Here is an 81,788-nt window from a genome sequence, read left to right as displayed (position 1 = left end):
AGTAGTAAGCCGGTGCATAAATCCGGTGGTTACAGCAGTCTTCGGTGGAGCGGTAGTTCAGTCGGTTAGAATACCTGCCTGTCACGCAGGGGGTCGCGGGTTCGAGTCCCGTCCGTTCCGCCACTTATTAAGACATTAAGCCTGCCTTGTTGGCAGGCTTAATGGCAAAAAACTTTAGGGGCGTAGCTCAGTTGGTAGAGCACCGGTCTCCAAAACCGGGTGTCGCGAGTTCGAGTCTCTCCGCCCCTGCCATATAGAATCCTTTGCTTCGGCAAAGGATTTTTTTTGCCTGAAACACGGCAGATAATTCTCTTCTTAATTTCAGCCAGCATCCCTGCTGGCTGATGCATCAATCCATTACATTGATTTTTAAAAGATCTTTTATCTGAGATTGCTTATCACTGTTTTGCAGCCAAATTGCATACAGCGGCCTGGTAAGCGTGGTGGAATCCAGCACGGTGTGCAGCCCTGCTTTAGCGTCTGCCCAGCGAGCAGGTAACCAGGTACAACCTTTCAGCAGAGGCAGCTGCTGACAGGCGATCTCTGCCGAGCTGGTCGTTAACTGCGGAACATCATCAGGTGCAATCAGTCCCGTCTCGTGCTGCTGAAAATCCGGTCCCCATTCCAGGCGTAAATAAGTCAGGTCTGCCTTCATCATCGAAGGTTCGGACGCATAAAGTGCCAGGCCAAACTGGCCCACAATCTGGCTGCTAAATTCGTCCATCTTGGGGGCTTCGGTTGTGATCAGAAGATCAAGCTGGCGCTCATGAAGTTGCTTAACCAGCGACTGCCGTTGCGCAATCCTGGCTTCAAATTGCAAGTGGCCATGTGAATGATACAGCCGGGTAAGCCACTGACTTAGCATGCATTCCCACAGAGAAGCGCTTGCCCCTATCGAGAACTCATTATGCCTCGAAGTATGTGCCACCTCTTTACGTGCCGCCTGCCAGGTATTCATGAGCGTTTCTGCGTACGGCAGCAGTTTCTCACCGGCAGGCGTTAAGCGAATATTGTTGCGATGGCGGGTAAAAAGATTCACACCCAGTTGATTTTCCAGCTGTCGAATACGAAAACTGACTGCTGACTGCGTCAGGTAAAGGGCTTCAGCTGCTCGCCCAAAGTGGCGTGTTCTGCTCACTTCAAGGAAAGTTTTAAGCAATTCCGTATCCACATCTTTCTCCGCAAAATTATTTGTCGTTATGATTTAAATGTTTTGTTTTACACTCTGTCAAGCGTAACTAATACTCCGCGCCATAAATAGCTCGGCCAAAGAATTAGGAGCGTGTAGGATGGCGGAAAGCTTTACGACGACTAATCGTTTTTTCGACAATAAACATTATCCGCGCGGGTTCTCTCGTCACGGCGATTTCACCATCAAAGAAGCTCAACTGCTTGAGCGCCATGGTTATGCCTTTAACGAGCTGGATCTGGGGAAGCGTGAACCTGCTACCGAAGACGAGAAACAGTTTGTTTCTGTTTGCCGTGGTGAGCGTGAGCCGGAGTCTGAAGCGGAACGCGTATGGATTAAGTACATGGCGCGCATTAAGCGTCCAAAGCGCTTCCATACGCTGTCTGGCGGCAAGCCGCAGATGGAAGGTGCAGAAGACTACACCGAGTCTGATGACTAAAATGAAGAGAAGGGGCTACGGCCCCTTTTTTTATGCCAGCAATTTCTGCAAATGCAGCAGCAAACGATCGATAGCGCGGTAGCTCAGCGCCTCCTGCAAATGTTTCCTCTCAATGTCATTGCACCCCTCTACGTCAGCAATAGTTCTGGCCACCTTCAGCAAACGCTGCCACGCACGTATGGACAGCCCGAACCGCGTTAACGTCTCCTCCAGCCATCCCGCATCCTCAACGTTAAGTGAACAAAACTGCCGGATCCCGGCATTATCCAGCCGCGCATTCAGCCTGTTCTGACGAGCGTACTGCCGCGTCTGAGCAGCAATCACCCGTTCGCGTACCTCCGCTGAGCTTTCACCCGTTATGCCCGTTTGCCTGAGCAGACCCGGCGGGGGAAGGGGAATTTCGAGGGATAAATCGAAACGGTCGAGGAACGGGCCGGATAACTTACCCAGATAGCGCAACGTTTGCTCTGGTGTACAGCGGTTATGGTTGCCCTGGTAGTGACCCGTCGGGCTGGGATTCATCGCCGCGACCAGCTGAAACTGTGCGGGATAGCTTATTTTGGCTCTCGTGCGTGAGATATGTATCTCACCGGATTCAATGGGCTCCCTCAGTGCATCCAGCACACGGCGCTCAAATTCAGGCAGTTCATCAAGAAACAGAATGCCATTGTGTGCCAGCGAGATCTCTCCCGGCCCCGGAATCGCCCCGCCGCCGACCATTGCCGTCAGTGAAGCGCTATGATGCGGGGAACGAAAAGGACGACGGCGCCACTGTTTTTGCAACGACGTCGAACTGATAAGGCTATATATGGCGGCACTTTCCAGCGCTTCATGATTATTGAGCGGTGGAAGTAACCCACTCAACCTGCTTGCCAGCATGGTTTTACCCGTACCTGGCGGCCCAATTAACAGAAGATTGTGTCCACCTGCAGCCGTAATCTCCAGCGCCCGTTTCCCTTGCTCCTGTCCCATAATCTCGCTGAGATCCTCTGGAGCATCCGCTATAACATCATCACACTCCTCCGGCTCGGACAGTTCATGTCGTCCTTCCAGCCAGGCACAAACTTCCTGTAAATGCCCCGCGACGAGACACCCCTTCTCGGCGATAAGACTCACTTCTGATGCGTTTTCATTGGCGACAATGATTTGCCGACCTGCTCGTATGGCTTCCAGCGCTCCCGATATCGCACCGGGAACGCCTCTTAACGCGCCTGTGAGCGCGAGTTCGCCAACAAACTCATACGAGCCTAGCCGTGTCGTATTAAGCTGCTCAGAAGCCGCGAGAAGGGCAATTGCGATAGGTAAATCGTATCGTCCCCCCTCTTTAGGCAGATCGGCGGGGGCAAGGTTGATAGTGATCTTCTTCGCGGGGAAGGTATAACCGCTATTTATTATTGCGCTGCGAACGCGATCCCTGGACTCTTTAACCGTCGTTTCAGGTAACCCGACAAGCGTGAGTCCGGGTAGCCCATTGCTCAAATGAACCTCGACGGAAATAAGCGGTGCCTTTACCCCGAGAGCCGCACGCGTATAAACAACTGACAGTGACATTTGCACTACCTCCTGGTGTGACTATGCCAGCGCCTGTTTTGTCTGTTTAGCGTCATTTTGCGAATTTACGCCGCCTGTTCAGAGATTTTAAACACACAATGAAACCCTTGCATAACCGTGGAAGCATTCTCGTAGAATGTAAAAAGCCCCGTTTTGACGCTAAGACCGACAGTAAAAAAATGAAAAATATTCATTTTCTAATTTCCGTATATAAAACAACGGTTTTAAGAAATATGATTCGCGGCCTAATCAAATTCGTCATAAATAAATCTTGTGTTTGATTTAAAAACTGTGATAACTCTTTAGGTATTCCTTCGAACAAGATGCAAAAAGAACTGAAAATGACAGCCCTTCTACGAGTGATTAGCCTGGTCGTGATTAGCGTGGTGGTGATTATTATCCCACCGTGCGGGGCTGCACTTGGACGAGGAAAGGCTTAGAAATCAAGCCTTAACGAACTAAGACCCCCGCACCGAAAGGTCCGGGGGTTTTTTTATGACTAAAAAACGTAAATGAGGAGCAGAGAATGACGACTAGCACAAAATTCTGTTTCTCCCGATTTATGACGGGGAACTAACTATGAATGGGGCACAGTGGGTAGTACATGCGTTGCGCGCGCAGGGAGTCGAAACCGTATTCGGTTATCCGGGTGGCGCAATTATGCCGATTTACGATGCACTGTATGACGGCGGCGTGGAACATCTCTTGTGCCGACACGAGCAGGGCGCAGCGATGGCAGCCATCGGTTATGCCCGCGCGACCGGTAAAACCGGCGTGTGTATGGCGACTTCAGGCCCGGGCGCAACGAACCTGATCACCGGCCTGGCTGACGCGCTGCTGGATTCCGTTCCCGTTGTCGCCATCACCGGGCAGGTGGCGTCTCCGTTCATCGGTACCGATGCTTTCCAGGAAGTTGACGTCCTCGGTTTATCGCTGGCCTGCACCAAACACAGTTTCCTCGTCCAGTCTCTGGAAGAGCTGCCGCGCGTAATGGCAGAAGCGTTCGATGTGGCAAACTCCGGTCGTCCCGGTCCGGTTCTGGTTGATATCCCGAAAGATATCCAGGTGGCACTCGGCGATCTGGAACCGCACTTCTCTACCGTTGAAAGCGACGATGCCTTTCCGGAAGCGGAAGTTGAAGAGGCCCGTCAGATGCTGGCCCAGGCGAAACAGCCGATGCTGTACGTCGGCGGTGGCGTAGGCATGGCGCAGGCCGTTCCTGCCCTGCGCGAATTTATCGCAACAACGCAGATGCCAGCGACCTGCACGCTGAAAGGTCTCGGTGCAGTCGACGCGGATTACCCCTACTATCTGGGCATGCTGGGGATGCACGGCACCAAAGCGGCAAACCTGGCGGTGCAGGAGTGCGATCTGCTCATCGCCGTAGGTGCCCGTTTTGACGACCGCGTCACCGGCAAGCTGAATACCTTTGCGCCGAACGCCAAAGTCATCCATATGGATATCGACCCGGCGGAGATGAACAAGCTGCGTCAGGCGCATGTCGCCTTGCAGGGCGATCTCAACGCGCTGTTACCGGCATTGCAGCAGCCGCTGGATATCAACGCATGGCGTCAGCACACCGCAGATATGCGCGCCGAGCATGCCTGGCGTTACGACCACCCCGGCGAGGCCATCTACGCGCCGCTGCTCTTGAAGCAGTTGTCGGACCGTAAACCGGCTGACAGCGTCGTCACCACCGACGTAGGCCAGCACCAGATGTGGTCCGCGCAGCACATGACCTACACCCGCCCGGAAAACTTCATCACCTCCAGCGGGTTAGGAACGATGGGCTTCGGTCTGCCGGCCGCCGTTGGCGCGCAGGTTGCCCGCCCGAATGATACCGTTATCTGTATCTCCGGTGACGGCTCCTTCATGATGAACGTTCAGGAGCTCGGCACCGTTAAGCGCAAGCAATTACCGCTGAAGATCGTGTTGCTCGACAACCAGCGTTTAGGAATGGTTCGCCAGTGGCAACAGCTGTTCTTCCAGGAGCGCTACAGCGAAACGACTCTCACCGATAACCCCGATTTCCTCACCCTGGCCAGCGCCTTCGGCATCCCTGGTCAGCACATCACCCGTAAAGATCAGGTTGAAGCGGCGCTCGACACCATGCTGAACAGCGATGGGCCTTACCTGCTTCATGTCTCAATCGACGAACTCGAGAACGTCTGGCCGTTGGTACCGCCTGGTGCCAGTAACTCACAAATGATGGAGAAATTATCATGATGCAGCATCAGGTCGCCGTACAGGCTCGCTTCAACCCGGAAACCTTAGAACGCGTTTTGCGTGTGGTGCGTCATCGTGGTTTTCAGATTTGCTCTATGAATATGGAGACGGCCACTGACGCCCGGAATATCAGTATCGAATTAACCGTTGCCAGCCCGCGGTCGGTCGACTTACTGTTTAGTCAGTTATCAAAGCTGGTAGACGTTGCCCATGTTGCCATCTGCCAGAGCACAACCACATCACAACAAATCCGCGCTTAAGCGTGACAGGACGAAAAAATGACGACAAAAAAAGCTGATTACATTTGGTTCAACGGTGAGATGGTTCGCTGGGAGGACGCGAAGGTCCACGTGATGTCCCACGCGCTGCACTACGGTACCTCCGTATTTGAAGGCATCCGCTGCTACGATTCTCACAAAGGGCCAGTGGTGTTCCGCCATCGCGAACACATGCAGCGTCTGCATGACTCAGCCAAAATTTATCGTTTCCCGGTTTCCCAGAGCGTCGATGAGCTGATGGAAGCCTGCCGCGACGTGATTCGCAAGAACAACCTGACCAGCGCCTATATTCGTCCGCTGGTGTTCGTGGGCGACGTCGGTATGGGCGTGAACCCGCCAGCCGGCTATACCACAGATGTGATCATTGCCGCGTTCCCGTGGGGTGCTTACCTGGGTGCAGAAGCCCTGGAGCAGGGGATCGACGCAATGGTCTCTTCCTGGAACCGCGTGGCGCCAAACACCATCCCGACCGCCGCGAAAGCAGGCGGTAACTATCTCTCCTCATTGCTGGTCGGTAGCGAAGCGCGCCGCCACGGCTATCAGGAAGGTATCGCCCTCGACGTAAATGGCTACATCTCAGAAGGTGCGGGTGAAAACCTGTTTGAAGTGAAAGACGGCATTCTGTTCACGCCGCCATTCACCTCGTCCGCGCTGCCGGGCATCACCCGTGACGCCATCATCAAGCTGGCGAAAGATCTGGGTATCGAAGTGCGCGAGCAGGTACTGTCCCGCGAATCCCTGTATCTGGCGGATGAAGTGTTCATGTCCGGTACCGCGGCTGAAATCACGCCGGTACGCAGCGTGGACGGTATCCAGGTGGGCGAAGGCCGCTGTGGCCCGGTCACCAAACGTATTCAGCAAGCGTTCTTCGGCCTCTTCACCGGCGAGACAGAAGATAAATACGGCTGGTTGGATCAGGTTAATCACTAAGCATAAATTTGGGACGGCACGCACCGTCCCATTAAATAGTCAGACGGGAGTCAATAAAGCATGCCTAAGTATCGTTCAGCCACCACCACCCACGGCCGTAATATGGCGGGAGCCCGCGCGCTGTGGCGCGCCACCGGAATGACCGACGCCGATTTCGGCAAGCCGATTATCGCCGTGGTGAACTCCTTCACCCAGTTTGTACCGGGCCACGTGCACCTGCGCGATCTCGGTAAGCTGGTTGCCGAGCAAATCGAAGCCTCCGGCGGCGTGGCAAAAGAGTTCAACACCATTGCGGTGGATGACGGTATCGCGATGGGGCACGGGGGCATGCTCTATTCACTGCCGTCGCGCGAGCTGATCGCCGACTCCGTAGAGTATATGGTGAACGCCCACTGCGCCGATGCGATGGTCTGCATCTCCAACTGCGACAAAATCACCCCGGGGATGCTGATGGCCTCCCTGCGCCTGAACATTCCGGTGATCTTCGTCTCCGGCGGCCCAATGGAAGCGGGGAAAACCAAGCTCTCCGACAAAATCATCAAGCTCGACCTGGTCGATGCGATGATCCAGGGCGCGGACCCGAAAGTCTCTGACGAGCAGAGCGATCAGGTGGAACGCTCCGCGTGTCCGACCTGCGGCTCCTGTTCCGGTATGTTCACCGCCAACTCTATGAACTGCCTGACCGAAGCGCTGGGCCTGTCTCAGCCGGGCAACGGTTCGCTGCTGGCGACCCACGCCGACCGTAAGCAGCTGTTCCTCAACGCCGGTAAGCGCATCGTTGAGCTGACCAAACGCTACTACGAGCAGGACGACGCCAGCGCGCTGCCGCGCAACATCGCCAGCAAAGCCGCGTTCGAAAACGCGATGACGCTGGATATCGCCATGGGCGGCTCCACCAACACCGTTCTGCACCTGCTGGCCGCCGCGCAGGAAGCCGAAATCGACTTCACCATGAGCGACATCGATAAGCTCTCCCGCAAAGTCCCGCAGTTGTGTAAAGTCGCGCCGAGTACCCAGAAGTACCATATGGAAGACGTACACCGCGCGGGCGGCGTGCTGGGCATTTTGGGCGAGCTGGATCGCGCCGGGCTGCTGAACCGTGACGTGAAAAACGTGCTTGGCCTGACGCTGCCTGAGTCGCTGGACCAGTACGACGTCATGCTGACCAAAGACGACGCGGTAAAAAAGATGTTCCGCGCCGGCCCTGCCGGGATTCGCACCACCCAGGCGTTCTCGCAGGATTGCCGCTGGGACACTCTGGACGATGACCGCGCCGAAGGCTGCATCCGCTCGCTGGAACATGCCTATAGCAAAGACGGCGGTCTGGCCGTGCTGTACGGTAACTTCGCGGAAAACGGCTGCATCGTGAAAACCGCAGGCGTGGACGACAGCATCCTGAAATTCACCGGTCCGGCGAAGGTATACGAAAGCCAGGATGAAGCGGTAGACGCCATCCTCGGCGGCAAAGTGGTGGAAGGCGACGTGGTTGTCATTCGCTACGAAGGGCCGAAAGGCGGTCCCGGCATGCAGGAGATGCTCTACCCAACCACCTTCCTGAAATCTATGGGACTCGGTAAAGCGTGTGCGCTGATCACCGACGGGCGTTTCTCCGGCGGCACCTCCGGCCTCTCTATCGGCCACGTTTCGCCGGAAGCGGCAAGCGGCGGCAACATCGCCATCATCGAAGACGGCGACCTGATCGAAATCGACATTCCGAATCGCGGCATTCAGCTGAAGCTGAGCGACCAGGAAATTGCGGCCCGTCGTGAAGCGCAGGAAGCCCGCGGCGACAAAGCCTGGACGCCGAAAGACCGCCAGCGTGAAGTCTCCTTCGCCCTGCGCGCCTACGCGAGCCTTGCCACCAGTGCAGATAAAGGCGCGGTGCGCGATAAATCTAAACTTGGGGGCTAATGATGGCCGAGTCACAACCCTTATCCGCCGCCCCTGAGGGGGCGGAATACCTGAGAGCGGTGCTACGCGCGCCGGTCTATGAAGCCGTGCAGGTCACGCCCCTGCAGAAAATGGAAAAACTCTCTTCGCGCCTCGACAACGTCATTCTGGTGAAGCGCGAAGATCGTCAGCCGGTGCACAGCTTTAAGCTGCGCGGCGCCTACGCGATGATGGCCGGGCTGACCGACGAGCAGAAAGCGCGCGGCGTGATTACCGCGTCTGCGGGCAACCACGCCCAGGGCGTGGCGTTCTCGTCTGCCCGTCTGGGGCTGAAAGCGCTGATCGTGATGCCGGTCGCTACCGCAGATATCAAAGTCGACGCGGTGCGCGGTTTCGGCGGCGAAGTGCTGCTCCACGGCGCCAACTTTGACGAAGCCAAAGCCAAAGCGATTGAACTGGCGCAGCAGCAGGGCTTTACCTGGGTGCCGCCGTTCGACCACCCGATGGTGATTGCCGGGCAGGGCACGCTGGCGCTGGAACTGCTGCAGCAGGATGCCCATCTCGACCGCGTCTTCGTCCCGGTAGGCGGCGGTGGCCTGGCCGCAGGCGTGGCGGTGCTGATCAAACAGCTGATGCCGCAGATCAAAGTCATTGCCGTTGAAGCGGAAGACTCTGCCTGCCTGAAAGCGGCGCTGGATGCCGGGCATCCTGTGGACCTGCCGCGCGTCGGGCTGTTTGCCGAGGGCGTGGCGGTGAAGCGCATTGGGGACGAAACCTTCCGCCTGTGCCAGGAGTATCTCGACGATATCGTCACGGTTGATAGCGATGCTATCTGCGCGGCGATGAAAGATCTGTTCGAGGATGTGCGCGCGGTGGCGGAACCGTCAGGCGCGCTGGCGCTGGCGGGGATGAAAAAATACATCGCGCAGCACAACATTCGCGGCGAGAGGCTGGCGCACGTGCTGTCTGGAGCGAACGTGAACTTCCACGGTCTGCGCTACGTTTCCGAGCGCTGCGAGCTGGGGGAACAGCGGGAAGCGCTGCTGGCGGTGACGATTCCTGAAGAGAAGGGCAGCTTCCTGAAGTTCTGCCAGCTGCTGGGCGGCCGTTCGGTGACGGAATTTAACTACCGTTTTGCCGATGCCAAAGACGCCTGCATTTTTGTCGGCGTGCGTCTGAGCCGCGGCGTGGAGGAGCGCAAAGAGATCCTCAACCTGCTGCATGAGGGCGGCTACAGCGTGGTCGATCTTTCTGACGATGAGATGGCGAAGCTGCACGTGCGCTACATGGTCGGCGGGCGTCCATCGAAGCCGCTCATGGAACGTCTGTTTAGCTTCGAGTTCCCGGAATCACCGGGCGCGCTGCTCAAGTTCCTGCACACGCTGGGCACGCACTGGAACATTTCCCTGTTCCACTACCGCAGCCACGGCACCGACTATGGCCGCGTGCTGGCGGCGTTCGAACTGGGCGAGCACGAGCCGGATTTCGAAACGCGGCTGAACGAGCTGGGCTATGAGTGCCACGACGAAACCCATAACCCGGCCTTCCGCTTCTTCCTGGCAGGCTAGTGGTTCGGCAATATCGTCCAGAACGCATCAATAAGCGGCTCATGCAGCCGCTTTTTTTGTGCGCACACGCCAAGCTCAAACGGCGTCTTCTCGTCGCTGCGCTCCAGAATCATCACGCGATTGCGCACCGGTTCGGGGCTATTTTCCAGCACCACTTCCGGCAGCAGCGCCACGCCGCAGCCCAGCGCCACCATCGACACCATCGCCTCGTGGCCACTGACCGTGGCGTAAATCGACGGATTGCTGATTTTCTGACGGCGGAACCACAGCTCTATGCGGCGGCGCACCGGCCCCTGATCGGCCATGATAAACGGCACCGTCGACCAGTCCGGTTTTTCCACCGACACCTGGTTACGCACCGGGCAGGGCAGCGCCGGGGCAATCAGTACCACCGCCAGATTCTCCAGCATTGAGAATGCCACCGCGCCCGGCAGGGTTTCGGGTTTCCCTGCTATGGCGAGATCCGCTTCGCCCGTCACCACTTTTTCCATTGCGTCGGAGGCGTCGCCGGTGGTGAGCTTAATTTCAACCGACGGATGCGCCGCGCGGAAGCGGTCAAGGATGGGCGGCAGATGGCTATAGGCGGCGGTCACGGAGCAGAAAATATGCAGCTCGCCGGAAAGCGACGGCCCCTGCTGGTCAATTGAGTGTCGCAGCTGCTGGTACTGTAGCAGCGTCTGCTGGGCAAAAATGCGCAGTTCTTCACCCGCTTCCGTGAGGGTGACGGTGCGGTTATCGCGCACGAACAGCGGCTGGCCGAGGTCCTCCTCAAGGCGCTGGATCTGGCGTGAAAGCGTGGAGGGGCTAACGTGCATCGCCCGGGCGCTGCGGCCAAAATGGCGGCTTTCCGCCAGGTGCAGGAACATTTTCAGATCGCGTAAATCCACCGATTCCACTCCCTCTTTTTACATTGCAAAAATTGCAATATGACGTTGTGAATATATCAATTTCCGCAATAAATTTCCTGTTGTAATGTGGGTACATTCTCGCTGAAACGCGAACCGAACAATAAGACACACAACATCACGAGGTATCACCCATGGCTAACTACTTTAATACACTGAACTTGCGCCAGCAGCTGGCGCAGCTGGGCAAATGCCGCTTCATGGCGCGCGACGAATTTGCCGATGGCGCGAGCTACCTTCAGGGTAAAAAAGTGGTCATCGTCGGCTGTGGCGCACAGGGTCTGAACCAGGGCCTGAACATGCGTGACTCCGGTCTGGATATCTCCTATGCCCTGCGTAAAGAAGCGATTGCCGAGAAGCGTGCTTCCTGGCGTAAAGCGACCGAAAACGGCTTCAAAGTGGGCACCTACGAAGAGCTGATCCCGCAGGCGGATCTGGTGGTTAACCTGACCCCGGACAAACAGCACTCTGACGTAGTGCGTTCCGTACAGCCGCTGATGAAAGACGGCGCCGCGCTGGGTTACTCCCACGGCTTCAACATCGTTGAAGTGGGCGAGCAGATCCGCAAAGACATCACTGTGGTGATGGTGGCACCGAAATGTCCGGGTACGGAAGTACGCGAAGAGTACAAACGTGGCTTCGGCGTGCCGACGCTTATCGCAGTTCACCCGGAAAACGATCCGAAAGGCGAAGGCATGGCGATTGCCAAAGCGTGGGCAGCGGCGACCGGCGGCCACCGTGCGGGCGTTCTGGAATCGTCCTTCGTTGCCGAAGTGAAATCTGACCTGATGGGCGAGCAGACCATTCTGTGCGGCATGCTGCAGGCCGGTTCTCTGCTGTGCTTTGACAAGCTGGTGGAAGAAGGCACCGACCCGGCCTACGCGGAAAAACTGATCCAGTTCGGCTGGGAAACCATCACCGAAGCGCTGAAGCAGGGCGGTATTACGCTGATGATGGACCGTCTGTCCAACCCGGCAAAACTGCGTGCTTACGCGCTGTCTGAACAGCTGAAAACCATCATGGCACCGCTGTTCCAGAAACACATGGACGACATCATCTCCGGCGAATTCTCTTCCGGCATGATGGCGGACTGGGCAAACGACGATAAAAACCTGCTGACCTGGCGTGAAGAGACCGGTAAAACCGCGTTCGAAACCGCGCCACAGTATGAAGGTAAAATCGGCGAGCAGGAGTACTTCGATAAAGGCGTACTGATGATCGCCATGGTGAAAGCAGGCGTTGAGCTGGCGTTCGAAACCATGGTGGATTCCGGCATCATCGAAGAGTCCGCGTACTACGAATCTCTGCACGAGCTGCCGCTGATCGCGAATACCATCGCCCGTAAGCGTCTGTACGAAATGAACGTGGTTATTTCTGATACCGCAGAATACGGTAACTACCTGTTCTCTTACGCCTGCGTACCGCTGCTGAAAGAGTTTATGACCACTCTGCAGACGGGCGATCTGGGTAAAGCGATTGCGGAAGGTGCCGTGGATAACGCGCAGCTGCGTGATGTGAACGAAGCGATTCGCAGCCACCAGATCGAGAAAGTGGGTCACAAACTGCGTGGCTACATGACCGATATGAAGCGTATCGCGGTAGCGGGTTAACACCTGGTGCGGGCTGATGCCCTCACCCCGCCCCTCTCCCACTGGGAGAGGGTGCAAACATTCAAGGCCTTCTCTAAGAGAAGGCCTTGAATGTTTATTTCCGATACAGTACTTTAATAATGTGGTAGCCGAACTGCGTGTGCAGCGGGCCGGTTGGCTCCAGCACCGGGCAGGAGAACACCACTTTATCGAACGCCGGAACCATCTGGCCCTGGCGGAACTCACCCAGATCGCCGCCGCGTTTGCCTGACGGGCAGATGGAGTGCTTCTTCGCCAGCTTGCCGAAGTCGGCACCGTTTTTAATCTGCTCCAGAAGGTCTAAAGCCAGTTTCTCTTCTTTAACAAGGATGTGCACTGCTGCTGCTGTTTTTGCCATGATCGTGCCTTGAATAGGTTGAAATAAATCGGGGCGCAATATACCACGCGTCAGCGGCGATAAAGCACCTTAATGATATGGTAGCCAAATTTGGTTTTTACCGGGCCGTAGGGCTTCAGGAGAGGGCAGCTAAAGACCGCCCGATCGAACGGGCCGACCATCGCACCTTGTTGAAACTCGCCGAGATCCCCGCCATTGCGCCCGGACGGGCATTTAGAGTAGCGCTTTGCCAGATGATCAAAGCTGATGCCGCGCTCCAGCTTGGCCAGGATCTCCTGGGCCAGTTTCTCTTCTTTTACCAGAATATGCAGGGCTGCTGCGGTCTTTTTCATAGTTCTGCTCTACGAGTTAAACGCGATTTCTCCACTTTATCATTAGCCAGTAAATCTGCGCCCGGCTTTCTGCTACAATCCACACCCCGTTCGAAGATTGAGCAACACTCCCATGCGTTTAAACCCTGGACAACAACAAGCGGTCGAATTCGTTACTGGACCATGCCTGGTGCTGGCAGGGGCCGGTTCGGGTAAAACCCGCGTGATCACCAACAAAATCGCCCATTTGATCCACAATTGCGGATATCAGGCGCGACACATTGCGGCGGTCACCTTTACCAATAAAGCGGCGCGCGAGATGAAAGAGCGCGTCGGCCAGACGCTGGGCCGTAAAGAAGCGCGTGGCCTGATGATCTCCACCTTCCACACGCTGGGGCTGGATATCATCAAACGCGAGTATGCGGCGCTGGGAATGAAGTCCAACTTCTCGCTTTTTGACGATACCGATCAGGTGGCGCTGCTCAAAGAGCTCACCGAGGGGCTGATCGAAGATGACAAGGTGCTGTTGCAGCAGCTGATCTCGACGATCTCGAACTGGAAAAACGATCTGATGACGCCGGCCCAGGCCGCGGCGATCGCCAAAGGCGAACGGGATCGGATTTTCGCCCACTGCTACGGTCTGTACGATGCGCATATGAAAGCGTGCAACGTGCTGGACTTTGACGATCTGATCCTGCTGCCCACGCTGCTGCTGCAGCGCAATGAAGAGGTGCGCGAGCGCTGGCAGAATAAAATCCGCTACCTGCTGGTGGATGAATATCAGGACACCAACACCAGCCAGTACGAGCTGGTGAAGCTGCTGGTGGGGCAGCGCGCGCGTTTCACCGTGGTAGGCGATGACGACCAGTCAATTTACTCCTGGCGCGGTGCACGCCCACAAAACCTGGTGCTGCTGAGCAAAGATTTCCCCGCCCTGCAGGTGATTAAGCTGGAGCAGAACTACCGCTCCTCCGGGCGTATCCTGAAGGCGGCAAACATCCTGATTGCCAATAACCCGCACGTGTTTGAGAAGCGTCTCTTCTCCGAACTGGGCTACGGCACGGAGCTGAAAGTGCTCAGCGCCAACAATGAGGATCATGAAGCGGAGCGCGTGACGGGCGAACTCATCGCTCACCACTTCGTCAACAAAACCGAATATAAGGATTACGCGATCCTCTATCGCGGCAATCACCAGTCGCGCGTCTTTGAAAAGATGCTGATGCAGAACCGCATTCCGTACAAAATCTCGGGCGGCACGTCGTTCTTCTCGCGGCCAGAAATCAAACATCTGCTGGCCTATCTTCGCGTGCTCACAAACCCGGATGATGACAGCGCGTTTCTGCGCATCGTGAATACGCCTAAACGCGAGATTGGCCCGGCGACGCTGCAAAAGCTCGGCGAGTGGGCGATGACCCGCAACAAAAGTATGTTCACTGCCAGCTTCGACATGGGGCTGAGCCAGACGTTAACCGGACGCGGGTATGACTCGTTAACCCGCTTCACCCACTGGCTTGGCGAAGTGCAGCGTCTCGCGGAGCGCGAGCCGGTGGCGGCAGTGCGCGATCTCATTCACGGCATCGACTATGAGTCCTGGCTGTATGAAACCTCAGCCAGCCCGAAGGCGGCTGAGATGCGCATGAAAAACGTTAACCAGCTCTTCAGCTGGATGACCGAAATGCTGGAGGGCTCTGAAATCGACGAGCCGATGACCCTAACGCAGGTGGTCACCCGCTTTACCCTGCGCGACATGATGGAGCGCGGCGAGAGCGAAGAAGAGGCCGATCAGGTTCAGCTGATGACGCTGCATGCGTCAAAAGGGCTGGAGTTCCCGTATGTGTATCTGGTCGGCATGGAAGAGGGATTGTTGCCGCACCAGAGCAGCATTGATGAAGACAACGTCGACGAGGAGCGCCGTCTGGCCTACGTGGGGATCACCCGCGCGCAGAAAGAGCTGACGTTTACGCTGTGTAAAGAGCGCCGCCAGTACGGTGAACTGGTTCGCCCGGAGCCGAGTCGTTTCCTGCTGGAACTGCCGCAGGATGACCTGATCTGGGAACAGGAGCGCAAAGTGATTACCGCAGAAGAGCGGATGCACAAGGGACAGGCTAACGTGGCGAACATACGCGCTATGCTGGCAAAAGCCAAAGAAAAAGGATGAGTCCGGAGGGACCTGTTGGCCGGGTAAGGCGAAGCCGCCACCCGGCACTGTTCAGCGTATTACTTTACTTCCAGCACCCAGTGCACATAGCTCTGCCACTGGCACTCCTGCTCGATCATTTCAGCCCCTAATGGGTGACGATCAATCCAGTTCTCCGGCAGCGTCAGCGAAAGCTTCTCGTCATCGGCCACCAGATTAATGGCCGGCAGCAAATCATCGCGGCGGCGGCTGGCAAACAGGATCGCCAGACGCAGCAGGCGGCACAGATGCTCGGCCACGCGCGGCGGTACGGCGTTTTGCTGATGCAAAGAGGAGAGATCGACGGCGTTGGTCTGGTTCAGCAGCAGCGTGGCCAGCAATTTTTTCTGCGCAGGCGTATAGCCCGGTAAATCCAGGTTTCGCACCAGATACGCTGCATGAGCCGGTGCCTGCTTAAAATCAATGCTCAGCCCCACTTCATGTAGCGCACAGGCGCTCAGCAGTAAATCCCGGCTCAGATGGTCAAGATCCCAGACGTTAGCAACCTGATCGGCGAAGCGTGACGCCAGCTGCGATACGCGTCCTGCCTGATCGATATCAACCAGAAAACGACGCTGAACGTTGCGCAGGGTACGGCTGCGGATATCCTGATCGACCGACAGATGTAACATCCCGTAGACCAGACCTTCGCGCAGCGCGCCGCCGGCCAGGGTCATACACTGGATGTTCAGCTCGGTGAAAATGGCGATAAGAATAGCCAGTCCGCTCGGGAAGACCAGCGCGCGTTCCAGCGTCAGGCCTTCAATTTCCAGCTCTTCCAGGCGTCCGCACTGAATGGCGCGCTGTTTCAGCTGCTGAAGTTTGGCAAGCGTAATCCGCTCGTCCATTCCCTGCGCCATCATGATTTCCTGCAGAGCCTGCACGGTACCCGAGGCACCCACGCAGACTTTCCAGCCGTGATAGCGCAGCTCGTCCATCACCGGGCGTAATACCTCGCGCGCGGCGTTTTCTGCCTCGTCGAAGTTCTCTTTCGCCAGGTTCCGATCGGTAAAGTAGCGCTCAAGCCAGGTCACGCAGCCCATCGACAGGCTGAACAGCGACGTTGCCTGCGCGCCGGTGCCGGTCACAAGCTCGGTACTGGCACCGCCGATATCCACCACCAGACGGCGATCGTCACCTCCCGTGGTGTGCGCAACGCCCTGGTAAATCAGGCGAGCCTCTTCTTCACCGCTGATAACCTGTACCGGACAACCCAGAATTTCCTGCGCTCTGGCGATGAAATCCACGGCGTTGACCGCCAGGCGGAGTGTCGCAGTGGCGACCACGGTGATTTGGGCGTGCGGGATATCCTGCAGACGTTCGGCAAAGAGCCGCAGACACTGCCAGCCACGTTCCATGGCTTCAGGGGAGAGGTGATTATCGCTGCTCAGGCCCGCCGCGAGGCGGACCTTGCGCTTGATGCGCGTCAGCGTTTGTATGCTTCCCGCCACCTCGCGCACAACCAGCATATGAAAACTATTCGAACCGAGATCAATTGCCGCATAAAGCGAGGTGGAGCTGAGCATATTTTCTTAACCTGAACGACGACGATTACGCGGCGCGCCACCTGAACGACGCGGACCATTGCCGGAGCGTGGGCGGGTTAGACGCTTAGGCGGCGGCAGTTCGCTTAACAGCGCTTCCGGATTGTATTTGCTCTGCGGAATAGAGTGACCGATATACGTCTCAATGGCCGGGAGATTCAGCGCATACTCTTCACACGCCAGGCTAATCGAGTGACCGCTTGCGCCCGCACGACCGGTACGACCGATACGGTGTACGTAGTCTTCGCAGTCGTCTGGCAGATCGTAGTTAAAGACGTGCGTCACGGCCGGAATGTGCAGACCACGAGCAGCAACGTCGGTTGCGACCAGAATATCGAGATCGCCACGGGTAAACTCTTCAAGAATACGCAGGCGTTTTTTCTGCGCCACGTCGCCGGTCAGCAGACCAACACGGTGACCGTCTGCAGCCAGATGGCCCCAGATGTCTTCACAACGGTGTTTGGTGTTCGCGAAGATAATGGCGCGATCTGGCCACTCTTCTTCGATCAGCGTTTGCAGCAGACGCATTTTCTCTTCATTTGAAGGGTAGAAGAGCTCTTCTTTAATGCGGTGACCCGTTTTCTGCTCCGGTTCCACTTCGACATATTCGGCGTTGTTCATCTGTTCGAACGCCAGCTCGCGTACGCGATAAGAAAGGGTAGCGGAGAACAGCATGTTCAGACGCTGATTGGCCGGCGGCATGCGGCGGAACAGCCAGCGAATGTCTTTAATGAAGCCCAGATCGTACATGCGGTCAGCTTCATCGAGCACCACAACCTGGATTGCGCCGAGGTTAATGTGGTTCTGTTTGGCGTAATCGATAAGACGGCCGGTGGTACCGATCAGGATATCCACACCGCTTTCCAGCACTTTCAGCTGTTTATCGTAGCCGTCGCCGCCATAGGCCAGGCCAAGCTTCAGTCCGGTAGACTGCGCCAGGGGTTCAGCGTCTGCGTGGATCTGTACCGCCAGTTCTCGCGTCGGTGCCATAATTAGCGCGCGCGGCTGGTTAACTTTGCGGTCTGCAATCGCTGGGTGAGAAAGTAAATAATGAAACGTTGACGTTAAAAACGCCATCGTTTTGCCGGTACCGGTTTGCGCCTGCCCGGCAACATCGCGACCGGCCAGCGTCAGCGGCAGCGCGAGGGCCTGAATGGGCGTGCAGTTATGAAACCCTTTATTTTCAAGGGCTTCAATCACCTTCGGGTGCAGCGCGAAGTCGGAAAACTTCTGTTCTGTTAAATGTGTTTTGCTCATAGTGTGGTAGAATATCAGCTTACTATTGCTTTACGAAAGCGTATCCGGTGAAATAAAGTCAACCTTTAGTTGGTTAATGCGACATCAACACGTCGTTGGTGGAGACAAAACCAACGTACCAGGCTTATTCCTGTGGAGTTATATATGAGCGATAAAATTATTCACCTGACTGACGACAGTTTTGACACGGACGTACTTAAGGCTGACGGGCTGATCCTCGTCGATTTCTGGGCTGAATGGTGTGGTCCTTGCAAAATGATCGCCCCGATTCTGGATGAGATCGCTGACGAATATCAGGGCAAACTGACCGTTGCCAAGCTGAACATCGACCAGAACCCGGGCACCGCACCAAAATACGGTATCCGTGGCATCCCAACCCTTCTGCTGTTCAAAAACGGCGAAGTGGCAGCGACCAAAGTGGGCGCACTGTCCAAAGGTCAACTGAAAGAGTTCCTGGACGCTAACCTGGCGTAAGGTTTCTCCGCTGTGCGTTCAGGGCTCCCGGCTAAATGATGTGGAACTCTGGACGCCCGGCTGAAGTCGTGCTAAGTTAGCTATGACTTCGTTTTAAACATATCTTGTTGTTTGAATCTTGTTTTACCCGATACTTCCCGTTGTTAACATGAACAGTGCGTGAAGTGGCTAAATTCCGGGCTTGTCACTCAATCCGTCTTGTCGTTTCAGTTCTGCGTTCTTTCCCTGTGACCAGACAGCGAACAGACATGAGTTGATGGCCGCTAAACAGGCATGGATGACCCTGCCATACCATTCACAACATTAAGTTCGAGAATCACCCCGAGTTTAAGAACCCACACCATTATGAATCTTACCGAATTAAAGAATACGCCGGTTTCTGAGCTGATCACTCTCGGCGAAAATATGGGACTGGAAAACCAGGCCCGTATGCGCAAGCAGGACATCATTTTCGCCATCCTGAAGCAGCACGCTAAGAGTGGCGAAGATATCTTTGGCGACGGTGTGCTGGAGATATTGCAAGACGGATTTGGTTTCCTCCGCTCTGCAGACAGCTCCTACCTCGCCGGCCCTGACGACATCTACGTATCCCCCAGCCAAATCCGCCGTTTCAACCTCCGCACTGGTGACACCATTTCAGGTAAGATTCGTCCTCCTAAAGAGGGTGAACGCTACTTTGCGCTGTTGAAAGTCAATGAAGTTAACTTCGACAAACCGGAAAACTCGCGTAATAAGATCCTCTTTGAGAACTTAACGCCGCTGCACGCGAACTCTCGCCTGCGCATGGAGCGTGGTAACGGTTCAACTGAAGACTTAACCGCGCGTGTTCTGGATCTGGCATCACCAATTGGTCGCGGCCAGCGTGGTCTGATTGTGGCACCGCCGAAGGCGGGTAAAACCATGCTGCTGCAGAACATCGCGCAGAGCATCGCTTATAACCACCCAGACTGCGTGCTGATGGTGCTGCTGATCGACGAACGTCCGGAAGAAGTGACCGAGATGCAGCGTCTGGTTAAAGGTGAAGTGGTTGCTTCTACCTTCGACGAACCGGCATCTCGCCACGTTCAGGTTGCGGAAATGGTTATCGAGAAGGCGAAACGCCTGGTTGAGCACAAGAAAGACGTGATCATCCTGCTTGACTCCATCACCCGTCTGGCGCGTGCCTACAACACCGTCGTTCCTGCGTCAGGTAAAGTGCTGACCGGTGGTGTGGATGCTAACGCCCTGCATCGCCCGAAACGCTTCTTCGGTGCCGCACGTAACGTGGAAGAGGGCGGCAGCCTGACCATCATCGCGACGGCGCTGATCGATACCGGTTCTAAAATGGACGAAGTAATTTACGAAGAATTTAAAGGTACAGGTAACATGGAACTGCACCTTTCTCGTAAAATCGCTGAGAAACGCGTCTTCCCGGCTATCGACTACAACCGTTCCGGTACCCGTAAAGAAGAGCTGCTCACCACGCAGGAAGAGCTGCAGAAAATGTGGATCCTGCGCAAAATCATCCATCCAATGGGTGAAATTGACGCGATGGAGTTCCTCATTAACAAACTGGCGATGACCAAAACCAACGACGATTTCTTCGACATGATGAAACGCTCGTAACGCAAATAAAGCCAGCGAACGCCACGTTTTTACGTGGCGTTTTCCTTTTATGGACTATACGCTAGTACCATCTACTCCCAATTTTGACCGGTCGGTGCGACAATAGGGTCGTTTGTGCAGCTAAAGAAATAATTGATTGAAAAATATACAAAGGGAGTAGTCAGAAGCCATCTTTATTACTTCTGAGGCTGTGGCTTCATGGTTATACTTCCGGGACTAACATTTGTTGAGAGCAATCCATTGTGAATCTATTCACCGCCGTTACTGAACTGATCAGTATTTTTTTATTCACAACCTGTTTTTTGTTCATTGCGCGCAAGGTGGCAAAACGAATAGGGTTGGTGGATAAGCCTAATTTTCGTAAACGCCATCAGGGACTTATTCCTTTAGTCGGCGGGATTTCTGTTTACGCAGGGATTTGCTTCACGTTTGGTATTGCCGATTATTATATCCCGCATGCTGCCCTCTACATTGCCTGCGCCGGTGTTCTGGTGTTAGTCGGGGCCCTTGATGACCGGTTCGATATTGCGGTGAAAATACGCGCCACCGTTCAGGCGGCCATTGGCGTGGTGATGATGGTAGTGGGCGGACTGTATCTGCGAAGCCTTGGCTATGTATTTGGCCCCTGGGAGTTAGTCCTGGGTCCATTTGGCTTCTTCCTGACACTCTTTGCCGTCTGGGCGGCAATCAATGCTTTCAACATGGTGGATGGCATTGACGGCCTGCTCGGTGGGTTGTCATCCGTCTCGTTCGCCGCTATCGGCATTATTTTATGGTTTGATGGTCAGTACAGCCTGGCAATGTGGTGTTTTGCCATGATTGCCGCCATTCTGCCTTATATTCTCTTAAATCTCGGTGTGCTGGGCCGTCGCTATAAAGTCTTTATGGGTGACGCGGGCAGTACGCTGATTGGTTTTACGGTTATCTGGATCCTGCTTGAAACCACACAGGGTCAAACCCATCCGATAAGCCCCGTAACCGCGCTGTGGATTATTGCCATTCCATTAATGGATATGGTGGCGATTATGTATCGCCGCCTGCGCAAGGGGATGAGTCCTTTCTCTCCTGACCGCCAACATATTCATCATCTCATCATGCGTGCGGGTTTTACTTCTCGTCAGGCGTTTGTGCTGATTACTCTGGCCGCCGCTATTTTGGCCGCGATTGGTGTAGCTGCAGAATATTCTCATATTATTCCTGAGTGGGTTATGTTGGCATTATTCTTGCTGGCATTTTTCCTGTACGGCTACTGCATTAAACGCGCATGGAAAGTGGCGCGATTTATTAAACGTCTTAAACGCAGGATGCGTCGTAACAGTGGCAAAAATACAACATTAACTAAGTAAAACCGGGACTATGATGACTCAACCGTTGGCGGGAGCGAAATCAGTGGTAACTGAGAATGAACTGGATATTCGGGGTTTGTTTCGCGTGTTATGGGCAGGCAAACTTTGGATTGCGGGGATCGCGCTGGGTTTTGCACTGTTAGCGCTGGCCTATACGTTCTTTGCAAAACAAGAGTGGAGCGCCACGGCAATTACAGACAAGCCAACGGTTAACATGCTCGGGGGATACTATTCCCAGCAGCAATTCCTGCGTAACCTGGACATCAAAGCCAGTCTTGCTACGCCAGACCAGGCTTCCGTTATGGATGAAGCCTATAAAGAGTTTGTGATGCAGCTGGCTTCGTGGGATACCCGACGCGATTTCTGGTCCCAGACGGATTACTACAAGCAGCGTCGGGTTGATAATACAAAAGCCGACGCCGCCCTGCTGGACGATCTGATTAACAATATTCAGTTTATGCCGGGCGACGCGCTGCGTAACGTGAATGACAGCGTCAAGCTGATTGCAGAAACCGCGCCGGATGCCAACAACCTGTTGCGTCAGTACGTCGCGTTTGCCAGCCAGCGTGCCGCAAGCCATCTTAACGAAGAGCTTAAAGGTGCCTGGGCGGCTCGTACCATCCAGATGAAAGCCCAGGTGAAACGTCAGGAAGAGGTGGCGAATACCATTTTCGGTCGCCGCGTGCATAACATTGAGCAGGCGCTGAAAATTGCGGAACAGCGCAATATTTCCCGTACTGAGACTGACGTGCCTGCCGATGAGCTGCCTGATTCAGAGATGTTCCTCCTTGGTCGCCCTATGTTGCAGGCGCGTCTGGAAAACCTCCAGGCCGTCGGTCCTGATTTTGACCTCGATTACGATCAAAATCGCGCGATGCTCAATACGCTTAATGTAGGTCCATCTCTGGACCCGCGTTTTCAGACCTATCGTTATTTGCGAACGCCTGAAGAACCTGTAAAACGCGATAGTCCGCGTCGTGCATTCCTGATGATTATGTGGGGGATTGTAGGCGCACTGACGGGCGCTGGCGTGGCGTTAACGCGTCGTCGCAAAAACTAAGAACGCCGTCTACGATGAAGGCTGCGGCCTTCATCGCCTAATCGAAGAGAATCGATGTGAAAGTACTAACCGTATTTGGCACCAGGCCGGAGGCCATTAAGATGGCACCTCTGGTTCATGCGCTGGCCTGCGATCCTGATATTGAAGCGAAAGTGTGCGTCACTGCCCAACACCGTGAGATGCTCGATCAGGTTTTAACGCTCTTCTCCATCGTCCCGGATTACGACCTTAATATTATGAAACCGGGGCAAGGATTAACGGAAATAACCTGTCGCATTCTGCAAGAGCTAAAGCCGATCCTGGAGTCATTCAAGCCTGACGTGGTGCTGGTTCACGGTGACACCACCACAACCGTGGCGACAAGCCTGGCCGCGTTTTACCAGCGAATTCCCGTGGGGCATGTTGAGGCGGGTCTGCGTACCGGCAATCTTTATTCGCCGTGGCCGGAGGAGGCCAACCGCACGTTAACGGGTCATCTGGCGATGTACCACTTTGCGCCAACGGAAAACTCCCGTCAGAACCTGCTGCGTGAAAATATCGCCGATAACAAAATCTTTGTGACCGGCAATACGGTCATTGACGCGTTAATTTGGGTACGTGACCGCGTCCTGGCAAATAGCGAGCTTCAGAAAGAGCTCGCTGCCCGCTATCCGTTCCTTCACAACGGTAAAAAAACCATTCTGGTTACTGGCCACCGTCGCGAAAGCTTTGGCCGGGGTTTCGAGCAAATCTGTCACGCGCTGGCTGAAATCGCCGCGCAGAACGATGATGTGCAAATTGTCTATCCAGTACACCTTAACCCTAACGTCAGCGAGCCGGTTAACCGGATCCTGGGCCATGTCGAAAATGTCCTTCTGATTGAACCTCAGGACTACATGCCGTTTGTCTGGCTGATGAACCACGCCTGGCTGATCCTCACCGATTCCGGCGGAATTCAGGAAGAAGCGCCATCCCTCGGCAAACCGGTGCTGGTGATGCGTGAAACGACCGAACGTCCGGAAGCCGTCAAAGCCGGTACGGTGAGGCTGGTCGGCACCAACGCGCAGCTCATCGTCGAAGAGGTCACGCGCCTGCTGCATGACGATGAAGCGTATCAGGCGATGAGCCGGGCCCATAATCCGTACGGAGACGGGCAGGCTTGTGGCCGTATTTTGCAAGCACTTAAACACAATCGGGTATCGCTATGAGTTTTACTACCATCTCTGTCATCGGTCTTGGCTACATTGGCTTGCCTACTGCGGCCGCGTTCGCCTCTCGTCAGAAACAGGTTGTCGGTGTGGATATCAACGCACGGGCGGTAGAAACCATTAACCGTGGCGAGATTCATATTGTGGAGCCCGATCTTGACCGCGTGGTGAAAGAGGCGGTGGAGGGGGGCTTCCTGCGTGCCAGCACGACGCCAGTTGAAGCGGATGCCTACCTGATTGCCGTCCCCACTCCATTTAAAGGCGACCACGAGCCCGACATGGCGTTCGTCGAGGCGGCGGCAAAATCCATCGCGCCTGTGCTGAAGAAAGGGGCGCTGGTGATCCTGGAATCAACATCTCCGGTCGGCGCTACCGAGCAGATGGCACAGTGGCTGGCCGACGCGCGCCCTGATTTAAGCTTCCCGCAGCAGGCGGGTGAACAGGCGGATATCAACATCGCTTACTGTCCGGAGCGCGTGTTACCGGGTCAGGTGATGGTCGAACTGATTAAAAACGACCGCGTCATTGGCGGTATGACGCCCGTCTGTTCCGAACGTGCCAGCGCGCTGTACAAGATTTTCCTGGAAGGTGAGTGCGTGGTGACCAACTCCCGCACCGCCGAGATGTGCAAGCTGACGGAAAACAGCTTCCGCGACGTCAATATCGCCTTTGCGAACGAACTGTCCCTGATCTGCGCCGATCAGGGGATTAACGTCTGGGAGCTGATTAGTCTGGCGAATCGCCATCCGCGCGTGAACATTCTCCAGCCAGGTCCGGGCGTGGGCGGACACTGTATCGCCGTCGACCCGTGGTTTATCGTGGCGCAAAATCCGGCGCAGGCGCGTCTGATTCGCACCGCGCGTGAAGTGAACGACAGCAAGCCTCACTGGGTGCTCAATCAGGTTAAAGCGACGGTAGCGGATTGTCTGGCAGAGAGCGGCAAGCGCGCCAGCGAGCTGAAAATTGCCTGCTTTGGTCTGGCATTCAAACCCAATATTGACGATCTGCGTGAAAGCCCGGCGATGGAAATTGCCGAGATGATTGCCGAATGGCACAAGGGTGAAACGCTGGTGGTTGAGCCGAATATCCATCAATTACCGGCAAAACTGGCGGGGCACTGCACGCTGACGGCGCTGGACGACGCGCTGGCGACGGCGGACGTGCTGGTGCTGCTGGTGGATCATAAAGAGTTTAAAGCAACGTCCGGCGATGCTGTTCGTCAGCAGTATATTGTGGATACCAAAGGTGTCTGGCGTTGAACAGCCTGAATGGGGTGCTCGAGTCCCTGCAGTGGGAGAGTGCCTTTTTCGGCCTGCCGTCGGCCATCGTGCGTCTGCGCGATGACGCGCCGATGCTGGCTGAACCGGATTTTATCGCCTGGCAACGGGTGCAGGCTAAGATCCCGACGGAGCGTGCCGATCTGCTTGATGCGCTGCAGCAACACGGCTTTCAGCTGGTTGAAGGTGAGGTAGACCTTTCCATTACCCTTACCCGGCACGATGCGTCCGGCGCGGAAATTGCAACAGAGCAGGACATCCCCGCGCTGCGTCAGATGGCGGCCCAGGCATTTGCTCAGAGCCGCTTTCGTGCGCCCTGGTATGCACCTGACGATAGCGGACGTTTCTATGCCCAGTGGATAGAAAATGCGGTCAAAGGCACCTTTGACCATGTCTGCCTGGTTTTTCGTGCAGGGGACGGTCAAATCCAGGGGTTCGTCTCGCTGCGTAAGCTCAACGAGCGCGAGGCGCGTATCGGCTTATTAGCCGGGCGCGGCATGGGTGAGAAACTCATGCAGGCGGCGCTGCACTGGGCGCAGCAGCAACAGCTTGTGACGCTGCGGGTCGCGACCCAACTGGGCAACACCGCCGCGCTTAAACGTTATATTGCGAGTGGTGCCAACATCGACGCCACCGCCTACTGGTTATACAGGTGACAAGATGATTCCATTTAACGCACCACCCGTTGTCGGAACTGAACTCGACTATATGCAGTCTGCCATGGGCAGCGGCAAACTCTGTGGTGACGGCGGTTTTACCCGTCGCTGTCAGCAGTGGATGGAACAGCGTTTTCGCAGCGCCAAAGTGCTGCTGACCCCGTCCTGTACGGCATCGCTGGAAATGGCGGCACTGTTGCTGGATATCCAGCCCGGTGATGAAGTGATTATGCCGAGCTATACCTTCGTTTCCACCGCGAACGCCTTTGTCCTACGCGGAGCGAAAATCGTCTTTGTGGATATCCGTCCGGATACCATGAACATTGATGAGACGCTGATTGAAGCGGCGATCACCGACAAAACGCGCGCGATCGTGCCGGTTCACTACGCGGGCGTGGCCTGTGAAATGGACACCATCATGGCCATCGCCAAAAAACATAATCTGTTCGTGGTGGAAGATGCCGCGCAGGGCGTGATGTCCACCTACAAGGGACGCGCGCTGGGCACGATCGGCCACATTGGCTGCTTTAGCTTCCACGAAACCAAAAACTACACGGCGGGTGGAGAAGGTGGCGCGACGCTGATTAACGACCGGGCTCTCGTGGAGCGTGCGGAAGTGATCCGCGAAAAAGGCACCAACCGCAGCCAGTTCTTCCGGGGACAGGTAGATAAATACACCTGGCGCGATATCGGCTCCAGCTATCTGATGGCGGATCTGCAGGCGGCGTATCTGTGGGCGCAGCTGGAAGCGGCGGAACGTATCAACCTTCAGCGTCTTTCCCTGTGGCAAACGTATTACGATGCGCTTGAGCCTCTGGCCAAAGCCGGGCGTATTGAGCTGCCGACCATCCCGGCGGATTGCGTCCACAACGCGCATATGTTCTACATCAAGCTGCGCGATAACGACGACCGCAGCGAGCTCATCGCCTGGCTGAAAGAGGCCGAAATTATGGCGGTGTTCCACTACATCCCGCTGCACTCCAGCCCGGCCGGCGAAGCGTTTGGCACGTTCGCGGGTGAAGATCGTTACACCACCAAAGAAAGTGAGCGTTTGCTTCGCCTGCCACTGTTCTACAACCTCGCGCCTGTTAACCAGCGTACGGTAATTAATACCCTTCTGAGTTATTTCGGCTGATATGTCTCTGGCAAAAGCATCGGTGTGGACCGCCGCGTCCACGCTTGTAAAAATTGGCGCCGGGCTGCTGGTCGTCAAGCTGTTGGCCGTCTCATTTGGCCCCTCTGGTGTCGGGCTGGCAGGTAATTTCCGCCAGCTCGTTACCGTCCTTGGCGTGCTGGCCGGTGCCGGTATCTTCAACGGCGTCACCAAATACGTTGCGCAGTATCATGATGATGCGGCTCAGCTGCGCAGAGTGGTGGGTACCTCTTCGGCGATGGTCACGGGTTTTTCGACCCTGATGGCGATTGTCTTTCTGCTGGCGGCGGCGCCCATCAGCCAGGGATTGTTCGGTCATACCCATTATCAGGGGCTGGTGCGTCTGGTCGCGTTGGTTCAGATGGGTATTGCCTGGGCTAACCTGCTGCTGGCGCTGATGAAAGGTTTTCGTGATGCCGCCGGGAACGCGCTTGCCTTAATCCTGGGCAGCGTCATCGGCGTGATTGCCTATTACTTTTGCTATCGCCTGGGCGGCTATGAGGGCGCACTGCTGGGGCTGGCCCTGGTCCCGGCACTGGTTGTTGTGCCTGCGGCATTTATGCTGATGCGTCGGGGCGTCATCCCTCTGAGCTTCCTGAAACCGCAATGGGACACGATGCTTGCCAGCCAGCTGGGTAAATTTACCCTGATGGCGCTCATCACCTCCGTTACGCTGCCGGTAGCCTACGTGATGATGCGAAATTTGCTGGCGGCGCATTATAGCTGGGATGAAGTGGGGATCTGGCAGGGCGTAAGCAGTATTTCCGACGCCTATCTCCAGTTTATTACGGCTTCCTTTAGCGTTTACCTGCTGCCAACCTTATCGCGTCTGACGTCCAGACAGGATATTACCCGTGAGATTTTCCGATCGCTGCGCTTTGTGCTGCCAGCCGTCGCGGCGGCCAGCTTTACCGTCTGGTTACTGCGCGATGTCGCCATCTGGCTGCTGTTCTCGGCGAAGTTCACCGCCATGCGCGATCTCTTTGCCTGGCAGCTGGTGGGTGATGTGCTGAAAGTGGGTGCTTACGTTTTTGGCTATCTGGTGATTGCAAAAGCGTCCCTGCGGATGTATATCCTGGCGGAAATTAGCCAGTTTGCGTTACTGACAGCATTTTCACACTGGCTGATACCCGCGCACGGTGCGCTGGGGGCGGCTCAGGCCTACATGGCAACCTATATCGTTTATTTCGCCGCCTGTTGCGGCGTATTTTTATTGTGGCGTAAACGCGCATGACTGCACTGATTCACATCCTGGGATCGGATATCCCACACCATAACCAGACCGTTTTGCGGTTCTTCAACGACGAGCTCGCATCGGGTAATCCTGATGCGCGTGAGTTTATGGTTGCAGGTCAGGATAAGGGCCTGAGCGAGGCGTTTCCGGCGCTGACGATTCGCTTCTGGCCGGATAAGGCCGCGCTGGCGAAGGCGGTCGTTGCCAGAGCCAAGGCGGATCGTAAGCAACGTTTCTTTTTCCACGGGCAGTTCAATACCGGCCTGTGGCTGGCGCTGCTCAGCGGGGGGATTAAACCCTCCCAGTGCAGCTGGCATATCTGGGGAGCCGATCTCTACGAAGTCTCCCGCGGCTGGAAATTCCGTCTTTTCTATCCGCTGCGCCGCATGGCGCAGGGGCGCGTGGGCTGTGTGTTTGCCACCCGTGGCGATCTCAACTATTTTGCTAAACAGCACCCGAACGTGCGCGGAGAACTGCTCTATTTCCCAACCCGCATGGATCCGGCGCTGAACGCCATGGCGAATGACGCGGTGCGTGAAGGCAAGCTAACGATCCTGGTGGGGAATTCCGGCGATCGCAGTAACGAACACGTCGCAGCGCTCAGGGCGGTGCATCAGCAGTTCGGCGACACGGTGAACGTGGTGGTGCCGATGGGCTATCCCGCCAACAACGACGCCTATATTGCTGAGGTTCGCCAGCAGGGACTTGCGCTGTTTAGCGCAGAAAATTTGCACATCCTCAGCGATAGGCTGGAATTTGATGAGTATCTTGCGCTGCTGAGAAAATGCGATCTTGGCTATTTCATCTTCGCCCGACAGCAGGGAATCGGCACGCTGTGTCTGCTGATTCAGGCGGGTGTACCGTGCGTGCTCAACCGCGACAACCCGTTCTGGCAGGACATGGCCGAGCAGCATATTCCGGTGCTGTTTACCTCAGACACGCTGAATGTCGAGGTGGTACGGGAAGCCCAACGCCAGCTCACGCTGGTGGATAAAAATAGCATCGATTTTTTCAGCCCGAATTACCTCACGCCGTGGCATCGCGCGCTGCGTATCGCTTCAGGAGACAAAGCATGAGTCAGTTGCAATTCAGCGGCTTACTGGTTGTCTGGCTTCTGAGCGCCCTGTTTATCGCCACGCTTACCTGGTTTGAATTCCGCCGGGTGCGGTTCAACTTTAACGTATTCTTCTCGTTACTGTTTCTGCTGACCTTCTTTTTCGGCTTCCCGCTGACCAGCATTCTGGTCTTCCGTTTTGACGTGAGCGTCGCACCGCCGGAAATCCTGCTCCAGGCGCTTCTGGCGGCGACCTGCTTCTATGCCGTCTACTACGTCACCTATAAAACGCGTCTGCGTTCAGCGCAGGCTGCAGTCCCGCGTCGGCCGCTTTTTACCATGAATCGGGTGGAAACCCACCTGACGTGGGTGATGCTGATGACCATCGCCCTGGTCAGCGTCGGTATCTTCTTCATGCATAACGGCTTTCTGCTGTTTAAGCTCCACTCCTACAGCCAGATTTTTTCGGCCGAAGTCTCGGGCGTGGCGCTTAAGCGTTTCTTCTATTTCTTCATCCCGGCGATGCTGGTGGTCTTTTTCCTGCGTCAGGACAGCAAAGCGTGGCTGTTCTTTCTGGTCAGCACCGTCGCGTTTGGCATTCTGACCTACATGATTGTTGGCGGCACGCGCGCGAACATCATCATCGCCTTCGCCATCTTCCTGTTTATCGGCATCATCCGCGGCTGGATCTCGCTGTGGATGCTGGTTGCAGCAGGCGTGTTTGGCATTGTCGGGATGTTCTGGCTGGCGCTGAAGCGCTACGGGATGAACGTGGCGGGCGATGAGGCGTTTTACACGTTCCTCTACCTGACGCGCGATACGTTCTCGCCGTGGGAAAACCTGGCATTGCTGCTGCAAAACTACGACAAGATTGATTTCCAGGGGCTGGCGCCGATTGTTCGAGACTTCTACGTCTTTATCCCTTCCTGGCTATGGCCGGACCGGCCCGGCGTGGTGCTTAACACGGCGAATTACTTTACCTGGGAAGTGCTGAACAACCATTCCGGTCTGGCAATCTCGCCAACGCTGATTGGTTCCCTGGTGGTGATGGGGGGGGCGTGGTTCATTCTGCCCGGGGCGGTTGCCGTGGGGCTGATTATCAAGTGGTTCGACTGGCTTTACCTGCGCGGCAACGAAGAGACCAACCGCTATAAAGCCGCCATTTTGCACAGTTTCTGCTTTGGTGCCATTTTCAATATGATCGTTCTGGCGCGCGAAGGGCTGGACTCGTTCGTTTCGCGCGTGGTGTTCTTCATGGTCGTTTTCGGCCTCTGCCTGTTGCTGGCCAAACTGTTGTACTGGCTGTTTGACAGCGCAGGTCTTGTGCACAAGCGCGAGCGGCAGGGCAGCACAACGCTGTCGCAAGTCTGAGTAAGGATAGTAATGACTGATAAAATTTCTGCACCGCGCTACGCGCTACGTGGCCTGCAGCTTATTGGCTGGCGCGACATGCAGCACGCGCTGGACTTTCTGTTCGCCGACGGCCAGATGAAATCCGGTACGCTGGTGGCCATCAACGCGGAAAAAATGCTGGCGGTTGAGGATAATGCGGAAGTCAAAAGCCTGATTGAAGCGGCTGAATTTAAATACGCGGACGGGATCAGCGTGGTCCGCTCTATCCGTAAAAAGTATCCTGACGCTAATGTATCCCGCGTGGCGGGGGCCGATCTCTGGGAGCAGCTTATGGCCCGGGCAGGTGCGCAGGGTACGCCCGTGTTCCTGATTGGCGGAAAGCCGGAGATACTGGCCCAGACGGAGGAGAAACTGCGTCGTCAATGGAATGTTAATATTGTCGGCAGCCAGGATGGTTACTTCAAACCGGAAGATCGACAGGCTCTGTTTGAGCGCGTTCGTGACAGCGGGGCGAAAATTGTCACCGTGGCGATGGGCTCCCCGCGCCAGGAGATCCTGATGCGCGACTGCCGTCTGGTCTGTCCGGATGCCCTCTACATGGGCGTCGGCGGCACGTACGACGTCTTTACCGGCCACGTTAAGCGTGCGCCAAAGGTCTGGCAAAATCTGGGGCTGGAGTGGCTGTACCGCCTGCTATCGCAACCGACGCGCATTAAACGACAGATCCGTCTGCTTCGCTACCTCGCCTGGCATTACACCGGGAAAATGTAATCAAAATGTAGCGCGATATGCTATTCGCGCTGCAACTCGCCTGCAAAACTGCTGATAATCTGTGCAATGCATTCATTTTTTTAATGCATCGTTTGCCATTTGGCAGATTTTAGGAAACCATTCGCTCCGTATTTTAGTACCCCTAAAAAACAATACCCGGTATTAAGCCGGGAAACAGCAAACACAATCGAGGATCTATGGCAGAGAAACAACCGGAGCTACAGCGTGGGCTGGAAGCTCGTCATATTGAACTGATAGCGCTGGGCGGCACTATCGGCGTAGGCCTGTTTATGGGCTCCGCAAGCACGCTCAAATGGGCAGGCCCTTCCGTATTACTGGCGTATATTATCGCCGGGCTGTTTGTTTTCTTCATTATGCGTTCCATGGGCGAAATGCTCTTCCTGGAGCCGGTAACCGGCTCTTTCGCCGTTTACGCGCATCGCTATATGAGCCCCTTCTTCGGCTACCTGACGGCCTGGTCATACTGGTTTATGTGGATGGCGGTGGGCATCTCAGAGATCACCGCGATAGGGGTCTACGTCCAGTTCTGGTTCCCGGACATGGTCCAGTGGATACCCGCGCTCATTGCCGTGGGGCTGGTGGCGCTGGCAAACCTGGCCGCCGTGCGCCTTTACGGTGAAATTGAGTTCTGGTTCGCAATGATCAAAGTCACCACGATTATCGTGATGATTGTCGTCGGCCTGGGCGTGATTTTCTTCGGCTTTGGCAACGGTGGACACGCTATCGGCTTTGGCAACCTGACCGAAAACGGCGGCTTCTTCGCCGGCGGCTGGAAGGGCTTCCTGACGGCGCTGTGTATCGTTGTGGCCTCGTATCAGGGCGTGGAGCTGATCGGTATTACCGCCGGTGAAGCGAAAAACCCGCAGGTCACGCTGCGTAGCGCGGTGGGCAAAGTGCTGTGGCGTATCCTGATTTTCTATGTGGGCGCGATCTTCGTCATCGTGACCATCTTCCCGTGGAACGAAATTGGCACGACGGGTAGCCCGTTTGTATTAACCTTCGCCAAAATTGGTATCACGGCGGCGGCGGGTATCATCAACTTTGTGGTCCTGACGGCAGCGCTGTCAGGCTGTAACAGCGGGATGTACAGCTGCGGGCGTATGCTCTATGCGCTTTCGAAGAATAACCAGCTGCCTGCGGCGATGAGTAAAGTTTCACGTGCCGGCGTACCGGTGGCGGGTGTGGCGGTCTCCATTGTAATCCTGCTGATTGGCTCTTGCCTGAATTACATCATTCCTAACCCGCAGCGCGTGTTCGTTTACGTCTACAGCGCCAGCGTACTGCCGGGCATGGTGCCGTGGTTTGTTATCCTCATCAGCCAGCTGCGTTTCCGTCATGCGCATAAAAAAGCGATTGAAAGCCATCCGTTCCGCTCAATTCTGTTCCCCTATGCGAACTATTTGACGATGGCGTTCCTGATTTGCGTATTAATCGGCATGTACTTTAATGAAGATACCCGCATGTCGCTGTTTGTCGGGATGATCTTCCTGGCGGCTGTAACGGCTGCATATAAGCTTTTTGGCCTGGGTCGCCGCGGCACCACGCAGAAAGTGGAGGAATAAGCGGCAAAATGTGCAAACCATAACCAAACGCGCATTTTTTTCAAAAAAGCACTAGACAGCGGGGACGGAGGTACGTAATATCCAGCCCCGCAACGGCGCTAAGCGCCCGTAGCTCAGCTGGATAGAGCGCTGCCCTCCGGAGGCAGAGGTCTCAGGTTCGAATCCTGTCGGGCGCGCCATTTTAGTCCCGGCGCTAGAGCTGCGGTGGTCTGAGAAGTAGTCAGTACCGCGTGAAAGAATACAGTGGTGGCTATAGCTCAGTTGGTAGAGCCCTGGATTGTGATTCCAGTTGTCGTGGGTTCGAATCCCATTAGCCACCCCATTATTTGAAAGAGTTGTGAATTGCGAAGGTGGCGGAATTGGTAGACGCGCTAGCTTCAGGTGTTAGTGTCCTTTGGATGTGGGGGTTCGAGTCCCCCCCCTCGCACCACGACTTTTTAAATGAATTGAACTAAAAATTCAAAAAGCAGTACATCGGCGAGTAGCGCAGCTTGGTAGCGCAACTGGTTTGGGACCAGTGGGTCGGAGGTTCGAATCCTCTCTCGCCGACCAATTTTGAACCCCGCTTCGGCGGGGTTTTTTGTTTTCTGCGAGCTCTCATTCCTGTAGTCATGCCCCGACAGCGCCCTTTTTCTTTGTCGCAATTCAGCGACATGCAACTCATTGAAAATTAAATAAATAACTATTTATGGGTTTTGCTGTCTCCTCCTGGCGACATATTCCCGCCTTTTCCCGATACGTTGTAGAGCCTAAGACGGTGCCAGGCAGCATAATTTCCTTTTATCTTAAAATGTTGCGTCATGTAAAAGTTCTGGGTGTCATGTTGGCACGTTACGTGCAATAATATGCGTGTAGATGCTCATTCCATCTCTTATGTTCGCCTTAGTGCCTCATAAACTCAGGAATGACGCAGAGCCATTTACGGTGCTTATCGTCCACTGACAGATGTCGCTTCGGCCTCATCAGACACCATGGACACAACGTTGAGTGAAGCACCAAATATGTTGTCTTACAGACCTGTTTTAACGCCTGCTTTTATAGCAGGCGTTTTTTTATGCCTTATTCCCGATACAGGCGCATGATCAGGGCAACCATCAGCAGGGCCGATACAGAGACAGCATAGAGCGCCTGTACGGAGCCAAACCCTGAAGCTACCGCCGCTGCAATGCCGGTGAAAAGAGAGGCGCTGAGCGTTTGCCAGCGCCAGGCTTTACCGCTGGCCGAAGCGGTTTGCGTGAGAGGAAAACTACTGAGTACCCCAAACGTGCCCGCTGCGAAGAGAACATTCGAGGCCAGATGCGCGATAAAGATCATCCCCAGCGCGCATATCGTCCACCCGGACAAAAAAGGCAGCATGCCATAAGCGGCCAGAAAGATGCTGAGGCAAACGATTATTCGCGGCGTGTGGGCCGCAAAGCGCGTCAGGCTCTCTTTTTTTAGCAGCAGGGGGCCACAAAGCTGCCCCAGACTCCTCGCGAAAAGCAGAGGCAAAGCAAGGCCCGCCGCATCCTGAGGACTAAGCTGCTGGGCCAGTGCCGGAAGCAGCGCCATCGCCGGTGAGCCGACGGCGGCCAGCGCCGGCAGGATGAGCAGGCTGCGTTTTTGCCGAACGGTCAACGCCTGCCAGCGTAATGTTGCAGAAACTCCCCTTTCCATAGCGGTGGGATGTGGTGCCGGAGAAAACCGGCGCCCAGCCAGCCATAGCAGTACCACTGACCCGAGAAAGCTGGCGGCATCAATGGCCAGCAGGGTAAACACGGACGTCTTCTGAAACAGCACCACGCCCAGGCCGGTCCCTAACAACACCTGAGAAGCAAAAATCACATTTTCCAGACAGGTTGCAGCGGGCAGCTCCGCTTCGCTAAGTCCGCGCTTAAAGAGCAAAGTCAGCGCGGGCCAGCTCATCCCGCTGAGCAGGGCTTCGGTGGATTGCACGGCGAGCAATGCGGCAACGCTGTGGTAACCCACACCAAGCAGGGGAAAGAGCAGGGCGAGCAGGCCCAGCCCCTCGGTCAGTATCAGCAGGGATATCGGCGAAAAGCGCGAGCACAGCTTTTCGCCGAAGATACTGCCGATGAACCCTGGTACCGTAGCGAAAAGAAAAGCGAGAGTAAGCAGAGCGGGCGGGGCTGACCACGCCAGCAGCAAACCGAAGACCACGACCTGGGTTAAGCCATTCCCCAGTGAAGAAAAGATAAAAGCACAGGCAAGCAGGCGCAGCCAGCGGTGGCAGCGCAGCGCCTGGATAAGCGCATACAAAAGCGAGTTCATTGAGATTTCCTTTCAAAAACGATTTAGTCCACGCTGCAAAATGTGCGCGTGTGTGAAAAAAGGTTAATGAAAAGACATCGTTACATTGGCGGATTCGTTTGCGGATGTGGGTGCAAAGAATGTAGCAGGAGAAAGGCGATAAAAAAAGGAGACCCTCTGGCCTCCTTTTTATTTACTGCTGCGTACCGTTATTTTGCAGCGTTAGCAGCAATCCGTCACGCCGCATGGCGGCTGCCTCTTCCGGCTTGTGCTGCTTGTCCAGCGTATCGGCAAGCCACGCGTAGTCAAACGCGTCCGGACGCTGCTTCAGCGCCGCGCGGAAGGCGAGGCTCGCCTCCTGCCATTCTCCGTGCTTCATCAGCGACTGACCGAGCGTGCTCCACAGCAGCGGGCGGTCACCGACGGTTTTAATCTGCTGACGCAGCACTTTTTCGATTTGCTCAGGATTATTGGTTTTCAGACGCGGGATCACCATCACCAGACGATCGTCATACTGGCGCTTCAGGCCATCGAGGAGGATCTCCTGAGCCGTGTCATGATCGTCACATTCAATAAGATGTTCCGCCATGGCGACCTGCAGAGGAACCTGCTGGCGCGTCTTACGGCTCTGATTCTTCCACCACGTTTTCAGACCGTCGCTGCCCAGGTCGGCGCGCGCCTGATCCATCAGGCCAATCCATGCCAGACGCTGAAGCTCATCACGATGTTCATCGTCGCCCACCTCGGCCTTCGCCATCGACGGAATGATGTCCAGCAGCGAGCCCCAGGCGCCGGTACGAATATACGCCTGCTCGGCAAGACGCAGCACTTCCGGATGACGTGGCGCAACTTCCAGCAGGCGATCGATACCGTGACGCGCCGCGTGATTTTCATTGCGCGCCAGCTGCAGGCGAACGCGCGTGATTTCTACCGGAATCGGGTCGCCTTGAGCCAGCTCAGCCGCCCGCTCCAGATGCTGATTGGCGCGGGCTTCGTCACCGCGCTGCTGCGCCGCTTCGGCAGCGAGCAGATAATTCACCACCGGCTGTTCGGCATGGTCGGCGTTTTTCGACATCAGCTTTTCAACTTGCTGATAGTCACCCTCGGCAAGCTTAAGCAGCGCCTGTTCGGTCTGCTTGCGGGCGCGGCGGCGTTTACGACCAACGAACCAGCCGCGCGTGTGGGCACCGGTGCGGAAAATACGGCGCAGGATCCACTCGATCGCAAACAGCACCACCACGCCGAGGATCAGAATGATCGTCAGGCCGGTTACGCTGGTTTCAATGTTGTAGTTATCCGTCTGGATCAGGACGTAACCCTGATGACCCGCAAGCATAGGTCCCAGCACGATCCCGGCGATCAGCAGGATGAAGAGTAAGAGAACTTTTAGCATCATTACTCTCCTTGTGGTGCGCTTTCAGGCGCCGGAGCAGGTGCCGCTCCGTCCGTCGGCTCTGCCGGTACGCCCGGCTGCGCCAGCAGGTTACGTACGCGCGTCTGCATCAGTTTCTCCAGAATCGGCTGGCTGGCCAGCTTATCCGGCACGTTCATGGTGATGTTCTGCTGGCTCAGCTTATCAATGTCTTCGAGGAAGGCGGTGGTCGTCGCATCATCGGTGTTGTAGTAGGCGCGTACCCACGTTGAGACGTTATCCAGCGCCTGTTTGTACGTCTCTTCCTGATGACGCGGCACGGCCTGAGCCGCCACCAGCAGGCGGGAACGAATGTTTTCGCGCAGATAGATATCCTGGTTCGGCGCCAGCAGCGGCACGGCAGTTTCGTCGCGACGGCGGATAGTGATGAAGCTGTCCATAAAGTTCTGCCAGCTTTTCTGCAGGTTTATGCGCCATTCGCTCAGGGAGCTGGAAAGCTCGGTACCGTCGGAATCCATCGGGGAATCGTCGTCGTTGTTATCCGCCAGCTGCAGGTTATCAATCTGATTCGACAGCTGGTTCACCTTAAGGATAATGCCGTCGTAATCCACCTGCGAGACGGCGGAGAGGCTGGCGATGTCCTCGGTGATCGCGCGACGGGCCGTGATGAGGCTCGGGTCGTTCATGTCTGCCAGGCTCGCGTCGGCGCTTTTCAGCAGCGCGGCGGCAGTGGTGACGTCCTGATCGCTCCAGAGCTTACGTCCGGCGAGCTTCACCAGGAAGTCAGCCTGCGAGAGCAGCCAGGTTTTGGCATCGGTACCGGAAATCGTGGCGACTTTCTGCTGCACGTCGCCCAGCTGTTTAGCCAGCTCTTCCTGTTTGCTGTTCGCCTCGGCAAGCGCGGCGGCCTGCTGCTTAATCACCGTTTCCAGCTCGGTTTTCTGCGTCTCCTGCGCTTTTTGCAGGGCAGTGAGCTGATTCACCAGCGCATCGCTGGTGGACGTCTGATTCGCACCCTGTTGCTTCACCAGGCCGTACAGGCCAACCCCTGCTGCCAGCGCAATGGCAATGGCAATCGCGCTCAGCGCGAGGCTCGTTTTGTTGCTGCCGTTTTTCTTCTCAGCGGTTTTCTCAGTCGTCTCTGGCTGTGGCGTCGTCTCCACAGTCTCCCTGGTCTCTTCAACCACGGCGGAGGATTTGTCGTGTTCCGTCATTATGGCTTCCCATTTGAGAGTTATTGTAATGCGCGCAGCAGCGCATCGTTGTCGGCGTTATCAGCGATCCGAATATCCTGCCAGCCCAGTTCCCGGGCCTGGTTCGCCAGACGCTCACTGACGACCAGAAGCCGACAGCGGAGTAACCAGTTTTCGCGATACCAGAGCGGTATCAGCGACCAAAGCTGTTGTAACATTTCACCGCTGGTGACCACCAGCGTATTAATGCCGCGCGCGTGCCAGCGCATCGCCTCTTCCGCGCCATCGTAGTGTTTTGCACAGCGCTGATAGCACTCAATGAACGTTACGTCTGCACCGCGTTCACGCAGCGTTTCGCCCAGCAGTTCGCGGCCACCGTTGCCGCGCAAAATGAGCGCACGTTTTCCGGCAATAGTTTGTAATTCAGGTAATTGTAGCAAGACTTCGCTGATTTCCCGATCTAACGGGTAACGAACGTCCGCGCTGCTTACGGTATGCAGCGCCAGTGCCGTTGTGCGGCCAATCGCGAAATAGCGGGGGGCGGCTGTCCAGACTAAACCCTGCTGTTGCAGCTGCGCGTGGGCAAATTCCACGGCATGTTGCGACAGCGCAAACAGCAGGTCGCCTTCCTGAAGGGTATTCATCTGGTCGGCGAGCGCGGAGAGCTCCCGACCGGGGGAGAATTCAATGAGCGGAAAACTCCAGGCCACCTGCCCCAGTGTGCGCAGACGGCTCACTAACTGCTCTCCTGCGGGAGAAGGGCGGGTGACAAGAATACTCATGCAGGGGGCTCTCCATTATAAACGTCAGCCAGAATCTCGCGGGCGCCGTTATCCAGCAGCTCTTCCGCCAGCGACACGCCAAGCTGCTCGGCATCTTGCGCTTTACCGCGACGTTCGCCGCGTACCATCTGGGAACCGTCCGGAGCGCCCACCAGCGCGCGCAGCCACAGTTCACCTTCTGTTAATTCAGCATAGCTGCCAATCGGTACCTGACATCCTCCTTCGAGGCGGGTATTCATCGCACGCTCGGCTTTTACGCGGATAGCGGTCTCGTCATGGTTCAGCGGTGCGAGCAGTTCGCGGGTACGCGCATCGTCCAGACGGCACTCGATGCCGACGGCGCCCTGGCCCACGGCCGGAAGCGACAGCTCTGGCGGCAACGCCACGCGAATGCGCGACTCCAGCCCCAGACGCTTGAGGCCGGCAACGGCGAGGATAATGGCATCGTAATCGCCGTTATCCAGCTTGCCCAGACGCGTTCCGACGTTACCGCGCAGCGAGCGAATGATCAGGTCAGGACGGCGCTCTGCCAGCTGACACTGACGGCGTAAACTGGACGTGCCAACCACGCTACCCTCCGGCAGCACGTCGAGCGAGTCAAAGTGGTTAGAGACAAACGCATCGCGCGGATCTTCGCGCTCGCAGATGGTCACCAGCCCCAGCCCTTCCGGGAACTCGACGGGCACGTCTTTCATTGAATGGACGGCGATATCGGCGCGGTTCTCAAGCAATGCCAGTTCCAGTTCTTTGACAAACAGGCCTTTGCCGCCCACTTTCGCCAGGGGCGTATCGAGGATCACGTCACCGCGCGTGACCATCGGCACCAGCTCGACGCGCAATCCACTGTGGCAGGCTTCAAGGCGCTGCTTCACATAATGTGCCTGCCAGAGCGCGAGGGGGCTTTGGCGTGTGGCAATTCTCAAAACATTGTCTAACATGCTTGTTACCGTCATTATCAATCGCTAACCATCCTAACATTGTTGACTCTGGGATGGCAGTTTTACGGTTGATGAAGCGTGAGAGGGACAAGGCGGCGTATTCGTCAGCCATAGCCGTATTCAGGAATTTACACGTACAGAACGGTGCTACACTTGTATGTAGCGCATCTTTCTTTACGGTCAACCGGCAAGGTGTTAAATTGATCACGTTTTAGACCATTTTTTCGTCGCTACCACCAAAAATGATAAGGGCGAAAAAGGGTAACGGTTATCTTTTTGAAATACTGCGGGTCCGCTGTTATTCGTGTTTTGAATAGCTTGCGACACCCGGAAACATCAGGCGATACGTCTTGTACCTCTATATTGAGACTCTGAAACAGAGACTGGATGCCATTAATCAACTGCGTGTGGATCGCGCGCTTGCTGCCATGGGCCCTGCTTTCCAGCAGGTATACAGTCTGCTGCCGACATTATTGCACTATCACCATCCGCTGATGCCTGGCTACCTTGACGGTAACGTTCCCCAGGGCATTTGCCTTTTCACGCCTGATGAAACCCAACAGCATTACCTGAACGAGCTGGAACTCTACCGCGGCATGCCGCCACAGGAGTCTCCAAAAGGTGAACTGCCGATTACCGGCGTTTACTCTATGGGGAGCACCTCATCGGTAGGGCAAAGCTGTTCTTCGGACCTGGACATCTGGGTCTGCCATCAGTCCTGGCTCGATAACGACGAGCGTCAGCTGCTGCAGCGCAAGTGCAGCCTGCTGGAGAGCTGGGCGGCCTCGCTCGGCGTGGAAGTAAGCTTCTTCCTGATTGATGAAAACCGTTTCCGCCATAACGAAAGCGGCAGTCTGGGTGGTGAGGACTGCGGCTCGACTCAGCACATCTTACTGCTGGATGAATTTTACCGTACTGCCGTGCGTCTGGCCGGGAAGCGTATTCTGTGGAATATGGTCCCGTGCGAAGAAGAAGAGCATTACGATGACTACGTCATGTCGCTTTACGCGCAGGGCGTACTGACGCCAAACGAATGGCTGGATCTTGGCGGCCTCAGCTCTCTGTCAGCCGAAGAGTACTTTGGCGCAAGCCTCTGGCAGCTCTATAAGAGTATCGACTCACCGTACAAAGCGGTGCTGAAAACGCTGCTGCTGGAAGCCTATTCCTGGGAATACCCTACGCCGCGCCTGCTGGCGAAAGATATCAAGCAGCGTCTGCACGACGGGGAGATCGTCTCCTTCGGGCTGGACGCCTACTGCATGATGCTGGAGCGCGTGACCGAATACCTGAAAGCCATTGATGACACCACGCGTCTTGACCTGGTGCGTCGATGTTTCTATCTCAAAGTCTGTGAGAAATTGAGCCGCGAGCGCGCCTGCGTGGGCTGGCGTCGTGAAGTGGTCAGTCAGTTAGTGAAAGAGTGGGGATGGGACGAAGCGCGTCTGTCCATGCTCGACAACCGGGCCAACTGGAAAATCGATCAGGTGCGTGAAGCGCACAACGAACTGCTCGATGCGATGATGCAAAGCTACCGTAACCTGATCCGCTTTGCGCGCCGTAACAACCTCAGCGTTTCCGCCAGCCCGCAGGACATCGGGGTATTGACCCGTAAGCTGTACGCCGCGTTTGAAGCGCTGCCGGGCAAAGTCACCCTGGTTAACCCGCAGATTTCGCCAGACCTGTCAGAACCGAACCTGACCTTTATCTACGTGCCGCCGGGCCGCGCAAACCGCACCGGATGGTATCTGTATAACCGTGCGCCAAGCATGGACTCAATCATCAGCCATCAGCCGCTGGAGTATAACCGCTACCTGAACAAGCTGGTGGCCTGGGCCTGGTTTAACGGCCTGCTGACCTCGCGCACGCGCCTGTTTATCAAAGGTAACGAGGTGGTAGATCTCGCTAAGCTGCAGGAGATGGTCGCGGATGTGTCGCACCACTTCCCGCTGCGTCTGCCTGCCCCAACGCCGAAAGCGCTCTACAGCCCTTGCGAAATTCGCCATCTGGCGATTATCGTCAACCTGGAATACGACCCGACGGCGGCCTTCCGCAATCAGGTGGTTCACTTTGACTTCCGCAAGCTGGACGTCTTCAGCTTTGGCGAGCAGCAAAACTGCCTGGTGGGCAGCGTCGATCTGCTGTACCGCAACTCGTGGAACGAAGTGCGTACCCTGCATTTCAACGGCGAGCAGGCGATGATCGAAGCGCTGAAAACGATTCTCGGCAAGATGCACCAGGATGCCGCACCGCCGGACAGCGTTGAGGTGTTCTGCTACAGCCAGCACCTGCGCGGTTTAATTCGTACCCGCGTGCAGCAGCTGGTTTCTGAGTGTATCGAACTGCGTCTGTCCAGCACCCGTCAGGAAACCGGGCGTTTTAAAGCGCTGCGCGTCTCCGGTCAGACCTGGGGCCTGTTCTTCGAACGTCTGAACGTGTCGGTACAGAAGCTGGAAAACGCCATCGAGTTCTACGGCGCGATTTCACACAACAAGCTGCATGGCCTGTCGGTGCAGGTGGAAACCAACCACGTTAAGCTCCCGCAGGTGGTGGACGGATTCGCCAGCGAAGGGATTATTCAGTTCTTCTTTGAAGAGTCGGGCGACGATGCCGGGTTCAACATCTACATTCTGGATGAAACCAACCGCGCCGAGGTGTATCACCACTGTGAAGGCAGTAAAGAGGAGCTGGTGCGCGACGTCAGCCGCTTCTACTCCTCTTCGCATGACCGTTTCACCTACGGCTCAAGCTTTATCAACTTTAACCTGCCGCAGTTCTACCAGATTGTGAACGTCGACGGACGTACGCAGGTGATCCCGTTCCGTACACAGGCCGTAACGCCAGCCGCGCCTGCCAATCAGGACACCGCGCCGCTGTTGCAGCAGTATTTCTCCTGAGCCTTTTCGCTCGCCCGGTGGCGGCTACGCCTTACCGGGCCTACAACAGTTCGAACCCGTAGGCCGGGTAAGCGCAGCGCCACCCGGCAACAAAACTACCTGAAACTCACAGCCTCACCCGCCTGCGCGGTCGCCGCCTGTTCCAGCAGATCCCAGAACGGTACGCCGCTACGGTCGCAAACCCATTCCCCGTCCTTCAGATCGAAATGATAGCCGCCCTGTTTCGCGGCCAGCCACACCTGGTGAAGCGGCTCCTGGCGGTTAATAATAATTTTGCTGCCATTTTCGAAGCTCAGGGTCAGAATGCCGCCGTTGATTTCACAATCGATATCGCTGTCGCCGTCCCAGTCGTCAAGACGCTCTTCGATGGTCATCCACAGGTTGTCGGCAAGGCGATGGAATTCACTGTCGTTCATGGTTTTGTTCCTGTTTTTCGTGATGCCGGCAGTATAACCCTAAATAATTCCCGTTGCAGGAAAGCGGCAAACTCTTGCTTTTGTGTCTTCTCCTGCGATGATAGAAACAGATTTGAACTTACGGGCAACTTTATAATGAAAAACGCTTTCCGAACGCTTGCCGTTCTCATCACGCTGTTTAGCCTGACTGGCTGCGGACTGAAGGGACCACTGTACTTCCCACCTGCGGATAAAACCGCGCCGCCGCCGACGAAACCCGTGCAAAGCGGCATTGAGTCTACCACGCCAAATACTAACGATCGTGGCGACAACGGTGGCCCGACTCAGGTTAATCTCTGACGACAACGTTCTGTACCCGCGCAATGGAGCAAATGATGCAGTTCTCTAAAATGCATGGCCTTGGCAACGATTTTATGGTCGTCGACGCGGTAACGCAGAATGTGTTTTTCTCCCCGGAACTGATCCGTCGCCTGGCGGATCGGCATCTGGGCGTGGGGTTCGATCAGCTGCTGGTGGTCGAGCCACCGTACGATCCCGACCTCGATTTCCACTACCGTATTTTTAACGCGGACGGCAGCGAAGTTAACCAGTGCGGCAACGGCGCGCGCTGTTTTGCCCGCTTTGTCCGCCTGAAAGGGCTGACCAACAAGCGTGATATTCGCGTCAGCACGGCCAATGGCCGCATGGTGCTCAGCGTCACCGATGATGAGCTGGTGCGCGTGAACATGGGCGAGCCTAACTTCGAGCCCTCCGTCGTGCCGTTTCGCGCAAACAAAGCGGAAAAGACCTATATTATGCGTGCGGCCGAGCAGACAGTATTGTGCGGCGTCGTCTCAATGGGTAACCCACACTGCGTGATTCAGGTTGATGATGTGGAAACCGCCGCGGTCGAAACGCTCGGCCCGGTGCTGGAAAGCCACGAACGTTTCCCGGAGCGCGCGAACATCGGCTTTATGCAGGTGGTGAAGCGCGAGCACATTCGCCTGCGGGTTTACGAGCGCGGCGCGGGCGAGACGCAGGCCTGCGGAAGCGGTGCCTGTGCTGCGGTGGCCGTGGGCATCTCTCAGGGGTTACTGGCAGAAGAGGTTCGCGTGGAGTTACCGGGCGGTCGGCTTGATATCGCCTGGAAAGGACCGGGTCATCCACTGTATATGACTGGCCCGGCGGCACATGTCTATGACGGGTTTATCCATCTATGAAACAACCAGGGGAAGAACTGCAGGAAACAGTGACGGAACTGGACGACAGAGCTGTTGTTGATTATCTGCTGCGCAATCCTGAGTTTTTTATTCGCAATGCACGCGTCGTCGAAGAGATGCGCGTGCCGCATCCGGTTCGCGGAACCGTGTCGCTGGTCGAATGGCACATGGCGCGCTCGCGCAACCACATCAATCAGCTTGAAGAGAATATGACGCTGCTGATGGAGCAGGCCAGCACCAACGAAAGCCTGTTCTATCGTCTGCTACACCTGCAGGCGCGTCTGGCGTCCGCGCACAGTCTTGACGAGTTCCTCAGCCGCTTCCACCGCTGGGCTCGCGAGCTGGGGCTGGCGGGCGCAACGATTCGGCTTTTCCCTGACCGCTGGCGCATTGGCGCACCGTCGGGGTTCACCCATCTGGCGCTCAGCCGTCAGGCGTTTGAACCGCTGCGCATTCAGCGTCTGGGCCATGAGCACCACTATCTGGGGCCGCTGAACGGGCCTGAGCTGCTGGTGGTGTTACCGGAAGCCAAAGCGATTGGCTCGGTGGCGATGTCGCTGATGGGGCGCGATGGCGATCTGGGAGTCATGTTATTTACCAGCCGCGATGCGCATCACTATGAGCAGGGGCAAGCCACGCACCTGCTGCAGGAGATCGCCCTGATGCTGCCCGAGCTGCTGGAGCGCTGGATTGAGCGCGTATGATGGACGGACTGCTCGCCACTGACGTCTCGCGCTTTCTGCGCTATCTGGGCGTGGAGCGTCAGCTTAGCCCCATTACCCTGCTCAACTACCAGCGTCAGCTTGATGCCATCATGCAGATCGCCGACGAAATCGGCCTGAAAAGCTGGCAACAATGTGACGCTGCGACGGTACGCGGGTTCGTCGTGCGTAGCCGTAAAAAAAATCTCAGCCCGGCGAGCCTGGCGCTCAGGCTCTCAGCGCTGCGCAGTTTCTTCGACTGGCTGGTCAGCCAGGGGGGCTTAAAAGCCAACCCGGCAAAGGGAATCGCCACGCCGAAAGCGCCGCGCCATCTGCCTAAAAATATCGACGTCGACGACGTAAACCGCCTGCTGGATATCGACCTTAACGATCCGCTCGCCGTGCGCGACCGCGCGATGCTGGAGGTGATGTACGGTGCCGGGCTGCGTCTGTCCGAGCTGGTTAATCTTGATATCAAACACCTCGATCTGGAGTCCGGTGAAGTGTGGGTAATGGGTAAGGGCAGCAAAGAGCGCCGCCTGCCGATTGGCCGCAATGCGGTTTCCTGGATTGAGCACTGGCTTGACCTGCGCGGGCTGTTTGGCAGCGAAGAGGATGCGCTGTTCCTGTCGAAGCTCGGCAAACGGATCTCGGCGCGTAACGTCCAGAAGCGCTTTGCGGAGTGGGGCATTAAGCAGGGGCTGAACAGCCACGTTCACCCGCACAAGCTGCGCCACTCCTTTGCGACACACATGCTTGAGTCGAGCGGCGATCTGCGCGGCGTGCAGGAACTGCTTGGCCACGCGAACCTGTCGACCACACAAATTTATACCCACTTAGACTTCCAACACCTTGCCTCGGTGTATGACGCGGCGCATCCACGCGCCAAACGGGGGAAATAATGCGTTTTTACCGCCCACTTGGTCAGATCTCAGCCCTGACGTTTGACCTTGATGACACCCTTTACGACAACCGCGAGGTGATCCTGCGTACCGAGCAGGAGTCGCTGGCGTTTGTGCAGAACTACCATCCCGCGCTGAAAGCGATACAGAACAAGGACTTTCAGAAGCTCCGTCAGTCCCTGCGGGAAACCGAGCCGGACATTTACCACGACGTGACCGAATGGCGTCGTCGTGCGGTCGAGCAGGCGATGCTCAATGCTGGCCTGAGCGCGCAGGACGCGGCCATCGGGGCCGAAGCGGCCATGGAAAACTTTGCCAAATGGCGCAGCCGTATCGACGTGCCGCAGGAGACCCACGACACGCTGGCGAAGCTTGCCGAAAAGTGGCCGCTGGTGGCCATCACCAACGGCAATGCCCAGCCCGAGCTGTTTGGCCTCAGCGATTACTTTGAATTTGTGCTGCGCGCGGGCCCGCACGGGCGCGCGAAGCCGTTTAATGATATGTACCATCTGGCGGCGGATAAGCTTAACCTGCCGCTGGGTAACATTCTGCACGTGGGGGATGACCTGACCACGGACGTGGCCGGTGCTATTCGCTGCGGGATGCAGGCCTGCTGGATCAAGCCGGAAAATGCGGAGCTGATGACCGCAACCGACAGCCGTCTTCTGCCGCACGTGGAAATTTCACGGTTGGCATCCCTCACGACGCTGATATAATCACCAGTAATATTGTATAAATTACCAGGGGTTTGCAGTTGTAGGCCCGGTAAGCGAAGCGCCACCGGGCGCTTCGCTGTGTTCCTGAATACTATGTGACGGTGCCAATGGACGTTTCTTACCTGCTCGACAGCCTTAATGACAAACAGCGTGATGCGGTTGCCGCCTCACGCACCAACATGCTGGTGCTGGCTGGGGCGGGCAGTGGTAAGACGCGCGTGCTGGTTCACCGTATCGCCTGGCTGCAGAGCGTGGAGAACTGCTCCCCGTACTCCATCATGGCGGTGACGTTCACCAACAAGGCGGCAGCAGAGATGCGCCACCGTATCGCCCAACTGATGGGCACCAGCCAGGGCGGCATGTGGGTTGGCACCTTCCACGGCCTGGCGCACCGCCTGCTGCGCGCGCACCATATGGACGCCAACCTGCCGCAGGATTTCCAGATCCTCGACAGCGAAGACCAGCTCCGCTTGCTGAAGCGCCTGATCAAGGCGATGAACCTCGACGAGAAGCAGTGGCCGCCGCGTCAGGCGATGTGGTACATCAACGGCCAGAAGGACGAAGGGCTGCGCCCGCACCACATTCAGAGCTTCGGCAACCCGGTCGAGCAGACCTGGCAGAACGTTTACAAGGCCTACCAGGAAGCGTGCGATCGTGCTGGCCTGGTGGATTTTGCCGAGCTGCTGCTGCGCGCTCACGAGCTGTGGCTGAACAAACCGCACATCCTGCAGCACTACCGTGAACGCTTCACCAATATCCTGGTGGACGAGTTCCAGGATACCAACAACATCCAGTACGCGTGGATCCGCCTGCTGGCCGGTGATACCGGCAAGGTGATGATCGTGGGCGATGATGACCAGTCGATCTACGGCTGGCGCGGGGCGCAGGTGGAAAACATTCAGCGCTTCCTCAACGATTTCCCCGGCGCGGAAACCATTCGTCTGGAGCAGAACTACCGTTCAACCAGCAACATCCTGAGCGCGGCCAACGCCCTGATTGAAAACAACAACGGGCGTCTGGGTAAAAAGCTGTGGACCGACGGCGTCGACGGTGAACCGATTTCGATTTACTGCGCCTTCAACGAGCTCGACGAAGCCCGCTTCGTGGTGAACCGCATCAAAACCTGGCAGGACAACGGCGGCGCGCTGGAGCAGTGCGCCATTCTCTACCGCAGCAACGCCCAGTCGCGCGTGCTGGAAGAGGCGCTGCTGCAGGTGAGCATGCCGTACCGCATTTATGGCGGCATGCGATTCTTCGAACGTCAGGAAATCAAAGATGCGCTGTCGTATCTGCGCCTCATTGCGAACCGTAACGACGACGCGGCGTTTGAACGCGTGGTCAATACGCCGACCCGCGGGATTGGCGACCGCACGCTGGACGTCGTGCGTCAGGCCTCGCGCGATCGCCAGCTGACGCTGTGGCAGGCGTGCCGCGAGCTGCTGCAGGAAAAAGCGCTCGCCGGACGTGCCGCCAGCGCATTACAGCGCTTCCTTGAGCTGATTGACGCTCTGGCGCAGGAAACCGCCGACATGCCGCTGCACGTGCAGACCGACCGGGTGATTAAAGACTCCGGCCTGAGAACCATGTACGAGCAGGAGAAAGGCGAGAAGGGCCAGACCCGTATTGAGAACTTAGAGGAACTGGTCACGGCGACGCGTCAGTTCAGCTACAACGAAGAAGACGAAGATCTGATGCCGCTGCAGGCGTTCCTCTCCCACGCCGCGCTGGAAGCGGGTGAAGGGCAGGCGGACACCTGGCAGGATGCGGTTCAGCTGATGACACTGCACTCCGCCAAAGGCCTGGAGTTCCCGCAGGTGTTTATTGTCGGGATGGAAGAGGGGATGTTCCCGAGCCAGATGTCGCTGGATGAAGGCGGACGTCTGGAAGAGGAGCGTCGTCTGGCCTACGTGGGCGTGACGCGCGCGATGCAAAAGCTGACGCTAACCTACGCCGAAACCCGCCGTCTGTACGGCAAAGAGGTTTATCACCGTCCATCGCGCTTTATAGGCGAACTGCCGGAAGAGTGCGTGGAAGAGGTGCGTCTGCGGGCGAGTATCAGCCGTCCGGTCAGCCATCAGCGCATGGGCTCGCCGATTGCGGAAACCGACACCGGCTACAAGCTGGGCCAGCGCGTGCGCCATTCGAAGTTTGGCGAAGGCACTATTGTGAATCTGGAAGGCAGCGGCGAGCACAGCCGCCTGCAGGTGGCGTTCCAGGGGCAGGGGATCAAATGGCTGGTGGCGGCCTATGCGAAGCTGGAAACAGTCTAACATTCAGAAAAATATCATTATTTTGTAATAATCTGCTAGCCTTATACAGCGAAGGTCAATTAATGCCCTTCAGCGTTCCGTTGCGTGTTGACGCCATAGTTATAGCTGGCGTAACATGCGCGCACGATTACGCTAAGAGGACATTCGCCTTGGACACACCCAGTAGATACTGGCTCAATTCCCTGTCATCCAGGAACAACTCCTAAGGCTATCTCCTCTTGCTGATGGCCTTAGTGGTTGTCAGCGACCTGCATTATTCCCGTCGCGCTGAGTCAGGCTGTTTAATGGTCTGAAACCCAATTTGTTTCTGTGTGCCCACCGAACTGTCCGATATTTTTTGCATTGGGAGTCCCGGTCATGTTGAGCGCATTTCAACTCGAAAATAACCGACTGACTCGGCTTGAAGCCGAAGAGTCACAGCCCCTCATTGATGCCGTATGGGTGGATCTGGTCGAGCCGGACGACGATGAACGCCTTCGCGTACAATCTGAACTGGGGCAAAGCCTGGCAACCCGCCCGGAACTGGAAGACATCGAAGCATCCGCGCGTTTTTTTGAAGACGAAGACGGTCTGCATATTCACTCCTTCTTCTTCTTTGAAGATGCGGAAGACCACGCGGGTAACTCCACCGTGGCGTTTACCATTCGCGACGGCCGTCTGTTTACCCTGCGTGAGCGCGAGCTGCCGGCATTCCGCCTCTACCGCATGCGCGCCCGCAGCCAGGCAATGGTGGACGGTAACGCTTACGAGCTGCTGCTCGATCTGTTCGAGACCAAAATTGAACAGCTGGCGGACGAAATTGAAAACATCTACAGCGATCTGGAAAAGCTGAGCCGCGTGATCATGGAAGGCCATCAGGGCGATGAGTACGACGAAGCGCTCTCCACGCTGGCGGAGCTGGAAGATATCGGCTGGAAGGTGCGCTTGTGTCTGATGGATACGCAGCGCGCGCTGAACTTCCTGGTGCGCAAGGCGCGTCTGCCGGGCGGTCAGCTGGAGCAGGCGCGTGAGATCTTACGCGATATCGAATCCCTGCTGCCGCACAACGAATCCCTGTTCCAGAAGGTGAACTTCCTGATGCAGGCGGCGATGGGCTTTATCAACATCGAGCAGAACCGCATCATCAAGATCTTCTCGGTGGTGTCCGTGGTGTTCCTGCCGCCGACGCTGGTGGCGTCCAGCTACGGGATGAACTTTGAGTTTATGCCGGAGCTGAAGTGGAGCTTTGGCTACCCGGGGGCGATTATCTTCATGATCCTCGCGGGGCTGGCGCCGTATCTGTACTTTAAGCGCCGGAACTGGCTGTAAAAATCTGGCGGGTGGCGCTTCGCTAACCCGCCCTACGATCGAATTCCCTCTCCCAGTGGGAGAGGGTTAGGGTGAGGGCAACATCACAACCCTTTGCGCACCCTGCGCTGGGTATAAATCGCATCCGCAACAAAGATTGCCAGCGCCACCCAGATAAAGGCGAACGTCACCATCTTATCCGCCCCCGGCACCTCACCGTAGAACACCACCGCCAACAGGAACATCAGCGTCGGGCCAATGTACTGGAAGAAGCCCAGCGTGGAGAGACGCAGACGCGTCGCGGCACCGGTGAAGCACAGCAGTGGAATGGTGGTCACCACGCCCGCCGCCATCAGCATCAGGTTCAGCGACCACGGGTTGCTGCCCATATGGCTGGTGGCGCTGTCGGCGATGCCGAAGAGATAAATCGCCGCCACGGGCAGCAGCCACAGGGTTTCAAACAGCATCCCCGTCTGCGCTTCCACCGCAATCTTCTTACGCACCAGGCCGTAGAATGCAAAGCTGAACGCCAGACCGAGAGCAATAATCGGCAGCGAGCCGAAGGTCCAGAGCTGCACCAGTACGCCGCAGAAGGCCAGAATCACCGCCACCCACTGCATCCGGCGGAAGCGCTCACCGAGGAAAATCATCCCCAGCACGATATTCACCAGCGGGTTAATGAAGTACCCCAGGCTCGCTTCTAGCATGTGATGGTTATTCACCGCCCAGATAAACAGCAGCCAGTTGCCGCCAATCAGCACCGCGGAGAGCGCCAGCAGGAAAATCTTTTTCGGGGTTTGCAGCAGCGTTTTGACGCCCGACCACTGACGGCTGAGGCTCATCAGCGCAATCATAAAGAAGAATGACCAGATAACGCGGTGAGTCAGGATCTCATCGGCCGGAACGTAGGCGATAAGCTTGAAATACGCCGGGGCGATACCCCAAATAAAATAAGCGGCAAGGGCGAGTAAAACGCCCTGCCGCGTCTGTTTAGCATCCATCGGGAAAATCCGTTACAAAAAAGTGAATTAATTTTACCCGATTTTGCCGCCTCAACCCACCATATAAGTGGCGGTTGCGCTGGCGATATATACCTGCTCTTCGTTGTGTAATTCAACGCGCGCCACGGCAACTTTATTTCCCGCGCGCAGTAGGCTGCTGGTACAGGTAAAGCGATTTCCGCGCCCCGGGCGAAGATAGTCGACGCGCAAATCAATGGTGCCCATGCGCGCCAGACGCTGGCGGAGTTCGTCTTCGTTGATGGTGTCATGGCGGGTCAGCGTGCTGCCCACGCAGACCAGACCTGCCGCCACGTCCAGCGCGGAGGCAATCACGCCGCCGTGCAAAATACTTTGCGCCCAGTTACCCACCATCATCGGCTGGTTGTTAAAGCTCAGCTGGGCAAAATCTTTCTCGTAACGCTCCAGCTCCAGTCCCAGCGCGCGGTTAAACGGCATATGGTAAACAAAAATCTCGCCCACGAGTTTTAACACTTCTTCGGCGGTAAGCATGGCTGACATGAGGCATCACATCCTTATTGTTAACGAAATGTTGATTTTATGCCTCGGCAACAAGGAATTCCACTTTCAGAAACGAGGATGCAGCAGTTGTCGCAGAAGTCTGTAGAATGTTCGCCACATAACTATTCAGCTAATTTTACTCTTTTGCAGGAGAACACCACCGATGCGGACGTATCTGGCCTGGTTACTGGCGGCGGTTGCGCTGCCCCTCACAGCATATGCGCAGGAAGCAACGATCAAAGAGGTGCATGATAAACCTGCCGTTCACGGTAGCATTATCGCGAACCTTCTTCAGGAGCATGACAATCCGTTCACGCTCTATCCGTATGACACCAACTATGTGATTTACACCCAGACCAGCGATCTTAACAAAGAGGCGATAAGCTCCTATAACTGGTCTGATAATGCGCGTAAAGATGAGGTGAAGTTCCAGCTCAGCCTGGCGTTCCCGTTCTGGCGCGGTATTCTGGGGCCGAACTCGGTGCTCGGGGCGTCTTACACGCAGAAATCCTGGTGGCAGCTCTCTAACAGCGGAGAGTCCTCGCCGTTCCGTGAAACCAACTATGAGCCGCAGCTGTTCCTCGGTTTTGCAACGGATTATGAGTTTGCGGGCTGGACGCTGCGTGACGTCGAAGTGGGCTTTAACCACGATTCCAACGGTCGCTCTGATCCTACCTCGCGCAGTTGGAACCGTGCCTATACGCGTCTGATGGCGCAGAACGGTAACTGGATGGTGGAAGTGAAGCCGTGGTATGTGGTGGGCGAAACCGATGACAACCCGGATATCACCAAATATATGGGCTACTACCAGCTCAAAGTCGGCTATCAGTTGGGTGATGCCGTGCTCAGCGCCAAAGGCCAGTACAACTGGAACACCGGCTACGGCGGTGCGGAAGTGGGCTTAAGCTATCCAATGACGAAGCATGTCCGTATCTATACGCAGGTGTACAGCGGTTACGGCGAGTCGCTTATCGATTACAACTTCAACCAGACCCGCGTCGGCGTGGGCGTGATGCTGAACGATATTCTCTAGGCTGTTCGAATGTTTTTGCGTTAAACGTTGAAGTTTCTCTCTCAGGCGCTGAAAATAGCGCCTGTTTCATTTCTGGCATATGGGGTTAACGTGGCGCAGGCGGAAGTATTGAATCAGGAGTCGCTGGCTAAACAGGTTTTGCATGAAACCTTTGGCTACCAGCAGTTCCGCCCCGGCCAGGAAACCATCATTGAAACGGTGCTGGAAGGTCGTGATTGCCTGGTGGTGATGCCGACCGGTGGCGGCAAGTCCCTCTGTTATCAGGTGCCCGCGCTGGTGCTTAACGGCCTGACGGTCGTGGTATCCCCCCTTATTTCTCTGATGAAAGACCAGGTTGACCAGCTGCTCGCCAACGGCGTGGCGGCGGCCTGTCTCAACTCGACCCAAACCCGGGAGCAGCAGCAAGAGGTGATGGCCGGTTGTCGTACCGGGCAGATCCGCCTGCTGTATATCGCGCCGGAACGCCTGATGCTGGATAACTTCCTCGACCACCTGGCGCACTGGAACCCGGTCCTGCTGGCGGTGGACGAAGCGCACTGTATTTCCCAGTGGGGACACGATTTCCGCCCGGAATACGCTGCCCTCGGCCAGCTGCGTCAGCGCTTCCCCGAGCTGCCGTTTATGGCGCTTACCGCCACGGCGGATGACACCACCCGTCTGGACATCGTTCGTCTGCTCGGGCTGAACGACCCCTATATTCAGGTCAGCAGCTTCGACCGCCCTAACATCCGCTATATGCTGATGGAAAAATTCAAGCCGCTGGATCAGCTCCTGCGCTACGTCCAGGAGCAGCGCGGCAAGTCCGGCATCATCTACTGTAACAGCCGTGCGAAGGTGGAAGACACCGCCGCGCGTCTGCAAAACCGCGGCTTTAGCGCCGCCGCCTATCACGCCGGATTAGAGAACCACATCCGCGCCGACGTGCAGGAGAAATTCCAGCGCGATGACCTGCAGATCGTGGTCGCAACGGTGGCGTTTGGGATGGGGATCAACAAGCCCAACGTGCGCTTTGTGGTGCACTTCGACATCCCGCGCAATATCGAATCCTACTATCAGGAAACCGGCCGCGCCGGGCGTGACGGTCTGCCTGCGGAAGCGATGCTGTTTTACGATCCGGCCGATATGGCGTGGCTGCGCCGCTGTCTGGAAGAGAAGCCGCAGGGACAGCTGCAGGATATCGAGCGCCACAAGCTCAACGCGATGGGCGCGTTTGCCGAAGCGCAAACCTGCCGTCGTCTGGTTCTGCTCAACTACTTTGGTGAAGGACGCCAGGAGCCGTGCGGCAACTGCGATATCTGCCTCGATCCGCCGAAACAGTACGATGGCCTGATGGACGCGCGTAAAGCGCTCTCGACCATTTACCGTGTGAATCAACGCTTCGGGATGGGCTACGTGGTGGAGGTGCTGCGCGGCGCCAATAACCAGCGTATCCGCGATATGGGCCACGACAAGCTGCCCGTCTACGGTATTGGCAAGGAGCAGAGCCACGAACACTGGGTGAGTATCATTCGTCAGCTGATCCACCTCGGCTTCGCCACGCAGAACATTGCCCAGCACTCCGCCCTGCAGCTGACTGAGGCGGCGCGTCCGGTCCTGCGCGGTGACGTTGAACTCAAGCTCGCCGTGCCGCGCGTCATCGCCCTGAAGCCACGCGTGATGCAGAAATCCTACGGCGGCAACTACGACCGCAAGCTGTTTGCCAAACTGCGCAAGCTGCGTAAGGCCATCGCCGACGAAGAAAACATCCCGCCTTACGTGGTGTTCAACGACGCGACGCTGATCGAGATGGCCGAGCAGATGCCGCTCAGCGCCAGCGAGATGCTCAGCGTCAACGGCGTGGGAACGCGCAAGCTGGAGCGCTTCGGTAAAGAGTTTATGGCGCTCATCCGCTCTCACGCCGACGGTGATGATGAGGAGTAGTCAGCCGGGCGAAAAAGTGCCAGGATGATGACTCACTAAATTATTTCCCCGCGAGCTAATTATGTTAATGCTATTTCTCACCGTGGCGTTAGTGCACATCGTTGCGCTGATGAGCCCCGGCCCGGACTTTTTCTTCGTATCACAAACGGCCGTCAGCCGCTCCCGCAAAGAGGCGATGATGGGCGTGCTCGGTATCACCATGGGCGTTATGGTCTGGGCGGCCGTTGCGCTGCTCGGTCTGAACCTTATCCTGGCGAAGATGGCCTGGCTGCATAACATCATTATGGTCGGCGGCGGGCTGTACCTGTGCTGGATGGGCTACCAGATGCTGCGCGGGGCGCTGAAGAAAGAAGAGAAAAAACCGCAAGAGCCGAAGGTCGAGCTGGCTACGGGCGGTCGCAGCTTTGTAAAAGGGCTGCTGACCAATCTGGCGAACCCAAAAGCGATTATCTATTTCGGCTCGGTGTTCTCGCTGTTTGTCGGCGATAGCGTCGGCGCGGGCGCACGCTGGGGCATCTTCCTGCTGATCGTCGTTGAAACCTTTGCCTGGTTTACCATCGTAGCCAGCCTGTTCGCCTTACCGGCAATGCGCCGCGGCTACCAGCGTATCGCGAAGTGGATTGACGGCTTCGCCGGCGCGCTGTTCGCCGGCTTCGGCATTCATCTCATCATTTCTCGCTAAGCATGACGCGCTGACGCAAGCAGCGCGCCAACCAGCATAAACAGCGAACCAAAGACTTTATTCAGGGCCTTCATCTGCTTAGGCCCTTTAATCCATGCCGCAATTCGCTGCGCCAGCGTCGCGTAACCAATCATCACGATGATGTCGACGATAATGGTGGTCGCGCCCAGCACCACGTACTGCATCACCTGCGGCTGATGCGGAACGATAAACTGCGGGAACAGCGCGGCGAGGAAAACGATGCTCTTCGGGTTGGTCAGGTTGACGAACACCGCACGCTTAAACAGATGGCCGCGGTTTTGCGTCTGAGCCAGCGTATTCAGGTTGATGGAGCCTGCCGCGCGCCACTGCTGGATGCCGAGCCAAATCAGATACGCTGCCCCGGCCCATTTCAGCACCTCAAAGGCCAGCACGGAGCGGGAGAACAGGGTCCCCAGACCGATCCCGACCAGCACAATATGAATGCCCAGCCCGGTCTGCAAACCGGCAATCGACGCTGCCGCACCGCGGTAGCCGTGGTTGATGGAGGTGGTCATGGTGTTAATAGCACCCGAACCCGGAGAAAGGCTGAGGATAATGGATGTCAGCAGGTAGGCGAACCACCATTCGAAGGTCATTTGAAACTCCCGAACCGTCTATTTTTATGCCACAATACGCTATTATTGAGTCATTTTGTGACCGGTGACGAAAAAAACGATATTCCCTGGATTACGTGAGTGGAAACCCAATGTTTCAGCAGAAAAAGGACTGGGAAACACGAGAAAACGCTTTTGCTGCTTTCTCTATGGGGCCGCTGACCGATTTCTGGCGGCAGCGTGAGGAAGATGAGTTTACGGGCATCGGGGGCGTCCCGGTGCGTTTCGTTCGTTTCCGAAATGAAAAAAATGACCGGGTGATAGTGGTCTGCCCTGGGCGTATTGAAAGCTACGTTAAATATGCCGAGTTGGCCTATGACCTGGTCCATATGGGGTTCGATGTCCTGATCATCGACCATCGTGGACAGGGGCTGTCCGGACGTATGCTGCCGGACACGCACCGTGGGCACGTCGATCGCTTCAGCGATTACGTCGACGATTTTGCCGCGTTCTGGCAGCAGGACGTTCAGCCCGGTCCCTGGCGCAAGCGGTATATTCTTGCGCACTCCATGGGCGGCGCCATTTCGACGCTGTTTTTGCAGCGTTACGCGCACCAGTGCGACGCCATTGCGCTCACCGCGCCGATGTACGGTATCGTCATCCGTTTTCCTGACTGGATGGTGCGCCATCTTCTTGACTGGGCTGAGGGCCATCAGCGCATTCGTGAAGGTTATGCCATTGGCACAGGACGCTGGCGCGCGCTGCCGTTCGCCATCAACGTCTTAACCCACAGCCGGCAGCGTTATCGCCGCAACCTGCGCTTTTATGCCGATGAACCGCGCTTGCGCGTCGGCGGCCCGACCTGGCACTGGGTGCGGGAGGGTATTCTGGCCGGTGAGCAGGTGCTGGCGGGCGTAGGCGATGATGACACGCCGACGCTTCTGATCCAGGCGGAAGAAGAGCGTGTGGTGGATAACCGCATGCATGACCGCTATTGTGAACTGCGCGCTGCAGCCGGTCACCCTTGTGAAGGGGGTAAACCGCTGGTCATTAACGGCGCGTTCCATGAGATCCTTTTTGAAAAGGACGCTATGCGCTCAGTCGCGCTTAACGCCATTGTTGAATTTTTCAACAGGCATAATTGATTCTTGTTTTCCACCAGAGGTTGAAATCCCTATGTACCAGGTTGTTGCATCTGATTTAGATGGCACGCTGCTTTCCCCCGACCACACCCTGTCGCCTTACGCGAAAGAGACCTTAAAACTCCTGACTGCACGTGGCGTGAACTTTGTGTTCGCCACCGGCCGCCACCACGTGGACGTGGGGCAGATCCGCGATAATCTTGAGATCAAATCGTACATGATCACCTCCAACGGTGCGCGCGTGCATGATACCGACGGCAACCTGATCTTTACCCACAACCTGGATCGCGATATCGCCGCCGATCTGTTCGGCGTGGTGCATAACAACCCGGCTATCGTCACTAACGTTTACCGCGACGACGACTGGTTTATGAACCGCCATCGCCCGGATGAAATGCGTTTCTTCAAGGAAGCGGTATTCAACTACTCCCTCTACGAACCGGGTCTGCTGGAGCCGGAAGGGATCAGCAAGGTGTTCTTCACCTGTGACAGCCACGAAGAGCTGCTCCCGCTGGAACAGGCGATCAACGCCCGCTGGGGCGATCGCGTCAACGTGAGCTTCTCAACCCTGACCTGTCTGGAAGTGATGGCGGGTGGCGTCTCTAAAGGTCACGCGCTGGAAGCGGTTGCGAAACGTCTGGGCTTCGGGCTGAAAGACTGTATCGCCTTCGGTGACGGCATGAATGACGCCGAGATGCTTTCGATGGCGGGCAAGGGCTGCATCATGCAGAACGCGCACCAGCGTCTGAAGGATCTGCATCCTGAGCTGGAAGTGATTGGTTCTAACGCTGACAACGCGGTACCGAAGTATCTGCGCAAACTGTTCCTTGAATAATCTTCATTCGGTTGTTTATTGCTCAGTTGTCAACTAAAGAGTTCGCTACAATGCCTCTCCTTCTTTCTGAGAGACAAGCATTGTGGCGCTACTCATTATCACCACCATTCTGTGGGCCTTCTCCTTTAGCCTGATTGGCGAATATCTTGCCGGTTCGGTCGACAGCTACTTCTCGGTGCTGATGCGCGTGGGGCTGGCGGCGCTGGTGTTCCTGCCGTTTCTGCGCGCGCGCGGGCAATCGCTGAAAACGATTGTGCTGTATATGCTGGTGGGAGCGATGCAGCTCGGCATCATGTATCTGTTCAGCTTCCGGGCCTACATCTACCTGTCCGTCTCCGAATTCCTGCTCTTTACCGTGCTGACGCCGCTCTATATCACGCTGATTTACGACCTGCTCAGCAGACGCCGTCTGCGCTGGGGATACCTGCTGAGCGCGGCGCTGGCGGTGATCGGCGCGGCGATTATTCGCTATGACAAAGTCAGCGATCACTTCTGGACCGGGCTGATGTTCGTCCAGCTTGCCAACATCAGCTTCGCCATCGGCATGGTGGGCTACAAACGTCTGATGGAAACCCGACCGATGCCGCAGCACAACGCGTTTGCCTGGTTCTATATGGGCGCCGCGATTGTCGCGGTAGCGGCGTGGTTTATGCTCGGCAACCCGCAAAAACTGCCGACCACCGCCGTGCAGTGGGGCGTTCTGGTCTGGCTGGGCGTAGTGGCGTCAGGGCTGGGGTACTTCATGTGGAACTACGGCGCTACGCAGGTAGACGCCGGTACGCTGGGGATCATGAACAACGTGCATGTTCCGGCAGGGCTGCTGGTCAACCTCGCCATCTGGCAGCAACAGCCGCACTGGCCGAGCTTCCTTATTGGGGGAGCGGTGATCCTGGCTTCGCTGTGGGTCCATCGCCGATGGGTCGCTCCGCGCTCCGCACAAACGGAAGATGGTCGCACGCGTGGTTCCGCGCTGAGCGAATAAACGCCTCCGTAATCGGCTGACGCTGCTCGCCATCGCGCACGGCGGCGTACAGTCGGCTCCACAATCCTTCACCCAGGGTTTTGGTCTGCACCAGACCCTGGCGTTCAAAACTCTCCACCACCCAGTGCGGCAGCGCCGCGATACCCATTCTGGCCGCCACCATCTGAATCAGCAGCAGGGTGTTATCCACGCTTTTCAGCTTCGGGCTAATGCCTGCCGGCTGCAGGAAGTGGCGCCAGATATCCAGGCGGCTGCGCTGCACCGGATAAATCAGCAGCGTCTCTGTCGCCAGGTCTTCCGGCGTGATGCGCGTTTTGGCGGCCAGCGGGTGATCCGGCGCCAGCACCAGGCGCACTTCATAATCAAACATCGGCGAATAGTGCAGGCCGCTGCGCGGCAGGATGTCAGAGGTCATGACCAGATCCAGCTCGCCCTGCTGCAGCGACGGCTGCGGGTCAAAGGTCACGCCGGATTTGAAGTCCATCTCCACCTGCGGCCACTTCTGGCGGAAGTTCTCAAGCGCGGGGGTCAGCCACTGAATACAGCTGTGGCACTCAATGGCGATGCGCAGTTTGGTCTGCTGCGGTTCGTTACACGCCTGCAGCGCGCTCGCGATTTGAGGCAGTACCTGATTCGCCAGCTGAAGAAGAATTTCACCCTGCGGCGTAAAGCGTAGCGGCTGGCTCTTACGCACAAAAAGACGGAAGCCGAGGCGTTGTTCCAGATCGCTGAACTGGTGAGAAAGGGCGGACTGGGTCTGGTGCAGCGTGGCCGCAGCCGCCGCGAGCGAACCGCAGTTCCGCAACGCTTGTAGCGTTTTCAGGTGTTTAATCTCGATCATGAAAGTCCTTCACTTCGCCATGAACATATTGCGCTTGAGGAATATACAGTACCTGCCAATTATAGAAGTGTAAACATCTGGACGTCTAAATAACGAATTTCACAAGGGGCACACCATGACAATCCGCAATCACACTCTCGGTTTCCCTCGCGTCGGCCTGCGTCGCGAGCTGAAAAAAGCACAAGAAAGCTACTGGGCGGGTAATGCCACCCGCGAAGAACTGCTGGCGGTAGGACGCGAGCTGCGCGCCCGCCACTGGGATCAGCAAAAACAGGCGGGCATTGACCTGCTGCCGGTGGGCGATTTCGCCTGGTACGACCATGTTCTGACGACCAGCCTGCTGCTTGGCAACGTGCCGGCTCGTCATCAGAACAAAGATGGATCGGTAGATATCGATACCCTGTTCCGCATCGGCCGTGGCCGCGCGCCGACGGGGGAGCCAGCGGCAGCGGCGGAAATGACCAAGTGGTTTAACACCAACTATCACTATATGGTGCCGGAGTTCGTCAAAGGCCAGCAGTTCAGGCTGACCTGGACGCAGCTTCTGGACGAAGTGGATGAAGCGCTGGCGCTGGGCCACCAGGTGAAGCCGGTGCTGCTCGGGCCGGTAACGTACCTGTGGCTGGGAAAAGTAAAGGGCGAGCCGTTTGACCGACTCAGCCTGCTGAAGGATATTCTGCCGGTCTACAAACAGGTGCTGAGTGAGCTGGGCAAACGCGGCATTCAGTGGGTGCAAATCGACGAACCGGCGCTGGTGCTTGAGCTGCCGCAGGATTGGCTCGATGCCTTAAAACCGGCGTATGACGCGCTCACCGGTCAGGTAAAACTCCTGCTGACGACCTATTTTGAAGGCGTGACGCCGAACCTGAAGACCATTACCGCGCTGCCGGTCCAGGGCCTGCACGTTGACCTCGTACACGGTAAAGATGATGTGGCGGAGCTGCACAAGCGTTTGCCAGCGGACTGGCTGCTCTCTGCCGGGCTGATCAACGGCCGTAACGTCTGGCGCGCCGATCTCACCGAGAAATACGCGCAAATCAAAGACATCGTCGGCAAACGTGAGCTGTGGGTGGCCTCGTCCTGTTCGCTGCTGCACAGCCCGATCGATCTGAGCGTGGAAACGCGTCTGGATGCCGAGGTGAAAAGCTGGTTTGCCTTCGCCCTGCAAAAATGTGAAGAGCTGACGCTGCTGCGCGACGCGCTGAACAGCGGCGACACGGCGGCGATTACCGAATGGAGCGCCCCGATCCAGGCGCGTCGTCACTCGGCGCGCGTGCACAACCCGGCGGTGGAAAAACGCCTGGCGGCCATCACCGCTCAGGACAGCCAGCGGCAGAGCCCTTACGAGGTGCGCGCCGAAGCGCAGCGCGCCCGCTTTAATCTGCCCGCGTGGCCGACCACCACAATTGGCTCTTTCCCGCAAACTACGGAGATACGCGGCCTGCGTCTGGACTTCAAGAAGGGCAATCTGGATGCGAATCACTATCGCACCGGCATCGCCGAACACATCAAGCAGGCGATTATCGAGCAGGAACGCCTGGGGCTGGACGTGCTGGTGCACGGCGAGGCCGAACGTAATGACATGGTGGAATACTTTGGCGAGCACCTGGACGGCTTTGTCTTTACCCAGAACGGCTGGGTGCAGAGCTACGGCTCCCGCTGCGTGAAGCCGCCGGTGGTTATCGGTGACGTCAGCCGCCCGGAAGCGATCACCGTGGAGTGGGCGAAGTATGCCCAGTCCCTGACCGACAAGCCGGTAAAAGGGATGCTCACCGGTCCGGTGACCATTCTCTGCTGGTCGTTCCCGCGTGAAGACGTGACTCGTGAAACCATCGCCAAACAGATCGCCCTGGCGCTGCGTGATGAGGTGGCGGATCTGGAAGCGGCAGGCATTGGCATTATTCAGATTGACGAACCGGCCCTGCGCGAAGGCTTGCCGCTGCGCCGCAGCGACTGGGATGCCTACCTGCAGTGGGGCGTGGAGGCGTTCCGCATCAACGCCGCGGTGGCGAAGGACGACACCCAGATCCACACCCACATGTGTTACTGCGAATTCAACGACATCATGGATTCGATTGCCGCGCTGGATGCCGATGTGATCACCATCGAGACCTCGCGTTCAGACATGGAGCTGCTGGAGTCGTTTGAAGAGTTCGACTACCCGAATGAAATCGGGCCGGGCGTGTACGACATTCACTCCCCGAACGTGCCGAGCGTGGAGTGGATTGAAGCCCTGCTGAAAAAAGCGGCCCAGCGCATTCCGGCAGAGCGCCTGTGGGTGAACCCGGACTGCGGACTGAAAACCCGCGGCTGGCCGGAGACGCGCGCGGCGCTGGCGAACATGGTGAAGGCGGCGCAGAACCTGCGTCAGGCTTGATGATGCGTAGGCCCGGTAAGGCATAGCCGCCACCGGGCTTTTTTTATTACGCTTTCTTACCGCCGTACTGGCTAAACCACGCCAGCATTCTCTGCCAGCCATCTTTGGCTGATTCTGCGTGATAGCTCGGACGATAATCGGCGTTAAACGCGTGCCCGGCATCCGGATACACCACGATCTCCGCCTTCGCATTGGCCGCACGGAGCGCATGGCGCATGGTCTCTACCGAATCCAGCGAAATACCGGTGTCCTGACCGCCGTAAAGCCCTAACACGGGGGCGTTTAGCTCCGTGGCGATATCGACGGGATGTTTCGGTGAATTCAGCGTTTTCTCACCCACCAGTTTGCCGTACCAGGCGACAGCGGCTTTGAGCTGCGGGTTATGCGCGGCATACAGCCAGCTAATGCGTCCACCCCAGCAGAAACCGGTGACCAGAAGACGATGCGGATCGCCGCCGTTGCGCGCCGCCCAGCTGGCGACGTGGTCGAGATCGGCCAGCACCTGCGCGTCCGGGACTTTACTGACCAGGTTGCTGAGCAGTGTTGGAATATCGCTGTAGTCGTTCGGATCGCCCTGACGGAAGTAGAGCTCTGGCGCAACGGCCAGATACCCTTCCAGCGCCAGTCGGCGGCAGAGGTCGCGAATGTGTTCGTGAACACCAAATATCTCCTGAATCACAATCACGATGGGCAGCGGACCGTCTGCCGATTTTGGCCGTGCGTGATAAGCAGGCATATTCTCCCCCTGCGAGGGAATGGAGGTCTCGCCCGCGGTAATTGCCGCTTCTGGCGTCGACACGATGGTTGAAGCATGTGGGGCCGCAGCAGGTGCAAAACCGGTTTTTTCAGTCATGGCATTCTCCGTACCAATGAGTTAGCGCAAAGGTAAATATAGACACCAGGTTAACAACTCACAGTGCCTTAAACGGTCTATCTTTTGTGCAGCACCTGGCGATATAACTTGTTAATGTGATGTGAATCACTTTTTTATGGAAATTCAATGTAATCATTTTCATTCATGGTGAGGTGTGTCACGAAAATATGCTTACTGCTTCTGTAAAGTACCGTTTTACTTCTTCTGACTAACCGACCCACAGAGGAGTCACCTATGTCTAAGTCTGATGTTTTTCATCTCGGCCTCACCAAAAACGATTTACAAGGGGCTACGCTCGCTATCGTCCCTGGCGATCCTGAGCGTGTGGAAAAGATCGCCGCGCTGATGGATAAGCCGGTCAAGCTGGCTGCCCATCGTGAGTTCACCACCTGGCGCGCAGAGCTGGATGGCAAAGCGGTGATCGTGTGCTCTACCGGTATTGGTGGTCCGTCTACGTCTATTGCTGTTGAAGAGCTGGCACAGCTGGGCATCCGTACTTTCCTGCGTATTGGTACCACTGGCGCTATCCAGCCGCACATCAACGTCGGCGACGTGCTGGTCACGACCGCGTCCGTTCGTCTGGACGGCGCAAGCCTACACTTTGCACCGATGGAATTCCCGGCAGTGGCTGATTTCGAATGCACCACCGCGCTGGTTGAAGCTGCGAAATCCGTGGGCGCAACCACCCACGTGGGCGTCACCGCCTCTTCCGACACCTTCTACCCGGGCCAGGAGCGTTACGACACCTTCTCAGGCCGCGTGGTAAGCCGTTTCAAAGGCTCAATGGAAGAGTGGCAGTCCATGGGCGTGATGAACTACGAAATGGAATCCGCAACGCTGCTGACCATGTGCGCAAGCCAGGGTCTGCGTGCCGGTATGGTGGCGGGCGTGATCGTCAACCGCACCCAGCAGGAGATCCCGAACGCCGAAACCATGAAGCAGACCGAAAGTCATGCAGTGAAAATCGTGGTGGAAGCAGCGCGTCGCCTGATCTAATCCTCTCTTCTGAAATCAAAGGCCGACGCGTTCGGCCTTTATTTTTTGCGTAGCGCCTCGCAGGAAAACCCTTTAAAACTGGACGTTTATACAGCACAATTCTATTTTGTGCGGGTAATACGTTGATGCAGGGGGCATTGTGGATATCTCGATCCTGATTTACGCGGTGATTGCGCTGGTGGGCTTAGGGATTGGCTGGCTGATTTCCAGCTACCAGCATGCGCAGCAGAAGGCCGACCAGTTGGCCGAGCGAGAAGAGATGGTCGCCGATTTAAGCGCGGCAAAACAGCAGCTTGCTTTGAGCGAACACTGGCGCGACGAGTGCGAACTGCTCAACAACGAGCTGCGTAACCTGCGAGACATTAACACCTCGCTGGAGGCCGATCTCCGCGAAGTCACTACCCGCCTTGAATCCACCCAGCTGCATGCGGAAGACAAAATCCGCCAGATGATCAACAGCGAGCAGCGCCTCAGCGAACAGTTTGAGAACCTCGCCAACCGAATTTTTGAGCACAGCAACCGCCGCGTTGACGAACAGAACCGCCAGAGCCTGAACAGCCTGCTGACGCCGCTGCGCGAACAGCTGGACGGTTTTCGTCGTCAGGTGCAGGACAGCTTTGGTCAGGAAGCCCGCGAGCGACACACGCTGGCGCATGAGATTCGCAATCTTCAGCAGCTGAATGCGCAAATGGCGCAGGAAGCGGTCAACCTGACCCGCGCGCTGAAAGGGGATAACAAAATCCAGGGCAACTGGGGAGAAGTGGTGCTGACCCGCGTGCTGGAGGCCTCTGGTCTGCGCGAAGGATACGAATACGAAACGCAGGTGAGTATCGAAAACGATGCCCGCTCTCGCATGCAGCCGGATGTGATTGTGCGGTTGCCGCAGGGTAAAGATGTGGTGATTGACGCCAAAATGACGCTGGTGGCGTATGAACGCTACTTTAATGCGGACGATGACTACACCCGCGAGTCTGCGCTGCAGGAGCACATTGCCTCCGTGCGTAATCATATTCGCCTGCTTGGCAGAAAAGACTACCAGCAGCTGCCGGGTCTGCGCTCGCTGGACTATGTCCTGATGTTCATCCCGGTAGAACCCGCGTTCCTGCTGGCACTCGACAGACAGCCTGAACTTATCACCGAAGCGCTCAAAAATAACATTATGCTGGTCAGCCCCACCACGCTGCTGGTGGCGTTACGCACCATTGCGAACCTGTGGCGCTATGAGCACCAAAGCCGCAACGCGCAGCAGATTGCCGATCGCGCCAGCAAGCTGTACGACAAAATGCGCCTCTTCGTGGACGACATGTCTTCAGTCGGTCAGAGCCTGGATCGTGCGCAGGATAACTACCGCCAGGCGATGAAAAAACTCGCCTCCGGACGCGGCAATCTGCTGGCACAGGCTGAATCATTCCGCAGCCTGGGGGTTGAGGTTAAACGCGAGATTAATCCGGAATTGGTCGAACAGGCCACCGCCCAGGACGACGAATTTCGCCTGCGAGAAGGTTCTGATGAACAAAATACAAACAGTGAAGACAACACGTTAGCGGCGGATTTGTCACCAGACGAGACTCCAGCGCGTTTCATTCGCGGTGGTTGAAACGTAGGGCAAACGCGCCCAATCTGTTACACTTCACGAACATTTTACTGATAAGCAGGCTCTGAGATGGCTGACGATTCACAAGACACAACGCACTTTGGCTTTCAGACTGTCGCCAAAGCGCAGAAAGCTGACATGGTGGCCCACGTATTTCATTCCGTGGCGGCGAAGTACGATGTGATGAATGACCTGATGTCGTTCGGCATTCATCGCTTGTGGAAGCGCTTCACCATTGACTGCAGCGGCGTACGTCGTGGACAAACGGTGCTGGATTTAGCCGGTGGCACGGGCGATTTAACCGCGAAATTCTCCCGTCTGGTGGGCGAAACCGGTCGCGTAGTTCTCGCCGATATTAATGACTCCATGCTGAAAATGGGACGCGAAAAGCTGCGTAACATCGGCGTGGTGGGGAATGTGGAGTATGTACAGGCAAATGCTGAAGCGCTGCCATTCCCGGACAATACCTTTGACTGCATCACGATCTCTTTCGGTCTGCGTAACGTGACCGATAAAGAAAAAGCGCTGCGCTCCATGTACCGCGTGCTGAAGCCGGGTGGACGTCTGCTGGTGCTCGAGTTCTCTAAACCGATCATTGAGCCGCTGAGCAAAGCCTACGACGCCTATTCCTTCCACGTGCTGCCGCGTATTGGTGAGCTGGTGGCTAACGACGCTGAAAGCTACCGCTATCTGGCGGAATCTATCCGTATGCACCCGGATCAGGACACATTAAAAGCCATGATGCAGGACGCGGAATTTGAGAACGTTGAATATTTCAACCTGACGGCGGGTGTCGTCGCGCTGCATCGCGGTTACAAATTCTGAGTGGAGGTGTCCCGTGCCCTTTAAACCCTTAGTCTCCGCAGGCATCGAGAATGTACTGAACGCTTTTCTGTATCGCGCCCCTGCGCTGAAAGCTGCACGTCAGCGGCTTAACGGAAAGGTATTACGTATTGTTTTAAAAGAGTTCTCGACGCCGCTTGTGCTGGTATTCAGCGAACGCCAGCTTGACGTTCTGGGGGCGTGGGAAGGTGAAGCCGACTGCTCGGTCATCACGCACATGAGCGTGCTGCCAAAACTGCGCGATCGCCAGCAATTAACGGCGCTTATCCGCAGCGGTGAGCTGGAAGTGGAAGGCGACATTCAGGTCGTGCAGAACTTCGTTGCGCTCACCGATCTGGCGGAGTTCGACCCGGCAGAGCTGCTCGCGCCTTTTACCGGCGACATTGCCGCCGAAGGCATCGGGAAAATCCTTCATGGTGGCGCCTCCTTTGCGCGTAAAAACCTTCAGCGCCAGCAACGCTATGCGGCGGAAGTGCTGACTGAGGAGTGGCGAATGGCGCCCGGGCCACTGGAAGTTGCATGGTTTGCGGAAGAGACCGCTGCTGTTGAACGTGCGGTTGATGCGTTAACCAAACGGCTGGAAAAACTGGAGGGCAAATGACGCCTGGTGAAATTCGGCGCCTCTATTTTATTATTCGCACCTTTTTGAGCTACGGGCTCGACGAGCTTATCCCCAAAATGCGTATCACGCTGCCGCTTCGTATCTGGCGGCGGATGCTCTTCTGGATGCCCAATCGCCATAAAGGTCAACCGCTGGGTGAGCGTCTGCGCCTGGCGCTGCAGGAGCTCGGCCCGGTTTGGATTAAATTCGGACAGATGCTGTCGACCCGCCGCGATCTCTTCCCGCCTCTGATTGCCGATGAGCTTGCGATGCTGCAGGATCGCGTCGCACCGTTTGACGGCGCGCGCGCGAAAAAGCAAATTGAAGAGGCGATGGGTAATGTCCCCGTCGAGACATGGTTTGACGATTTCGATATTAAGCCACTGGCATCGGCCTCTATCGCGCAGGTGCACACCGCGCGTCTGAAAGAAAACGGCAAAGAAGTCGTTATTAAAGTCATTCGTCCGGACATCCTGCCAGTCATCAAAGCGGACATGAAGCTGATTTATCGACTGGCGCGCTGGGTGCCACGCTTGCTGCCGGACGGGCGTCGCCTTCGTCCACTGGAAGTGGTGCGGGAATATGAAAAAACGCTGATTGATGAGCTTAACCTGCTGCGTGAATCGGCGAATGCCATTCAGCTGCGTCGCAACTTTGAAAACAGCCCGATGCTCTATGTACCTGAAGTCTATTCTGACTACTGCAGCCAGAACATGATGGTGATGGAGCGTATCTACGGTATTCCGGTTTCGGATGTGGTCGCCCTGGAGAAACAGGGAACGAACATGAAGCTCCTGGCCGAACGTGGCGTACAGGTCTTCTTTACCCAGGTGTTCCGCGACAGCTTTTTCCATGCGGACATGCATCCGGGCAATATCTTCGTGAGCTACGAACATCCTGAGGATCCGAAGTATATCGGTATCGACTGCGGGATTGTGGGGTCGCTGAACAAAGAAGATAAACGGTATCTGGCTGAGAACTTCATCGCGTTTTTCAACCGCGACTACCGTAAGGTGGCCGAGCTGCACGTCGATTCCGGCTGGGTGCCGCCGGACACCAACGTCGAAGAGTTCGAGTTCGCGATCCGGACCGTTTGTGAACCGATTTTTGAAAAACCGCTGGCGGAAATTTCCTTCGGGCATGTGCTGTTAAACCTGTTCAACACGGCTCGCCGCTTTAATATGGAAGTTCAGCCACAGCTAGTTTTACTCCAGAAAACATTACTTTACGTTGAGGGTGTAGGCCGACAGCTCTATCCTCAGTTAGACTTGTGGAAGACCGCGAAACCTTTCCTTGAATCCTGGATTAAGGATCAGGTTGGCATTCCGGCGCTGGTGCGCTCGCTGAAAGAGAAAGGCCCGTTCTGGATAGAAAAAATGCCTGAAATTCCTGAACTGGTTTATGACAGTTTGCGTCAGAGCAAGAACCTTCAGCACAGCATGGATAAAATCGCCCGCGAACTTCAGTCCAGCCGTGTTCGCCAGGGACAGTCACGCTATCTCTTTGGGATTGGCGCAACGCTGCTGCTGAGCGGTACGCTGCTGCTGATCAACCGTCCGGACTGGCAGATGATGCCCGCCTGGCTGATGGCTGGCGGGGTGGTAGTCTGGCTAGCAGGCTGGCGAAAAACGCGCTGAGCGTGCGTCGCTATCGACGGGTCGCATACGTATAATGCGGCCTGACTCATTAATCATCTATCCCTGAGGAACATGTATGGGTGGTATCAGTATCTGGCAATTGTTGATCATTGCCGTCATCGTCGTGCTGCTGTTTGGCACCAAAAAGCTCGGTTCTATTGGTTCCGATCTGGGCGCGTCTATCAAAGGCTTCAAGAAAGCGATGAGCGATGATGAGAGCAAGCAGGATAAAACCAGCCAGGACGCTGACTTTACTGCTAAATCCATCGCCGACAAGCAAGAAGAAGCCAAAAAGGAAGACGCTAAACGCCACGATAAAGAGCAGGTGTAAGTCGTGTTCGACATTGGTTTTAGTGAGCTCCTGCTGGTCTTTGTGATTGGCCTGATTGTGCTGGGGCCGCAGCGTCTGCCGGTGGCAGTGAAAACCGTTGCGGGCTGGGTTCGTGCGCTGAGATCTCTGGCATCGACCGTTCAGAATGAACTGGCGCAGGAGCTTAAGCTGCAGGAATTTCAGGAAAGCCTGAAAAAGGTCGAGAAGGCGAGCATGGATAACCTGACGCCGGAACTGAAAGCGTCAATGGATGAGCTGCGCGAAGCGGCAGAATCGATGAAGCGCTCCTATAGCGTTAACGATCCTGAAAAAGCGAGCGATGAAGCGAACACCATCCATAACCCGGTGGTGAAGGGCAGCGAGGAGCAGCGCGAGGGCGTAACGCCTGCCAGCGCTGAACATCAGGCTGCCGCGCCAGAACAGACGCCTCAGGAAACCGAAGTGAAAAAACAGGCGCAGCCGGAAGAGTCGGTAGCAAAAACGGCGGAAGTGAAGCCCGCTGCGTCCGTTTCCGAATCATCCCCCTCGTCGAGTGATAAAGCGTAAACATGGCAGTAGATGATACTCAACCGCTGATTACGCACCTCATTGAGCTGCGTAAGCGCCTGTTAAACTGCATTATTGCGGTTTTACTCATATTCCTGTGCCTGGTCTATTTTGCCAACGATATCTATCAGGTGGTCTCTGCGCCGCTGATCAAGCAGATGCCGCTGGGCGCAACGATGATTGCAACAGACGTTGCTTCGCCGTTCTTTACCCCCATCAAGCTCACCTTCTGGGTGTCGTTGATTGCTTCTGCACCTGTCATTCTTTACCAGGTGTGGGCGTTTGTGGCGCCCGCGCTGTATAAGCATGAACGCAAGCTGGTGATCCCGCTGCTGGTGTCCAGCTCGCTGCTGTTCTATATCGGCATGGCGTTTGCCTATTTCGTTGTCTTCCCGCTGGCCTTCGGCTTCCTGACGCATACTGCGCCGGAAGGGGTCCAGGTGTCGACGGATATCGCCAGCTACCTCAGCTTTGTGATGGCGCTGTTTATGGCGTTTGGCGTGGCATTCGAAGTGCCGGTGGCTATTGTGCTGCTCTGCTGGGTAGGAGTAACGACCCCGGATGACCTGCGTAAGAAGCGTCCGTATATCCTTGTGGGCGCTTTTGTTGTCGGCATGCTTCTGACACCGCCGGATGTGTTCTCGCAGACGCTGCTGGCCATACCGATGTACTGTCTGTTTGAGGTCGGCGTTTTCTTCTCGCGTTTCTACGTGGGTAAAGGACGTCGAGCGGATGACGAAGACGATACGTCCGACAAGACCACTGAAGAGTAAAACCAGCCGCCCGTCAGGGCGGTTGTTATATGGGGATTTGCATGTTTGATATCGGACTCAACCTGACCAGCTCGCAGTTTGCGAAAGACCGTGATGAGGTGGTTGCGCGCGCGTTTGCCGCCGGGGTGAAAGGACTGCTGCTGACGGGCACCAACCTGCATGAGAGCGAGCAGGCGCAGCAGCTGGCGCAACGTTACGATCGCTGTTGGTCTACTGCTGGCTTGCATCCTCACGACAGCAGCCAGTGGACCGCAGAAAGTGGCGACACCCTGTACAGGCTGGCAAAGACGCCAGACGTTGTGGCGATCGGCGAATGCGGTCTCGATTTCAACCGTAACTTTTCCACGCCTGAAGAGCAGGAAAAGGCGTTTACTGCCCAGCTTGCGCTGGCGGCAGAGCTTGGAATGCCCGTGTTTATGCACTGCCGCGACGCGCATGAGCGTTTCCTGGCACTTCTGGATCCGTGGCTGGAGAAACTGCCCGGCGCGGTATTGCACTGCTTCACCGGTTCACGGCAGGAAGCGCTGGATTGCCTGGCGCGAGGGCTTTATCTGGGTATTACCGGCTGGGTGTGCGATGAGCGTCGCGGGCTTGAACTTCGTGAGCTATTGCCGGTAATCCCGGCTGACCGGCTGCTCCTCGAAACCGATGCGCCTTATCTGCTACCGCGCGATATGAAACCCAAACCGGCATCTCGGCGAAATGAGCCCGCGTATCTGGGGCACATTGTTGAGAGCGTCGCGAAGTGGCGCGGAGAGGATCCGCACTGGCTTTCGGCGCAGACGGATGACAACGTGCGTAATCTGTTCGGGATAAACGTTTAAAGCTTGCGGAAGTCGGTGTTTTTAACGCTCTGCAGCACCTGCTTGTTCAGCAGATTGAGCAACAGCATAGAGCGCGCTTCCCCGTCTGGCTCGGCAAAAATCGCCTGCAGGCCTTCGAAAGCGCCTTCGGTAATCACGACGCTATCGCCGCTGTAAGGGGTTTCGGGGTCGGTGATCCCTTCAGGTTGTTGATAAATTGACAGCTGATGAATGACCGTCGACGGAACCGTTGCCGGGTGGGCACCAAAACGAACGAAGTGGCTGACACCGCGCGTTGCGCTGATGGTGGTGGTGTGGATGACTTCCGGGTCGAACTCCACAAACAGGTAGTTCGGGAACAACGGCTCACTGACGGTTGTGCGCTTCCCGCGCTGCATTTTTTCAAGCGTGATCACGGGTGTCAGGCAATTTACAGACTGACGTTCAAGATGTTCCTGCGCGCGCTGAAGTTGCCCGCGTTTGCAATACAGTAAATACCAGGCCTGCATAATCACTCTTTCCCTTAGTTCGGGGCGCAAGCATATCAAAACCCTGGCGGGATCGCTAAGTTGATTATAATGGGGGAAAATGGAACAGAACGCATAAGTTCACGCTTATTTAACAAAATTACAGCATCAAGCAGGCTTACGCCGTATAATGAAGCGCTTACAGAGAGGCCATGATTAACTGCATGAAATACCACGATCTCCGCGACTTCCTGACGCTGCTGGAAAAGCAGGGTGAACTCAAACGTATTACACTTCCTGTCGATCCTTATCTGGAGATGACAGAAATTGCTGACCGCACCCTGCGTGCCGGTGGCCCCGCATTACTGTTTGAAAATCCGAAAGGTTACTCCATGCCGGTGCTGTGCAACCTGTTTGGTACACCGCGTCGTGTTGCACTGGGAATGGGGCAGGAAGACGTATCTGCGCTGCGTGAAGTCGGTAAACTGCTGGCGTTTCTGAAAGAGCCGGAGCCACCGAAAGGCTTCCGCGATCTGTTCGACAAGCTGCCGCAGTTTAAGCAGGTGCTGAACATGCCCACCAAACGCCTGCGCGGTGCGCCGTGCCAGCAGAAAGTGCTGGAAGGCGATGCGGTAGATCTGACTAAAATCCCCATCATGCAGTGCTGGCCTGAAGATGCCGCTCCGCTTATCACCTGGGGGCTGACCGTTACGCGCGGCCCGCATAAAGAGCGGCAAAACCTCGGTATTTACCGCCAGCAGTTGATTGGCAAGAATAAACTCATCATGCGCTGGCTGTCGCATCGCGGCGGCGCGCTGGATTTCCAGGAGTGGTGCGCTGCGCATCCGGGGGAGCGTTTCCCGGTGTCTGTCGCCTTAGGCGCCGATCCGGCCACCATTCTGGGAGCCGTCACGCCGGTGCCGGATACGCTCTCTGAATATGCGTTTGCAGGCCTGCTGCGCGGAACGAAAACCGAAGTCGTGAAGTGTATCTCTAACGATCTCGAAGTTCCGGCCAGTGCGGAAATTGTGCTGGAAGGTTACCTTGAGCAGGGTGAAATGGCGCCAGAAGGCCCTTACGGCGACCACACCGGCTATTACAACGAAGTGGATAACTTCCCGGTGTTTACCGTGACGCACATTACGCAGCGTGAAGATGCGATTTATCACTCCACGTATACCGGACGTCCACCGGATGAACCGGCGGTGCTGGGCGTGGCGCTGAATGAAGTGTTTGTGCCGATCCTGCAAAAGCAGTTCCCGGAAATTGTTGATTTTTATCTGCCGCCTGAAGGATGCTCGTATCGCATGGCGGTGGTCACGATGAAGAAGCAGTATCCTGGTCATGCTAAACGCGTGATGATGGGCGTATGGTCTTTCCTGCGCCAGTTTATGTATACCAAATTTGTTATTGTCTGCGATGATGACGTTAACGCCCGCGACTGGAATGACGTAATCTGGGCCATTACCACGCGAATGGACCCGGCGCGCGATACGGTGTTAGTCGAAAATACGCCGATAGATTACCTGGATTTTGCCTCGCCGGTTTCCGGCCTTGGCTCAAAGATGGGACTGGATGCCACAAATAAATGGCCTGGCGAAACCGACCGTGAATGGGGTCGCCCGATCAAAAAAGATCCTGCAGTGACCGCGCGAATTGACGCGATCTGGGACGAGCTGGCCATAATGAATAACGGTAAACCCTGAGCTGACCGTTAAGCCCTATAGACTTCCCGACAGAGAGAGCGAATGACAACCTTAAGCTGTAAAGTGACCTCGGTAGATGCCATCACCGACACCGTATATCGCGTCCGTTTAGTGCCAGAAGCGCCATTCTCTTTCCGCGCGGGTCAGTACCTGATGGTTGTGATGGATGAGCGTGATAAGCGTCCTTTCTCTATGGCCTCAACGCCAGCGGAGCAGGAATTTATTGAGCTTCATATTGGTGCGTCAGAGCTTAACCTGTATGCGATGGCGGTGATGGATCGGATCCTGAAGGAACGTGAAATCGTGGTGGATATTCCGCACGGCGATGCGTGGCTGCGCGATGACGAAGACCGTCCGCTGATCCTGATCGCTGGCGGTACGGGCTTCTCTTATGTGCGCTCTATTCTGTTGACCGCCCTGGCGCGTAATCCAGACCGTGACATCACCATTTACTGGGGTGGCCGCGAAGAGAAACATCTGTACGACCTGTCTGAGCTGGAAGCGCTGAGCGTAACCCATCCTAACCTGCGCATTGAGCCGGTGGTTGAGCAGCCGGAAGAGGGCTGGCGTGGTCGCAGCGGGACGGTGCTGACGGCGGTGCTGCAGGATCACGGCACGCTGGCAGGGCACGATATCTACATTGCTGGCCGTTTTGAGATGGCGAAAATTGCCCGCGACCTGTTCTGCAACGAACGTGACGCTCGTGAAGACCGCCTGTTTGGCGATGCGTTTGCCTTCATTTAAATAAAAAACCCGCCCCTGACAGGCGGGAAGAACGGCAACTAAACTCTTTCTCTTCGCCAATGACGCCATAACTGCGTTGGCTGCGCTCGTTCACCCGAATCACTTACTTGAGTAAGCTCATCGGGATTCGCTCGCTTGCCGCCTTGTTCTGACGCCATTGGCTTTGAGATACTTTTCCTGATTTACACTCTCTCAAACACCGTCGCGATACCCTGACCCAGCCCGATACACATCGTTGCCAGACCAAACTGGGCATCTTTGCGTTCCATCAGGTTGATAAGCGTCGTGCTGATACGCGCCCCGGAGCAGCCCAGCGGGTGGCCGAGGGCGATCGCGCCGCCGTTGAGGTTAATCTTCTCGTCGATCTGCTCCATCAGCCCCAGATCTTTAATGCACGGCAGGATCTGCGCGGCGAACGCTTCGTTCATTTCAAACAGGTCGATGTCGCTGGCGGTTAATCCCGCTTTTTTCAGCGCCAGCTTCGAGGCCGGAACCGGGCCGTAACCCATGATTGAAGGATCGCAGCCCACGACCGCCATCGAACGTACCCGTGCGCGAGGCGTTAAGCCCAGCTCGCGGGCGCGACTTTCGCTCATCACCAGCATCGCGGCGGCACCGTCTGACAGCGCCGACGAAGTACCTGCCGTTACCGTACCGGTGACCGGATCAAACGCAGGGCGCAGGGTAGAAAGCGCTTCTACGGTGGTTTCCGGGCGGATGACTTCGTCGTAGCTGAACTGCTTCAGTATGCCGTCAGCGTCGTGGCCGCCGGTCGGGATGATCTCATTCTTAAAGGCACCGGACTGCGTCGCCGCCCATGCGCGAGCGTGAGAGCGCGCGGCAAAGGCATCCTGCATTTCACGGCTAATGCCGTGCAGACGAGAGAGCATCTCGGCAGTCAGACCCATCATCCCCGCGGCTTTCGCCACGTTACGGCTCATGCCAGGATGAAAATCGACCCCGTGGCTCATCGGCACGTGACCCATGTGCTCGACGCCGCCCACCAGGCAGGCCTGCGCATCACCGGTCATGATCATCCGCGCCGCGTCGTGCAGCGCCTGCATTGACGAACCGCACAGGCGGTTGACGGTGACGGCCGGAACCGAATGCGGGATCTCCGCCAGCAGCGACGCGTTACGGGCGATGTTGAAACCTTGCTCCAGGGTCTGCTGCACGCAGCCCCAGTAGATATCGTCCAGCGCAGCAGGATCCAGCGCCGGGTTACGCGCCAGCAGGCTACGCATCAGATGCGCGGAGAGGTCTTCCGCACGCACGTTACGGAATGCACCGCCTTTTGAACGGCCCATCGGGGTGCGAATCGCATCAACAATGACAACCTTTTCCATTGTGACTCCTTAAGCCGTTTTCAGCTCGCCAACCGGACGGGCTGGCTCAACTGCTGGATAGTAGGGTTCGTTATGGCGCGCTTTGTTACGCAGCCCTTCCGGCACCTCATAAAGCGGGCCGAGGTGCTGATACTGCTGAGCCATATCGAGATAGCGAGCGCTGCCGAGCGTGTCCAGCCAGCGGAACGCGCCGCCGTGGAACGGAGGGAAGCCCAGGCCGTACACCAGCGCCATATCGGCTTCTGCCGGGCTGGCGATGATACCTTCTTCAAGGCAACGCACCACTTCGTTGATCATCGGGATCATCATGCGGGCGATGATCTCATCGTCGGTGAAGTCGCGTTTCGGCTGGCTTACATCGGCCAGCAGGCCGTCCACCACGGCATCTTCTTCTTTCTTCGGTTTGCCTTTGCTGTCTTCTTTATAGCGCCAGAAGCCCAGGCCGTTTTTCTGGCCGAAGCGGTTAGCATCGAACAGAGCGTCAATGGCGTCGCGATAATCTTTCTGCATACGCTGCGGGAAGCCTGCCGCCATCACCGCCTGAGCGTGGTGAGCGGTATCAATCCCGACCACGTCCAGCAGATACGCCGGGCCCATCGGCCAGCCGAACTGTTTCTCCATCACTTTGTCGATTTTGCGGAAGTCCGCACCGTCGCGCAGCAGCTGGCTGAAACCGGCGAAGTAAGGGAACAGCACGCGGTTGACGAAGAAGCCCGGGCAGTCGTTAACAACGATCGGCGTTTTGCCCATCTTGCTGGCCCATGCCACCACTTTAGCGATGGTTTCGTCAGAGGTTTTTTCCCCGCGGATCACTTCGACCAGCGGCATACGGTGTACCGGGTTGAAGAAGTGCATCCCGCAGAAGTTTTCCGGACGCTTCAGCACGCTCGCCAGTTCGCTGATTGGAATGGTGGAGGTGTTAGAGGCCAGCACGGTCTCAGGACGAACCCTGTCTTCCGTTTCTGCCAGCACCGCTTTTTTGACTTTCGGGTTCTCGACGACGGCTTCGACTACTATGTCCACGCGGTCGAAACCGCTGTATTCCAGCACGGGCTGAATGGTGGAGATCACGCCTGCAAGCTTCAGCCCGTCAATTTTTCCGCGCTCCAGCTGTTTATTCAGCAGCTTGGCCGCTTCGGTCATGCCCAGCGTCAGGGATTTCTCGCTGATGTCTTTCATCACTACCGGCACGCCTTTCCAGGCCGACTGGTAAGCGATGCCGCCACCCATAATGCCGGCGCCGAGTACCGCCGCATGTTTTGGCGTCTCAACGTTTTTGGTCAGCTGCTTGGCTTTACCCTTCACGAACTGATCGTTGAGGAAGATACCGACCAGCGCGCGAGCTTCATTGGTGTGCGCCAGCGGGACAAAGCTCTGATTTTCGAGCTTCAGCGCGTCATCGCGTCCGAGACGAGCAGCCGCTTCAATGGTTTTCACCGCCGTGATCGGCGCCGGGTAGTGTTTACCCGCCGTCTGCATCACCATGCCTTTAGCGATGGTGAAGCTCATGGTGGCTTCAATCTTGCTGAGTTTTAACGGTTCCAGCTTCGGCTGGCGTTTGGCTTTCCAGTCGAGATCGCCGTTAATGGCCTGACGCAGAATGGCGAGTGCGCCTTCAACCAGTTTCTCTGGCTTCACGACGCCGTCGACCAGGCCGATTTTCTGCGCCTGTTCTGCGCCGACATCTTTACCTGCGGCAATGATCTCCAGCGCGCTGTCGGCGCCCAGCATGCGCGGCATACGCACGGAGCCGCCAAAGCCCGGCATGATGCCCAGCCTGGTTTCCGGCAGGCCGATGCGCAGGTCCGGCGTCGCCAGACGGTAGTCGGTCGCGAGTACGCATTCGCAGCCGCCGCCCAGCGCATAGCCGTTAACGGCGGAAATGGTCGGGACAGGCAGATCTTCCAGACGATTAAAGACGCTGTTGGCAAAGTGCAGCCACTGGCTCAGCTGTTCTTCCGGGACCAGGAACAGCGAAAGAAACTCGGTGATATCGGCACCGACAATAAAGGCCGCTTTGTTCGAACGCAGCAGCAGCCCTTTTAATTCAGGTTGTTTTTCAAGAACATCCAGCGCCTGGCCAAGACTGGCCACCGTCGCGGTATCAAGCTTGTTCACTGAGCCGGGAGCATCGAACACCAGTTCGGCAATGCCATCTTCCAGCCAGTTGAGGTACAGGGTGTCGCCTTTGTAGAGCATGTCAGTCTCCTGAATCCAGCAATTGGATCTGGTCATACCAGATGAATCGGAGTGTGGGATTTATGTTAATAAAATGCAAATTACTCATTAAGAAAATGCTGCGTTGATCACGGTCGGTGGAAATCACGCAGCCGGAGTGAGGTGTGCTAAGATGCGATGACTTGAGGTCAAAAAAACGAAAGGAAGAATGATGGACTCACTGGCTTCGCTTTATAAAAATCATATCGTTACCCTACAGGAACGTACCCGCGATGTACTGGCCCGCTTTAAGCTGGATGCGCTGCTGATCCACTCCGGCGAGCTGATGAATACCTTTCTGGATGACCACGCTTATCCGTTTAAGGTGAACCCGCAGTTTAAAGCCTGGGTGCCGGTGACTCAGGTTCCAAATTGCTGGCTGCTGGTGGATGGCGTGAACAAGCCGAAACTGTGGTTCTACCTGCCGGTCGATTACTGGCACAACGTAGAACCGCTGCCGACCTCTTTCTGGACGGAAGAGATTGATGTGATTGCACTGCCGAAAGCGGACGGCATTGGCAGCCAGCTGCCTGCCGCGCGGGGCAACATCGCCTATATTGGCCCTGTTCCGGAGCGCGCGCTGGGTCTGGATATTCCGGCAGACAAACTCAATCCGAAAGGCGTGCTGGATTACCTGCACTATTACCGCGCGTATAAAACCGACTACGAACTTTACTGCATGCGTGAAGCGCAAAAAACGGCGGTGAATGGCCACCGTGCCGCGCACGAAGCGTTCCAGTCGGGGATGAGCGAGTTCGACATCAATCAGGCCTATCTGACCGCGACAGGCCACCGTGATACCGACGTGCCGTACAGCAATATCGTCGCGCTGAATGAGCACGCGTCCGTGCTTCACTACACCAAGCTGGATCACCACGTACCGTCGGAGATGCGCAGCTTCCTGCTTGACGCAGGCGCCGAGTACAACGGTTACGCGGCCGACCTGACCCGTACCTGGGCGGCGAATGCGGATACCGATTTCGCGCAGCTGATTAAAGACGTAAACGATGAACAGCTGGCGCTGATTGGCACCATGAAGGCGGGAACCAGCTATGTGGATTACCACATCCAGTTCCATCAGCGTATCGCAAAACTGCTGCGTAAACATCAGATTGTGAAAGACATGAGCGAAGAGGCGATGGTCGAGAACGATCTGACCGGGCCATTCATGCCGCACGGTATCGGCCACCCGCTGGGCCTGCAGGTTCACGACGTTGCGGGCTTTATGCAGGATGACACCGGCACGCACCTGGCGGCACCGTCTAAATATCCTTACCTGCGCTGCACCCGTATTCTGGAGCCGCGTATGGTGTTGACGATTGAACCGGGGATCTACTTTATCGAATCCCTGCTGGCACCGTGGCGTGAAGGCCAGTTCAGCAAACACTTCAACTGGGAAAAAATTGACGCGCTGAAGCCGTTTGGCGGTATTCGCATCGAAGATAACGTTGTGGTTCACGAAAACGGTATTGAGAACATGACGCGAGACCTGAAGCTGGCCTGATGGAAAGCTGGCTGATACCGGCTGAACCGGTCACCTTTGTTGAGGAAATCAAGAAAAGCCGCTTTATTACGCTGCTGGCGCATACCGACGGCGTAGAGGCGGCAAAGGCGTTTGTCGAATCCGTTCGGGCTGAGCATCCTGACGCGCGTCATCACTGCGTGGCGTGGGTGGCAGGGCCGCCGGACGATTCGCAACAGCTGGGGTTTTCCGATGACGGTGAACCGGCGGGCACGGCCGGTAAACCCATGCTTTCGCAGCTGATGGGCAGCGGCGTGGGTGAAATTACCGCCGTGGTGGTGCGCTACTACGGCGGCATCCTGTTAGGCACGGGTGGGCTGGTAAAAGCCTATGGCGGCGGAGTTCAGCAGGCACTGAATATGCTCACAACTACCCGCAAAACGCCGCTCACCGAATATACTTTGTTGTGCGATTACGCTCAGCTATCGGGCATTGAAACGCTGCTCAAACAGTTTAACGGCGTCATCGCGCACAGTGATTACCAGGCAATGGTGCAATTACGCGTGGCGCTTCCGCAGGCGGAACTGGCTGCTTTTTCAGCAAAACTGGCTGATTTTAGTCGTGGTTCGTTGCAATTGCTGCCGATTGAAGAATAATCCCCACCTCACTTTTTTGAATACCAAAGGAAGCGGCAGAGATGCATTTTCGTGCCATAACCCGAATCGTTGGACTGCTGGTCATACTCTTTTCCGGGACGATGATTCTCCCAGGACTGGTGGCGCTTATCTACCGGGACGGCGCGGGGCGGGCATTTACCCAGACCTTCTTTGTCGCGCTGGCGATCGGCTCGCTGCTGTGGTGGCCAAACCGTCGTCAGAAAGGTGAGCTGAAATCTCGCGAAGGATTTCTGATTGTGGTCCTGTTCTGGACGGTGCTGGGGAGCGTCGGTTCGCTGCCCTTCATCTTCTCTGAACAGCCTAATCTGAGCATCACGGATGCCTTTTTTGAATCCTTCTCCGGTTTAACGACCACCGGGGCGACGACGCTGGTGGGGCTGGATTCCCTCCCGCACGCCATTCTCTTTTATCGTCAAATGCTGCAGTGGTTCGGGGGGATGGGGATCATCGTCCTGGCAGTGGCTATTCTTCCTATTCTGGGCGTTGGCGGCATGCAGCTTTATCGCGCCGAAATGCCCGGGCCGCTGAAAGATAACAAGATGCGCCCGCGTATTGCCGAGACGGCGAAAACTCTCTGGCTTATCTATGTCTTGCTGACGGTAGCCTGTGCGCTGGCGCTATGGTTTGCCGGGATGCCCGCTTTCGACGCCATCGGACACAGCTTTGCGACGATCGCGATCGGTGGATTCTCCACTCACGACGCCAGCGTCGGCTACTTCGACAGCCCTACGATTAACACTATTATTGCCATTTTCCTGCTGATTTCAGGCTGTAACTATGGCCTGCACTTCTCTTTACTGAGCGGGCGCAGCCTGAAAGTGTACTGGCGTGACCCTGAGTTCCGCATGTTCATTGGCGTCCAGCTTACGCTGGTGATCATCTGTACCCTGGTGCTGTGGTTCCATGATGTCTACAACTCCGCGCTGACCACGCTAAATCAGGCGTTCTTCCAGGTGGTATCGATGGCAACGACCGCCGGGTTTACCACGGACAGCATCGCGCGCTGGCCGCTGTTCCTGCCGGTGCTGCTGTTATGCTCGGCATTTATCGGGGGCTGTGCGGGTTCTACGGGCGGTGGCCTGAAGGTGATTCGTATTCTGCTGCTGTTTAAGCAGGGGAACCGTGAGCTGAAGCGTCTGGTCCACCCGAACGCGGTTTACAGCATCAAACTCGGGAACCGCGCGCTGCCGGAACGTATCCTCGAAGCGGTGTGGGGATTCTTCTCGGCGTATGCGCTGGTGTTTATCGTCAGTATGCTGGCGATTATCGCGACGGGGGTGGATGATTTCTCAGCCTTTGCGTCCGTCGTAGCGACATTGAATAACCTCGGGCCCGGCCTGGGCGTTGTGGCGGATAACTTTGCCAGCATGAACCCGGTCGCGAAATGGATCCTCATCGCCAATATGCTGTTTGGTCGTCTTGAGGTCTTTACGCTGTTGGTGCTGTTCACCCCTACATTCTGGCGCGAGTAAGGAGCCGTTGATGAAAACATTGATTCTTTTCTCTACGCGAGACGGACAAACGCGTGAGATTGCCGCGTATCTGGCATCGGAATTAAAAGAGCTGGGTATTTACTCTGATGTGGTGAACCTGAACCGTGCGGAGCAGATTGCCTGGCAGGAGTACGATCGCGTGGTAATTGGCGCGTCAATTCGTTACGGGCATTTCCATCCGGCGCTGGATCGCTTTGTGAAAAAGCACACGGCGGTGCTCAACAAATTGCCTGGTGCGTTTTACTCGGTCAACCTGGTCGCACGTAAAGCCGAGAAGCGTACGCCGCAGACCAATAGCTACACGCGCAAGTTTTTACTCAGCTCGCCGTGGCAGCCAGACCTGTGCGCCGTCTTTGCCGGCGCGCTGCGTTACCCTCGCTACCGCTGGTATGACCGCTTTATGATCCGCCTCATTATGAAGATGACGGGGGGTGAAACCGATACGCGTAAAGAAGTGGTTTATACCGACTGGTCGCAGGTGGCCAGTTTTGCGCGGGAAATCGCACATTTAACGGGCGATTCGCGACATAAATAAGCGTTAAGTTTGAAAAGTGAGCGAACGAAAAGTTTTTTGTATTTTATGCTTGTCACGTCGGAATAACTCCCTATAATGCGCCTCCACTGACACGGAACAACGGCACACACGCCGCCGGGTCAGCAGAGAAAAGCGAAATTAATCACTTGACTCTGAAGCGGGAAAGCGTAATATGCACACCCCGCGCCGCTGCGAAAAGCGAAGCGGCACTGCTCTTTAACAATTTATCAGACAATCTGTGTGGGCACTCAAAGTGACATGGATTCTTAACGTCGTAAGACGAAAAATGAATACCAAGTCTCTGAGTGAACAT

General features: G+C 56.5%; 75 protein-coding genes and 6 tRNA genes. 60 read left to right on the top strand and 21 right to left on the bottom strand.

All coding sequences use genetic code 11. The annotated features are described in order from the left end of the window. Positions 1-46: 46 nt before the first annotated feature. Positions 47-123 (top strand) — tRNA-Asp (locus tag ACWKXN_RS20880). Positions 124-176: 53 nt separating this feature from the next. Continuing rightward, positions 177-252: transfer RNA gene (locus ACWKXN_RS20875), tRNA-Trp, on the top strand. A 97-nt stretch (positions 253-349) separates the two neighbouring features. Here ACWKXN_RS20875 and hdfR read toward each other — a convergent pair. Further along, positions 350-1,171, bottom strand: a complete 822-nt coding sequence (gene hdfR, locus ACWKXN_RS20870; protein ID WP_096150351.1) for an HTH-type transcriptional regulator HdfR — start codon at positions 1,169-1,171, stop codon at positions 350-352. Between the two features lie 118 nt (positions 1,172-1,289). On the opposite strand from hdfR, the gene ACWKXN_RS20865 reads away from it, so the two are divergent. Continuing rightward, entirely contained in the window at positions 1,290-1,628 is a 339-nt protein-coding gene (locus ACWKXN_RS20865; RefSeq protein ID WP_023309658.1) for a DUF413 domain-containing protein, read from the top strand. 30 nt (positions 1,629-1,658) lie between these two features. Here the strand turns inward: ACWKXN_RS20865 and ACWKXN_RS20860 are convergent, their stop codons facing one another. Beyond that, complete coding sequence (locus tag ACWKXN_RS20860; RefSeq protein ID WP_454544281.1) at positions 1,659-3,179, bottom strand: YifB family Mg chelatase-like AAA ATPase; 1,521 nt, start codon at positions 3,177-3,179, stop codon at positions 1,659-1,661. A gap of 341 nt (positions 3,180-3,520) precedes the next feature. On the opposite strand from ACWKXN_RS20860, the gene ilvL reads away from it, so the two are divergent. The 7 genes from ilvL (at position 3,521) to ilvA (ending at position 10,071) form a co-directional block, all read left to right on the top strand. Further along, positions 3,521-3,619: an ilv operon leader peptide gene (gene ilvL, locus ACWKXN_RS20855; RefSeq protein ID WP_001311244.1), complete on the top strand. Its 99-nt coding sequence runs from the start codon at positions 3,521-3,523 to the stop codon at positions 3,617-3,619. A gap of 86 nt (positions 3,620-3,705) precedes the next feature. Then, positions 3,706-3,756 carry a peptide IlvX gene (ilvX, locus tag ACWKXN_RS20850; protein ID WP_166792073.1) on the top strand — a complete coding sequence of 17 codons (51 nt, stop codon included), beginning with the start codon at positions 3,706-3,708 and terminating at the stop codon, positions 3,754-3,756. Positions 3,757-3,758: 2 nt separating this feature from the next. Next, complete coding sequence (gene ilvG / locus ACWKXN_RS20845; RefSeq protein ID WP_045889364.1) at positions 3,759-5,405, top strand: acetolactate synthase 2 catalytic subunit; 1,647 nt, start codon at positions 3,759-3,761, stop codon at positions 5,403-5,405. Beyond that, positions 5,402-5,665 carry an acetolactate synthase 2 small subunit gene (gene ilvM / locus ACWKXN_RS20840; RefSeq protein ID WP_024907956.1) on the top strand — a complete coding sequence of 88 codons (264 nt, stop codon included), beginning with the start codon at positions 5,402-5,404 and terminating at the stop codon, positions 5,663-5,665. Before ilvG ends, ilvM begins: the two co-directional genes overlap by 4 nt. 18 nt (positions 5,666-5,683) lie before the next feature. Further along, entirely contained in the window at positions 5,684-6,613 is a 930-nt protein-coding gene (ilvE, locus tag ACWKXN_RS20835) for a branched-chain-amino-acid transaminase (RefSeq protein ID WP_023309654.1), read from the top strand. A 60-nt stretch (positions 6,614-6,673) separates the two neighbouring features. Beyond that, positions 6,674-8,524 (top strand): dihydroxy-acid dehydratase, encoded by a 1,851-nt coding sequence (gene ilvD, locus ACWKXN_RS20830; RefSeq protein ID WP_033146918.1) that lies wholly within the window; start codon positions 6,674-6,676, stop codon positions 8,522-8,524. A gap of 2 nt (positions 8,525-8,526) precedes the next feature. Then, positions 8,527-10,071 (top strand): threonine ammonia-lyase, biosynthetic, encoded by a 1,545-nt coding sequence (ilvA, locus tag ACWKXN_RS20825; protein ID WP_155739947.1) that lies wholly within the window; start codon positions 8,527-8,529, stop codon positions 10,069-10,071. On the opposite strand, the gene ilvY is transcribed toward ilvA, so the two are convergent. Next, on the bottom strand, positions 10,068-10,958 hold the full coding sequence (ilvY, locus tag ACWKXN_RS20820; protein WP_023333829.1) for an HTH-type transcriptional activator IlvY: 891 nt from the start codon (positions 10,956-10,958) through the stop codon (positions 10,068-10,070). The two genes, ilvA and ilvY, sit on opposite strands and share 4 nt — an antisense overlap. 152 nt (positions 10,959-11,110) lie before the next feature. On the opposite strand from ilvY, the gene ilvC reads away from it, so the two are divergent. Next, a complete protein-coding gene (ilvC, locus tag ACWKXN_RS20815) occupies positions 11,111-12,586 on the top strand; it encodes a ketol-acid reductoisomerase (protein WP_023333828.1) in 1,476 nt (491 codons plus the stop codon). A gap of 94 nt (positions 12,587-12,680) precedes the next feature. Here ilvC and ppiC (ACWKXN_RS20810) read toward each other — a convergent pair whose 3' ends face one another. Both ppiC (ACWKXN_RS20810) and ppiC (ACWKXN_RS20805) read right to left on the bottom strand, forming a co-directional pair. After that, positions 12,681-12,962, bottom strand: coding sequence for a peptidylprolyl isomerase PpiC (gene ppiC / locus ACWKXN_RS20810; protein ID WP_023309650.1), 282 nt, complete (start codon positions 12,960-12,962; stop codon positions 12,681-12,683). A 50-nt stretch (positions 12,963-13,012) separates the two neighbouring features. Then, the gene (gene ppiC, locus ACWKXN_RS20805; RefSeq protein WP_023309649.1) at positions 13,013-13,294 is read right to left on the bottom strand and encodes a peptidylprolyl isomerase PpiC; all 282 of its coding nucleotides are present in this window, start codon (positions 13,292-13,294) and stop codon (positions 13,013-13,015) included. A 112-nt stretch (positions 13,295-13,406) separates the two neighbouring features. Between ppiC (ACWKXN_RS20805) and rep the strand changes: the two genes are divergently transcribed. Next, positions 13,407-15,431 carry a DNA helicase Rep gene (rep, locus tag ACWKXN_RS20800; protein ID WP_454544280.1) on the top strand — a complete coding sequence of 675 codons (2,025 nt, stop codon included), beginning with the start codon at positions 13,407-13,409 and terminating at the stop codon, positions 15,429-15,431. Positions 15,432-15,490: 59 nt separating this feature from the next. On the opposite strand, the gene gppA is transcribed toward rep, so the two are convergent. Then, the gene (gene gppA, locus ACWKXN_RS20795; protein WP_048975637.1) at positions 15,491-16,975 is read right to left on the bottom strand and encodes a guanosine-5'-triphosphate,3'-diphosphate diphosphatase; all 1,485 of its coding nucleotides are present in this window, start codon (positions 16,973-16,975) and stop codon (positions 15,491-15,493) included. A 6-nt stretch (positions 16,976-16,981) separates the two neighbouring features. Further along, positions 16,982-18,250 (bottom strand): ATP-dependent RNA helicase RhlB, encoded by a 1,269-nt coding sequence (gene rhlB, locus ACWKXN_RS20790; RefSeq protein ID WP_023309646.1) that lies wholly within the window; start codon positions 18,248-18,250, stop codon positions 16,982-16,984. 144 nt (positions 18,251-18,394) lie between these two features. Between rhlB and trxA the strand changes: the two genes are divergently transcribed. The 17 genes from trxA to ACWKXN_RS20705 all read left to right on the top strand — a co-directional run bounded on the left by trxA (position 18,395) and on the right by ACWKXN_RS20705 (position 33,555). Further along, the gene (trxA, locus tag ACWKXN_RS20785; RefSeq protein ID WP_006179218.1) at positions 18,395-18,724 is read left to right on the top strand and encodes a thioredoxin TrxA; all 330 of its coding nucleotides are present in this window, start codon (positions 18,395-18,397) and stop codon (positions 18,722-18,724) included. Between the two features lie 345 nt (positions 18,725-19,069). Next, complete coding sequence (gene rho / locus ACWKXN_RS20780) at positions 19,070-20,329, top strand: transcription termination factor Rho (RefSeq protein WP_008501566.1); 1,260 nt, start codon at positions 19,070-19,072, stop codon at positions 20,327-20,329. A 242-nt stretch (positions 20,330-20,571) separates the two neighbouring features. Continuing rightward, positions 20,572-21,675 carry a UDP-N-acetylglucosamine--undecaprenyl-phosphate N-acetylglucosaminephosphotransferase gene (gene wecA, locus ACWKXN_RS20775; protein WP_023309645.1) on the top strand — a complete coding sequence of 368 codons (1,104 nt, stop codon included), beginning with the start codon at positions 20,572-20,574 and terminating at the stop codon, positions 21,673-21,675. Between the two features lie 13 nt (positions 21,676-21,688). Next, the gene (gene wzzE, locus ACWKXN_RS20770) at positions 21,689-22,735 is read left to right on the top strand and encodes an ECA polysaccharide chain length modulation protein (RefSeq protein ID WP_033146914.1); all 1,047 of its coding nucleotides are present in this window, start codon (positions 21,689-21,691) and stop codon (positions 22,733-22,735) included. A 56-nt stretch (positions 22,736-22,791) separates the two neighbouring features. After that, positions 22,792-23,922: a non-hydrolyzing UDP-N-acetylglucosamine 2-epimerase gene (wecB, locus tag ACWKXN_RS20765; RefSeq protein ID WP_033146913.1), complete on the top strand. Its 1,131-nt coding sequence runs from the start codon at positions 22,792-22,794 to the stop codon at positions 23,920-23,922. Then, positions 23,919-25,181, top strand: coding sequence for a UDP-N-acetyl-D-mannosamine dehydrogenase (wecC, locus tag ACWKXN_RS20760; protein WP_318592678.1), 1,263 nt, complete (start codon positions 23,919-23,921; stop codon positions 25,179-25,181). The genes wecB and wecC overlap by 4 nt, the downstream gene beginning before the upstream one ends. Then, on the top strand, positions 25,178-25,855 hold the full coding sequence (rffC, locus tag ACWKXN_RS20755) for a dTDP-4-amino-4,6-dideoxy-D-galactose acyltransferase (protein WP_207167886.1): 678 nt from the start codon (positions 25,178-25,180) through the stop codon (positions 25,853-25,855). Before wecC ends, rffC begins: the two co-directional genes overlap by 4 nt. 4 nt (positions 25,856-25,859) lie before the next feature. Further along, entirely contained in the window at positions 25,860-26,990 is a 1,131-nt protein-coding gene (gene rffA / locus ACWKXN_RS20750; protein ID WP_023309640.1) for a dTDP-4-amino-4,6-dideoxygalactose transaminase, read from the top strand. A gap of 1 nt (position 26,991) precedes the next feature. Next, positions 26,992-28,242 carry a lipid III flippase WzxE gene (gene wzxE, locus ACWKXN_RS20745; RefSeq protein WP_033146910.1) on the top strand — a complete coding sequence of 417 codons (1,251 nt, stop codon included), beginning with the start codon at positions 26,992-26,994 and terminating at the stop codon, positions 28,240-28,242. Then, complete coding sequence (locus ACWKXN_RS20740) at positions 28,239-29,318, top strand: TDP-N-acetylfucosamine:lipid II N-acetylfucosaminyltransferase (RefSeq protein ID WP_033146909.1); 1,080 nt, start codon at positions 28,239-28,241, stop codon at positions 29,316-29,318. Before wzxE ends, ACWKXN_RS20740 begins: the two co-directional genes overlap by 4 nt. Further along, entirely contained in the window at positions 29,315-30,667 is a 1,353-nt protein-coding gene (gene wzyE / locus ACWKXN_RS20735; protein WP_033146908.1) for an ECA oligosaccharide polymerase, read from the top strand. The genes ACWKXN_RS20740 and wzyE overlap by 4 nt, the downstream gene beginning before the upstream one ends. Positions 30,668-30,679: 12 nt before the next feature. After that, on the top strand, positions 30,680-31,420 hold the full coding sequence (gene wecG / locus ACWKXN_RS20730; RefSeq protein WP_029739560.1) for a lipopolysaccharide N-acetylmannosaminouronosyltransferase: 741 nt from the start codon (positions 30,680-30,682) through the stop codon (positions 31,418-31,420). 197 nt (positions 31,421-31,617) lie between these two features. Further along, positions 31,618-33,003: a bifunctional threonine/serine APC transporter ThrP gene (thrP, locus tag ACWKXN_RS20725; RefSeq protein ID WP_023309635.1), complete on the top strand. Its 1,386-nt coding sequence runs from the start codon at positions 31,618-31,620 to the stop codon at positions 33,001-33,003. 102 nt (positions 33,004-33,105) lie between these two features. Next, positions 33,106-33,182 (top strand) — tRNA-Arg (locus ACWKXN_RS20720). Positions 33,183-33,249: 67 nt separating this feature from the next. Further along, positions 33,250-33,325, top strand: a tRNA-His gene (locus ACWKXN_RS20715). Between the two features lie 22 nt (positions 33,326-33,347). Beyond that, positions 33,348-33,433 (top strand) — tRNA-Leu (locus tag ACWKXN_RS20710). A 45-nt stretch (positions 33,434-33,478) separates the two neighbouring features. After that, positions 33,479-33,555 (top strand) — tRNA-Pro (locus tag ACWKXN_RS20705). A gap of 507 nt (positions 33,556-34,062) precedes the next feature. Here the strand turns inward: ACWKXN_RS20705 and ACWKXN_RS20700 are convergent. The 5 genes from ACWKXN_RS20700 to hemC all read right to left on the bottom strand — a co-directional run bounded on the left by ACWKXN_RS20700 (position 34,063) and on the right by hemC (position 39,538). Then, on the bottom strand, positions 34,063-35,274 hold the full coding sequence (locus ACWKXN_RS20700; protein ID WP_454544279.1) for an MFS transporter: 1,212 nt from the start codon (positions 35,272-35,274) through the stop codon (positions 34,063-34,065). 172 nt (positions 35,275-35,446) lie between these two features. Next, on the bottom strand, positions 35,447-36,646 hold the full coding sequence (gene hemY / locus ACWKXN_RS20695) for a protoheme IX biogenesis protein HemY (protein WP_241174635.1): 1,200 nt from the start codon (positions 36,644-36,646) through the stop codon (positions 35,447-35,449). 2 nt (positions 36,647-36,648) lie between these two features. Continuing rightward, positions 36,649-37,839: a uroporphyrinogen-III C-methyltransferase gene (hemX, locus tag ACWKXN_RS20690; protein ID WP_454544278.1), complete on the bottom strand. Its 1,191-nt coding sequence runs from the start codon at positions 37,837-37,839 to the stop codon at positions 36,649-36,651. 20 nt (positions 37,840-37,859) lie between these two features. Beyond that, positions 37,860-38,600, bottom strand: coding sequence for a uroporphyrinogen-III synthase (gene hemD, locus ACWKXN_RS20685; RefSeq protein ID WP_454544277.1), 741 nt, complete (start codon positions 38,598-38,600; stop codon positions 37,860-37,862). Then, a complete protein-coding gene (hemC, locus tag ACWKXN_RS20680; protein WP_320718409.1) occupies positions 38,597-39,538 on the bottom strand; it encodes a hydroxymethylbilane synthase in 942 nt (313 codons plus the stop codon). The genes hemD and hemC overlap by 4 nt, the downstream gene beginning before the upstream one ends. A 350-nt stretch (positions 39,539-39,888) precedes the next feature. On the opposite strand from hemC, the gene cyaA reads away from it, so the two are divergent. Further along, entirely contained in the window at positions 39,889-42,432 is a 2,544-nt protein-coding gene (gene cyaA / locus ACWKXN_RS20675) for a class I adenylate cyclase (RefSeq protein ID WP_023309629.1), read from the top strand. Between the two features lie 95 nt (positions 42,433-42,527). Here the strand turns inward: cyaA and cyaY are convergent, their stop codons facing one another. Continuing rightward, positions 42,528-42,848: an iron donor protein CyaY gene (cyaY, locus tag ACWKXN_RS20670; protein ID WP_023333807.1), complete on the bottom strand. Its 321-nt coding sequence runs from the start codon at positions 42,846-42,848 to the stop codon at positions 42,528-42,530. A 135-nt stretch (positions 42,849-42,983) separates the two neighbouring features. Here cyaY and lptM point away from each other — a divergent pair, with 135 nt between their 5' ends. From lptM to corA, 8 genes are all read left to right on the top strand, one after another. Next, positions 42,984-43,187, top strand: coding sequence for an LPS translocon maturation chaperone LptM (gene lptM, locus ACWKXN_RS20665; RefSeq protein ID WP_014885650.1), 204 nt, complete (start codon positions 42,984-42,986; stop codon positions 43,185-43,187). 35 nt (positions 43,188-43,222) lie between these two features. After that, positions 43,223-44,047 (top strand): diaminopimelate epimerase, encoded by an 825-nt coding sequence (gene dapF, locus ACWKXN_RS20660; RefSeq protein ID WP_008501545.1) that lies wholly within the window; start codon positions 43,223-43,225, stop codon positions 44,045-44,047. Further along, positions 44,044-44,751, top strand: a complete 708-nt coding sequence (locus ACWKXN_RS20655) for a DUF484 domain-containing protein (protein WP_023309626.1) — start codon at positions 44,044-44,046, stop codon at positions 44,749-44,751. The genes dapF and ACWKXN_RS20655 overlap by 4 nt, the downstream gene beginning before the upstream one ends. Further along, a complete protein-coding gene (gene xerC / locus ACWKXN_RS20650; protein WP_033146901.1) occupies positions 44,748-45,650 on the top strand; it encodes a tyrosine recombinase XerC in 903 nt (300 codons plus the stop codon). Before ACWKXN_RS20655 ends, xerC begins: the two co-directional genes overlap by 4 nt. After that, entirely contained in the window at positions 45,650-46,366 is a 717-nt protein-coding gene (yigB, locus tag ACWKXN_RS20645; protein ID WP_033146900.1) for a 5-amino-6-(5-phospho-D-ribitylamino)uracil phosphatase YigB, read from the top strand. Before xerC ends, yigB begins: the two co-directional genes overlap by 1 nt. A gap of 107 nt (positions 46,367-46,473) precedes the next feature. Continuing rightward, entirely contained in the window at positions 46,474-48,636 is a 2,163-nt protein-coding gene (gene uvrD, locus ACWKXN_RS20640) for a DNA helicase II (RefSeq protein WP_033146899.1), read from the top strand. Between the two features lie 149 nt (positions 48,637-48,785). Then, complete coding sequence (gene ysgD / locus ACWKXN_RS20635; RefSeq protein ID WP_212743980.1) at positions 48,786-48,842, top strand: YsgD/CorL family protein; 57 nt, start codon at positions 48,786-48,788, stop codon at positions 48,840-48,842. Between the two features lie 151 nt (positions 48,843-48,993). After that, entirely contained in the window at positions 48,994-49,944 is a 951-nt protein-coding gene (gene corA, locus ACWKXN_RS20630) for a magnesium/cobalt transporter CorA (protein ID WP_008501540.1), read from the top strand. Positions 49,945-50,027: 83 nt separating this feature from the next. On the opposite strand, the gene rarD is transcribed toward corA, so the two are convergent. Next, positions 50,028-50,924 carry an EamA family transporter RarD gene (rarD, locus tag ACWKXN_RS20625; RefSeq protein ID WP_023309622.1) on the bottom strand — a complete coding sequence of 299 codons (897 nt, stop codon included), beginning with the start codon at positions 50,922-50,924 and terminating at the stop codon, positions 50,028-50,030. Positions 50,925-50,975: 51 nt separating this feature from the next. After that, the gene (yigI, locus tag ACWKXN_RS20620; protein WP_008501538.1) at positions 50,976-51,443 is read right to left on the bottom strand and encodes an acyl-CoA thioesterase YigI; all 468 of its coding nucleotides are present in this window, start codon (positions 51,441-51,443) and stop codon (positions 50,976-50,978) included. 163 nt (positions 51,444-51,606) lie between these two features. On the opposite strand from yigI, the gene pldA reads away from it, so the two are divergent. The 3 genes from pldA to rhtC all read left to right on the top strand — a co-directional run bounded on the left by pldA (position 51,607) and on the right by rhtC (position 55,078). After that, positions 51,607-52,476, top strand: coding sequence for a phospholipase A (pldA, locus tag ACWKXN_RS20615; RefSeq protein ID WP_023333803.1), 870 nt, complete (start codon positions 51,607-51,609; stop codon positions 52,474-52,476). A 90-nt stretch (positions 52,477-52,566) separates the two neighbouring features. Next, the gene (gene recQ / locus ACWKXN_RS20610; RefSeq protein WP_029741834.1) at positions 52,567-54,396 is read left to right on the top strand and encodes an ATP-dependent DNA helicase RecQ; all 1,830 of its coding nucleotides are present in this window, start codon (positions 52,567-52,569) and stop codon (positions 54,394-54,396) included. 61 nt (positions 54,397-54,457) lie between these two features. Continuing rightward, positions 54,458-55,078, top strand: a complete 621-nt coding sequence (gene rhtC / locus ACWKXN_RS20605) for a threonine export protein RhtC (RefSeq protein ID WP_025757538.1) — start codon at positions 54,458-54,460, stop codon at positions 55,076-55,078. On the opposite strand, the gene rhtB is transcribed toward rhtC, so the two are convergent. Further along, on the bottom strand, positions 55,075-55,695 hold the full coding sequence (gene rhtB / locus ACWKXN_RS20600; RefSeq protein ID WP_008501533.1) for a homoserine/homoserine lactone efflux protein: 621 nt from the start codon (positions 55,693-55,695) through the stop codon (positions 55,075-55,077). The genes rhtC and rhtB overlap by 4 nt on opposite strands. Before the next feature lie 110 nt (positions 55,696-55,805). Between rhtB and pldB the strand changes: the two genes are divergently transcribed. From pldB to ACWKXN_RS20585, 3 genes are all read left to right on the top strand, one after another. Then, positions 55,806-56,798 (top strand): lysophospholipase L2, encoded by a 993-nt coding sequence (gene pldB, locus ACWKXN_RS20595; protein WP_033146896.1) that lies wholly within the window; start codon positions 55,806-55,808, stop codon positions 56,796-56,798. 31 nt (positions 56,799-56,829) lie between these two features. Then, entirely contained in the window at positions 56,830-57,630 is an 801-nt protein-coding gene (gene yigL, locus ACWKXN_RS20590) for a sugar/pyridoxal phosphate phosphatase YigL (RefSeq protein WP_029741831.1), read from the top strand. Between the two features lie 82 nt (positions 57,631-57,712). Next, complete coding sequence (locus ACWKXN_RS20585; RefSeq protein WP_224979788.1) at positions 57,713-58,612, top strand: carboxylate/amino acid/amine transporter; 900 nt, start codon at positions 57,713-57,715, stop codon at positions 58,610-58,612. Here the strand turns inward: ACWKXN_RS20585 and metR are convergent. Further along, complete coding sequence (gene metR / locus ACWKXN_RS20580; RefSeq protein WP_454544276.1) at positions 58,500-59,453, bottom strand: HTH-type transcriptional regulator MetR; 954 nt, start codon at positions 59,451-59,453, stop codon at positions 58,500-58,502. The two genes, ACWKXN_RS20585 and metR, sit on opposite strands and share 113 nt — an antisense overlap. Before the next feature lie 115 nt (positions 59,454-59,568). Here metR and metE point away from each other — a divergent pair, with 115 nt between their 5' ends. Beyond that, positions 59,569-61,830: a 5-methyltetrahydropteroyltriglutamate--homocysteine S-methyltransferase gene (gene metE, locus ACWKXN_RS20575; protein ID WP_454544275.1), complete on the top strand. Its 2,262-nt coding sequence runs from the start codon at positions 59,569-59,571 to the stop codon at positions 61,828-61,830. Positions 61,831-61,876: 46 nt separating this feature from the next. On the opposite strand, the gene ACWKXN_RS20570 is transcribed toward metE, so the two are convergent. Then, the gene (locus tag ACWKXN_RS20570; RefSeq protein WP_023333795.1) at positions 61,877-62,683 is read right to left on the bottom strand and encodes a dienelactone hydrolase family protein; all 807 of its coding nucleotides are present in this window, start codon (positions 62,681-62,683) and stop codon (positions 61,877-61,879) included. A gap of 255 nt (positions 62,684-62,938) precedes the next feature. Between ACWKXN_RS20570 and udp the strand changes: the two genes are divergently transcribed. The 9 genes from udp (at position 62,939) to tatD (ending at position 70,849) form a co-directional block, all read left to right on the top strand. After that, positions 62,939-63,700 carry a uridine phosphorylase gene (gene udp, locus ACWKXN_RS20565; RefSeq protein ID WP_003860792.1) on the top strand — a complete coding sequence of 254 codons (762 nt, stop codon included), beginning with the start codon at positions 62,939-62,941 and terminating at the stop codon, positions 63,698-63,700. Positions 63,701-63,839: 139 nt separating this feature from the next. Further along, positions 63,840-65,297 (top strand): DNA recombination protein RmuC, encoded by a 1,458-nt coding sequence (gene rmuC / locus ACWKXN_RS20560; protein WP_454544274.1) that lies wholly within the window; start codon positions 63,840-63,842, stop codon positions 65,295-65,297. Between the two features lie 66 nt (positions 65,298-65,363). Beyond that, complete coding sequence (gene ubiE, locus ACWKXN_RS20555; RefSeq protein WP_023309612.1) at positions 65,364-66,119, top strand: bifunctional demethylmenaquinone methyltransferase/2-methoxy-6-polyprenyl-1,4-benzoquinol methylase UbiE; 756 nt, start codon at positions 65,364-65,366, stop codon at positions 66,117-66,119. Between the two features lie 13 nt (positions 66,120-66,132). After that, positions 66,133-66,738, top strand: a complete 606-nt coding sequence (gene ubiJ / locus ACWKXN_RS20550; RefSeq protein ID WP_454544273.1) for a ubiquinone biosynthesis protein UbiJ — start codon at positions 66,133-66,135, stop codon at positions 66,736-66,738. Next, the gene (gene ubiB, locus ACWKXN_RS20545; RefSeq protein ID WP_029741825.1) at positions 66,735-68,375 is read left to right on the top strand and encodes a ubiquinone biosynthesis regulatory protein kinase UbiB; all 1,641 of its coding nucleotides are present in this window, start codon (positions 66,735-66,737) and stop codon (positions 68,373-68,375) included. The genes ubiJ and ubiB overlap by 4 nt, the downstream gene beginning before the upstream one ends. A gap of 76 nt (positions 68,376-68,451) precedes the next feature. Then, positions 68,452-68,706, top strand: coding sequence for a Sec-independent protein translocase subunit TatA (tatA, locus tag ACWKXN_RS20540; RefSeq protein ID WP_024908000.1), 255 nt, complete (start codon positions 68,452-68,454; stop codon positions 68,704-68,706). 3 nt (positions 68,707-68,709) lie between these two features. Then, positions 68,710-69,252 carry a Sec-independent protein translocase protein TatB gene (gene tatB / locus ACWKXN_RS20535; RefSeq protein ID WP_048980574.1) on the top strand — a complete coding sequence of 181 codons (543 nt, stop codon included), beginning with the start codon at positions 68,710-68,712 and terminating at the stop codon, positions 69,250-69,252. Positions 69,253-69,254: 2 nt separating this feature from the next. After that, positions 69,255-70,025 carry a Sec-independent protein translocase subunit TatC gene (gene tatC, locus ACWKXN_RS20530; RefSeq protein WP_023309607.1) on the top strand — a complete coding sequence of 257 codons (771 nt, stop codon included), beginning with the start codon at positions 69,255-69,257 and terminating at the stop codon, positions 70,023-70,025. 41 nt (positions 70,026-70,066) lie between these two features. After that, positions 70,067-70,849: a 3'-5' ssDNA/RNA exonuclease TatD gene (gene tatD, locus ACWKXN_RS20525; RefSeq protein WP_454544272.1), complete on the top strand. Its 783-nt coding sequence runs from the start codon at positions 70,067-70,069 to the stop codon at positions 70,847-70,849. On the opposite strand, the gene rfaH is transcribed toward tatD, so the two are convergent. Then, a complete protein-coding gene (gene rfaH / locus ACWKXN_RS20520) occupies positions 70,846-71,337 on the bottom strand; it encodes a transcription/translation regulatory transformer protein RfaH (RefSeq protein ID WP_033146887.1) in 492 nt (163 codons plus the stop codon). The genes tatD and rfaH overlap by 4 nt on opposite strands. Positions 71,338-71,510: 173 nt before the next feature. Here rfaH and ubiD point away from each other — a divergent pair, with 173 nt between their 5' ends. Further along, positions 71,511-73,001: a 4-hydroxy-3-polyprenylbenzoate decarboxylase gene (gene ubiD, locus ACWKXN_RS20515; RefSeq protein WP_161496003.1), complete on the top strand. Its 1,491-nt coding sequence runs from the start codon at positions 71,511-71,513 to the stop codon at positions 72,999-73,001. Between the two features lie 42 nt (positions 73,002-73,043). Next, entirely contained in the window at positions 73,044-73,745 is a 702-nt protein-coding gene (gene fre, locus ACWKXN_RS20510; RefSeq protein WP_008501516.1) for an NAD(P)H-flavin reductase, read from the top strand. A gap of 182 nt (positions 73,746-73,927) precedes the next feature. Here fre and fadA read toward each other — a convergent pair whose 3' ends face one another. After that, positions 73,928-75,091, bottom strand: a complete 1,164-nt coding sequence (fadA, locus tag ACWKXN_RS20505; protein WP_454544271.1) for an acetyl-CoA C-acyltransferase FadA — start codon at positions 75,089-75,091, stop codon at positions 73,928-73,930. A gap of 9 nt (positions 75,092-75,100) precedes the next feature. Continuing rightward, positions 75,101-77,290 (bottom strand): fatty acid oxidation complex subunit alpha FadB, encoded by a 2,190-nt coding sequence (gene fadB / locus ACWKXN_RS20500; RefSeq protein WP_048980578.1) that lies wholly within the window; start codon positions 77,288-77,290, stop codon positions 75,101-75,103. Between the two features lie 190 nt (positions 77,291-77,480). Here fadB and pepQ point away from each other — a divergent pair, with 190 nt between their 5' ends. The 4 genes from pepQ to hemG are packed head-to-tail and all read left to right on the top strand — an operon-like array spanning position 77,481 to position 81,475. Then, positions 77,481-78,812 (top strand): Xaa-Pro dipeptidase, encoded by a 1,332-nt coding sequence (gene pepQ / locus ACWKXN_RS20495; protein ID WP_033146884.1) that lies wholly within the window; start codon positions 77,481-77,483, stop codon positions 78,810-78,812. Beyond that, positions 78,812-79,426, top strand: coding sequence for an IMPACT family protein (locus ACWKXN_RS20490; RefSeq protein ID WP_064673075.1), 615 nt, complete (start codon positions 78,812-78,814; stop codon positions 79,424-79,426). The genes pepQ and ACWKXN_RS20490 overlap by 1 nt, the downstream gene beginning before the upstream one ends. 41 nt (positions 79,427-79,467) lie before the next feature. Then, a complete protein-coding gene (trkH, locus tag ACWKXN_RS20485) occupies positions 79,468-80,919 on the top strand; it encodes a Trk system potassium transporter TrkH (RefSeq protein WP_023309600.1) in 1,452 nt (483 codons plus the stop codon). Positions 80,920-80,929: 10 nt separating this feature from the next. After that, positions 80,930-81,475 carry a menaquinone-dependent protoporphyrinogen IX dehydrogenase gene (gene hemG / locus ACWKXN_RS20480; RefSeq protein WP_029739672.1) on the top strand — a complete coding sequence of 182 codons (546 nt, stop codon included), beginning with the start codon at positions 80,930-80,932 and terminating at the stop codon, positions 81,473-81,475. Positions 81,476-81,788 lie beyond the last annotated feature (313 nt).

Source organism: Enterobacter sp. UPMP2060 (assembly GCF_053709655.1).
This window is presented reverse-complemented; position numbering and strand designations above follow the sequence as displayed.

Excerpts from the sequence above, each read along its gene's own strand:
- hemD (WP_454544277.1), bottom strand. The coding sequence starts at position 38,600 with ATGAGTATTCTTGTCACCCGCCCTTCTCCCGCAGGAGAGCAGTTAGTG.
- dapF (WP_008501545.1), top strand. The coding sequence starts at position 43,223 with ATGCAGTTCTCTAAAATGCATGGCCTTGGCAACGATTTTATGGTCGTC.
- wecC (WP_318592678.1), top strand. The coding sequence starts at position 23,919 with ATGAGTTTTACTACCATCTCTGTCATCGGTCTTGGCTACATTGGCTTG.
- ubiE (WP_023309612.1), top strand. The coding sequence starts at position 65,364 with ATGGCTGACGATTCACAAGACACAACGCACTTTGGCTTTCAGACTGTC.
- corA (WP_008501540.1), top strand. The coding sequence starts at position 48,994 with ATGTTGAGCGCATTTCAACTCGAAAATAACCGACTGACTCGGCTTGAA.
- rffA (WP_023309640.1), top strand. The coding sequence starts at position 25,860 with ATGATTCCATTTAACGCACCACCCGTTGTCGGAACTGAACTCGACTAT.
- rep (WP_454544280.1), top strand. The coding sequence starts at position 13,407 with ATGCGTTTAAACCCTGGACAACAACAAGCGGTCGAATTCGTTACTGGA.
- ilvA (WP_155739947.1), top strand. The coding sequence starts at position 8,527 with ATGGCCGAGTCACAACCCTTATCCGCCGCCCCTGAGGGGGCGGAATAC.
- tatA (WP_024908000.1), top strand. The coding sequence starts at position 68,452 with ATGGGTGGTATCAGTATCTGGCAATTGTTGATCATTGCCGTCATCGTC.
- wzzE (WP_033146914.1), top strand. The coding sequence starts at position 21,689 with ATGACTCAACCGTTGGCGGGAGCGAAATCAGTGGTAACTGAGAATGAA.
- wzyE (WP_033146908.1), top strand. The coding sequence starts at position 29,315 with ATGAGTCAGTTGCAATTCAGCGGCTTACTGGTTGTCTGGCTTCTGAGC.
- rhlB (WP_023309646.1), bottom strand. The coding sequence starts at position 18,250 with ATGAGCAAAACACATTTAACAGAACAGAAGTTTTCCGACTTCGCGCTG.
- hemX (WP_454544278.1), bottom strand. The coding sequence starts at position 37,839 with ATGACGGAACACGACAAATCCTCCGCCGTGGTTGAAGAGACCAGGGAG.
- ACWKXN_RS20700 (WP_454544279.1), bottom strand. The coding sequence starts at position 35,274 with ATGAACTCGCTTTTGTATGCGCTTATCCAGGCGCTGCGCTGCCACCGC.
- ilvM (WP_024907956.1), top strand. The coding sequence starts at position 5,402 with ATGATGCAGCATCAGGTCGCCGTACAGGCTCGCTTCAACCCGGAAACC.
- hemC (WP_320718409.1), bottom strand. The coding sequence starts at position 39,538 with ATGTTAGACAATGTTTTGAGAATTGCCACACGCCAAAGCCCCCTCGCG.
- yigI (WP_008501538.1), bottom strand. The coding sequence starts at position 51,443 with ATGTCAGCCATGCTTACCGCCGAAGAAGTGTTAAAACTCGTGGGCGAG.
- trkH (WP_023309600.1), top strand. The coding sequence starts at position 79,468 with ATGCATTTTCGTGCCATAACCCGAATCGTTGGACTGCTGGTCATACTC.
- yigB (WP_033146900.1), top strand. The coding sequence starts at position 45,650 with ATGCGTTTTTACCGCCCACTTGGTCAGATCTCAGCCCTGACGTTTGAC.
- fadB (WP_048980578.1), bottom strand. The coding sequence starts at position 77,290 with ATGCTCTACAAAGGCGACACCCTGTACCTCAACTGGCTGGAAGATGGC.
- rarD (WP_023309622.1), bottom strand. The coding sequence starts at position 50,924 with ATGGATGCTAAACAGACGCGGCAGGGCGTTTTACTCGCCCTTGCCGCT.
- ACWKXN_RS20865 (WP_023309658.1), top strand. The coding sequence starts at position 1,290 with ATGGCGGAAAGCTTTACGACGACTAATCGTTTTTTCGACAATAAACAT.
- ilvE (WP_023309654.1), top strand. The coding sequence starts at position 5,684 with ATGACGACAAAAAAAGCTGATTACATTTGGTTCAACGGTGAGATGGTT.
- ACWKXN_RS20490 (WP_064673075.1), top strand. The coding sequence starts at position 78,812 with ATGGAAAGCTGGCTGATACCGGCTGAACCGGTCACCTTTGTTGAGGAA.
- hemG (WP_029739672.1), top strand. The coding sequence starts at position 80,930 with ATGAAAACATTGATTCTTTTCTCTACGCGAGACGGACAAACGCGTGAG.
- fre (WP_008501516.1), top strand. The coding sequence starts at position 73,044 with ATGACAACCTTAAGCTGTAAAGTGACCTCGGTAGATGCCATCACCGAC.
- gppA (WP_048975637.1), bottom strand. The coding sequence starts at position 16,975 with ATGCTCAGCTCCACCTCGCTTTATGCGGCAATTGATCTCGGTTCGAAT.
- yigL (WP_029741831.1), top strand. The coding sequence starts at position 56,830 with ATGTACCAGGTTGTTGCATCTGATTTAGATGGCACGCTGCTTTCCCCC.
- ilvL (WP_001311244.1), top strand. The coding sequence starts at position 3,521 with ATGACAGCCCTTCTACGAGTGATTAGCCTGGTCGTGATTAGCGTGGTG.
- xerC (WP_033146901.1), top strand. The coding sequence starts at position 44,748 with ATGATGGACGGACTGCTCGCCACTGACGTCTCGCGCTTTCTGCGCTAT.
- wecG (WP_029739560.1), top strand. The coding sequence starts at position 30,680 with ATGACTGATAAAATTTCTGCACCGCGCTACGCGCTACGTGGCCTGCAG.
- rfaH (WP_033146887.1), bottom strand. The coding sequence starts at position 71,337 with ATGCAGGCCTGGTATTTACTGTATTGCAAACGCGGGCAACTTCAGCGC.
- ilvG (WP_045889364.1), top strand. The coding sequence starts at position 3,759 with ATGAATGGGGCACAGTGGGTAGTACATGCGTTGCGCGCGCAGGGAGTC.
- ACWKXN_RS20740 (WP_033146909.1), top strand. The coding sequence starts at position 28,239 with ATGACTGCACTGATTCACATCCTGGGATCGGATATCCCACACCATAAC.
- metE (WP_454544275.1), top strand. The coding sequence starts at position 59,569 with ATGACAATCCGCAATCACACTCTCGGTTTCCCTCGCGTCGGCCTGCGT.
- rhtC (WP_025757538.1), top strand. The coding sequence starts at position 54,458 with ATGTTAATGCTATTTCTCACCGTGGCGTTAGTGCACATCGTTGCGCTG.
- fadA (WP_454544271.1), bottom strand. The coding sequence starts at position 75,091 with ATGGAAAAGGTTGTCATTGTTGATGCGATTCGCACCCCGATGGGCCGT.
- thrP (WP_023309635.1), top strand. The coding sequence starts at position 31,618 with ATGGCAGAGAAACAACCGGAGCTACAGCGTGGGCTGGAAGCTCGTCAT.
- metR (WP_454544276.1), bottom strand. The coding sequence starts at position 59,453 with ATGATCGAGATTAAACACCTGAAAACGCTACAAGCGTTGCGGAACTGC.
- rho (WP_008501566.1), top strand. The coding sequence starts at position 19,070 with ATGAATCTTACCGAATTAAAGAATACGCCGGTTTCTGAGCTGATCACT.
- wzxE (WP_033146910.1), top strand. The coding sequence starts at position 26,992 with ATGTCTCTGGCAAAAGCATCGGTGTGGACCGCCGCGTCCACGCTTGTA.
- pldB (WP_033146896.1), top strand. The coding sequence starts at position 55,806 with ATGTTTCAGCAGAAAAAGGACTGGGAAACACGAGAAAACGCTTTTGCT.
- rhtB (WP_008501533.1), bottom strand. The coding sequence starts at position 55,695 with ATGACCTTCGAATGGTGGTTCGCCTACCTGCTGACATCCATTATCCTC.
- ACWKXN_RS20570 (WP_023333795.1), bottom strand. The coding sequence starts at position 62,683 with ATGACTGAAAAAACCGGTTTTGCACCTGCTGCGGCCCCACATGCTTCA.
- tatD (WP_454544272.1), top strand. The coding sequence starts at position 70,067 with ATGTTTGATATCGGACTCAACCTGACCAGCTCGCAGTTTGCGAAAGAC.
- pepQ (WP_033146884.1), top strand. The coding sequence starts at position 77,481 with ATGGACTCACTGGCTTCGCTTTATAAAAATCATATCGTTACCCTACAG.
- udp (WP_003860792.1), top strand. The coding sequence starts at position 62,939 with ATGTCTAAGTCTGATGTTTTTCATCTCGGCCTCACCAAAAACGATTTA.
- ilvD (WP_033146918.1), top strand. The coding sequence starts at position 6,674 with ATGCCTAAGTATCGTTCAGCCACCACCACCCACGGCCGTAATATGGCG.
- ppiC (WP_023309650.1), bottom strand. The coding sequence starts at position 12,962 with ATGGCAAAAACAGCAGCAGCAGTGCACATCCTTGTTAAAGAAGAGAAA.
- pldA (WP_023333803.1), top strand. The coding sequence starts at position 51,607 with ATGCGGACGTATCTGGCCTGGTTACTGGCGGCGGTTGCGCTGCCCCTC.
- trxA (WP_006179218.1), top strand. The coding sequence starts at position 18,395 with ATGAGCGATAAAATTATTCACCTGACTGACGACAGTTTTGACACGGAC.
- lptM (WP_014885650.1), top strand. The coding sequence starts at position 42,984 with ATGAAAAACGCTTTCCGAACGCTTGCCGTTCTCATCACGCTGTTTAGC.
- ACWKXN_RS20655 (WP_023309626.1), top strand. The coding sequence starts at position 44,044 with ATGAAACAACCAGGGGAAGAACTGCAGGAAACAGTGACGGAACTGGAC.
- ubiB (WP_029741825.1), top strand. The coding sequence starts at position 66,735 with ATGACGCCTGGTGAAATTCGGCGCCTCTATTTTATTATTCGCACCTTT.
- cyaY (WP_023333807.1), bottom strand. The coding sequence starts at position 42,848 with ATGAACGACAGTGAATTCCATCGCCTTGCCGACAACCTGTGGATGACC.
- ppiC (WP_023309649.1), bottom strand. The coding sequence starts at position 13,294 with ATGAAAAAGACCGCAGCAGCCCTGCATATTCTGGTAAAAGAAGAGAAA.
- tatC (WP_023309607.1), top strand. The coding sequence starts at position 69,255 with ATGGCAGTAGATGATACTCAACCGCTGATTACGCACCTCATTGAGCTG.
- ilvC (WP_023333828.1), top strand. The coding sequence starts at position 11,111 with ATGGCTAACTACTTTAATACACTGAACTTGCGCCAGCAGCTGGCGCAG.
- hemY (WP_241174635.1), bottom strand. The coding sequence starts at position 36,646 with ATGCTAAAAGTTCTCTTACTCTTCATCCTGCTGATCGCCGGGATCGTG.
- ACWKXN_RS20860 (WP_454544281.1), bottom strand. The coding sequence starts at position 3,179 with ATGTCACTGTCAGTTGTTTATACGCGTGCGGCTCTCGGGGTAAAGGCA.
- uvrD (WP_033146899.1), top strand. The coding sequence starts at position 46,474 with ATGGACGTTTCTTACCTGCTCGACAGCCTTAATGACAAACAGCGTGAT.